111 protein-coding genes, 1 tRNA gene and 1 riboswitch (1 of these 113 only partly in view) are annotated in these 111,396 nt (G+C 63.7%); of the genes, 57 read left to right on the top strand and 55 right to left on the bottom strand.

Annotated features, from left to right (window positions below; all coding sequences use genetic code 11):
- From EN851_RS14175 to EN851_RS14165, 3 genes are all read left to right on the top strand, one after another.
- On the top strand, window positions 1-357 hold the 3' end of the coding sequence (locus EN851_RS14175) for an esterase-like activity of phytase family protein (RefSeq protein WP_135929466.1). It extends 672 nt beyond the left edge of the window; only the last 357 of its 1,029 coding nucleotides appear in the window; the start codon falls outside the window, past its left edge; its stop codon occupies window positions 355-357.
- A 113-nt stretch (window positions 358-470) separates the two neighbouring features.
- Entirely contained in the window at window positions 471-854 is a 384-nt protein-coding gene (locus EN851_RS14170; RefSeq protein ID WP_127872354.1) for a metalloregulator ArsR/SmtB family transcription factor, read from the top strand.
- Window positions 851-1,336: an SRPBCC family protein gene (locus tag EN851_RS14165; RefSeq protein WP_135929465.1), complete on the top strand. Its 486-nt coding sequence runs from the start codon at window positions 851-853 to the stop codon at window positions 1,334-1,336. Before EN851_RS14170 ends, EN851_RS14165 begins: the two co-directional genes overlap by 4 nt.
- Before the next feature lie 25 nt (window positions 1,337-1,361).
- Here EN851_RS14165 and EN851_RS14160 read toward each other — a convergent pair whose 3' ends face one another.
- From EN851_RS14160 to rpmB, 3 genes are all read right to left on the bottom strand, one after another.
- Entirely contained in the window at window positions 1,362-2,042 is a 681-nt protein-coding gene (locus EN851_RS14160; protein WP_135867564.1) for a hypothetical protein, read from the bottom strand.
- A 3-nt stretch (window positions 2,043-2,045) separates the two neighbouring features.
- Window positions 2,046-2,729, bottom strand: coding sequence for a queuosine precursor transporter (locus EN851_RS14155; protein WP_135929464.1), 684 nt, complete (start codon window positions 2,727-2,729; stop codon window positions 2,046-2,048).
- Window positions 2,730-2,909: 180 nt separating this feature from the next.
- Window positions 2,910-3,206: a 50S ribosomal protein L28 gene (gene rpmB / locus EN851_RS14150; RefSeq protein WP_010911765.1), complete on the bottom strand. Its 297-nt coding sequence runs from the start codon at window positions 3,204-3,206 to the stop codon at window positions 2,910-2,912.
- Window positions 3,207-3,465: 259 nt separating this feature from the next.
- Here rpmB and EN851_RS14145 point away from each other — a divergent pair, with 259 nt between their 5' ends.
- The 3 genes from EN851_RS14145 to EN851_RS14135 are packed head-to-tail and all read left to right on the top strand — an operon-like array spanning window position 3,466 to window position 5,926.
- Window positions 3,466-4,254 carry a DUF3108 domain-containing protein gene (locus EN851_RS14145; RefSeq protein WP_127276009.1) on the top strand — a complete coding sequence of 263 codons (789 nt, stop codon included), beginning with the start codon at window positions 3,466-3,468 and terminating at the stop codon, window positions 4,252-4,254.
- Between the two features lie 44 nt (window positions 4,255-4,298).
- Complete coding sequence (locus EN851_RS14140) at window positions 4,299-5,255, top strand: EamA family transporter (RefSeq protein WP_135929463.1); 957 nt, start codon at window positions 4,299-4,301, stop codon at window positions 5,253-5,255.
- Window positions 5,252-5,926 carry a lysoplasmalogenase gene (locus tag EN851_RS14135; RefSeq protein WP_135929462.1) on the top strand — a complete coding sequence of 225 codons (675 nt, stop codon included), beginning with the start codon at window positions 5,252-5,254 and terminating at the stop codon, window positions 5,924-5,926. Before EN851_RS14140 ends, EN851_RS14135 begins: the two co-directional genes overlap by 4 nt.
- Here the strand turns inward: EN851_RS14135 and EN851_RS14130 are convergent.
- Together EN851_RS14130 and gloB are read right to left on the bottom strand one after the other, a co-directional pair.
- The gene (locus EN851_RS14130; protein WP_135914887.1) at window positions 5,923-6,342 is read right to left on the bottom strand and encodes a cupin domain-containing protein; all 420 of its coding nucleotides are present in this window, start codon (window positions 6,340-6,342) and stop codon (window positions 5,923-5,925) included. The two genes, EN851_RS14135 and EN851_RS14130, sit on opposite strands and share 4 nt — an antisense overlap.
- Window positions 6,343-6,364: 22 nt before the next feature.
- A complete protein-coding gene (gene gloB, locus EN851_RS14125) occupies window positions 6,365-7,132 on the bottom strand; it encodes a hydroxyacylglutathione hydrolase (RefSeq protein WP_135929461.1) in 768 nt (255 codons plus the stop codon).
- 220 nt (window positions 7,133-7,352) lie between these two features.
- Between gloB and EN851_RS14120 the strand changes: the two genes are divergently transcribed.
- The 3 genes from EN851_RS14120 (at window position 7,353) to EN851_RS14110 (ending at window position 10,998) form a co-directional block, all read left to right on the top strand.
- Window positions 7,353-8,141 carry a methyltransferase domain-containing protein gene (locus EN851_RS14120; protein ID WP_127280784.1) on the top strand — a complete coding sequence of 263 codons (789 nt, stop codon included), beginning with the start codon at window positions 7,353-7,355 and terminating at the stop codon, window positions 8,139-8,141.
- 136 nt (window positions 8,142-8,277) lie between these two features.
- Window positions 8,278-10,095 carry an ABC transporter ATP-binding protein/permease gene (locus tag EN851_RS14115; protein ID WP_135929460.1) on the top strand — a complete coding sequence of 606 codons (1,818 nt, stop codon included), beginning with the start codon at window positions 8,278-8,280 and terminating at the stop codon, window positions 10,093-10,095.
- Between the two features lie 99 nt (window positions 10,096-10,194).
- Window positions 10,195-10,998 (top strand): DUF1194 domain-containing protein, encoded by an 804-nt coding sequence (locus EN851_RS14110; protein WP_135929459.1) that lies wholly within the window; start codon window positions 10,195-10,197, stop codon window positions 10,996-10,998.
- Between the two features lie 64 nt (window positions 10,999-11,062).
- Here EN851_RS14110 and EN851_RS14105 read toward each other — a convergent pair whose 3' ends face one another.
- The 3 genes from EN851_RS14105 to EN851_RS14095 form a co-directional block, all read right to left on the bottom strand.
- The gene (locus EN851_RS14105; protein ID WP_135920167.1) at window positions 11,063-11,986 is read right to left on the bottom strand and encodes a glycosyltransferase family A protein; all 924 of its coding nucleotides are present in this window, start codon (window positions 11,984-11,986) and stop codon (window positions 11,063-11,065) included.
- Window positions 11,987-12,303: 317 nt separating this feature from the next.
- A complete protein-coding gene (gene metW, locus EN851_RS14100; RefSeq protein ID WP_027143503.1) occupies window positions 12,304-12,918 on the bottom strand; it encodes a methionine biosynthesis protein MetW in 615 nt (204 codons plus the stop codon).
- A 121-nt stretch (window positions 12,919-13,039) separates the two neighbouring features.
- Complete coding sequence (locus tag EN851_RS14095) at window positions 13,040-14,209, bottom strand: homoserine O-acetyltransferase (protein WP_127872217.1); 1,170 nt, start codon at window positions 14,207-14,209, stop codon at window positions 13,040-13,042.
- A gap of 121 nt (window positions 14,210-14,330) precedes the next feature.
- Window positions 14,331-14,408: riboswitch (SAM riboswitch) on the bottom strand.
- A 137-nt stretch (window positions 14,409-14,545) separates the two neighbouring features.
- Between EN851_RS14095 and hisC the strand changes: the two genes are divergently transcribed.
- Together hisC and EN851_RS14085 are read left to right on the top strand one after the other, a co-directional pair.
- Entirely contained in the window at window positions 14,546-15,655 is a 1,110-nt protein-coding gene (gene hisC, locus EN851_RS14090) for a histidinol-phosphate transaminase (RefSeq protein WP_127278632.1), read from the top strand.
- Between the two features lie 22 nt (window positions 15,656-15,677).
- Window positions 15,678-16,613, top strand: coding sequence for a prephenate/arogenate dehydrogenase family protein (locus EN851_RS14085; protein WP_189521844.1), 936 nt, complete (start codon window positions 15,678-15,680; stop codon window positions 16,611-16,613).
- Here EN851_RS14085 and EN851_RS14080 read toward each other — a convergent pair.
- Together EN851_RS14080 and EN851_RS14075 are read right to left on the bottom strand one after the other, a co-directional pair.
- Window positions 16,610-17,539: a sugar kinase gene (locus EN851_RS14080; RefSeq protein WP_135929457.1), complete on the bottom strand. Its 930-nt coding sequence runs from the start codon at window positions 17,537-17,539 to the stop codon at window positions 16,610-16,612. The two genes, EN851_RS14085 and EN851_RS14080, sit on opposite strands and share 4 nt — an antisense overlap.
- Before the next feature lie 5 nt (window positions 17,540-17,544).
- Complete coding sequence (locus EN851_RS14075; RefSeq protein WP_135929456.1) at window positions 17,545-18,543, bottom strand: DUF2125 domain-containing protein; 999 nt, start codon at window positions 18,541-18,543, stop codon at window positions 17,545-17,547.
- A 151-nt stretch (window positions 18,544-18,694) separates the two neighbouring features.
- On the opposite strand from EN851_RS14075, the gene EN851_RS14070 reads away from it, so the two are divergent.
- The 3 genes from EN851_RS14070 to EN851_RS14060 all read left to right on the top strand — a co-directional run bounded on the left by EN851_RS14070 (window position 18,695) and on the right by EN851_RS14060 (window position 21,006).
- Window positions 18,695-19,216 (top strand): gamma-glutamylcyclotransferase, encoded by a 522-nt coding sequence (locus EN851_RS14070; RefSeq protein ID WP_135929455.1) that lies wholly within the window; start codon window positions 18,695-18,697, stop codon window positions 19,214-19,216.
- A gap of 123 nt (window positions 19,217-19,339) precedes the next feature.
- Window positions 19,340-20,287: an aldo/keto reductase gene (locus tag EN851_RS14065; protein WP_135914890.1), complete on the top strand. Its 948-nt coding sequence runs from the start codon at window positions 19,340-19,342 to the stop codon at window positions 20,285-20,287.
- A gap of 92 nt (window positions 20,288-20,379) precedes the next feature.
- Window positions 20,380-21,006 carry a LysE family translocator gene (locus tag EN851_RS14060; protein ID WP_135929454.1) on the top strand — a complete coding sequence of 209 codons (627 nt, stop codon included), beginning with the start codon at window positions 20,380-20,382 and terminating at the stop codon, window positions 21,004-21,006.
- A gap of 3 nt (window positions 21,007-21,009) precedes the next feature.
- On the opposite strand, the gene EN851_RS14055 is transcribed toward EN851_RS14060, so the two are convergent.
- Together EN851_RS14055 and EN851_RS14050 are read right to left on the bottom strand one after the other, a co-directional pair.
- On the bottom strand, window positions 21,010-21,813 hold the full coding sequence (locus EN851_RS14055) for a 1-acyl-sn-glycerol-3-phosphate acyltransferase (protein WP_135929453.1): 804 nt from the start codon (window positions 21,811-21,813) through the stop codon (window positions 21,010-21,012).
- A 78-nt stretch (window positions 21,814-21,891) separates the two neighbouring features.
- Window positions 21,892-22,797: a LysR family transcriptional regulator gene (locus tag EN851_RS14050; RefSeq protein ID WP_135929452.1), complete on the bottom strand. Its 906-nt coding sequence runs from the start codon at window positions 22,795-22,797 to the stop codon at window positions 21,892-21,894.
- A gap of 100 nt (window positions 22,798-22,897) precedes the next feature.
- Here EN851_RS14050 and EN851_RS14045 point away from each other — a divergent pair, with 100 nt between their 5' ends.
- Genes EN851_RS14045 through EN851_RS14035 form a run of 3 tightly spaced genes read left to right on the top strand, consistent with a single transcriptional unit; the run spans window position 22,898 to window position 24,632 of the window.
- Entirely contained in the window at window positions 22,898-23,449 is a 552-nt protein-coding gene (locus EN851_RS14045) for a peroxidase-related enzyme (RefSeq protein ID WP_127279428.1), read from the top strand.
- A 59-nt stretch (window positions 23,450-23,508) separates the two neighbouring features.
- Complete coding sequence (locus EN851_RS14040; RefSeq protein WP_135929451.1) at window positions 23,509-23,979, top strand: DUF1348 family protein; 471 nt, start codon at window positions 23,509-23,511, stop codon at window positions 23,977-23,979.
- Between the two features lie 20 nt (window positions 23,980-23,999).
- On the top strand, window positions 24,000-24,632 hold the full coding sequence (locus EN851_RS14035; protein ID WP_135920186.1) for a pyridoxamine 5'-phosphate oxidase family protein: 633 nt from the start codon (window positions 24,000-24,002) through the stop codon (window positions 24,630-24,632).
- Window positions 24,633-24,639: 7 nt separating this feature from the next.
- On the opposite strand, the gene EN851_RS14030 is transcribed toward EN851_RS14035, so the two are convergent.
- The 3 genes from EN851_RS14030 to ftsE all read right to left on the bottom strand — a co-directional run bounded on the left by EN851_RS14030 (window position 24,640) and on the right by ftsE (window position 27,113).
- Window positions 24,640-25,365: a YdcF family protein gene (locus EN851_RS14030; RefSeq protein ID WP_135914894.1), complete on the bottom strand. Its 726-nt coding sequence runs from the start codon at window positions 25,363-25,365 to the stop codon at window positions 24,640-24,642.
- Between the two features lie 109 nt (window positions 25,366-25,474).
- Window positions 25,475-26,461, bottom strand: a complete 987-nt coding sequence (locus EN851_RS14025) for an ABC transporter permease (RefSeq protein ID WP_135883481.1) — start codon at window positions 26,459-26,461, stop codon at window positions 25,475-25,477.
- A complete protein-coding gene (ftsE, locus tag EN851_RS14020) occupies window positions 26,454-27,113 on the bottom strand; it encodes a cell division ATP-binding protein FtsE (RefSeq protein ID WP_010911739.1) in 660 nt (219 codons plus the stop codon). Before ftsE ends, EN851_RS14025 begins: the two co-directional genes overlap by 8 nt.
- A 190-nt stretch (window positions 27,114-27,303) precedes the next feature.
- On the opposite strand from ftsE, the gene EN851_RS14015 reads away from it, so the two are divergent.
- The 3 genes from EN851_RS14015 to EN851_RS14005 all read left to right on the top strand — a co-directional run bounded on the left by EN851_RS14015 (window position 27,304) and on the right by EN851_RS14005 (window position 28,961).
- A complete protein-coding gene (locus EN851_RS14015; RefSeq protein ID WP_135883480.1) occupies window positions 27,304-27,948 on the top strand; it encodes a hypothetical protein in 645 nt (214 codons plus the stop codon).
- A 22-nt stretch (window positions 27,949-27,970) separates the two neighbouring features.
- The gene (gene hpt, locus EN851_RS14010; protein ID WP_127279434.1) at window positions 27,971-28,513 is read left to right on the top strand and encodes a hypoxanthine phosphoribosyltransferase; all 543 of its coding nucleotides are present in this window, start codon (window positions 27,971-27,973) and stop codon (window positions 28,511-28,513) included.
- 76 nt (window positions 28,514-28,589) lie between these two features.
- A complete protein-coding gene (locus EN851_RS14005; RefSeq protein WP_167531492.1) occupies window positions 28,590-28,961 on the top strand; it encodes a response regulator in 372 nt (123 codons plus the stop codon).
- Here the strand turns inward: EN851_RS14005 and EN851_RS14000 are convergent, their stop codons facing one another.
- The gene (locus EN851_RS14000) at window positions 28,962-29,909 is read right to left on the bottom strand and encodes a DMT family transporter (protein WP_135929450.1); all 948 of its coding nucleotides are present in this window, start codon (window positions 29,907-29,909) and stop codon (window positions 28,962-28,964) included.
- Between the two features lie 222 nt (window positions 29,910-30,131).
- On the opposite strand from EN851_RS14000, the gene EN851_RS13995 reads away from it, so the two are divergent.
- Window positions 30,132-31,007: a LysR substrate-binding domain-containing protein gene (locus EN851_RS13995; RefSeq protein ID WP_135929449.1), complete on the top strand. Its 876-nt coding sequence runs from the start codon at window positions 30,132-30,134 to the stop codon at window positions 31,005-31,007.
- Window positions 31,008-31,032: 25 nt separating this feature from the next.
- On the opposite strand, the gene EN851_RS13990 is transcribed toward EN851_RS13995, so the two are convergent.
- Window positions 31,033-33,627 (bottom strand): TIGR02302 family protein, encoded by a 2,595-nt coding sequence (locus EN851_RS13990; RefSeq protein ID WP_135929448.1) that lies wholly within the window; start codon window positions 33,625-33,627, stop codon window positions 31,033-31,035.
- 206 nt (window positions 33,628-33,833) lie between these two features.
- Window positions 33,834-34,775 carry a threonine/serine dehydratase gene (locus tag EN851_RS13985; RefSeq protein ID WP_135929447.1) on the bottom strand — a complete coding sequence of 314 codons (942 nt, stop codon included), beginning with the start codon at window positions 34,773-34,775 and terminating at the stop codon, window positions 33,834-33,836.
- Between the two features lie 50 nt (window positions 34,776-34,825).
- Between EN851_RS13985 and EN851_RS13980 the strand changes: the two genes are divergently transcribed.
- Window positions 34,826-35,128, top strand: coding sequence for a metalloregulator ArsR/SmtB family transcription factor (locus tag EN851_RS13980; RefSeq protein WP_127279851.1), 303 nt, complete (start codon window positions 34,826-34,828; stop codon window positions 35,126-35,128).
- A gap of 20 nt (window positions 35,129-35,148) precedes the next feature.
- On the opposite strand, the gene lysA is transcribed toward EN851_RS13980, so the two are convergent.
- The 3 genes from lysA to argH form a co-directional block, all read right to left on the bottom strand.
- Entirely contained in the window at window positions 35,149-36,417 is a 1,269-nt protein-coding gene (gene lysA, locus EN851_RS13975; protein ID WP_135929446.1) for a diaminopimelate decarboxylase, read from the bottom strand.
- A gap of 27 nt (window positions 36,418-36,444) precedes the next feature.
- Window positions 36,445-36,651 carry a lipoprotein gene (locus EN851_RS13970; protein ID WP_015315543.1) on the bottom strand — a complete coding sequence of 69 codons (207 nt, stop codon included), beginning with the start codon at window positions 36,649-36,651 and terminating at the stop codon, window positions 36,445-36,447.
- Between the two features lie 139 nt (window positions 36,652-36,790).
- On the bottom strand, window positions 36,791-38,191 hold the full coding sequence (gene argH, locus EN851_RS13965; protein ID WP_135929445.1) for an argininosuccinate lyase: 1,401 nt from the start codon (window positions 38,189-38,191) through the stop codon (window positions 36,791-36,793).
- A 37-nt stretch (window positions 38,192-38,228) separates the two neighbouring features.
- On the opposite strand from argH, the gene EN851_RS13960 reads away from it, so the two are divergent.
- The gene (locus tag EN851_RS13960; RefSeq protein WP_135883474.1) at window positions 38,229-38,909 is read left to right on the top strand and encodes a TlpA disulfide reductase family protein; all 681 of its coding nucleotides are present in this window, start codon (window positions 38,229-38,231) and stop codon (window positions 38,907-38,909) included.
- An 18-nt stretch (window positions 38,910-38,927) separates the two neighbouring features.
- Here EN851_RS13960 and EN851_RS13955 read toward each other — a convergent pair whose 3' ends face one another.
- Both EN851_RS13955 and EN851_RS13950 read right to left on the bottom strand, forming a co-directional pair.
- On the bottom strand, window positions 38,928-41,378 hold the full coding sequence (locus EN851_RS13955) for an EAL domain-containing protein (RefSeq protein WP_135929444.1): 2,451 nt from the start codon (window positions 41,376-41,378) through the stop codon (window positions 38,928-38,930).
- A gap of 164 nt (window positions 41,379-41,542) precedes the next feature.
- Window positions 41,543-41,791 carry a hypothetical protein gene (locus EN851_RS13950; RefSeq protein WP_245520742.1) on the bottom strand — a complete coding sequence of 83 codons (249 nt, stop codon included), beginning with the start codon at window positions 41,789-41,791 and terminating at the stop codon, window positions 41,543-41,545.
- Between the two features lie 234 nt (window positions 41,792-42,025).
- Here EN851_RS13950 and EN851_RS13945 point away from each other — a divergent pair, with 234 nt between their 5' ends.
- The 5 genes from EN851_RS13945 to EN851_RS13925 all read left to right on the top strand — a co-directional run bounded on the left by EN851_RS13945 (window position 42,026) and on the right by EN851_RS13925 (window position 47,297).
- Window positions 42,026-43,378: an extracellular solute-binding protein gene (locus EN851_RS13945; RefSeq protein ID WP_127279191.1), complete on the top strand. Its 1,353-nt coding sequence runs from the start codon at window positions 42,026-42,028 to the stop codon at window positions 43,376-43,378.
- A 157-nt stretch (window positions 43,379-43,535) separates the two neighbouring features.
- Window positions 43,536-44,420, top strand: a complete 885-nt coding sequence (locus EN851_RS13940; protein ID WP_127279190.1) for a sugar ABC transporter permease — start codon at window positions 43,536-43,538, stop codon at window positions 44,418-44,420.
- A gap of 7 nt (window positions 44,421-44,427) precedes the next feature.
- Entirely contained in the window at window positions 44,428-45,342 is a 915-nt protein-coding gene (locus EN851_RS13935) for an ABC transporter permease subunit (protein ID WP_135920199.1), read from the top strand.
- A gap of 13 nt (window positions 45,343-45,355) precedes the next feature.
- Window positions 45,356-46,456 carry a sn-glycerol-3-phosphate import ATP-binding protein UgpC gene (locus EN851_RS13930; RefSeq protein ID WP_135929443.1) on the top strand — a complete coding sequence of 367 codons (1,101 nt, stop codon included), beginning with the start codon at window positions 45,356-45,358 and terminating at the stop codon, window positions 46,454-46,456.
- Window positions 46,457-46,487: 31 nt separating this feature from the next.
- Window positions 46,488-47,297, top strand: coding sequence for a phosphodiesterase (locus EN851_RS13925; RefSeq protein WP_135929442.1), 810 nt, complete (start codon window positions 46,488-46,490; stop codon window positions 47,295-47,297).
- A gap of 42 nt (window positions 47,298-47,339) precedes the next feature.
- Here the strand turns inward: EN851_RS13925 and EN851_RS13920 are convergent, their stop codons facing one another.
- The 5 genes from EN851_RS13920 to EN851_RS13900 form a co-directional block, all read right to left on the bottom strand.
- Window positions 47,340-48,422 carry an ABC transporter ATP-binding protein gene (locus EN851_RS13920; protein WP_135929441.1) on the bottom strand — a complete coding sequence of 361 codons (1,083 nt, stop codon included), beginning with the start codon at window positions 48,420-48,422 and terminating at the stop codon, window positions 47,340-47,342.
- Window positions 48,419-49,999: an iron ABC transporter permease gene (locus EN851_RS13915; protein WP_189521864.1), complete on the bottom strand. Its 1,581-nt coding sequence runs from the start codon at window positions 49,997-49,999 to the stop codon at window positions 48,419-48,421. The genes EN851_RS13920 and EN851_RS13915 overlap by 4 nt, the downstream gene beginning before the upstream one ends.
- 172 nt (window positions 50,000-50,171) lie before the next feature.
- A complete protein-coding gene (locus tag EN851_RS13910) occupies window positions 50,172-51,179 on the bottom strand; it encodes an iron ABC transporter substrate-binding protein (RefSeq protein ID WP_135929439.1) in 1,008 nt (335 codons plus the stop codon).
- A gap of 120 nt (window positions 51,180-51,299) precedes the next feature.
- The gene (locus EN851_RS13905; protein ID WP_135929438.1) at window positions 51,300-52,652 is read right to left on the bottom strand and encodes a hypothetical protein; all 1,353 of its coding nucleotides are present in this window, start codon (window positions 52,650-52,652) and stop codon (window positions 51,300-51,302) included.
- Between the two features lie 9 nt (window positions 52,653-52,661).
- A complete protein-coding gene (locus tag EN851_RS13900) occupies window positions 52,662-53,711 on the bottom strand; it encodes a hypothetical protein (RefSeq protein WP_135929437.1) in 1,050 nt (349 codons plus the stop codon).
- A gap of 442 nt (window positions 53,712-54,153) precedes the next feature.
- On the opposite strand from EN851_RS13900, the gene EN851_RS13895 reads away from it, so the two are divergent.
- The 3 genes from EN851_RS13895 to EN851_RS13885 all read left to right on the top strand — a co-directional run bounded on the left by EN851_RS13895 (window position 54,154) and on the right by EN851_RS13885 (window position 57,489).
- The gene (locus tag EN851_RS13895) at window positions 54,154-54,705 is read left to right on the top strand and encodes a sigma-70 family RNA polymerase sigma factor (RefSeq protein WP_135929436.1); all 552 of its coding nucleotides are present in this window, start codon (window positions 54,154-54,156) and stop codon (window positions 54,703-54,705) included.
- A 1-nt stretch (window position 54,706) separates the two neighbouring features.
- A complete protein-coding gene (locus tag EN851_RS13890) occupies window positions 54,707-55,345 on the top strand; it encodes an NrsF family protein (RefSeq protein WP_127872235.1) in 639 nt (212 codons plus the stop codon).
- 164 nt (window positions 55,346-55,509) lie between these two features.
- Window positions 55,510-57,489 (top strand): PAS domain S-box protein, encoded by a 1,980-nt coding sequence (locus tag EN851_RS13885; protein ID WP_135929435.1) that lies wholly within the window; start codon window positions 55,510-55,512, stop codon window positions 57,487-57,489.
- Window positions 57,490-57,498: 9 nt separating this feature from the next.
- Here the strand turns inward: EN851_RS13885 and EN851_RS13880 are convergent, their stop codons facing one another.
- The 7 genes from EN851_RS13880 to EN851_RS13850 form a co-directional block, all read right to left on the bottom strand.
- On the bottom strand, window positions 57,499-58,377 hold the full coding sequence (locus EN851_RS13880) for a 3-hydroxybutyryl-CoA dehydrogenase (protein WP_013892834.1): 879 nt from the start codon (window positions 58,375-58,377) through the stop codon (window positions 57,499-57,501).
- Between the two features lie 209 nt (window positions 58,378-58,586).
- Entirely contained in the window at window positions 58,587-59,516 is a 930-nt protein-coding gene (locus EN851_RS13875; RefSeq protein WP_135929434.1) for an electron transfer flavoprotein subunit alpha/FixB family protein, read from the bottom strand.
- Between the two features lie 24 nt (window positions 59,517-59,540).
- Entirely contained in the window at window positions 59,541-60,290 is a 750-nt protein-coding gene (locus EN851_RS13870; RefSeq protein WP_127277873.1) for an electron transfer flavoprotein subunit beta/FixA family protein, read from the bottom strand.
- Window positions 60,291-60,503: 213 nt separating this feature from the next.
- Window positions 60,504-61,304 carry a rhomboid family intramembrane serine protease gene (locus tag EN851_RS13865; RefSeq protein WP_135929433.1) on the bottom strand — a complete coding sequence of 267 codons (801 nt, stop codon included), beginning with the start codon at window positions 61,302-61,304 and terminating at the stop codon, window positions 60,504-60,506.
- Between the two features lie 33 nt (window positions 61,305-61,337).
- A complete protein-coding gene (locus EN851_RS13860; RefSeq protein ID WP_127277871.1) occupies window positions 61,338-61,919 on the bottom strand; it encodes a cob(I)yrinic acid a,c-diamide adenosyltransferase in 582 nt (193 codons plus the stop codon).
- An 18-nt stretch (window positions 61,920-61,937) separates the two neighbouring features.
- Entirely contained in the window at window positions 61,938-62,129 is a 192-nt protein-coding gene (locus EN851_RS13855; protein WP_127277870.1) for a twin transmembrane helix small protein, read from the bottom strand.
- Between the two features lie 27 nt (window positions 62,130-62,156).
- Entirely contained in the window at window positions 62,157-63,023 is an 867-nt protein-coding gene (locus tag EN851_RS13850; protein ID WP_135929432.1) for an SDR family oxidoreductase, read from the bottom strand.
- 58 nt (window positions 63,024-63,081) lie between these two features.
- On the opposite strand from EN851_RS13850, the gene EN851_RS13845 reads away from it, so the two are divergent.
- Window positions 63,082-63,933: a YihY/virulence factor BrkB family protein gene (locus EN851_RS13845; protein ID WP_127277868.1), complete on the top strand. Its 852-nt coding sequence runs from the start codon at window positions 63,082-63,084 to the stop codon at window positions 63,931-63,933.
- Window positions 63,934-64,072: 139 nt separating this feature from the next.
- Here the strand turns inward: EN851_RS13845 and EN851_RS13840 are convergent, their stop codons facing one another.
- A complete protein-coding gene (locus EN851_RS13840) occupies window positions 64,073-64,969 on the bottom strand; it encodes a DMT family transporter (RefSeq protein WP_127277867.1) in 897 nt (298 codons plus the stop codon).
- A 151-nt stretch (window positions 64,970-65,120) separates the two neighbouring features.
- Window positions 65,121-65,996, bottom strand: a complete 876-nt coding sequence (gluQRS, locus tag EN851_RS13835) for a tRNA glutamyl-Q(34) synthetase GluQRS (protein WP_135929431.1) — start codon at window positions 65,994-65,996, stop codon at window positions 65,121-65,123.
- A gap of 75 nt (window positions 65,997-66,071) precedes the next feature.
- Here gluQRS and EN851_RS13830 point away from each other — a divergent pair, with 75 nt between their 5' ends.
- Complete coding sequence (locus tag EN851_RS13830; protein ID WP_135929430.1) at window positions 66,072-66,713, top strand: DNA-3-methyladenine glycosylase; 642 nt, start codon at window positions 66,072-66,074, stop codon at window positions 66,711-66,713.
- 188 nt (window positions 66,714-66,901) lie between these two features.
- Window positions 66,902-67,459, top strand: coding sequence for an HNH endonuclease (locus EN851_RS13825; RefSeq protein WP_135929429.1), 558 nt, complete (start codon window positions 66,902-66,904; stop codon window positions 67,457-67,459).
- Between the two features lie 91 nt (window positions 67,460-67,550).
- On the opposite strand, the gene EN851_RS13820 is transcribed toward EN851_RS13825, so the two are convergent.
- A complete protein-coding gene (locus EN851_RS13820; RefSeq protein ID WP_135883462.1) occupies window positions 67,551-68,285 on the bottom strand; it encodes an SDR family oxidoreductase in 735 nt (244 codons plus the stop codon).
- Window positions 68,286-68,340: 55 nt separating this feature from the next.
- Between EN851_RS13820 and EN851_RS13815 the strand changes: the two genes are divergently transcribed.
- Entirely contained in the window at window positions 68,341-69,258 is a 918-nt protein-coding gene (locus tag EN851_RS13815; RefSeq protein WP_348630722.1) for an AraC family transcriptional regulator, read from the top strand.
- Window positions 69,259-69,347: 89 nt separating this feature from the next.
- Here EN851_RS13815 and EN851_RS13810 read toward each other — a convergent pair whose 3' ends face one another.
- Together EN851_RS13810 and EN851_RS13805 are read right to left on the bottom strand one after the other, a co-directional pair.
- A complete protein-coding gene (locus EN851_RS13810) occupies window positions 69,348-69,866 on the bottom strand; it encodes a disulfide bond formation protein B (protein ID WP_127872244.1) in 519 nt (172 codons plus the stop codon).
- A gap of 72 nt (window positions 69,867-69,938) precedes the next feature.
- Window positions 69,939-70,532: a YqaA family protein gene (locus tag EN851_RS13805; RefSeq protein ID WP_127277861.1), complete on the bottom strand. Its 594-nt coding sequence runs from the start codon at window positions 70,530-70,532 to the stop codon at window positions 69,939-69,941.
- A gap of 269 nt (window positions 70,533-70,801) precedes the next feature.
- Between EN851_RS13805 and EN851_RS13800 the strand changes: the two genes are divergently transcribed.
- Window positions 70,802-70,886 (top strand) — tRNA-Leu (locus tag EN851_RS13800).
- A gap of 240 nt (window positions 70,887-71,126) precedes the next feature.
- Here EN851_RS13800 and EN851_RS13795 read toward each other — a convergent pair.
- From EN851_RS13795 to secA, 7 genes are all read right to left on the bottom strand, one after another.
- On the bottom strand, window positions 71,127-71,492 hold the full coding sequence (locus EN851_RS13795) for a GtrA family protein (protein ID WP_135867532.1): 366 nt from the start codon (window positions 71,490-71,492) through the stop codon (window positions 71,127-71,129).
- A 4-nt stretch (window positions 71,493-71,496) separates the two neighbouring features.
- The gene (locus EN851_RS13790; RefSeq protein ID WP_135929428.1) at window positions 71,497-72,447 is read right to left on the bottom strand and encodes a WxcM-like domain-containing protein; all 951 of its coding nucleotides are present in this window, start codon (window positions 72,445-72,447) and stop codon (window positions 71,497-71,499) included.
- Window positions 72,444-73,394 carry a glycosyltransferase family 2 protein gene (locus EN851_RS13785; RefSeq protein ID WP_135929427.1) on the bottom strand — a complete coding sequence of 317 codons (951 nt, stop codon included), beginning with the start codon at window positions 73,392-73,394 and terminating at the stop codon, window positions 72,444-72,446. The genes EN851_RS13790 and EN851_RS13785 overlap by 4 nt, the downstream gene beginning before the upstream one ends.
- Window positions 73,379-74,509, bottom strand: coding sequence for a DegT/DnrJ/EryC1/StrS family aminotransferase (locus tag EN851_RS13780; protein ID WP_135929426.1), 1,131 nt, complete (start codon window positions 74,507-74,509; stop codon window positions 73,379-73,381). The genes EN851_RS13785 and EN851_RS13780 overlap by 16 nt, the downstream gene beginning before the upstream one ends.
- Window positions 74,510-74,681: 172 nt before the next feature.
- The gene (locus EN851_RS13775) at window positions 74,682-75,962 is read right to left on the bottom strand and encodes a GNAT family N-acetyltransferase (protein WP_127872277.1); all 1,281 of its coding nucleotides are present in this window, start codon (window positions 75,960-75,962) and stop codon (window positions 74,682-74,684) included.
- Window positions 75,962-77,362 carry a lipopolysaccharide biosynthesis protein gene (locus EN851_RS13770; RefSeq protein ID WP_135929425.1) on the bottom strand — a complete coding sequence of 467 codons (1,401 nt, stop codon included), beginning with the start codon at window positions 77,360-77,362 and terminating at the stop codon, window positions 75,962-75,964. Before EN851_RS13770 ends, EN851_RS13775 begins: the two co-directional genes overlap by 1 nt.
- A 319-nt stretch (window positions 77,363-77,681) precedes the next feature.
- On the bottom strand, window positions 77,682-80,414 hold the full coding sequence (gene secA, locus EN851_RS13765) for a preprotein translocase subunit SecA (protein WP_135929424.1): 2,733 nt from the start codon (window positions 80,412-80,414) through the stop codon (window positions 77,682-77,684).
- Window positions 80,415-80,675: 261 nt separating this feature from the next.
- On the opposite strand from secA, the gene EN851_RS13760 reads away from it, so the two are divergent.
- Window positions 80,676-81,602, top strand: a complete 927-nt coding sequence (locus EN851_RS13760) for a peptidylprolyl isomerase (RefSeq protein ID WP_127279460.1) — start codon at window positions 80,676-80,678, stop codon at window positions 81,600-81,602.
- 75 nt (window positions 81,603-81,677) lie between these two features.
- Here the strand turns inward: EN851_RS13760 and EN851_RS13755 are convergent, their stop codons facing one another.
- Window positions 81,678-82,277 carry a TetR/AcrR family transcriptional regulator gene (locus EN851_RS13755; protein ID WP_135883459.1) on the bottom strand — a complete coding sequence of 200 codons (600 nt, stop codon included), beginning with the start codon at window positions 82,275-82,277 and terminating at the stop codon, window positions 81,678-81,680.
- Window positions 82,278-82,379: 102 nt separating this feature from the next.
- Window positions 82,380-83,660, bottom strand: a complete 1,281-nt coding sequence (locus tag EN851_RS13750; protein ID WP_245520740.1) for a caspase domain-containing protein — start codon at window positions 83,658-83,660, stop codon at window positions 82,380-82,382.
- Window positions 83,661-83,773: 113 nt separating this feature from the next.
- Between EN851_RS13750 and argJ the strand changes: the two genes are divergently transcribed.
- The 5 genes from argJ (at window position 83,774) to EN851_RS13725 (ending at window position 86,940) form a co-directional block, all read left to right on the top strand.
- Window positions 83,774-85,015, top strand: coding sequence for a bifunctional glutamate N-acetyltransferase/amino-acid acetyltransferase ArgJ (gene argJ / locus EN851_RS13745; protein ID WP_135929423.1), 1,242 nt, complete (start codon window positions 83,774-83,776; stop codon window positions 85,013-85,015).
- Between the two features lie 29 nt (window positions 85,016-85,044).
- A complete protein-coding gene (locus EN851_RS13740; RefSeq protein ID WP_135867586.1) occupies window positions 85,045-85,797 on the top strand; it encodes a GNAT family N-acetyltransferase in 753 nt (250 codons plus the stop codon).
- Complete coding sequence (locus EN851_RS13735) at window positions 85,790-86,212, top strand: (deoxy)nucleoside triphosphate pyrophosphohydrolase (RefSeq protein ID WP_127872284.1); 423 nt, start codon at window positions 85,790-85,792, stop codon at window positions 86,210-86,212. Before EN851_RS13740 ends, EN851_RS13735 begins: the two co-directional genes overlap by 8 nt.
- Window positions 86,213-86,335: 123 nt before the next feature.
- Window positions 86,336-86,650 (top strand): hypothetical protein, encoded by a 315-nt coding sequence (locus EN851_RS13730; RefSeq protein ID WP_135929422.1) that lies wholly within the window; start codon window positions 86,336-86,338, stop codon window positions 86,648-86,650.
- A 110-nt stretch (window positions 86,651-86,760) separates the two neighbouring features.
- Window positions 86,761-86,940, top strand: a complete 180-nt coding sequence (locus tag EN851_RS13725; protein ID WP_127280913.1) for a Flp family type IVb pilin — start codon at window positions 86,761-86,763, stop codon at window positions 86,938-86,940.
- 14 nt (window positions 86,941-86,954) lie between these two features.
- On the opposite strand, the gene EN851_RS13720 is transcribed toward EN851_RS13725, so the two are convergent.
- Window positions 86,955-87,827 carry a methyltransferase domain-containing protein gene (locus tag EN851_RS13720; protein ID WP_135929421.1) on the bottom strand — a complete coding sequence of 291 codons (873 nt, stop codon included), beginning with the start codon at window positions 87,825-87,827 and terminating at the stop codon, window positions 86,955-86,957.
- 65 nt (window positions 87,828-87,892) lie between these two features.
- Here EN851_RS13720 and EN851_RS13715 point away from each other — a divergent pair, with 65 nt between their 5' ends.
- From EN851_RS13715 to EN851_RS13700, 4 genes are read left to right on the top strand one after another with little or no spacing between them, the layout of a single operon-like run.
- Entirely contained in the window at window positions 87,893-88,705 is an 813-nt protein-coding gene (locus EN851_RS13715) for a ComF family protein (RefSeq protein ID WP_135929420.1), read from the top strand.
- A 25-nt stretch (window positions 88,706-88,730) separates the two neighbouring features.
- On the top strand, window positions 88,731-89,000 hold the full coding sequence (gene grxC / locus EN851_RS13710) for a glutaredoxin 3 (protein WP_127280365.1): 270 nt from the start codon (window positions 88,731-88,733) through the stop codon (window positions 88,998-89,000).
- A gap of 9 nt (window positions 89,001-89,009) precedes the next feature.
- Window positions 89,010-89,876, top strand: coding sequence for a carbon-nitrogen hydrolase family protein (locus EN851_RS13705; protein ID WP_135929419.1), 867 nt, complete (start codon window positions 89,010-89,012; stop codon window positions 89,874-89,876).
- On the top strand, window positions 89,873-90,298 hold the full coding sequence (locus EN851_RS13700) for a DUF1178 family protein (protein WP_135867523.1): 426 nt from the start codon (window positions 89,873-89,875) through the stop codon (window positions 90,296-90,298). The genes EN851_RS13705 and EN851_RS13700 overlap by 4 nt, the downstream gene beginning before the upstream one ends.
- A 4-nt stretch (window positions 90,299-90,302) precedes the next feature.
- Here EN851_RS13700 and EN851_RS13695 read toward each other — a convergent pair whose 3' ends face one another.
- Window positions 90,303-90,788, bottom strand: a complete 486-nt coding sequence (locus EN851_RS13695; RefSeq protein WP_135929418.1) for a MarR family transcriptional regulator — start codon at window positions 90,786-90,788, stop codon at window positions 90,303-90,305.
- Window positions 90,789-90,884: 96 nt separating this feature from the next.
- On the opposite strand from EN851_RS13695, the gene EN851_RS13690 reads away from it, so the two are divergent.
- A complete protein-coding gene (locus EN851_RS13690; protein WP_135929417.1) occupies window positions 90,885-91,799 on the top strand; it encodes a DMT family transporter in 915 nt (304 codons plus the stop codon).
- Between the two features lie 69 nt (window positions 91,800-91,868).
- On the opposite strand, the gene ubiG is transcribed toward EN851_RS13690, so the two are convergent.
- Both ubiG and EN851_RS13680 read right to left on the bottom strand, forming a co-directional pair.
- On the bottom strand, window positions 91,869-92,618 hold the full coding sequence (gene ubiG / locus EN851_RS13685; RefSeq protein ID WP_127278446.1) for a bifunctional 2-polyprenyl-6-hydroxyphenol methylase/3-demethylubiquinol 3-O-methyltransferase UbiG: 750 nt from the start codon (window positions 92,616-92,618) through the stop codon (window positions 91,869-91,871).
- A 101-nt stretch (window positions 92,619-92,719) separates the two neighbouring features.
- Window positions 92,720-94,558: a CHASE3 domain-containing protein gene (locus EN851_RS13680; RefSeq protein ID WP_135929608.1), complete on the bottom strand. Its 1,839-nt coding sequence runs from the start codon at window positions 94,556-94,558 to the stop codon at window positions 92,720-92,722.
- Between the two features lie 243 nt (window positions 94,559-94,801).
- Between EN851_RS13680 and EN851_RS13675 the strand changes: the two genes are divergently transcribed.
- The 8 genes from EN851_RS13675 to EN851_RS13640 all read left to right on the top strand — a co-directional run bounded on the left by EN851_RS13675 (window position 94,802) and on the right by EN851_RS13640 (window position 106,589).
- Complete coding sequence (locus EN851_RS13675) at window positions 94,802-96,055, top strand: aspartate kinase (protein WP_127278445.1); 1,254 nt, start codon at window positions 94,802-94,804, stop codon at window positions 96,053-96,055.
- A gap of 81 nt (window positions 96,056-96,136) precedes the next feature.
- Window positions 96,137-98,407 (top strand): phosphoenolpyruvate--protein phosphotransferase, encoded by a 2,271-nt coding sequence (gene ptsP / locus EN851_RS13670; RefSeq protein ID WP_127872290.1) that lies wholly within the window; start codon window positions 96,137-96,139, stop codon window positions 98,405-98,407.
- 10 nt (window positions 98,408-98,417) lie between these two features.
- The gene (gene prfA / locus EN851_RS13665; protein ID WP_127872291.1) at window positions 98,418-99,497 is read left to right on the top strand and encodes a peptide chain release factor 1; all 1,080 of its coding nucleotides are present in this window, start codon (window positions 98,418-98,420) and stop codon (window positions 99,495-99,497) included.
- A complete protein-coding gene (gene prmC, locus EN851_RS13660; RefSeq protein ID WP_135929416.1) occupies window positions 99,490-100,368 on the top strand; it encodes a peptide chain release factor N(5)-glutamine methyltransferase in 879 nt (292 codons plus the stop codon). The genes prfA and prmC overlap by 8 nt, the downstream gene beginning before the upstream one ends.
- A 302-nt stretch (window positions 100,369-100,670) precedes the next feature.
- Window positions 100,671-101,666 (top strand): DUF4167 domain-containing protein, encoded by a 996-nt coding sequence (locus tag EN851_RS13655; RefSeq protein WP_135929415.1) that lies wholly within the window; start codon window positions 100,671-100,673, stop codon window positions 101,664-101,666.
- 220 nt (window positions 101,667-101,886) lie between these two features.
- Window positions 101,887-104,493, top strand: coding sequence for an ATP-dependent chaperone ClpB (clpB, locus tag EN851_RS13650; RefSeq protein WP_135929414.1), 2,607 nt, complete (start codon window positions 101,887-101,889; stop codon window positions 104,491-104,493).
- A 59-nt stretch (window positions 104,494-104,552) separates the two neighbouring features.
- Window positions 104,553-104,918 (top strand): MmcQ/YjbR family DNA-binding protein, encoded by a 366-nt coding sequence (locus tag EN851_RS13645; protein ID WP_135867514.1) that lies wholly within the window; start codon window positions 104,553-104,555, stop codon window positions 104,916-104,918.
- A 150-nt stretch (window positions 104,919-105,068) separates the two neighbouring features.
- A complete protein-coding gene (locus EN851_RS13640) occupies window positions 105,069-106,589 on the top strand; it encodes a L,D-transpeptidase family protein (RefSeq protein ID WP_135883450.1) in 1,521 nt (506 codons plus the stop codon).
- On the opposite strand, the gene EN851_RS13635 is transcribed toward EN851_RS13640, so the two are convergent.
- Window positions 106,563-107,195, bottom strand: a complete 633-nt coding sequence (locus EN851_RS13635; RefSeq protein WP_135929413.1) for a TMEM175 family protein — start codon at window positions 107,193-107,195, stop codon at window positions 106,563-106,565. The two genes, EN851_RS13640 and EN851_RS13635, sit on opposite strands and share 27 nt — an antisense overlap.
- Before the next feature lie 152 nt (window positions 107,196-107,347).
- On the opposite strand from EN851_RS13635, the gene EN851_RS13630 reads away from it, so the two are divergent.
- Complete coding sequence (locus EN851_RS13630) at window positions 107,348-108,913, top strand: MFS transporter (RefSeq protein ID WP_135929412.1); 1,566 nt, start codon at window positions 107,348-107,350, stop codon at window positions 108,911-108,913.
- A 3-nt stretch (window positions 108,914-108,916) separates the two neighbouring features.
- Here EN851_RS13630 and EN851_RS13625 read toward each other — a convergent pair whose 3' ends face one another.
- Window positions 108,917-110,893: a M23 family metallopeptidase gene (locus tag EN851_RS13625; protein WP_167531484.1), complete on the bottom strand. Its 1,977-nt coding sequence runs from the start codon at window positions 110,891-110,893 to the stop codon at window positions 108,917-108,919.
- 251 nt (window positions 110,894-111,144) lie between these two features.
- Between EN851_RS13625 and EN851_RS36775 the strand changes: the two genes are divergently transcribed.
- The coding region (locus EN851_RS36775; protein WP_245520753.1) for a hypothetical protein at window positions 111,145-111,396 on the top strand (252 nt) is incomplete at its 3' end.

The raw sequence follows: 111,396 nt of genomic DNA, 5'->3' as shown, positions 1-111,396 counted from the left end.
ATAATCGAAGGCCCGCACAAGGGCGTCTTTACCGTCAAGCGCAACGACGATTTCGACATCACCGATGGCGCCTTCCTGCCGGATGGCGATCTTTTGCTGCTGGAGCGCAGTTTCACCATGGCGGGCGGCCTCAAGATGCGGCTGCGGCGCATTTATGGAGAGAGCGTCGAGAAGGGCGCCGTCGCCGATGGGCCGGTGCTGCTGCAGGCCGACATGGGCTACCAGATCGACAATATGGAAGGTCTCGACGTCTGGACCCGCGATGACGGCGCGCTGATGGTGTCGCTGATCTCCGACGATAACCACTCGATCCTGCAGCGCAATCTCTACCTGGAATTCATCCTGCACCAGGATTGACTGGCACTCTGCCTGGTTGAAGTAGGGTCGACTGTCCGTCACTCGATCTACGCTGATCAAAACACTTTAGCACAGACTTGACTATTCGTGCGATTGGCGTAATACTCAAGTCCATGCTCAACCATTCCGAGATCGACAGCATCCTTCGCGCTCTCGTCGAACCCACCCGCCGGCAGATCCTGGAACGGTTGAGCAGCGGACCGGCCACCGTCAGCCAGCTGGCGGAGCCGTTCGGCATGACCTTCGCCGCCGTGCTGCAGCATCTCCAGGCGCTGGAGGCCTGCGGGCTGATCCGCAGTGAAAAGATTGGGCGGGTGCGCACCTGCCGGATCGAACCGGGCGGGCTCGCCCCGCTCGCCGACTGGATTGCCGAACGCCGCATACCGGCGGAACGCCATCTCGACCGTCTTGGCCAGATTCTGGCCGAGCCAGAGCCATCCCCAAAAGGCCAATCCTCCGAGAAAAGTCAGGATCAGGAAAAGGACAAACAGCAATGAACCAGATAGCCCCCGTCAAGGACGAGCATTCCGTCATCCATTCCACCTTCACCATCGAGCGCACCTATCCGCAATCGCCGTCGCGGGTCTTCCATGCCTTCGCCGACAAGGCGACGGTGCGGCGCTGGCGCATCGAAGGCGATGGTTTTGCCGTTGCCGAGTTCAGCTTCGACTTTCGTGTCGGCGGTGGCGAGGTGTCGAGGTTCAGCTATGGCCGCGGTCCGGAGGTCAGGCTCGACGCGCAATTCCAGGACATCGTCGCCGACCAGCGCATCGTGTTTTCCTACAGAATGGCGGTCGGATCGCAGCCCATGTCGGCATCCCTCACCACCGTGGAGCTGACGCCGTTGGGCGACGGCACAAGGCTGACCTATACCGAGCAGGGCGTCTTTTTTGATGGTGTCGATTCCGCCCAGGGGCGGGAAGAGGGGACCCGTGGCCTGCTGGAGGCCCTTGGCGCGGAACTTCAGAAGTCAAAGTAAGCGCGGACGCCGCTGGCGGCCTCGGTCAGGACCGTGAGCCGTTGGTGGCGATCCAGATGACATGGCGCGCGCCGCGCTTGCCGTTGGCGCGCGTGTTGACCTCCTCAAAGGCGAAGCCGGCCTGTTTCAGCCGCCGCGTGAAGCCGGCATCCGGGCCTTGCGACCACACCGCCAGCACGCCGCCCGGCTTGAGGGCGCTACGCGCGTCGCCGAGCCCTGCCAGGCTGTAGAGAGCGTCATTGCCCTTGTGGACGATGCCTTCGGGGCCATTGTCGACGTCGAGCAGGATTGCGTCCCAGGCTGCGGGCTCGGACCGTATCAACTTGCCGACATCGGCCTCGCGGATGGTGACGCGGGAATCGCCGAGCGAGCCGGCGAAAATCTCGGCCATCGGGCCGCGCGCCCAGGCGACGACGGCCGGCACCAGTTCCGCGACAACGATTTCGGCATTTCTGCCCAGTTCGGCGAGAGCAGCGCGCAGCGTAAAACCCATGCCAAGTCCGCCGATCAGCACCCTCGGCTGCCGATGGCCCGCGATCCTCTGGCAGGATAGTTTCGCCAGCGCCTCCTCGGATCCGCTGAGGCGGCTGTTCATCAACTCGTTGGTGCCGAGCATGATCGAGAATTCGGAACCGCGCCGTTTCAGCCGCAGTTCCTGTTGGCCATCAGGCGTTTTCGCGGAGTCCAGCTGGATCCAGGGAATCACGGCTTAGGCCGCGGCAACGGCCGGCTGGCTCCAGCGGGCGGCGAGCAGCCGGTAGGGGATCAGTGCCACGACAGCGATGATCAGTTTCACGCTGAGGTCGCCGAGCGCCCAGGACACCCAACGCATGGCCTCGACATGAAACACGCCCATCAACGGGGCGCTCTCGAGAGCAAAACTGTCGCTTGGGCCGGCGAAGGCAAAGGCGGCCGAAAAGGCCACGCCGAAGAACACGAGTGTGTCGAACACCGATCCGACCAGCGTGCCGACGATCGGCGCCCGCCACCAGCTTTGCCGGCGTAGCCGGTTGAATACGGTGACGTCGAGCAACTGCGCGGTCAGGAAGGCGGCGCCCGAAGCGGCTGCGATCCGCACCAACCGGTCGGCCGATGTCTCGAATTCGATGAAGCCATGGCGAAACAGGAAGGGCGGGATCAGGATCGAGCACACCACTGCCGTCATGAAGCCGACAAAGACGATGCGGCGCGCCACGGCAGGTCCGTAGCGCCGGTTGGCAAGGTCGGTGACCAGGAAGGAGAAGGGGTAGGTGAACGCGCCCCAGGTCAAAACGTCGGCGAGCGACAGGCCGCCAATCTGGCCCTGCATGGGAAACTGCACGAGGATGTTCGATGCCACGACGACAAGCGCCATGGCGGCCACGAAAGGCAGGTATCGCGAAAAAGAAGACATTTTTTTATCCTGGGTAATGGAACCAGCGGAGCATCATGCCGATCGGGCGGTGCCCGCTTCGCAGTTGGGCATCGGATTGTCGAGCCTTGCGGATCTATCCGATGCTCAGTGGCCAACAAAAGATTGGCCAGAGGCCAACAAGAGGTTGGCCGGGGCGGTCGTCCCCCGCCTTATCTGATGTTACGCAGCGACCTGCTCGGCGAGCTTCTTGGCGATCTGCTTCTTCAGCAGGCGCGCGCGCTGCGACAGTTCCTTGACGTCGGCCTTAGCCAGGAAAGCGTCGAGACCGCCACGATGTTCGACCGAACGCAGCGCGTTGGCCGAGATGCGCAGGCGCACGTTCTGGTTCAGCGCTTCCGAAATCAGCGTCACATTGACGAGGTTCGGCAGGAAGCGACGCTTGGTCTTGTTGTTGGCGTGGCTCACATTGTTGCCGGTCTGGACTGCTTTGGCAGTGAGTTCGCAGGTGCGGGACATGGGTTCTAACCTTCAGTTCTTTCGTGACCTGCCAAACCTTTGTGCCCACGCCGGGTGGCGCGCGGTTCTGGTCAGGCGGCCTTATGGAAAAAGTTGGCGTTCCATAGTTGCATTTCACCGGGGCGTCAAGCTCCGGCTTCGCCACGGAACCGCCCGGCATTTCATATTAAGGCCGGATTTCCCCCTATAAGCGGTCTCATAGGGACATGCCAGACCGGAGTCGCCCGCCTCCGGCCCAAAATCAAGGATCCGATCCGCCATGCCTCGTTTGTCTCACGCGCTCGTCACCGCGCTTGCCATCGCCTTGCCGTCCGCCGCGTCGGCTGCGTCGCCGCAATCCTTCAAGGGCGAATACACGGTGTCGTTCCTGGGGCTCTCGATCGCGAGATCGACTTTCTCCAGCAGCTATCAGAGTGGCGTTTATGCGATCAATGGCACCGTCTCCGCAGCGGGTCTGGCCAAGCTGTTCGACGACACGCGTGGCACAATCTCGTCCAAGGGTACGATCTCCGGGCAGAAAATGGTGCCGCAGGCATTCCGTGCCGATTACACTTCCGGCAAGAAGGCATCCTCGATCGACATTCGCTTTGCCAATGGCAACGTGGCGTCGACGCAGGTCATCCCCGCGCCGGGCAAGCGCGACCCCAAGGCCTGGGTACCGCTCGGTGCCGGCGATCTGGCATCGGTACTCGATCCGATGGCCGCCACCGTCATCCATGCCGACAGCCCCGACCAGGTCTGCGGCCGCAAGGTCAAGTTCTATGATGGTGAGATGCGCGCCGACCTGACGCTGACCTACGCCTCGAAAGGAACGATCTCGGTGCCGGGCTACAAGGGCGACACAGTCACCTGCCAGATGGGTTTCGAGCCGGTGGCAGGCTACCGCAAGGGCCGCAAGGCGCTCAATTATCTCAAGAGCAAGAGCCGCATGATGGTGACGTTTGCACCGCTTGGCCAAACCGGCGTATATGCGCCGATCCACGCTACGGTCGGAACGCAGATCGGCACCTTGACCATCAGCGCCGGACGTTTCGAAGCGGTACAATAAGGCAGGCCACCGGGGACAGAATGGGGCGCGCCACTGGAGACAAAATGGGGCGCGCAACACTGATCGGCTTTTCGGCGGTCGCCATGTGGGCGTTGCTGGCGTTGCTGACGGACGCATCCGGCAAGGTGCCGCCATTCCTGTTGTCGGCGATCACCTTCTCGATCGGCACCGGTGTCGGGCTAGTCGCACGGCTGTTCATGCCGGCTGCCGACAGGGGCCAGAAAATCCCACCCCAGGTGTGGGTGATCGGCATTGCCGGCCTGTTCGGCTACCACTTCTTCTACTTCACCGCGCTGCGCAACGCGCCGGCGGTGGAGGCGAGCCTGATTGCTTATCTCTGGCCACTGCTGATCGTGCTCGGCTCGGCGCTGATGCCGGGCGAAAAACTGGCGTGGCACCATGTCGTCGGCGCGCTGCTCGGCCTTGCCGGCACCGTGCTGATCGTCACCAAGGGTGGCGGCCTGGCCTTCGATGCTCGCTATACCTTCGGCTATGCCATGGCCGCCGTCTGCGCCTTGCTATGGTCGTCCTATTCACTGCTGTCGCGACGTTTCCCGTCGGTGCCGACCAGCATCGTCACCTGGTTCTGCGCGGCAACCGCCGTGCTGTCGCTCGCCTGCCACCTGGCGCTCGAGGAAACAGTGCTGCCGGTCGGCGCCGGCCAGTGGCTGGCCGTGCTCGGCCTTGGCCTGATGCCGGTGGGCGCGGCCTTCTATGCCTGGGACATCGGCGTCAAGCGCGGCAACATCCAGGTGTTGGGTGCGGTAAGCTACGCGGCGCCGCTTTTGTCGACGCTGGTGCTGATCGCGGCTGGCGTCGCCGAGCCTTCGTTGCGCATTCTGGCCGCCTGCGTGCTCATCACCGGCGGCGCGGCGCTGGCGGCAAAGTCGCTGTTTCTGCGCAAGTCCATTGCTATCGAGAGCGGAGCCGGGGCATCCGAAGACGGAGCCAGGGTATCCGAAGGTGGAGCCCGGGCATCCGAAGACGGAGCCAGGGCATGACGATGCCGTTTGCCGGCGGCATCGACGCCAACGCCAATGCAACGCTGATCTTTTCGATGGTGGCGGCGGTGATCTATGCCTTCACATCAGGCATGCCGCCGACGCTGGCCCGCTCGGCGGCAAAGACGCTCTCTGTGGCCATGCTCGCCGCACTCGCCGCAATGCAGGGCGGCCCGCTGCTGCTGGTTGCCGCCCTTGCGCTGAGCGCGATCGGCGACGCCTTCCTGTCGCGCGACGGGGAAAGGGCATTTCTCGGCGGGCTGGCGAGCTTTCTCGTCGCCCACATCGTCTATGTCGCGCTGTTCCTGCGTAGCGGTGGCGGATTGGAGCTGCTTTCCGCCGAATCCTGGCGAGGCGCGATTGCACTGGCCATGGGGGTGTTCGCGATCGTGATGCTGGCAGCGCTCTGGCGCCGTGTCGGCCCCGGCCTGCGTATCCCGATCGCCGTCTATGTCCTTGCAATCCTGGCGATGGGCATGTCGGCGCTGACGACAAACAGTATCTGGGTGATCGGCGGCGCCGTGCTGTTCATGGCATCGGACGGGCTGCTTGCCACGGAGAAATTCCTGGTGGCCGCCATCTCGCCGCATCGCGCCTGGATGCGCGTCGCAGTCTGGGTGCTGTATTACGCCGCCCAGTTCGCCATTACCCTGGGTTTCCTGCTCGGTTAGGGCTGCCAGCCCGGCTCGGCCAGTTCGAAGGCGGCGAAATCGAAACCCGGCGCGACGGTACAGCCGACCAGCGTCCACTCGCCCAGACTGCGCGCCGATTGCCACCAGCCTGCCGGCACGACGATTTGCGGCCTTTCGCCCGCCGCGAGGTCGATGCCGAGAACCTGCTCGATAACGGCGCCGCCTTCTTCACACATCGACAGCGCCAACGGCGCGCCGGCATGGAAATGCCAGACCTCGGCGGCATCCCTGACCCGATGCCAGGCTGAAAGCTGGTGCCGTTCCAGCAGAAAATAGATTGCGGTCGAATGGCCGCGCGCACCGCCGGCCTCGTCGCGAAAGGTTTCGGCATACCAGCCGCCTTCCGGATGCGGCTTCAGTGCGAGCGTTGCTATGATTTGCGCGGAACTGGTCATCGGCAGGAAGCTCGCATGGCGCTCAGAAATTGTCCTTGCGCTTGCGGATCTCGGCGAAGACCTCGGCATCCCCGGCCCTTTCCATGCCCAGATGCTTGCGGATTGCCGGATCGTGCCAGCGCAGGAAGGGATTGGTCGACAGTTCCTCGCCGATCGTCGTCGGCAGTGTCGGCTTGTTGTCGACCCGCAGCGCCTCGATCCGCGCGGCGCGTTCCTTCAATGCCGAATTGGTGGGGTCGACGCTCAGCGCGAAACGGGCATTGGCGAGTGTGTATTCGTGGCCGCAATAGATTGTCGTCTCGGCCGGAAGGGCTGCGAGCTTCTTCAGCGATTCGTACATCACAGGCGGCTTGCATTCGAACAGCCGCCCGCAACCCAGCGCGAACAGCGTATCCGCGGTGAACGCGACTTTCGCTGCCGGCAGATGGTAGGAGACATGGCCGGCGGTATGCCCGGGCGTGGCGATCACCTCGATGCGCTCATCGCCGAGATGAAGGACGGAGCCTTCTTCGACCGTTTCGTCGATGCCAGGGATTTTCGCCTTCTCCGCCTCCGGGCCGACGATGCGCAGCTTGAAGCGCTCCTTCAGCGCCAGGTTGGCCTCGACGTGATCCATATGATGATGCGTGGTCAGGATGACAGTCGGCGTCCAGCCGGTGCGCTTGATGGCGGCCAGGATCGGCGCTTCCTCGGGCGCGTCGATGATAGCGGTCTGGCCGCTATTGGGATCATGCACTAAGACGCCGAAATTGTCGGTGCGGCACATGAACTGTTCGATTTCGACCGGCATCGCGTCTCTCCATTAGAGCGCCGTGCGTCCAGCTGGACGCACAAAAGACGCTCTAACATTTTTAGTTGTTGCATCGGCCGCAGACATAGGGCGCCGCTGCGTGAATGTCATCCCGGGTGACAAAGCGAATAATCATCCTGGGATGTCAAAATGACATCCGCCGCACCGACCACTTGGGCCTTTTGTTGAATCCAGCCGATATCACGGCTACATCCCTGACATGCATTCCGACATCGTCGACCTTCGCTCCTTCTATTCGACAACGCTCGGCCGGTTCGCCGAGCGCTCGATCACCATGGCGCTGTCGTCGATATGGGCCGCGGTGCCCAATGAGCGGCTGGTCGGCCTCGGCTATACCTTGCCCTGGCTGGAGCGCTTCGGCTCCGATGCCGAGCGGGTCTTCGCCTTCATGCCGGCGACACAGGGCGCCGTGGTCTGGCCGGCGACCGGGCCGACGGCAACGGCACTGGTCTTCGACGAGGAGCTGCCGCTGGTCGATTCCTGCATCGACCGCATGCTGCTCGTCCATTCGCTCGAACATGTCGAGAACCCGCGCGAAACGCTGAACGAGATCTGGCGGGTCCTGTCGCCGGCGGGGCGCGTCGTCATCGTGGTACCCAACCGGCGCGGTGTCTGGGCGCGCTTCGAGCATACGCCGTTCGGCAACGGGCGGCCGTTCTCACGCGGGCAGCTCACCGAACTGCTGCGCGAGGCGAATTTCACGCCGGCCGCCTGGTCCGATGCCCTGTTCTTCCCGCCATCGCGGCGGCACTTCATGATGCGCTTCCACAATGTGCTGGAGCGTGCCGGCCGGCGGCTGTGGCCGATCTTCTCCGGCGTCATCGTGGTGGAAGCGCAGAAGCGGCTTTATCAAGGCGTGCCGGTGGCCCAGCGCGCATCTCGCCGCGTCTTCATGCCGGTGCTGTCGCCGCATGGCGCGACGCGGCTCGGCCGCCGGGCCGAGGGAAGGGGTGCAGCATCGTCGGCTCGGCAAGTGACACCTTCGTGATCGCAATGGAAACTTGCATCGCGCGGCATGTTTCCGACCTATCTGTCGTGCTGGGCTCGCGGAGTGCTTGAGGGCTGCCGCCGTCGGCTCTCTTCATCCGGTTTCAGCTTCGCTACTGAATGCAAGGATCTCGGCCATGGCTGATCAACTGGACAATCAGGCCACCGTTCAACCGGTCGCCGTGGCCAGCAGCCTGCGCGATCAGGTGGCGACGATCAAACGGGCGCTGATCGGATCGCCGGTTCGCAAATGGTTGCTATGGACGTCGGCCGGCATCATGGCCGTCATCGTCGCGACGTCGATCGGCCAGGTTCTGCTCAATCGCTGGAACCAACCCTTTTACGACGCGCTCGCGCGCCGCGACATGGCCGCCTTCCTGCATCAGCTTCTCGTCTTTGCCATGATCGCCGGCGGGCTGCTGGTGCTCAACATCGGCCAGACATGGCTCAACCAGATGATCCGGCTGAAGCTGCGCGAGGCGCTGACGCTGGATTTGATCGACCAGTGGATGCGGCCGGCGCGTGCTTTCCGGCTAGCCAATGCCGGCGCCATCGGCGTCAATCCCGACCAGCGCATGCAGCAGGATGCCGCGCATCTGTCGGACCTGTCGACCGATCTTGGTGTCGGCCTGCTGCAGTCGTTCATCCTGCTCGTGTCTTTCGTCGGCGTGCTGTGGGAGCTGTCCTCGGGCTTTGTGTTCCACATTGGTGGCTTGTCGCTGGCGATACCGGGCTACATGGTCTGGGCGGCGTTCCTCTATGCCGGCACCGCCTCCTGGCTGAGCTGGCTGGTCGGCCGGCCGCTCATCCGTCTCAACAGCGACCGCTATACGCGCGAAGCGGAGCTGCGCTCCTCGATGGTGCGCGTCAACGAGAACGTCGATGCCATCGCGCTGTACCGGGGCGAGGATGACGCCAGGCGACGGCTCGAACTCGACCTTGGCACGGTGCTGGGTGCCATGCGGCGCATCTACACCGCCCAGATCAACCTGTCCTGGGTAACCGACACCTATGGGTGGATCACCGTCGTGGCCCCGATCCTGGTTGCCTCGCCGGTCTATTTCTCGGGCGATATCAGCTTTGGCGGGCTGATGATGGCGGTCGGCGCCTTCAACCAGGTGCATTCATCGTTGCGCTGGTTCATCAACAACATCGGCAGCATCGCCGACTGGCGTGCCACGCTGATGCGTGTCGCCGACTTCCGCATCGCGCTCGATGAAACCGATGTGCTGCACGACAAGGAGAAGCGTATCTCCTTCGATGAAAACGCCAATGGCAGCCTGACGTTCGAGAAACTCCAGGTGGCCTCGCCGGAGGGTTGTACGAAGCTCTCCGACCAGCATGTCGAAATCCATGTCGGCGAGCGCGTGATGATCACCGGCGAGCCCGGCGCCGGCAAGACGCTGTTCTTCCGCGCCATTGCCGGCCTGTGGCCATGGGGGGGCGGAAAGATCGGCATGCCGGCGGGAGAAGCCCCCATCTTCGTGCCTCGTGTCCCTTACTTCCCCGCCGGTACGCTGCGCGAGGTGCTCGACCATCCCTATGGTGTCGCTCCGGCAAGCGATGCCGATATTTCGGCGGTGCTTGCCGAAGTCGGCCTCGATCGGCTGTCATCCTCGCTCGACCGGTCGGCCCGCTGGGAGCGTGAGTTGGGCGATGACGAACAGCGATCGCTCGCCTTCGCCAGGCTTGCCTTGCGGAAGCCGAAATGGGTGATCATCGATGAAGCGATGGATGCGTTCGACGGCCCGTCGCTGAGGCGTGTGCTGTCGCTCATGGATAAGCATCTGAAAGGTGCCGCGATCATCAATATCGGGCGCGGCCTGCACAACAATCAGTTCTTCCCGCGTTCCCTGACGATCGTGAAGGATACCGGCGTGCCCCCGCTGAAACCCGCCAGTGTCAGGGCGGGCGCCATCGAACCGCCGCCAGTCGCCGCTCGGCGCAAGACATAGAACGGCTGGAATTCGGACCGGGCGGCCACGCCTGCCACAAGCTTTATTTCGCCGTGATCGCGAGCGAATGTCGCGATCGAAACATCGCTCGTGCTGGCCATGCTTGAGATAATGAGCCTGCTTGCCTGCCTGGCTTGCGCCGAGGCCGCCCCGGTTCCTTCGGCGCCAAATACGCTGGCCGTCGACGTCGAACTGGTGCTGGCGGTCGATATCTCGCTGTCGATGGACGAGACCGAGTTCGCCCTTCAACGCGCCGGCTATGTCGAGGCGCTGCGGCACGCCGATTTCATCCAGGCGGTCCGTTCCGGCCATACTGGGCGCATTGCGCTCGCCTATTTCGAGTGGGCCGGCACGGTGCGCGATGACGCGGTCATCGGCTGGCAGATCATCGACAGTGCGCAGAGCGCCAACAGCTTTGCCGACAAGCTTGCGGCCCGCCCTTTCCGGAGTTTCCGCGGTACCTCGATTTCGAGCGCGCTTGCTTTCGGCGCCGAGCTTTTCAACGGCACCAATTTCGCGAGCGAACGCAGCGTCATCGACATATCTGGCGACGGCCCCAACAATATCGGGCCGCCGGTCACTGTGACGCGCGATGCGGCCATTGCCAAGGGCATCGTCATCAACGGCCTGCCGATCCTGATCAAGCCATCACCGACCTTCAGCCATCTCGATCAGTATTATGCGCAGTGCGTGACCGGCGGACCTGGTTCCTTCGTGCTGCCGATCCATGCGGCCGCCGAATTCTCAACGGCGATCCGGCGCAAGCTGATTCTCGAAGTCAGCGGCATTCAGGACAAGCCCAAGATCATGCCCGCCGAGATGGACGCGCCGATCGACTGCCTTCTGGGAGAACGGGACAGGCGGTTCCTGTCGGATCCCTATTTCCCGGAACTGGACCGATAGGCCTGGCCGTGGGCCAGGCAGGCCCCTGCAACGCGCCGTACTCGATCGCTGCGCTGCCGCCAGGTCAGGCCGGTGGAATTCCAAACTTCCCGCGAACCTCGTCGTAAAGGCCGCGCCGCCAGCGGCGGCCGTAGAGATAACCGGCGATCAGTTCCGGCAATGAATAACCAAGCGCGTCGGACGAGCGGTTGGCCATGTATCCAGCAAATGCCTGTGGTATCCGCCCCCGGAGAATATCGGCGATGATCTGCCGCGTGATCATAAAGGGTGGGACATGGGGGTAAGAGCGAGCGATGTGCGGGTGCTTACTCATCAGGATCGCATAGGCTTCGACATAGCCGTCCCGGCGGCCCGAAATCGAATTCTGCGAATTGTGCTTCGTCCAATCGATATCTTCCGATAATTGCGCGCCGAAGCGCTGTGCGAAGCGCAGCAGAAGCTCCCGGTCCTGCATCCGGGGAATGTCGCTGTCATAGCCGCCGATGGCCAGCAAAGCCTCTCGCCTCGCCGTTATCGCCGACCCGGCGATGAAGGCCGTCTGCGCAACCACCGCCCGCTCCAGCATCGCCGGATTGAGGAAGGCACCGCGGTTGACACAGGCGGTGCCACGGCCACCCTTCACCGAGACATATGAGGAGAGCAGGACTTCGAGCGCCGGATTGTCGTCGAACCATGCCAGCGTCCGTTCGAGCCGGTGTGGCAGGAAGAGATCGTCCGAATCAAGAAAAGTCACCACGGGCGCCCTCGCCAGCTCGATGCCGGCATTCCTGGCGGCATTGGCGCCGCGCCATTTCGCGCCGACATAGATCAGCCGAGGGTCGCGAATGCGCGCAAGCGCCGCTTCCGTCCCGTCGGTCGAGCCATCGTCGACGACGATATGCTCAAACCGCGCCATGCTCTGAGAAAGCACGCTTTCCACCGCGCGGAGCACCGTTTCGCGCCGGTTGTGAGTCGGGGTGATGACCGTGATGAGGGGCAAATGCTCCACGTCAGCTGTTTCCAGCGCGAAAATGCACTTTCCGATAGCTCTTCAGGATGGTTGAATGGATCGGACTTCCCCCTGGCTGGCCCTCATCGGATTAAGTGCGACGCTACAAAAAACAACCTGTTATGTCACCCATTGTGCCGTCGTTCTGACGACAAGGGAATGGTGAATTCCGGCGCCTAGCGCTTCAACCGCAACACTTTTGCCACCGCTGGAATTGGCGGAAGCTCTTGGCGGTTGCGTCCATGTGGTGTTGGCCGACGGCGTGGAACATCCGCACAAGCCCACGGATATCCTCGCGTAGGAGGCCGACGGCAGCCTTATCGCTTCAACAAAAACACCGCCTGCTGGCCAAAGAAATTCCAGAACCACCAGGGCATCGACAGGCCGATCTTCTGGCCGTTGGCGTCGAGCGCGGTCGCCTTTTCCACCGTCGCGCCAAGCTCCTCGCACAGATTGACGAAGTCGCGGATGGTGCAGAAGTGGATGTTGGGCGTGTCGTACCAGGAGTAGGGCAGATCCTTGGTCACCGGCATGCGGCCCTTGACGAACAGCGACAGGCGCACCCGCCAATGGCCGAAATTGGGGAAGGACACGATCGCCCGATTGCCGATCCGGAGCAGTTCGTCGAGCACCAGCTTCGGGTTGCGGGTGGCCTGCAGGGTCTGCGACAGGACGACGAAGTCAAAACCCTTGTCGGGATAGAATTCGAGATCCTTGTCGGCATCGCCCTGGATGACCGAGAGGCCGCGCGCCACGCATTCGTTGACGCCGCGCTGCGAAAGCTCAAGGCCGCGACCGTCGACCTGCTTGGTTTCCTGCAGCAATTCGAGCAGCGAGCCGTCGCCGGAGCCTACGTCAAGCACGCGCGATTGCGGCGGGATGAGGTTGGCGACGACCTCAAGGTCGACACGCTGGCTGCCATTGACGCTCATGGCTTCGCCTCCTGAGTGGCGCATGACGATGGTCCGAAAAGTCCGCAATTTTTCTGGGTCATGGCTTCGCCTTTCCGTCTGACGCATGACCGTGGTCCGAAAAGTCTGCAACGTTTCGGGGTCATGCGCCGAGCCCCCTGGCGCGCGCGGCCGAACCGATAAAGCCGTTGATGGCGGCAAACAGTTCCGGCTCGTCGAGCAGGAAGGCGTCGTGGCCGCGGTCGGTCTCGATCTCGACGAAGGAAACCGAGGCGCCGGCGGCGTTGAGCGCGTGCACGATCGAGCGGCTCTCTTCGGTCGGGAACAGCCAATCCGACGTGAAGGACACCAGGCAGAAGCGGGTCTTCGTGCCGGCAAAGGCGTCCGCCAGCCGGCCGCCATGGTCGGCGGCAAGGTCGAAATAATCCATCGACCGTGTCATGTAGAGGTAGGAGTTGGCGTCGAAGCGGTCGACGAAGGTCATGCCCTGGTGGCGCAGATAGCTCTCGATTTGGAAATCGGCATCGAAGCCGAAGGTCAGCGCTTCGCGGTCCTGCAGGTTGCGGCCGAATTTGCGGTGCAGGGCGGCTTCCGACAGATAGGTGATGTGGGCGGCCATGCGCGCCACCGCCAACCCCTTTTCCGGGCGCTTGCCGTGCTCGAAATATTTGCCGCCATGCCAGTCCGGATCGGCCATCACGGCCTGCCGCCCGACCTCGTGGAAGGCGATGTTCTGTGACGAATGGCGTGCGCCGGTGGCGATCGGCAGTGCCGAGAACACCCGCTCGGGATAGCTCGACGCCCATTGCAGCACCTGCATGCCGCCCATCGAACCGCCCAGCACGCAGAAAAGCTTCTCGATGCCGAAATGGTCGACCAGCATCTGCTGCGCACGCACCATGTCGCGGATGGTGATGACAGGGAGGTCGAGCCCATAGGGCTTTCCCGTGGCGGGGTTGGTCGAAGCCGGCCCGGTGGAACCAAGGCAGCCGCCGATAACGTTGGAACAGATGACGAAGAAACGGTTGGTGTCGATGATCTTGCCGGGGCCGATCAGCACTTCCCACCAGCCTGGCTTGCCGGTCACCGGATTGGTGTTGGCGACATGCTGGTCGCCGGTCAGTGCATGGCAGACGAGGATGGCATTGGAACGGGCATCGTTCAGAACGCCATAGGTCTGATAGGCGATCTGGAACGGCGACAGCACCGTGCCGGCATCGAGCTTGAGCGGCTTGTCGGGTCCGAAACGCAACACCAGGCTCGACGGATTGTCGACCTCGTTGTTGGTCCTTGCTGCGCGCAGAGCGGCCATTCCTAATCTCTCTTGCTGCATCGTTTCTTGCGAAAATCTCCGCTGATTTTCGCGGCGCCGATGCGGTCGTCCGGGCCGGTAGCGGACAATAAAAAACCGGCATTGCCTTCGCAAAGCCGGTTACGTCACGCAAACGGCCCTTTAGCGAATTGTTTAACGTGGCTGCAAGCCGACCGGCCAAATCACCACGGAACTGTCACCGCACTTCTAGAACCCGCCCGCCTCGCCGTCAATGGCGGCGGCTGGCACTAGTGCCGCCTCTCGACATTGCCGCCCATGGCTTGTATTTCCGCAGCGGCTTCCGGATGGAGGCATTTTCGACGGATTTTGCAAGACATGAACCAGACACCGGATCAGGCACGTCCAACCCCCCGCGCGGGCATCATGGACATAGACGCCTATGTGCCCGGCAAGAGCACGGCGCCGGCCGGGGTCGCTAAGGTCTACAAGTTGTCGTCGAACGAGAACCCGCTTGGGCCGTCGCCGAAGGCGATCGAGGCCGCGCGTGAGGTCGCCGGCAAACTCGACATCTATCCCGACGGCACCGCCAGGCGGTTGCGCGAGGCGATCGCCGAGGTGCATGGCCTCAACGCGCAGAACATCATCTGCTCCAACGGTTCCGACGAGATCCTTGGCCTGTTGGCACAGACCTATCTCGCGCCCGGCGACGAGGCCATGTTCACCGAACACGCCTTCATGGTCTACAAGATCTACATCCAGTCGGCCGGCGCCACCCCGGTCGTGGTCAAGGAGACCGACGAGCGCGCCGACATCGATGCGATGCTGGCGGCTGTGACGCCGCGCACGAAAATCGTGTTCCTGGCCAATCCCAACAATCCGACCGGCACCTATGTGCCGTTCCAGGAGGTGCGTCGCCTGCATGCCGGACTGCCGAAAAACGTGCTGCTGGTGCTGGACGCGGCCTATGCCGAATATGTCCGCCGCAACGATTACGAAGCCGGCATCGAGCTGGCCGGCAGCGCCGAGAACGTGGTGATGACCCGCACCTTCTCCAAGATCGGTCTCGGCGGAGCGCGTATCGGCTGGATGTATGGTCCGATGCACATTGTCGATGCGATCAACCGCGTGCGCGGCCCCTTCAACGTCAATGCGACCGCGATCGAGGCCGGCATCGCCGCGATCCGCGACCGCGCCCATGTCGAGCGCAGCGTGGCGCATAACGAGACCTGGCTCGCCTGGCTGAGCGAGGAGATGACTGGACTCGGACTGCGCGTGACGCCCAGCGTCGGCAATTTCCTGCTCATTCATTTTCCCGACGACCAGAGGCATTCGGCGGCTGCGGCGGATGATTATCTGAGCGCGCGCGGCTATATTCTGCGGCGCGTTTCAGGCTACGGCTTTCCCAACGCGCTGCGAATGACCGTCGGTACCGAAGAGGCCAATCGCGGCGTTGTCGCCGCGCTCAAGACATTCCTGAAAAGCTAGAACGCCTGAAAAGTTACACACCATGGCATCACCGATGTTCGAAAAAATCGCGCTGGTCGGCATCGGCCTGATCGGCTCGTCGCTGGCCCGCGTCATTCGCCGCGAAGGCCTGGCTCGCCATGTCGCGATCTCGACGCGCAGTGCGGCAACGCTCAAGCGAGCCGAGGAACTGGGACTAGGCGATTCCTACACCACCGATTCCAGGGAAGCTGTGCGTGATGCCGATCTGGTCATCGTTTCGGTGCCGGTGGGCTCATCCGGTGCGGTGGCGCAGGAGATTGCGCCGGCGCTGAAAAAAGGTGCGATCCTCACCGATGTCGGCTCAACCAAGGCCTCAGTCATCGCGCAGATGCAGCCGCATGTGCCTGAGGGCGTCCATTTCATTCCCGGCCATCCGCTGGCGGGTACCGAAAAATCCGGCCCGGATGCCGGATTTGCCGACCTGTTCGACAATCGCTGGTGCATCTTCACGCCGGTGCCGGGCACCGATCCGGAGGCGCTGGAACGGCTGTCGGAATTCTGGCGCCGCTGCGGCGCCAACATCGACACGATGGATCCGCAGCATCACGACATGACGCTGGCCATCGTCTCGCATCTGCCGCACATCATCGCCTACAACATCGTCGGCACCGCCGACGACCTGGAATCGGTGACCAAGACGGAAGTGATCAAATATTCCGCCTCCGGCTTTCGCGATTTCACGCGTCTGGCCGCCTCCGATCCGACCATGTGGCGGGACGTGTGCCTGCACAACAAGGATGCCATCCTGGAAATGCTGGCACGCTTCTCGGAAGACCTGGCGTTCCTGCAGCGCGCGATCCGCTGGGGCGACGGCGACAAGCTCTTCGACCTGTTCACCCGCACCCGCGCCGTGCGCCGCTCGATCATCGAGGCGGGCCAGGATATCGACGCGCCGGACTTTGGCCGCCAGGCGGTCGAGCATCCGGCAAAGAGCTAAGCTGTTTCAGGCCAGGTCGCTGCCATCATGGCGAGCGTTCCCGGCCGATCTGGCGCGCCCAGCCTGCCGCCGAAGCGCAGGCATTTGAGCGCGGCGGCGGCACTGGCAAAGCGCAGTGCGTGCTCGATCGCCATGGCTTCCGCCAGCCCGACGGCAAAGGCGCCATGAAAGACATCGCCGGCGGCCAGCGTGTCGACCGCCTTGATCCTCGGCGCCTCGACATGGCGGGATGATCCGGCGCTTCGATCGAACCACCAGGTGCCCGCCGCGCCGCCGGTGACCGCGACGAAGGCGTCGGTGCGGGAGGCGAGATCCTCGCAAGCGGTCTCCAGATCCAACGCGTGGCCGCAGATGATACGCACTGCCGGTTCGGAGGCGACGATGTGCGAGGCCAGCGGCAACAGTTGCTCCAGCACCGCCAGCGGCGCGGTATCGGCATCGAGGATAGCCGGCCTGCCCGCGGCGCGCGCCGCCTTCAGGGCAAGTGCCGCCGCACCCGGCCAGCGCACGTCGGCCAGCACGGCATCGAACGCCGTGATGTCGGGAAACGGCAAGGCCTCGGGATCAGCCTGCGCGCGCGTGTCGTAGAAGGGCACGATGATACGCTCGCCATGCGCATCGACCAGGATCGAGGCCAGTGCCGAGCGTGCGCCGCTGACGCGGCGCACATGGCTGCAATCGACGCCCTCGGCCTCGATCCCAGCAATCAGCTGATCGCCGACCGGATCGTCGCCAGCACTCGCCCATAGCGATATCTCGGCGCCGAGACGACGTGCCGCGCAGGCCGCGCTCGTGGCCATGCCCGAGGCGATCTGGACGCCGTCCGAGGCGATGAATTTTCCCTGATGCGTCGGAAGCGACTCGACGCGCAGGATGGTGTCCAGCGTCAGCGCTCCAACACTCAAGAGCCTCACGGGTCTTGCCATGGGTGCTATTGCACCGGCTTGATCTTGCCCAGCGGGATAAAGCCGAGCGAGGCCTTGCCCTTGACCACCTTCAGCGGCATCGACGGCTCGCTGCCGAGCAGAGCCAGGGCGCCAAAACCTTGCTCGATCGCATTCTTCTGCTCGGGCACGGCGCCGGCAAGGATAGATGCCACGGCCTTCGGATCCTTGATCCTGATCATCAGATCGGCATCGACCAGGCCTTCTGCATCGACCGACAGCGGTCCGGAAACGGTGACACGCCCCGTCCCCGACGACAGATCGAGACTACGGATTTCGATCCTCTGGCCGCGCAGGCTTTTCACCTGCGTGCCGGCCAGCGCCACGCCGTTCTTCAGTGTCACGTCGCCGCTGGCATCGAGCGCCGGCAGCACGCGCCCGCCGATCGCGTCGGGATCGATTTCAAGATCGCCAAAGCTGCCGACATAGTCGAGATCCGCGCCATTCGGCTGCAACTGGCCTGATGCCTTGCCGGCACTGAACAACTCGACCGGATCGGTGTCGTCGGCCGGGTCGGTCTGGCCCGACAGGCCCTCGGCCTGCAGCGCTATACGCCGCGGCAGCGGATACCACAGTTTGACGTTGGCCTGCAGATTGTCCCAGTCGATCCAGAGCGGCATCATGCCCGGGACGGAGGTTCGGAGCGGACCGCGCAGATTGGCAACCGGCGACAAGGGCTGGACGATCTGGGCGATGGCATTGAAGGAGCCGGCCGAGGCGGCAATGTTCTTGGCATCGTCCTCGTAGGCGAGGTTGTCGCAAGAGACGGCAAAGCTCAGCGGATAGCCACTGACCTCGAGGTTGGCGCAGCCAGCCTGGATGCCGCTCTTATTGAGCGTGGCAACCGCCTTGTCGGCCTCCGACCTGACCCTGTTGGCCAGATAGAACCAGCCGGCGCTGTATATGGCGAACAGCACCAGGATGAACGCGGCAAGCCACCATAGGCGGCGACGGTTACCCGGTCGGCGTTCGTCACTTGACGTCATGCTTTGGCTCTCATTAACGCATGGATGGTGTGAACGGATTCTCGATTCCGGGAACACCAGTGGACAGAGACGATAGGTAGACGGACACGGGCGGAAAAAACACCGGTTTCCGGTGCGGTGTTGCCATTCTTTTGCAATCAGGCGCGGTGATATGGGCGATTTTTGGGTGTTCGGCTACGGTTCGCTGATCTGGCGGCCCGGTTTCGCGCATGTCGAGACACGACGCGCCCACCTGCACGGCTATCGGCGCTCGCTTTGCGTCTATTCCTTCGTGCATCGCGGCACGCGTCAGCGGCCGGGACTGGTGCTTGGCCTCGACCATGGCGGGTCCTGCGTCGGCCTCGCCTTCCGCGTGCCCGGCGAACTGCGCGACGAGGTCATTGCCTATCTGCGTGAGCGCGAGCTTGTCACCAGCGTCTATCTCGAGCGGACGCTCAAGGTTCGTCTCGACGGCGGCGGCGCGGTCGAGGCCGTGGCCTACATCGTCGACCGCAAGCATGAGCAATATGCCGGGGCGATGGACGCGGCGGACGCCGCGGCCGTGGTGCGTGGCGCGGTCGGCCGATCGGGCAACAACGAGGACTATGTGCTGAGTACGCTGAAGCATCTGGAAGCACTGGGCATCCGCGACCACTGGCTGGAGGAGGTGAAACGGGGGATAGCGTCTTTGTGAAGCGCTGGCTCTGCGGAAAACGGTGGCCAGGGCCTTTGACCTCGATGCGGCAAGACCTAGGTTAGGCTCCGAACCCAGCCAGCGGGCGGCATCGCCCGGCCCCAATCATCACGGAGATCCGTCTTGCAGAAACGCCGTCTCGGTCGCACCGACCTTTCCATCGCGCCGCTGGTTCTGGGCGGCAATGTCTTCGGCTGGACCGCTGACGAGAAGACCTCCTTCGATCTGCTCGACCGCTTCGTCGGCGCGGGCCTCAATGCCATCGATACGGCCGACGCCTATTCGCGTTGGGTTCCCGGCAACAAGGGCGGTGAATCGGAAACCATCATCGGCAAATGGATGAAGGACCGCGGCAATCGCGACAAGGTCGTGGTGGTCACCAAGGTCGGCTCGGATATGGGGCAGGGCCACAAGGATCTGTCCGCCGCCTATATTGAAAAGGCCGTCGATGCATCGCTGAAGCGGCTGCAGACCGAATTCATCGATCTTTATCTGTCGCACTGGCCGGATCCGACGACGCCCTATGAGGAAACGCTCGGCGCCTATGAGAAACTGCTCGCCAAGGGCAAGATCCGCTATGCCGGCTGTTCCAACCTCGATGCCGGCCAGTTGCGTGCGGCACTTGACGTGGCAAGCCTGCGCGGCCTGCCGCGCTACGAGGTGCTGCAGCCGGAATACAATCTCTACGACCGCTCCTCCTTCGATGGCCCGCTGCGCGACCTCTGCGTGGCCGAGGATGTCGGCGTCATCACCTATTTCAGCCTGGCCAAAGGTTTCTTGAGCGGCAAGTACCGCACGGAAGCCGATCTTGGCCAGAGCGAGCGCGGGGAGGATGTCGGCAGCTATCTCAATCCACGCGGCACGCGCATTCTGGCGGCGCTCGACGCCGTATCCGCCAGGCATTCGGCCAAGCAGGCGGAAGTGGCGCTTGCCTGGGCCATGGCGCGGCCGGGCGTCACCGCGCCGATCGCCAGTGCCACCAAGCCAAGCCAGATGGACAGCCTGATCAGGGCGGTGTCGTTGAAGTTGAGCGCCGACGATATGGCCGAGCTCGACAAAGCCAGCGCCTGAGGGCTGCCGGCAAGACGGGACGCACGAACGTCCAAGACGATCCTCATGCCTTGCCATACCGTCCTTCGCACGGGCTCAGGGCGGAGGACCAGATGGACGGATCGCTTCTTTCGCAGCCGGAGCCTTGGCGCCAATTGCTTGCGCTGTTGCTGGCCGCCACCGTCGTCATGGGCAGCCCTGGGCCGGCGACGATAAGCGTTACCGCCGTCGGCGCCGCCTTCGGCCTGCGCGATTCGCTTCGCTACACCGGCGGCATCGTCCTAGGCACGATCGCCGTGCTGCTGGTTGTGGCGACCGGGGTTATGGCGGTGCTTGGGTCGATGCCGATGCTGGCGCCGTTGCTGGTTGTCGCGTCGGCGGCCTACATTCTCTATCTCGCCTTCAAGATCGCCACCGCGCCGGCGCTGGCCGCACGCGCCGCCGAGGCTTCGCGCCCAACCTGGCTGGCTGGATTTCTCCTGGCGGTCGCCAACCCCAAGGCCTATGTGGCGATCGCTGCCGTGTTCGCCGGCACCTCGTCGAGAAAGGGCGATGTCGAGCTCGGCCTGTGGACGAAACTGACTGTTCTGGCGGTGATGATCGTCGTCATCCACGCCGTGTGGCTTGTTGCCGGCGCGGCGTTCGCACGCTTCCTGCGCAGGCCTGTCGCCTCGCGGATCATCAATCTGGTCTTTGCCGCGACGCTGCTGTTGACCACGGTGCTGGCTGTGTACGGTTGACGATCAGGCCGCGGAGCCGTCAAGCTTCGCGCCGAGTTCCCGCAACCGCTTTGCCGCCGTTGTCGGCAGGGCCGGCGGGTTGGGCGCGCGTGATGCCTCGACAAGAAGCTGGTCACAGGCGGCTTCCGTCTCGCCGATCAGCCGCGCCATGAACTCTTCCTTGCCCAGACCCGGCGGTATGGGCGGCAGGAAGCGTGCCTTGATGGTTCCGGGATAGCGGAGGAACTTGCGGCGCGGCCAGTAGAGGCCGGCGACATGGGCGACCGGCACCACCGGAACGCCAAGCTGCGAATAGATTTCAACGATGCCGTATTTGTAGGCCGGCTCGTCGCCCGGCGCCCGGCGCGTGCCCTCGGGATAGATGATCAACTGGCGCGGGTTGCGCGCCATTTCTTCTTTGGTCGCGGCGACCACCGCCTTCAAGGCCTTGGAGCGGCTGCCGCGATGCACCGGGATCATGCGCATCTTCAAGATGTACCAGCCGAAGAACGGGATCCAGGTCAGCTCGCGTTTCAGGATGTAGAGCGGGTCCTGGAGGTAAGGGAAGAAGGCAATCGCGTCCCAGAACGACTGGTGCTTGGGCGCCAGGATGAAGGAGCCATCGGGCAGGTTTTCCTGGCCGGTGATGTCATTCTTCGTTCCGGCGATATTGTCATAGAGCCACATCGAGGTGCGCGACCAGAATTTCGGCACGAACCAGGCACGGTGGCGCGGTGACAGGAAATAGTAGGGGGTCCAGAGGATCATCTGGACGATCAGATTGACGTAGAAGACGAAATTGAACGCCAGCGATCTGACATAGAGCATGGAGGGAGGTCCGGTGAGGAAGTGTGCGTTGGTTACACCAAGCGCGGGGAAAAAGGAAACGGTGCGATGCTGCCCGTCCTACCAGGTTGCCTGCGCCAGGCGTTCCCTCAGGCGTGGAGCGGCAAAGTCGAGGAAGGCGCGCAGTTTCACCGGCAGCCGGCCCTGGCCCGCATGCACCAGGTTTACCGGCCAAGGCTCGGGTTCGAAATCCCCGAGCACGGGGCGCAGTGTTCCTGATCGTGCGGCGGCAACGATCTGGTAGGAAAGCACCCGCGTCAATCCGACACCGGCGATCGCCGCATCGATCGCCGCCTCGGCGGTGTTGACCCGGAGCCTCGAGCGGACCGGTACGATAAAATCAGCCTTGTCCACGCTGAAGGTCCAGGTGGCAAGCGAGCCAAGGCCCTCGAAGGTGATGCAGCTGTGCGTCTCGAGCTCTCCCGGGGTCCGTGGAATGCCGTGCGCGGCCAGATAGGCCGGGCTTGCGCAGACAACATGACCGATCGAGCCGACCCTGATGGCGACCATGCGCGAATCCGGCAGCCTGCCGATGCGGATGGCGAGGTCGATATGGTCCTCGGCCAACTGGCTTATCCTGTCGCCGAGCGTGAGGCGGATATCCACCAGGGGATAGGCGGCCAGGAAGTCGGTGACGACGGGCAGAACGTGAAGGCGGCCGAAGACAATCGGCGCGGTGATGATCAATTCCCCTGTCGGGGCGCTGTATTCGCCGCCGGCGGTGCGTTCGGCATCGCCGACCTCGTCCAAAATGCGGCGGCAGGCCGCGAGATAGGCATGGCCCGCATCGGTCAGTGTGAGCCGCCGCGTCGAGCGGTTCAACAGCCGTGTCTTCAGGTGCCGCTCCAGCTCGGAGACCTTGCGGCTGACCGTTGCTAGCGGAACGTCCGAACGGCGCGCGGCGGCGGAAAGGCTGCCGCCTTCCGCCGCCGCGACGAAAAGGGACATGGCTTCAAGACGATCCATCATTTCTTCCAGAAAATGGAAGGGTTGATTGCAAATATGGCATCTACATCCGCAACATGGAAGGCTGCATATAAGCGAGCACCTCAACAAGGAAACCTTCATGCCCCGCATTGCCACGCCTTCGTCGATCGCAACCGCTCCCGCCGCCGCGCAGCCAATGCTGCAGGCCGTGGAAAAACAGCTCGGTGTCGTGCCGAACCTGTTTCGGATGGTCGCCAACAGTCCGGCCGCGCTGGAAGGTTATCTCGGCATGATGGGAGCTTTGGCCAAGGGCCGGCTTGCGGCGCCGACGCGCGAGCGCATCGCGCTGGCGATCGCCGAGATCAATGGCTGCAACTATTGTCTGTCCGCGCACAGCTATCTCGGCAAGACGCTCGCCAGGCTCGACGATGCCGAGATGATCGCCAACCGCCACGGCGGCTCCTCGGACCCCAAGGCAGCTGCGGCGGTGCGTTTTGCCGCCAGCGTTGCGCAAAGCCGAGGACAGGTCGGCCAGGAGGATCTCGCCGCTGTCAGGCTCGCAGGCTATGACGATGGGGAGATCATCGAGATCGTCCAGCATGTCGCCCTGAACGTCTGGACCAACTATATCAATGAGGTTGCCCAGACCGACATTGATTTTCCGGTTGTTTGCGCCCGAGATGCTGCCTGAATCCGGATAGGAGTGGCGGTGCCCGTCGGTCCCCACCCTTCATGCCGCAGAGGAATCCCATGTCTGAGAGCCGCCCGCCGCTTCCACCCTTCACCGCCGAGACGTCAGCCCAGAAGGCGCGCATGGCGGAGGATGCCTGGAACTCGCGCGACCCGGCGCGGGTTGCGCTTGCCTATACGGCGGACAGCCGCTGGCGCAACCGCGCCGAATTCCTGCAAGGGCGCGATGCTATCCAGGCCTTCCTGACCCGCAAATGGAGCCGCGAACTCGAGTACCGGCTGATCAAGGAGGTGTGGGCCTTCCACGACAACCGCATCGCCGTGCGCTTCGCCTATGAATGGCACGACGACAGCGGCTCATGGTTCCGCAGTTATGGCAACGAGAACTGGGAATTCGATGAGCACGGGCTGATGCGCCTGCGCATCGCCAGCATCAACGACCTGCCGATTGCCGAGGCCGAGCGCAAATATCACTGGCCGCTCGGCCGGCGGCCGGACGACCACCCGACGCTGTCGGAGCTCGGGCTCTAGAAACATGCAAGGAGGTCTCGATGAACGCACACGCTTTTACGAGCGATGTCGCCTTCACGCCGACAGTCAAGGCGATCCAGGCGCGCAAGGGTTCGCGCCAGTCCTATGCCCGCGTCGAGGAGCGCGGCGGCTGGCAATCGGCGATCACACCGGACCTTGCCGCTTTCATCAAAATGCAGACCAGCGTCTTCCTGTCGACTGCCAATGGCGATGGCCAGCCCTATATCCAACACCGCGGCGGCCCTGCCGGCTTTCTCAAGGTGCTTGACGAGAAGACGGTCGGCTTCGCGGATTTTCTGGGCAATAAGCAGTTCATCACGCAGGGCAATCTGGCCGACAATCCGAGGGCCTTCCTGTTCCTGATCGATTACATGATGCGCCAGCGCATCAAGATCTGGGGTACGGCACGCATTGTCGAAGACGATGCCGAGTTGACAGCGAGGCTGATGCCGCCGGACTACAAGGCGCGTCCCGAGCAGGTCATCCTGTTCACCGTCTCGGCGTGGGACGCCAATTGCCCGCAACATATACCGCAGCGCTTCGAGGCGGCTGATGTGGCGGCGGCGCTTGCCGAGCGCGACCGGCGCATCCAGAACCTTGAACAGGAGATCGCGCGCCTCAAGGGCGTTTCAGGGGCTGGCGCCAAGGAATGACGCGGGCTCAGCCGCCGGCGGCGGTTTCGGCCAGCGCGATGCCTTCGGGCGTCGGCTTCACCGGGATAATACCACGTGCCAACGCCAGCAGATATTTGGTGTATTCGGTGAACAGCACCCGCAACGCCCGCGGCTTGGTCAGCCAGCCGCCATTGTCGAGATTGGAATTGACCACCGGATAGGGCTCAAGCTTGGCGCCATGCAACAGCCGTCCCATCTCCAGCAGGCTGCGTGGCATGTGATAGTTGTTGGTGACCAGGATCACCGTGCCATAGGCATGGTTTTCCACCCATTTGGCGCTCTCCTCGGCATTGCCGATCGTGTCGAGCGCGGCCCGATCGATGTCGACGCAGCAGGAAAACAGTTTCTTGTCGCCGCCGGTCGCCGCCTGAAGCTGGCGACGGCTGGCCGAGGGATGGACGCCGCTGATCAAGAGCCGCTCGCCCTTACCGGACGCGAGCAGTTCCATCGCGGCGTCGAGCCGCGATTGGCCGCCGGTCAGCACGATGATGGCATCGGCCTTGGCCGGGTTGGCGGGCGTGGTCAGGTGACTGACCTTGCTGGCAAACCAGCCGAAGCCGCCAGCGAACACCATTGCGAGCATAAGCAGGGATAGAGCGAAGAGACGCAGGGCGGTCCTTAAACGGCTAACCTTGCCATGGCCGCGCCAACGGGCAACCACCACTGGCAGCTGTCCAGCCGTCCCGGTCGAATCCCGCACGTCCATAGCCATATGGTTAATCCCGAAATGCGGCGTTTGGTAGGTAAAAGACGCACTTTGCGTTACGCAAATTCTCCATCCGTGATCGCGCTCGTTCCATCCACGCCAAGACGAACTCCTTTCATGCGTCGGGTTGGCGAACGTCGATGTCGCTGAGATAGGCGACGACGGTGGCGTGTGAGGTCGCCGCCGTCAGCGCGCCAATCACCAGCACCATCAGGACGACACCCAGGTAACCCGCCGAGCCGATGGCGAAGTTGCCGAACAAAGCGGTTGCCTGATCGGCCTGTGGTGTTGCCATGTTGCGCGACGACCACCAGGAGAAAACGATGAAGACGAGCACCGCCGCCGCTCCGCCGGCAGCCGCGCCCTTCATGCCTGTGACCAGGAAATGCCGGCGGAATTCGCGCGCGATGAACTGCGCTTCGGCGCCGACGAAATGCAGCACCTCGATGATGTGGCCGTTGCCGGCCATGGCGCCGCGGGTGGCAAAGACCACCGTCAGCACGGTTGCCGACAGCATCAGGGCCAGAACGGCGATGCCGATGGTCACCGTGGTGCGGGCCATGGCTACCAGCCGGTCGACCCAGGTGCGGTGGTCGTCGAGCGATGCGCTCGGCAGTTTCGGCGCGATCGCGGCGCGCATGGCGGCGAAGTCTGGCGGGCTGTTCTCGTCGATGGTGACGATGATCAGGCGCGGCACCGGCAGGTCGTCGATATTGAGGCCCGAACCTAGCCAGGGCTCCAGCAGCCTGGCGGTCGCTTCGCGGTCGATGATCCGGGTCGACTTCACGCCGGGGAATTCGCTGGCGATCTGCGAAGCCTGGGTAAGCGCTGCCTCCATGTCGAGGCCGTCGGTCGGTTTGATCTGGATGGTCGCCTCGCGCGAAATCTGGTTTTCCCATACCGAGGCCGTATCGCGCACCAGCGTCACCGCGCCGAAGGTCAGGCAGGACAGGAAGGTCATGATGGCTATGACCAGCACCAAGGCGCGGCCGGCAATGTTCTGCGCCGGCACGATCGGCGCCATCTTGCGCTGGGCGCGCGGTCTTGCGACGGCTGCCTCGGCGTCCTGCTCTTCGAAATGCTCGGCGGACAGATCAGTCATAGATATCCAGCCTTCCGCCGGCCAGGATCATGCGGCGCGCGTCGACCTGTTCCATCAAGCCGAGATCGTGGGTAGCGATCACCACCGCGGTGCCGAGGCGATTGAGTTCGATGAACAGCCGCAGCAGGCGCCGCGCCAGCGGCGGATCGACATTGCCGGTCGGCTCGTCGGCGAGCAGGATTTCCGGCTGTTCGATCAGGGCGCGCGCGATCGCGGCGCGCTGCTTCTCGCCGCCTGACAGGACCGGCGGCAGCACATGCATGCGCTCGCCGAGCCCCACCCATTTCAAGAGCTCGGTGACGTCGGTGCGGTAGCTCGCCTCCTCGCGCCCGCGCACGCGCAATGGCAAAGCGACGTTTTCGTAAGTGGTCATGTGGTCGAGCAGGCGAAAATCCTGGAACACCACGCCGATGCGCCGGCGCAGGTGCGGCAGCTCGGTGCGTGAGATGCGGGAGCGGTCCTTGCCGAAGATGGTGATCAGCCCACGCGTCGGCTTCAGCGACATGAACAAAAGGCGCAGCAACGTCGTCTTGCCGGCGCCCGAAGGCCCGCTCAGGAATTGGAAGGAGCGCTCCGGTATATGCAGGGAGATGTCGCGGAGGATTTCCGGACCCATGCCATAGCGGAGGCCGACATTTTCGAAGCGAATCAATTTCGACGACCTGAGGTTCCTGGCCGCGGCGAGCCAGCCTGTTCTGTGAAAAGACCATCGGCCGGCATGGTTAACCGGCGGTTAATTCCTGGCTTGTTTCGGCTCTTCAAGAGGGCTCCGGTGGGGAAGCGTTAACCATTTGTGTTTACGCAAAAGAAACGAAAAGCGAACGTGCCGCAATGCTGGGGCCATGATGGCTGAGGAACGAACCGCGCGCCCGGTTTCCGGCGAAATCATGACCGAACCGCCGGCAATTGCCATGGCGGACCGGATCGTGCGCGGTCCGGTGGCAGATATCGTCGATGCGGACTATGTTGTGGTGTGGCGGCCCGTTTCACCGGTCGAAAACGTTTCGCCGCTGCCGCGCCTGATTGTCACCCCGCCCATCGATGGCATGGACATGCTGCGCAAGCCGGAAGCGCCGGCGGAACGGCGGCCGGCCTCGCGCGGCGGTCCGATTTTCTGGATCGCCGGCATCGGTGCAGCCCTTGCCGCGTTCTGGGTTTCCGGTGGCCACGCTCTGGTGCGCCAGGCGCCGCTCCTGGCCGGCGCGCAAGCGTCGGCGCTGACCATTTCAGGCGTCACCTCACACGTCGACGTCTCGGGCGCCAATCCGGTGCTGTTCGTCGATGGGGAGGCCGCCAACGACGGAACAAGCCCCGCGACCCTGCCGCCGCTCGAAATCCGGGTGACGGGCAATGACGGGCGCACGACCCGCTATACGTTGGGGACATCCGGCCATTCGCTGGCGTCGGGCGAAAGATTCGGCTTTGCCAGCCGGCTCGACGTGCCTAAGAACGGCGTAAGAACCGTTTTGGTTACTTTCGCCAAGTAGGCGACACCGGGGAAGACCATCAATGCCCATCGTACGCGGCAAGGACATCGAAGTCCTGTTTTCGGCATCGGCGATCGCGCGGCGCAATCTCGAACTCGCCAAGGAGATCGCCGGGCACGACTATCACGATCTCTTGGTGATTTCTGTGCTGAAAGGCTCGTTCATCTTCGCCGCCGACCTGATCCGGGCCATGCACGATGTCGGCCTGTCGCCGGAAGTCGAGTTCATCTTCATCTCCAGCTATGGCGCCGGCACCAGCAGCGGCGAGGTGAGGGTGCTGCGCGACATCGACAACGAGGTTGCCGGCCGCGACGTGCTGTTGATCGACGACATTCTGGAATCGGGCAAGACGCTGAGCTTCACCCGCGACCTGATGCTGTCGCGTGGCGCGAAAAGCTGTTCCATCGCCGTGCTGCTCGACAAGCGCATGCGCCGCCAGACCGCGCTCAATGCCGACTATGTCGGCTTCGACTGCCCCGACTATTTCGTCGTCGGCTATGGCATGGACGTTGCGCACGCCTTTCGTGAATTGCCGTTCGTGGGTGTCGTCAAAGGCGACGTTTGAGCCACTCCCCAAAAAGACTTGCTGACCCGTCCCGCCTTCAGGAAAAGTCAACTTTTCACCGCCAAATATGCCGGCCATGGCAAAGCTTCTGATCGTCGAGGACGATGAGTCCGTCCGCACCCTGGCAGCCCGCGCGCTCGAACGCGCCGGCCACGCAATCGATATCGCCGCCGATGGCGCGCAGGGGCTTTCGCTGATCCGCGCCGCAAACGGCGGCTACGATCTCGTCGTCTCCGACATCCGCATGCCGGAGATGGACGGCATCGAGATGGCGGTTGCGGCCGCGGCGCTTTTCCCGGCGATGAAGATCATGCTGATGACCGGCTATGCCGACCAGCGCGAGCGCGCCGAGGAATTGAACGGCATCATCCTCGATGTCGTGCAAAAGCCCTTCACTCTGGCCGAGATCCGTTCGCGCGTCGAACGGGCGCTGATCTGCTTCGCCTGATCAGGCTGGATCCCTGGCGACAAGCGCCGGCGCCGGAGCGGTCCGCCGCTCGGTGTTGAGCGCCAGCAGGCCGGCGCCGATGATGAGCGCCGCGCCGATCACGGTTGTCGAGCGTGGTACCTCGGCGAAGAACAGGAAACCCCACAGCGGCGACCACAGGATGCCGGTGTATTCGAAGGTGGCGACGCGGTTGGCCGGTGCCAGCCGGTAGCCTTGCGAGAGTAGGATCATGCCGGCCGAGGCGACGAACCCGCACGCCGCCATTTTCAGGAAATCCGGCAGTGTCGGCCAGATCCACGGCCGCACCAGGAATTCGAGGCTCGGATGGACGGCGTGGGTTATGCCGGCGAGGTGGAACGTGCCGGCGACCACGGCGGCGCCGACGAGATAGGCGCCGTTCTGGTAGAAGGCCATGACGGTAGACGATTCGGTGTCGCCGATCTTGCGGGCCATCAATTGCGAGAAGCCGTAGAGCGCCGCCGAGCCCAGCGACAGCAAGGCCGCCCAATCGAACAGCCCAGCGCCTGGACGCACCATCACGACCACGCCGAGCAATCCGATCAGCACGGTCGCCAGCGTCCGCCAGGAAACGCGTTCGCCAAGATACGGCCCGGCCAGTGCCATGATGAACAGCGGCGCCATGAAATAGAGCGCCACGGCGTCGGCCAGCGGCAGGGCGGCGATGGCCAGGTAATAGACCGTGTAGGAGGTGAACTGGATGAAGGCGCGTGTGGTCAGCAGGCCGAAGCGCCGCGACAGGATGGCCCGCAAGCCAACATCGGCGTGGACGAGAACGATCAGGATCGGCAAGGCGACGATCGAGCGGATCGCCATCACCTCGGTCACCGGATAGCCGCTCGATACGGCTTTGACGAGCGGGTCCTGCAGCGAGAACACCAGCACGCCCAGGCACAGGCTCAGGATGCCGCGCACCATCCTATTGTGCATTCGTGTTCAGGCTCCCGCGCATACGATCCGGCGCCCCTGTCCAGATCAAAAAGAACCCGCCACCGTTTTCGGGCAGCGGGCACGAGTGAGGACTCTTCGATTGGTCCGCAGCCGATTTCGCGGCTGCATATCCAATGGGTGAGGCGACTATCGGTCGACGTTTGACATGTTGCAAACGAATTGGAATGATGCCAGCAATCAAATTTACTTATGATGGATGCCATGCGGCCAACCCTCGACAGCGATCTCCTGCGTACCTTCGTGGCCATCGCCGAGGCCGGCAATTTCACGAGGGCCGCCGAACAGGCCGGCCGCACCCAGTCGGCCGTGTCGATGCAGATGAAGAAGCTCGAGGAGTTGGTCGGCGACACCTTGTTCGAGCGCGGTTCACGTGGCGTCGCACTGACGCGGCGTGGCGGCGAACTCATCGTCAATGCCCGCCGCATCGTCTCGCTGCTCGACGAGACGGCTGCGTCGATGGCGGCGGCGCCGCTGGGCGGGCCGGTGCGCATCGGCATTCCGGAGGAATATGGCCACGCCATCCTGTCGCGCGCGCTCGGCGCATTCTCGAAGCGCCATCCAAAGGTCGAAGTCACGGTGCGCTACGCCCATTCGTGGGCGCAGGTCGCGGCGCTCGCCGCGGGCGAGCTCGATCTCGCCGTGGTCTTCGAGTGGCAGGACCTTTCCGGCGGCGAGGTGCTGATGCACGACCCGACCGTGTGGGTGACGTCGATCCTGCATCACATGCATGAGGAACAGCCGCTGCCGATCGCGCTCTACAACCGCGCCGGCTGGTGCAAGGACTTCGCCATCAAATCGCTGGAGCAGCGCGGCCTTGCCTATCGCGTCGCCTATACCAGTGACACCAATGGCGGCCTGAAGCTTGCCGTCACCTCAGGGTTGGCGATCGCGCCGATTTCGCGCAGCAACATTCCGGCGGACTGCCGCGAACTGACGTCCGCGGATGGGTTCGGCGACATCGATTCCTCCAATGTGGTGATGCACCGCAACCCGAACGCTTCCGGTGAAGCGATCGACGGCATGCAGGAGGCGATCCGCGAGGCGTTCGTCAACAGGCAGGTCCAACCGGCGTCATAGACGTCTTCGGTTGCTCCGCCGTTTACTATTTCAGTTCCAGCAACCGTTCCAGATAGCTGCGCTCGATATCGGGGCTGAGCGCGTTTCCGAGCCGCTTGCGGATCGCTTCCAGGATCTGGCGCGCGCGCTGCACGTCGATCTCATCGGGCACTTTCACCGAATCGCCGAAATCGGGACCCTGGCTGGCGCGCGGCCGGCCGAGCGGGTCACGGTCGGCGTCCTGCTGACGGCCACCTTCCTGGCTGCCGCCCTGGTCGCCCTGCATGGCCTGCATCTGCTTCATCATGTCCTTGGCGCCCTTGCGCAGCGCCTCGAGCGCCCGGCCCTGGTGGCCGACGGCCTCGTCGCCCTGACCCTCGCCAAGCGCCTGCTCGGCGCTGCCCATGGACTTGCCGGCTTCGCCAAATCCTTCATTGGGCTCCATGCCCATGCCTTCGAGGCCCTTCTTCAGCTGTTCGAGATCGCTTTTCAGCTGCCCCTGGCCTTCTTGCAACTGCTTCAGCGCATCGGCGAATTCCTGCGGCGTCATCGGCTTTTGCCTGGCGAGCGGATCGCGGTCCTCGCCAACCCCTGGCTTGTCCTGGTTCTCGCCGCTGCCTTCGCCGAGCTGCTCGTCGCGATTCTTGCCACGCTGTCGCTCGCCGCGCTGCATCTGGTCCATGCGGAACGTGTCGTTCATCATCTCCTGCTGGCGCCGCAAAATCTCGCCGAGCTTGTCCATCTGCTGGCGCATCTGGCTGTCCTGCTCACCGCCCTGCTGCTGGCGGCCGGCCTGGAGGTTGTTCATCATGTCCTGCAGTTGCGACAGCAATTGCTGCGCCTTGTCGCGGTCGCCCGACTTCGCCAGGTTCTCGATCTGGTCCATCATGCGGTCGATGTCGCTCTGCCGCAGTTCCTGGCCGTTCTGCTGCATCTGCGGCGCATTCGGGTTCTGCTTGGCGCGTTCGGCGAATTCCTGCAGGAACTGGTTCATCGCCTCGCGCAGTTCCTTCATCGCCTTCTCGATCTCGGCGTCGCTGGCGCCGTTCTTGATGGCGTCCTGGAGCGCCTGCTGCGCCTGGCGCAGCCGCTTTTCGGCGGCCGATAGATTGCCCTCCTCGATGCCGAGCGCGATTTCCCAGAGATAGGCGACCTCGCCGCGCAGCTGATCATCGTTCCCGGCCAGTTTCAGCCGGCTCATCGCGCTCATGATGGCGAGGTAGTGGGACATGTTGTCGAACGTGTCTTCAGGCCGCAGCGTGATGGCGTCCATCAGGTCGAGCACGCGCGGCCTGGCATTGGCGTCGAGCGCGAGCAGGCGGCGCTGTTCGATCACGGCGCGCGCCAGCGGGTTGGCGAATGGCCGCTCGGGCATCGAGAGCGTCTTGGTTTCGCTGGACGCGGTGTGTCCGGCGTCGTCGGTGGCGACCAGCGTCAGCTTGATGCTGCCGCCGGCCCAGACATGCTCGGTCAGATCTTTCGTGGTCCGGGCGGCATTCGACTTGCCGCCGCGGCGCGGCAGCGTCAGCGGCATGTCGGGCGGACCATAAAGCGGATGCGCACCTGGCGCCTGCGGATCGGCCAGCGCGAAGACCGCCTTGGCGGTGGCGGCGCCATAGTCATCGTCGATCTGGTAGTTGAGCTCGAAGGCGCCGTTGGCGGCGCGCTTGGGCTCGCCGACGAAGCGGATCTGCGGCGGCTTGTCAGGGATCACGGCGAAGGCCCAGCGGCCAAGCTGGTCGTCGCCCGATTTCAGCGTCAGCATGCCATCGCCAGTCAGCTTGCCGGTGAATTGGCGCACCTTGGACGGTGCCGGGCTTGCGGCCGGTTTGGCCGTGGCGGCGGCTTGCGGGCTGGCCGGGTCGATGGCGCGGGCGTTGCCGTCCTGGTCAGCATAGGCAAGCGTTTCCTCGCCCGAGCCTCCGGTGACGCGCAAGGAGACGTCGCTACCCTCGGGGACGTGGAAAGTTGGCGTCGCCTGGTTGGCGTCGGCGGTCAGGAAGATCGGCGGCTTGCCGGTATAGGCCGGCGGCGTCACCCAGGCGTCGATGCGCGGCGGCATGGCGTCGAGCGTGCCATGTGCGCTGAAACCGTCTGCTATCCTGCCGCCGGTCGGCCCGAAGGAGAAGGCAAAGGCGGTGACGAGCAGCAGCGCCGCCACGGCGCGAAGTCCCCAGGGGTCGCGCTCCGGCACGCGCGTGCGTGGCAGGTCGGCGCCGAGACTGTCGAGCTTTCCAGCCATGCGCTTCTGGTGCTCGCGCCAGAGCGCCTGCGAAAAGCTGCTTTCCTGGCCGCTGGGCCGGTCGCTCTGCACCTGTACGGGGCTGTGCAGCAGTTTGTTGGCGGCCTCGATGCGGCGATCGACCTCGGCGGCGCCAGGCATGCGGAAAAAGCGCAGCGGGTAGAGCGCGGCCAATCCTGCCAGGCCGAACAGGGCGACAAGGCCGATGCGCACCACATCGGGCAGCCGGGGGAAAATGCCGAACCAGGAGGCGCTGAGGAAGAGAGCGGCGACAACGACGAGCGGGAGCAGCAGCGGCCAGCCACGCTCGACCGTCATCGCGATCCGCGTCGCCAGCCGGCTCAAGGCAAGGCGTCCGGCCAGGCCGCGGTCGTTGCTGAAGATGGGTCGTTGCGTCATCGGCCCTTCCCAGAGCCGGTTCCATCCCGAAGGCCCGGGAAGGGGCTCTATTTCCTTGAGCATGATCTGTTCCGAAAACCGGATTCTCGGGACCATGCCATCGGGCGGGGCAGGATAGCCCAAGCCTCACGACTCGAAGAATACCAGCAAACACGGCAAACGCGAGGCGGTTTGAGAAAACGTGAAGCCGGCCGAATTGGTTGCGATCAGAAATTGGCGGGGTTTGCGTTGGCGCCACAGACCAGCACGGCCACCCGTTCGCCCGGCGTCGGCGCGTAGCGGCCGGACAGGATCGCGGCGAAGGCGGCGGCACCACCCGGCTCCGAGATGATGCGCACGCGGTTCCAGAGCGCTTTCTGGGCGGCGATGATGTCGTCGTCGCTGACCAGGATGGAGCGTTCCACGAAGGCTTCGGCGATCGGGAACATCATTTCGCCAACGCGCTTTGGCGCCAGCGAATCGGCGGCGATGCCTTCGGCCGGCGCGTCGACCGGATGGCCGGCCTCGAAGGCGCGATGAAGCGTCGGCGCGCCCTCGGGCTCGACGGCGACGATGCGGATGCGGCCGGCATACCAGGCGGCGATGCCGCCGATCAGGCCGCCGCCGCCGACGGCGACCAGCAGCGTGTCGATCTCAGGCAGATCGCTTTCGATCTCAAGCCCGAGCGTGCCCTGACCGATCAACGTTTCCTCCTGGTTGAAGGCGTGGATCTGCAAGGCGCCGGTTTCCTCGGCGAAACGTTCGCTGGCGGCCAGCGCCTCGGCATAGCGGGCACCGCCGACGACGAGGTCGGCGCCATAGCCGCGAATGCGATCCAGCTTGGCCTGCGGGCTCACTTCGGGAACGAAGATGGTCGCCTTGTGCCCAAGCCGCATGGCGGCGTAGGCGACAGCGGCGCCATGGTTGCCGCCCGACGCGGCAACGACGCCGGCGCCGGGAACCGGCCGCTCCAAAAGGTTGGTGAAGGCGCCGCGCGCCTTGAACGAGCCGGAATGCTGCAGGCATTCGAGCTTAAGGTCGACCGCCAGTGGCGGCTGGTCGAAGTCGGCCATGTCGATGCGCAGCACCGGCGTGTGCCTGACATAAGGGCGGATGCGCGGTTCCATCGCGGCAATGCGTTCGCGTGTGACGGTGTTGCCCTGCGACATCAAAATCTCCTCGGGATTGACAGTAATTAGTAACTTGGCAAAATGGCTAAATGCAAGAGGTTGATGTCTTCAAGGCGATCGCCAACGAACGCAGGCTGCAGATTCTTGATTGGCTCAAGGATCCGCGTGCGCATTTCCGGGCACAGGCGGATGGCGATCTGGTCGAGGACGGCGTCTGCGCGCTGCTGATCGCCGAGAAGCTCGGCATCACGCAGGCGACGCTTTCCGAGCATATGCGTGTGCTTACCCAGGCCGGCCTGCTCAGAACCAAGCGCATCAAGCAATGGACCTTCTACCGCCGCGACGAGGACAGGATCGCCGACACAAGGGCGCTCATCCAGAACCGGCTATAGCGTCGCGGCCAGGGCAGCTTCTATGCAAGCCAGTCCGGCACCGAATCCAGCCCTATCAGCGCGTCATAGGTCAGGCGCGGACGAACGACATGGAAACGGTCGCCGTCGACCAGCACCTCCGGCACCAGCAGGCGGGTGTTGTAGGTTCCGGCCTGGACCGCGCCATAGGCGCCGGCAGTGGAAACGGCGACGAGATCGCCCGCCTTCAGCCTCGGCAGGTCGCGGTCGAGGCCGAGATAGTCACCGGTCTCGCAGACCTGGCCGACCACATCGACCATCATGCGCGGCGTGTCGGCCGGCGGCTGCACGACCGGCCTGATCTCGTGAAAAGCATCGTAGAGCGTCGGCCTGATCAGGTCATTCATGGCGGCGTCGACGACGAGGAAGTTCTTGGCGTCGCCTTCCTTCACGAAAATCACTTCCGAGACCAGGATGCCGGCATTGCCAAGGATCAGCCGGCCCGGCTCGAACATCACCTTCATGCCCAACTTGGTGACATGCTTGCGGACGACCTGGGCATAGGCGTCGGGCAAGGGGGGAGGGTTGTTGTCGACGCGATAGGGAATGCCGAGGCCGCCGCCGAGATCGACATGCTCTATCGCATGTCCGTCGGCGCGCAGCGCGCCGACCAGGTCGACCAGCAAAGCGAAGGCGTCGTCGAAAGGCTGCAGTTCGGTGATCTGGCTGCCGATATGGGTATCGATGCCGGTGATCTTGATGCCGGGAAGCGTTGCCGCGCGGGCATAGACCTGGCGCGCCCGCTGCCACGGAATGCCGAACTTGTTCTCGGCCTTGCCGGTTGAGATCTTCTTGTGGGTCCTGGCGTCGACATCGGGATTGATGCGCAGCGAAACCGGCGCCACCTTGCCGAGAGCCGAGGCGCGGGCCGACAGGAGTTCGAGCTCCGGTTCGGATTCGACGTTGAAGCAAAGGATGCCGGCCTCGAGCGCAAAGTCCATTTCACGCGCCGTCTTGCCGACACCGGAGAACAGGATCTTGCTGGCCGGGACGCCGGCGGCCAGGGCCCGGCGCAATTCGCCTTCGGAGACCACGTCGGCACCGGCGCCGAGCTTGGCCAGGGTCCGCAGCACGGCCTGGTTGGAATTGGCCTTCATGGCGTAGCAGACCAACGCGTCGAGCCCGGCAAAGGCCTTGACGAAGACACGGTAGTGCCTGGTCAGGGTCGCCGTCGAATAACAGTAGAACGGCGTGCCGACCTGTGCGGCGATATCAGGGATTGCCACGTCCTCGGCATGCAGCACGCCGTCGCGGTAGTCGAAATGGTTCACGAGAGTGGTTCCGGAAGTTGGCGGGTGCTAGATCAGCGGGTCGAGGATGAACTTCTTGTCCACGACCGGTTTTTCCGGTTCCGGCGGCACGGGCTGGTGGGCCTTCTCGGCATCCTTGCGCGCCTGGACAGCCGCCTCATACGGCGTATCGAGGCCGGCCTTGCGGCCGCAGGCGGTCACGGAGGCAAGCGCCGCAAGCAGCGTCAGCGTTACCAAAATCCTGCTTCCGGTCATCGATCCATCCGTCCGAAACGTTTGCCAGCCGCCGCTTTTAGCCGAGTTCTCAACGTATTGCACCCCGGATATTGCCGATCGCAACATCGGGATATTTCTGGTCGCAACATCGGGATATTGCTGATCGCAATATCCGGGATCACGCCTTGGCGATACGCTTTTTCCAGGCGCGGATCTGCTTCCTCACTTCCGACGGCGCGGTGCCGCCGAAGCTGGTGCGGCTCTTGACCGAGTTCTGCATCGCCAGCACCGAGAATATATCGGAAGTGATGCCCGGGTTGATCGATTGCAGATCCTCCAGCGCAAGCTTCTCCAGGCTCACCTTCTTCTCTTCGGCCAGTGCCACTGCGCGTCCGGTGACATGATGGGCTTCGCGGAACGGCAGGCCCAAGGTGCGCACCAGCCAATCGGCGAGGTCGGTGGCGGTGGCGTGGCCGGAGCCGGCGGCCTTCTTCATCGCGGCTGCGTTCACCGTCATGTCCGAGACCATGCCGGTCATCGCCGCCAGCATCAGGTCGAGCGTCTCGGCGGCGTCGAACACCGATTCCTTGTCTTCCTGCATGTCCTTGCCATAGGTCAAAGGCATGCCCTTCATCACCGTCAGCAGGCCGACCAGATGGCCGTTGACGCGGCCGGTCTTGCCGCGCACCAGTTCGGCGGCGTCGGGGTTCTTCTTCTGCGGCATGATCGAAGAGCCGGTGGAAAAGCTATCCGACAGCCTGATGAAGCCGAATTGCGGCGTCGACCAGATGATGATCTCTTCCGCCAGCCGTGACAGATGGGTGGCGCAGATCGCGGCCATGGCGAGGAACTCCAGCGCGAAATCGCGGTCGGAGACGCTGTCCAGCGAATTGCGCATCGGCTCGCGGAAACCGAGCGCCCTGGCGGTCTGGTGGCGGTCGATCGGGAAGCTGGTGCCGGCAAGGGCGGCGGCGCCGAGCGGGCTCTCGTCCATCCGTTCGATGGCGTCGCGCACGCGCGACAGGTCGCGCGAAAACATCTCGACATAGGCCATGCAATGGTGGCCGAAGGTCACCGGCTGTGCTGCCTGCATATGGGTAAAGCCCGGCATCACGGTCGCCGCATGCTCCCCGGCCCGTTCCAGCAGCGCCCCGATCAACCCCTTCAACGCCTCGGCGACGCGAAAACACTCGTCCTTGACCCAGAGCCTCAGATCGACCGCCACCTGGTCGTTGCGCGAGCGGGCGGTGTGCAACCGGCCGGCCGCCGAGCCGATCAGGTCGGCGAGCCGGGCCTCGACATTCATGTGGATGTCTTCCAGCCTGGTCGAGAACTCGAACGTGCCAGCTTCGATCTCTTTCAGGATCGTGTTCAGGCCGTGAGCGATTTTTTCTTGATCGGCAGCCGAAATAATGCCCGTCTGCGCCAGCATCTCGCTATGGGCGATCGAACCGCGAATATCCTGCGCGTAGAGTTTGCGGTCGAACGAGATCGACGCGTTGATGGCTTCCATGATCGCGGCCGGACCCGAGGCAAATCGTCCGCCCCACATCTGGTTGCTGGTCTTCTTGTCGCTCATCGCTATAAAACCCGTGCTTCGGAGCAGTTTTGAGAAAATGGCAGACGGAAACAGATTTTTCCCGGCCCCGCGCCTGATCCTCGCCGCCCTGGTGGCGGGAGCGCTGGCCGGCGCGGTCGCGGTATATGTCAGCGAGAGCCGGTCTGGCAACAACGCACCGGCGCAGGTGGCCGCCGGCGACAGCAAGGACGACGTCGCCTGCGCCGCCAAGAGCGATCGCGCCAAGAAGGTGGCGGCCGCGGCCACCGGTGAGGTCGCGGCACTTTTGCCGGCCGATCCGCCGCAGTCGATGAGGAGCCTCGCCTTCAACGGGCCGGACGGCAAGCCGATGACGATCGCCGACCATGCCGGCAAGACGGTGCTGCTCAATCTCTGGGCGACATGGTGCGCGCCATGCCGTGCCGAAATGCCGGCGCTCGATGCGCTGCAAAAAGAGAAAGGCAGCGACGCCTTTCAGGTCGTCGCCGTCAACGTCGATGCCGGCGACGATGTGAAGCCGAAGAAGTTTCTCGCCGATACCGGTGTGCACACGCTCGGCTACTACCGGGATTCGACGATGACGCTGTTCAACGACCTCAAGACGCGCGGTCTGGCGCTCGGCCTGCCCGTCACCATGCTGATCGACGGCGAAGGCTGCCTGATCGCCCATATGAACGGTCCGGCCGAATGGTCCGGGCCGGACGCCAAGCGGTTGGTCGAGACGGCGCTCGGGTCGTGAGCCAACGCATGTCGCGCTTTAAGCCGAGCGCACGCTCGGCTTGAGCAGCACGAGGCTGCCATCCCGGCGGCCGGCACGCACCGGAGTGGGCTTGCCGTGGCCGGTCAGGTCGTCGAACGCCTCGATCGGCGCCGGCTTGCCGAGATAGTAGCCCTGGCCGATCTCACAGGCCTCGGCGTCAAGGAACTTCAACTCGCCAAGCGTCTCGACGCCTTCGGCCAGAACCGGCAGGCCAAGGCCGCGCCCCAGCCCCAGCACCGCGCGCACGATCGCCGCGACCTGGCCGTTCGTGTCGACCGCCTTGATGAAGGAGGAATCGATCTTGATCTTGTCGAAGGGGAAGGCGCGCAGGTTGGAAAGAGAGGAATAGCCGGTACCGAAATCATCCATGGCTACGCGCACGCCGAGCGACTTGGCCTGGCGCAGGGTTGCCAGCGCACGCGGCATGTCCTTCACCAGCGCGGTTTCGGTGATCTCGAGTTCGAGCCTGGTCGGGGCAAGGCCTGTCTTCAGCAAGGTCTCGTGGACCTTGCGGCTGAAATTTGGGTTGTGGAGCTGCACCGCGGAGACGTTGACGGCGACCGTCAGCGGGTTTTCCCAGCGCGCGGCTTCCTCGCAGGCCGCTTCGAGCACCCAATCCCCGATCTGGCCAATCGCGCCGCTGTCCTCGGCCACCGGAATGAAAGTGGCCGGAGAAACCTCGCCACGTTCAGGATGGCGCCAGCGGATCAGGGCCTCGAAGCCAACCATCTTACCGCTGCTGATCTCCTTCTGGGGCTGGTAGACGAGGTAGAATTCACCGCGCACGACGGCCTGGCGCAATTCGTGCTCCATCACGCGCTTGTCGCGAGCCTCGGCGCCCATCGAGGCTTCGAAATAGCGAAACGTGTCCCTGCCTTCGGTCTTGGCGCGATAGAGTGCCGTATCGGCATGGCTGATCAGGCTGGTCTGGTCCTCGGCATCGAGCGGATAGACCGCGATGCCGATGCTGGCCGAGACCAGCCCGCCACCGACCGCTGCCCGGTTTTCCTCACGCATGGCGGCGAGTACCGCATTGGCGATGCGGCCCGCCGCCTGCGGGTCGGGCAAATTGGGGGCTATGATGGCGAATTCGTCGCCGCCCAGGCGCGCAAGCATCTGGCCGTGGCGCAGAACGCCGGACGCGCAGCTTGCCACTTTCTGCAACATGGCATCGCCGGCGCCGTGCCCGTAGAGGTCGTTCACCTCCTTGAAGCGGTCGAGGTCGAGCAGCAAGAGCGCAAGATGCCGGCCCTTGATGTTTGCGTCGGCAGTCGCGACGCGGTTCATCGATGCGATTTCCGCGTCGAGACGGCTGGAGAAACTGCGGCGATTGGCAAGCCCCGTCAGCGGATCGAAATGGGCAAGGCGAAGGATCTCCTGCTCCGCCTTCCTGCGTTCGCGTATGTCGCGTACGGCGATGACATTGTGGGGCTTGCCGCAATAATCGATGCTCCTGGCGATCAGTTCGACGGGTATTCTCGTCCCATCGCGGCTCCTTAGCTCCGCTTCCTGCGGCTGGCCCTCCAGGCTGGTCGCATCGGATGCTGCGCGTTCGTCGAAAAGTTCGCCCAGTTGCATGCCGTTCAGGGTCGTAGCCGGTGCGCCGGTCAGCTTGCCCATGCTGTCATTGGCGCTGACGATGCGACTGCCATCGCAGACGATCAGGCCTTCCACGGCTGCATTGGCCAGGCCATGCATGCGGTCGACCTCGAGTTTCTGGCGACGGAAGCGCAGGTCGATCCACAACGCCGATGCCGACAGAACCAGGATCACCAGGGTGGCGGCCGCGGCCGCGAAAGCCTGCGAGGTCGGCGCGATCGTGTACTGCGATATGACAATCGAGGAATCGGGAAAGATCGAGACGGCGCCCATGCCGATGAAATGCAAGGTGCAGATAGCCAGCGTCAGCAGCACCGCGCCGGCGGATGTCGCTGACAAGGAAGGGCGGCGCAGAACGACATGCAGCGCCAGTGCCGCAAGCGTTATACCGGCCAGCAGGGAAACGGCGACAAGCATCAGGTTCCATTCGATCCGCCCCTGGACCTCGAACGCCGCCATGCCGACGTAGTGCATGGCTGCGATGCCGCCGCCCAGGATGGCGCCGCCGACGAGATGGTAATCGATCTCGTCCCGCAAGGTGGCGATCCACATGCCGGCCGCCGTCAATGCGACCGAGGCGGCGAGCGAGATCACGGAGAGCCCCGGATCGTAAGCGCTGGGGATGCCCGGCGTGAAGGCGAGCATGGCAATGAAATGCGTTGCCCAGATGCCGAACCCCGTCGAAGTCGCCGATATCATCAGCCAGACCAGCCGGTTACGGTCCGTCGAGCGGCTGATGTGGTGAAGCAGGTTTACAGCAGAGAAACAGGAAATTCCGCAGATCAGCGCTGCCAGTGCGACCAGTCGCAGATCGTGCTGGTGCACGATGCAGTTATAGACCGTCAGCATCTTATTTCCCCCTAGCCCACAGGAAATAAAAAAAGAAATATGACTGATTAATGCTTGGCTGTTGAAGGATCGATAAAGTCGCCTGCAACCATAGCGTGCCTTCGTGGCGCAGGCTGGCCGCAAAGGCACCGACCGGTTCAGCCGCGTCGACTTGAAGATGGCGGCTATTTCAGGCGAACGGTCACGGTCAGGGCTTCATGATCCGAGCTCGGGCTGCCGTCCGGCAACACCGCCGGAAGGACCGCCGGCGCGCTGGCCGCGAGGCCGCGTGTGAAGAACCAGTCGATGCGGCCGACCGGCGTGCCGGCCGGCCGGCGTTGGGTGGGCAGGCCCATGTCGTTAGCCGCCTGCCAGTCATAGCCGCGCTCGGCAAGGGCCGCGAACAGCGGCTCATGGCGCTGCTTCACCAGCATTTCATCATCCCTTTAGCCGGATAATCATGGCGGCCTTTACGTCGTCGGCGGCCGCCCTAGCTACCTAAGGCGCCGGTGTGACGTTTTCATGCCGGCGCAACCGCCGAGGGGGAGGAAAGACCGGCTGTCCACAGGCCCGGGAGGCCACAACAGAACTGTCACATACCTTCTCTAAGAGAGCGGGCAAGGACTTGCGCAGACCCTTGTCAACAGTCATTCAAGAGGGAAGAAATCATGACGATCATCAAGCGGGGCCTCGCTGCCCTTGCCGCAGGCGTGCTCAGCACGGCGGTGGCGGTTCCTGCCTTCGCGGAACCGGTAAAATTCGATTTCTGGTTCGGCCTTTCTGGCGATCTTGCCCGCGTCGTCGATACGCTGTGCAAGAACTTCAACGAGTCGCAGAAGGATTATGAAGTCACCTGCACCAGCCAGGGCAATTACGACGCGACGCTGCAGAACACCATCGCCGCCTTCCGCGCCGGAAAGCAGCCCGCCGTCGTCCAGGTCTACGACGTCGGCACCGCCACCATGATGCTGTCGGGCGCCTACAAGCCCGCCGACAAGCTGATGGAAGAAAACGGCTACAAGATCGACTACGCCGACTATTTCCCCGGCATCGCCCGCTACTACGCGACGTCGAAGGGCGAGATGCTGTCCTTTCCGTTCAATTCCTCGACCCCGCTGATGTACTGGAACAAGGATGCTTTCGCCAAGATCGGCAAGACCGAAGCGCCCAAGACATGGGAAGATGTCGCCACCGATCTCCAGGCCTTGAAGGACGCCGGCTATGAATGCCCGATGGCGATCAACATCTCGGCCAATGAAAGCTGGCAGCTGATGGAGCAATTCTCGGCGCTGCACAACCAGCCGATCGCCACCAAGAACAATGGCTATGACGGTCTCGATGCCCGTCTGGAAGTCAACAAGACCAAGTTCGTCCAGTACGTCACCGATCTGAAGAAGTGGTATGACGCCGGCCTGATCAAGATCAAGTCGAAGGATCTCGGCCAGGACATGGTGCAGGCCTTCGCCACCGGCACCTGCCAGGTCATTCTGACTTCGGTCGGCGACCACGGCACGGTCGGCCGCACGCAGAAGGAAGGCATGAAGTGGGATGTCGCCGAACTGCCGGTCTATGCCGGCACCGAGCGCAAGAACTCGCTCGTCGGCGGCGCTTCGCTGTGGGTGCTGTCCGGCAAGTCGGACGCGGAATACAAGGGCGCGGCCGCCTTCCTCAACTTCATCCATGACCCCAAGACCGCTTTGTTCTGGTCGACCAACACCGGCTACATCCCGGTGACCAAGTCGGGCTTCGAATACCTGAAGTCGCAAGGGTTCTACGACAAGGCGCCCTACAAGGGTCGTGAAGTCGCGATCGCCAGCCTGACCGCGTCGGAGCCGACAGAGATCACCCGTGGCGTGCGCCTGGGCAACTTCACCCAGATCCGCGCCGAGTTCGGCACGCAGATGCAGGCGATCTTCGCCAACAAGGTCAGCGTCCAGGAGGGTCTCGACACGCTGGTCAAGAACGGCGACGCCATCCTCGACCGCTTCCAGCAGACCTATCCGGGCAAGACGCTGCCCTGATCCGCTGAAATGCACTGGCCCGTCCGGCGACTCCCGTTGAGCATGATCGCGAAACCGGTTTCCAGTTTCCGGGATCATGCTTGGGTCGACGGGCGGCCATTTCGTTATTAGTCTCACCTTGCACCAAGCGAGCCGCTTGAGCGGCGTCGGCGGACCGATGGAAAAACGCGTCACTTTCAGCAGATGGACGATCGGTATCCTGTTCGCGGTGCCGCAGCTGTTCCTGATCTTCACCTTCTTCTACTGGCCGGCCGGCCAGGCGGTATACTGGTCGCTGACGCTGCAGCAGCCTTGGGGCGGCGGCAACATCTGGGTCGGCCTCGACAATTTCCGCTCGATCCTGTCCAACGCCGACTACTGGAACTCGATCACCGCCAGCCTGATTTTCGCGGCCATCAGCACCGGCCTGGCGATGTTCATCGCGCTGGTGTTGGCCGCCTTGACCGACCGGCAGCTTGCCGGCTCGTGGCTGTATCGCGTGGTGCTCATCTGGCCCTACGGCATCGCCGCGCCAGCGCTGGCGCTGGCATTTCGGTTCATCCTGGCGCCGGAAGCCGGCTTCATGGCCGTCGTCAACCAGGTCTGGCCCGGCTTCTGGGATCCCGGCCTCGACGGCGCTGATGCCATGGCCTCGATCATCGTCGCCTTTTCCTGGAAATATGTCGGCTACAACTTCATCTTCTTCCTCGCGGCCTTCCAAGCAATCCCGCGATCCCTGATCGAGGCGGCGGCGATGGACGGCTCCGGTGTCCTCAGGCGCTTCTGGGACATCCAGTTCCCGCTGATCACGCCGACCATCTTCTTCCTGCTCGTCATCAATATCACCGAGAGCTTCCAGGACTCCTTCGGCATCGTCGACATCATGACATCAGGCGGACCGGCGAACGCCACCAACCTGATGGTCTACAAGATCTACTCGGACGGCTTCAAAGGCCTCGACTATTCGGGCGCGGCCGCGCAGAGCATTATCCTGATGGTGCTGATCGTCGCCCTCACCATTGTCCAGTTCCGCTTCATTGAGCGGCGCGTGCACTACAGGTGAGATGATCATGGTCGAACGCACCCCGTTCCTCAATTTCTTCACGCATCTGATCCTGTTCGTCGGCTTCGTTTTCTGTGTCGCGCCGTTCGCCATCGTGGCGATCGCCGCGTCGCACAATCTCAAGGACGTCAACGATGTGCCGATGTCGCTGTTGCCGGGCAGTGACTTCTGGGTCAACATCAAGACGGCCTGGGTGACGGCCGATCTCGGCCCCAAGCTGCTCAACAGCTTCATCATGGCGTTCGGCGTCGCGGCGGGCAAAGTGATCATCTCGGCGCTCACCGCCTTCTCGATCGTGTACTTCCGCTATCCTGGCCGCATGCTGATCTTCTGGCTGATCTTCATCACGCTGATGCTGCCGCTCGAAGTGCGCATCGTGCCGACCTACGCCGTGGTCGCCAACGTGCTCGAGCCCTATCAGACGATCCTGGACCTGACCGGGCTGTCCTGGCTGATCGAGAAAGTATCGGGCGTGCGGGTTGCACTGAGCCTGGGGCTGCTCAATTCCTATAGCGGCCTGATCCTGCCGCTGGTCGCCACCGCGACCGGAACGTTCCTCTACCGGCAGTTCTTCCTGACCGTGCCGGACGAGTTGACCGAGGCCGCGCGCATGGACGGTGCCGGGCCGCTGCGGTTCTTCATCGACGTGCTGCTGCCGCTGTCGCGCAACAATATGGCCGCGCTCGGCACCATCATGTTCCTGTGGGCCTGGAACCAGTATCTGTGGCCGCTGCTCATCACCACCGACCAGTCGCATGCGATGGCGGTGACCGAGCTCAAGCAGCTGATCCCCAATGTCGGTGGCGCCCCGGAATGGCACATCGCCATGGCCGGAACGCTCATCATCATGCTGCCGCCGATGATTGTCGTGGTGTTGATGCAGCGCTGGTTCGTGCGCGGCCTGATCGCCACCGAGAAGTAACAAGGAGACAAAGATGGCCTCCATCGCAATACGCGGCGTCAAGAAGAATTATGCCAAGACGCAGGTCGTGCATGGCGTCGACCTCGACTTCGCATCGGGCGAGTTCGTCGTCATCCTCGGCCCGTCCGGCTGTGGCAAGTCCACGCTGCTCAGGATGATCGCCGGGCTGGAGGAGATTTCCGACGGCACGATCGCCATCGACGGCACGGTGGTCAACAAGCTCGAGCCGCGTGAGCGCGGCTGCGCCATGGTGTTCCAGAACTACGCACTCTATCCGCATATGAGCGTGGCGCAGAACATCGGCTATTCGCTGAAGGTATCAGGTGTTCCCTCGGCCGAGCGCAACCAGCGGATTCAGGCGGTGGCCCGCACGCTTGAGCTCGAGCATCTGCTCGACCGCAAGCCGATGGCGCTTTCGGGCGGTCAGAGGCAGCGCGTCGCCATGGGCCGGGCCATGATCCGCAAACCGAAAGTCTTCCTGTTCGACGAACCGCTGTCCAATCTCGACGCCAAGCTGCGCGTGCAGATGCGCTCGGAAATCCGCAAACTGCATCGCCGGCTGAACGCCACCTCCGTCTTCGTCACCCACGATCAGGTCGAGGCGATGACGCTGGCCGACCGGCTGGTGGTGATGAATGGCGGACGCGTCGAACAGGTCGGCACGCCAGGTGAGATCTACACCCGCCCGGCCAGCCGCTTCGTCGCCACTTTCGTCGGTGCGCCGGCCATGAACATCCTTGAGGGGACTGTCGAACTCGACGGGCTGTCGCTGCTCGGCGGCAGCCGGCGCCTGGGCATGGCTCGCGCCGGCCTGCCGGTCGGTACGAAGGTGGCGATGGGCATCCGGCCGGAAGCCGTCCGGCTGGTGGCGCCGGGAACGCCGGGCGCGCTCGATGCCACTGTCGACCTAGTCGAGGAACTGGGTGCGGGGCGGGTGATCTATGTCGACCTCGACGGCGCGCCGTTCTCGGTGATGACCTCGGAGGCCGTTCATCCCGAACCCGGCAGCACCGTCGGCCTGAAGATCTCGCCAGACGACATGCACTTCTTCTCGTCGGAGACAGGGACCCGCCTCGATGTCTTCAAGGCTTCGGTACCCGAGCCGGCGCTTTGATTTCCCAAACGCGCTCAGCCAAGAGACGCACATGAAAATCATCCAGGTCACGGACGTGCATCTTGGCCGGCGAGGTGAGCGCCGCTATGGGGCGGACCTGCATCAGCGGCTGGATCAGTGCATCGCGCACATCAATGCGCATCATCCCGACGCCGCGCTTTGCGTCTTCACCGGCGACCTGACGGAGACCGGTGCGCCGCAAAGCTATGCCGATCTGCGCGTTGCGCTTGGCACGCTGTCGATGCCGTACAGGCTGCTGCCGGGCAACCATGATAGGCGGGCCAGCCTCGTCGCCGCGTTTCCCGAAATTCCGGTCGACGAAAACGGTTTCGTGCAGTCGGTCCATGATACCGGCAACGAAGTGCTGTTGTTTCTCGACTGCCTGGCGGAAGGACGCATCGAGGGCGAACTGTGCGACGGCCGGCTTGCCTGGCTCGAAGCCCGGCTGGAACAATCAGGCGGCAGGCCAGCCTACGTTTTCCTGCATCATCCGCCGGTCGCGCTCGGCCTGCCGCAGCTCGATCCGCTGGCGCTCGAACAGCCCGAGCGGTTGCTCGGCCTGCTGCGGGGCCATGGCAACGTTCGCCACATCTTCTTCGGCCATGTCCATCGCGACATTGCCGGCACCGTGGCCGGAATTCCGTTCTCGGCGCAGCGCGGCCTGCATGCCCGGTTCGAGCTTGCCCTCGACCGATCGAGCGAGATCGTCGAACAGGCGCCGCCGTCCTACGCCGTCATCCTCGTCGACAGCGCCAACCAGTGGGTGGTGGTGCACGGTTGCGATTTTCTCGAGCAATGGCCGATCTATTCAGCGGAAACCGGCGAACGCATCACGGCGTGAGCTGGCCACTTCGCTTGGGTTCAGCGCCTTCAGCCGTCGCTCTCAAGTGAAGACATGCGCCTTGCCCGATACGGTCAGCCGTACGATCTCGCCGACCGCTGGTGCGTCCATGCCGGATTTGCGCAGGATCAGCGGCGTGCCGCCGATGGCGGCGGCGTCCGGCGGATCGGAATTGTTCAGAAGCCGAACCGCGACCGTGCATGTCGAGCCGGCGAACTCCGATTCCGTCACCTCGCCGAACAGCATGTCCGATGTGCCCGACATGCCCTCGCGCGAGGTGCGTTTCAGCCCGATCTGTTCCGGCCGCAGCATGATGCGGACGATATCGCGGCTGTCCGGCGTGTCGACCGCGATGCGGCCGAGCGGGGAGCTGGCGAAGCCGCCCGAGACGCTGGCCGGCAGGATGATGGCATCGCCGAGGAACTCGGCGATCATCCTGTCCTTCGGCTTGAGATAGAGTTCGCGCGGCGTGCCGACCTGGGAAAATTTTCCATCGCGCATCACCGCCACCTGGCTGGCGAAGGACAGCGCCTCGGCCTGGTCGTGCGTCACCAGGATGGTGGTGATGCCGGCCGCCTCCAGAAGTTCGGCCACGGCCTTGCGCATCGAGGCGCGCAGGCCGGTGTCGAGGGCCGAGAACGGCTCGTCGAGCAGCATCAGCCGCGGCTTCATCGCCATGGCGCGGGCCAGCGCCACGCGCTGCTGCTGACCACCGGAGAGTTCGTGCGGGCGGCGTTTCAGGATCGCCTTGTCCAGTCCAACGATATAGGCAAGTTCGACGATGCGCTCGGCGCGCTTGTCGTCGTCCCGGCCCATGCCGAAGCCGATATTGTCCGAGATGGTCAGATGCGGGAACAGGGCGCCGTCTTGCGCCACCACGCCAATGCCGCGGCGATGCGCCGGAACGGCAGCGCCGCCATTGGCCAGCACCTGCCCGTCGAGCACGATGCGGCCCTGATCCGGCGCCTCGAAGCCGGCGATCAGCCGCAGCAGGGTCGTCTTGCCGCAGCCGGAAGGTCCTACGATCGCCGTGCGGCTGCCGCTGGCGACATTCAGGTCGACGCCGGCCAGTGCGGCGACCGGGCCGTAATGCTTGTGCAGATTGCGGAGTTCAAGAAAGCTCATCGTCCGGCCATCCGCTTCGACTGGACATAGAGCAGCCAGGTCAGGGGCAGCGACATCGCCACCATGATGAAGGCGTAAGGGGCGGCCGAGGCGTAGTCGATCTCGCTGCTGTAGGACCAGAACGCCATCGCCAGCGTGCGGGTGCCGTTCGGCGCCAGCATCTGGGTCGCGGTCAACTCGTTCATGATGCCGAGCGCCACCAGCGCCATGCCGGCCGCGGCACCCGGCGCCGACAGGCGGATTGTCGTCGACCACAGCGCGTTGAGCGGCCGCCGGCCAAGGCTCGACGCGGCGCGCTCGAGCTCGACCGGTGCCTGGGCGATCGAGGCGCGCAGGCTGACCAGGGCACGCGGCAGGAACATCAAGGCATATGCGACCAGGATGGTGAACAGGGTCTGGTAGAGCGGCAGGGCGATGCGCACGGTGATGGTGACCAGCGCCAGCGCAATGACGACACCCGGCAGCGAGCCGACAATGTAGTTGCATCCCTCCATAAGGCGCTGCAGCGGTCCCGGCGCGCGGATCGAGATCCAGGCCATCGGCATCGCCGCGACAGTGGCAAGCAGCGCCCCGGCAAGGGACAGGAACAGCGTCTGGCCGAGTGCCAGTCCAATCTCGTCGAGACGCCAGACATCGGCGCCGCCGGCGAGGAGCCAGCGCCCGATGGTGACGAACGGCACGCCAAGCGCCAGCAGCGTGGTGACGAGGAGCAAGGCAAGGCTCGGGATGGTGGCGCGGCCTAGGCCGATGCGTTGCTGATACCGCGCAGCACCCGAGCCGACACGGGCATAACGTTCCTCGCCGCGCACCAGCACTTCGAGACCGAGCAGCACGAAACAGCAGGTCACCAGCACGCCGGCCAGCATGTTGGCGGCCGGGCCGTTGAAGGTCGACTGGAACTGGTCGACGATCGCGGTGGTGAAGGTGTCGAAGCGGATGAAGACGTAGAGGCCATATTCGGCCAGCAGATGCAGTCCGACCAGCAGCGAGCCGCCGCATATTGCGAGCCTGAGCTGCGGCAACACGACACGCCAGAACACGCGCCAGGGTCCGAGACCAAGCGCCGCCGCGGCATCCTCCAGGGCAGGATCGAGGCGGCGCAGCGCCGCCGATACCGGCAGGTAAAGGAAGGGAAAATAGGCGATGACGGAGACCAGCACGCCCGCCCACAGGCCGTGCAGCCCCGGCACCATGGTGATCCAGGCATAGGAGTGGACGAAAGCGGGGATGGCGAGCGGCGCCACGCAGAGCCAGGCCCAGAGCCGGGCGCCGGGCAGGTCGCTGCGTTCGGTCAGCCAGGCCAGCGTCACCGACAAGGTGATGGCGATCGGCACGGCCAGCAGCACCAGCAGGCCGGTGTTGACCAGCAGTTCGCCGACACGTGGCCTGAAGATCAGCGCCGAGACGGTCTCCCAGCCGGTCTGCACCGCGATCCCTATGATGAAAGCGAGCGGCAGCAGCGCCAGCAGGGAGACAGATATGGCGGCGGCGACAAGCCAGGGCGCCGCCCGCCGTTGCGCCCGCCGGCGCATCTTGGGCGGCAGGCCCGGGCGCGCGAGATGGACCGCGGACTGCATCAGCTCACACGCCGCGCCATTGCCGCCCGGCGGCGGGAATTGAAGGACCACGGTCGCGGTCGGATAGGCAACGTGTCGTCATCGACGAATGCAATCTCGAAAAACAAAACGCTCCCGCGGAAAGAGAGTCCGCGGGAGCACGGTCCGGCGTTCTTATTAGGACGAACGCCAACTAAAGCAAGCCGGCTGCCGTCATCAGGTCGGTGACCTTCTTGGAGTTGAGCGTCGCGGCATCGACCTTCGGTGCCTGCAGGTCGGCCAGAGGCACCAGCTTCGGATTGGACTGAGCGCCCTTGCCGACCGCATATTCGAAGGAGGTTCCGTTCTTCAGCACGTCCTGGCCACCCTTGCCGGTCACCCATTTCAGGAAGGCCTGGGCTTCCTTCTGGTGCTTGCTCGAAGCCAGCACGCCGCCGCCGGAAACCGACACGAAAGCGCCCGGATCCTGGTTCTTGAAATAGTGCAGCGCGACGTTCTTGGAGTTTTCGCCGGTCTTGGCCTGATCGCCAAAGTAGTAATAGTGGTAGATCACGCCGCCTTCGATCTCGCCGGCATTGACCGCCTTCATCACCGTGCTGTTGCCCTTGTAGGCGGTGAAATTCTCCTTCATCGCCTTCAGCCAGTCGGCCGTGGCGGCCTCGCCCTTGAGTTGCAGCAGCGCGCTGACGATGGCCTGGAAATCGGCGCCGGAAGGCGAAGCCGCCCAGCGGCCTTTCCAGCTCGGATCGGCGAGATCGAGCATCGACTTGGGCAACTGATCGGGCTTGAGCTTGGTCGTGTTGTAGGCAAAAACGGTGCTGCGCGCGGCCACGCCCACCCATTTGCCGCTGGCCGCCTGATAGTCCTGCGGGACCTGAGCCAGCGTGTCGGCGTCGACCGGCGCGAACAGGCCGGCATTCTCCACCAGCGCCATGGCCGGCGAATTCTCCGTCAAAAACACGTCGGCGGGCGAGGCGGCGCCTTCGGAGACGATCTGGTTGGAGAAGTCGCTGTCGCCGCCGTTTCGCAAGGTGACCTTGATGCCGGTTTCCTTGGTGAACCCTTCGGCCCATTCCTTGGTCAGGCTTTCATGCTGGGCATTATAGACGATGATGCCGGCATCTTCGGCCGTTGCCGGACCGGCGGCCAGGCTGATTGCAAGCACCGCTACGCTGGCCAGGGCAAGAAGGGGGGATTTCATAAGGTACTCCTCGGGTTGCCCGCACTGCGGGTGCGTCCGAGTATCAATTCATGAATGGGTTAGTCAAGATTGAAAGCCAATCGGCATCATCACGGTTTCGCGTGTCGGACGCATTTGACATCACCCGATATGCGGTGCCGGTGGCTGCTCCTGCGGAATGCAGCCATCGACCATGGGATGAATGGTCCAGCGCTGATCCAGGCCCTGCTGTGTTCGTTTGGTCTCCGGATCGAACGCGTCGTTCAGCATGGCGCACCAGGTTCTGCGCAGGTTCTCGCAGCGTGTCCTGAATGCCGTGCTGCCAAGCCCGTCACGCATATCCTGCGGGGTGAGGTCGGTGGCCTCGCCCGGCGGTTTGGGCGGGACTGTGCCCATGTCGGGAAAGTCCGGGTTCCACTGAAGATAGTGTTTTGCGTCGACACCCGCGGCCGCATCGAATTTGACCACCGCCATCAGCGGATGAAACTCGTGCCAGCCCTGGTGATAGCCGTCATAGACATGTTCGCCGAGGACGGCGACATGATCGCCCATCCTGATGGGGCCGAGCGCCTTGTCGCCGACATTGGCGTCCTCGACATTGCCGGGGTTCCAGTTGAACAGCCCCTGCAGGACCGGCTTGACCCCGCCGAAGTAGGACGCCGCGCCGCCGATCGCGCCGCCAATGGCCGCCCCCAGCAATCCTCCCAGGAACGAGCCGATGGCGCAGCCCAGCGCACCCAGGAAAAACGACCCTATGGCGCAGCCGACGGCCGCCCCGACACCGGCGCCGGCGGCCGCCGCGGCCGCCGTGACGACCAGAGCCGCCGTCAGCAGGATGACGATGGCCGGCGCCCATTGGCGCATCTTGATCCAGAAGTCGCCCTCTGCTTCGCAGTGCAGGCCCCAGCGGGCATGGTCATCGGCGGGTGCGTAGCCGAGGTCGGTCTTCAGGTCATCGCGTGGCAACAGCAGCTCATGACCCTGAAAGCCGTCATTGAGAATGTCGTTGGCCGGATGGGCCGCGATGCTGGCGGCGAATTCCGCGACGACGCTGCCGTCGGCATTGTAGCGATTGGCGGCCGCCAAAGCCGCCTCGTTGGTCTCGGCGTTGAGGATCTCGGCCGTCGGATGCGGCATCAGGATTACGTCGAAATACTGGTCGTTGTCGAAGGCGCCGAGATCGCTGCGGAACGGATTGTAGGAGACGATGCCGACAGCGCATTTCGGATTGTCCTTGTCGAGGCAGACCAGGCGATGATTGAGCCATTCCCCGGCGGCCTTGTCGATCGTCGCGGTGGCGGACGCCAGAAATGCGATTGCCGCGGCAAGTGCCGCACCGACCGGCCCCAACAGCAAGCCGAAGGCGGCTGCCAGCCCGGTGATGACGATGATCTGCAGCGCCTGGCCGGCGAGGAAAGCCAGCCGGTCGTCCTCATTGTAGGGCTTGCCACCGGCGGGATAGAGGAAGCAGCTCGTATAGTGCTTGTAGGCCATCGGAGCGCCTCAGCCTTTCGTGGCGGTGAGCGTCACACCGCCGGTCATGGTGCGCGATCCGCTTTCGCCGATCGTGAACACATGGACGTTGAAGGTCTTCGAGCCATGGAAGGCGGCGTCCTTCGCTTCGATCTCGACGGCGATCTCGGTGATCTGGCGCGGCTGCAGTGAAAGCGTTCTTGGAACGATCCTGACCGACCAGTCGTCCGGGATGGGAAACCGGCCATAGGCCTGGTCCTCGAGGGCCCTGGCCCAGCGTGCCTTGCTCTCGGCGAGCCGCGGCTGCGGGGTGTCGGTGCTCTCGCCCCGACCTTGGCCGCGTGGCGGGGCACATGGCTGCAGCTTCGGCAGGCCGTAGCAGTCCGCCTCGATCTGGAAACGCCGGACGACCGAGGCCTCGTTGCGTACGCTGAAGACGAACCTTGCCGGTGAGCGCATCTCGGCAATGTTGACGTTCTTCTGGCCTAGGTTGTTGCCGGGGTTGGCGTCATCGCCCCAGGAGAGCTGTGCCTGCAGGCAATAGTGGCCGCTGGTGGCGGGCGTGGTCCAACTGAACTCGGCATAGGCAGGGCAATCGATCGTGCCCTTGGCCCCGAGATTGACGGCGGTGCTGGCGATCGGACGGGAAACGGTCTGTGCGCCGAAGGACAGGTAGGACAGCGCCACTCCGACGCCGATGGCCGGGGCGTCGTAAGACCCGTTCCAGACACGCACGCGAACGCGATATGTGTGTGCTGGCTGGAGCGCGCCGGTGACTGGCGCGGCGCCGTCGAAAATGTCGATGTCGGGATTGTCCCAGGTGACCGCGAGGCCCTGCGCCATCAGATAGTACTGGGCATAAAGAAGAGGATCGGCGCGCTTGTAGATGTCGGGCGGCAGCTGGATACAGCAATCGTTCTGCGCCGGGCTTGGCAGCCGCTGGCCCTTGGCCAGCCGGCATAGCAGCATGCGGATCGTCGCAAACAGCACTTTCAGCCCGGTGGCAAGACGCTTCCAGAATTCGGCGGCGAACAACAGCAGGGCCGCGGTTCTGATGTGGTTGACCAGAGATCCTGCCATGTCGTGTTTCCCACGCTGAGAGGACGCAACGGTAATGTTTTTCCTGGCGGACGTGTCCCCGCCGATTTTCCAGCGGCTATTTCTTCAGTGATCTCTGTCTCCGGTAGAAGTAGATGGCAGCGACAAGGACTATGGCTGCAATGACAAGGCTGCCCTCGAAAGTTCCCGAGCCATTGTCGGGAGAAAATCCAAAAATGCGTTCAATGAAATCCATTTCGGCCGCCCTCCGATCCTTTGACGCTACAGAAGGGTTTACCCTACGTCAACAAAGCTTGGTCCGCGCTGTTCCTCGCGCCTGGGCTGGGAACCAGAGAACCCATCAGGGAATTTCGCGGACCGTCCCGCAAACTTTCGTGATTTGCCCGTAGTTTGGCTTGGACATTATTTCGCCGGCCACGTAACAAACCAGTGCCGAGGCGCGAAGATCGGGGAGTGAACTCTTGTGAGCGGCAAAGACGAGGCCGAGCTTTCCCGGCTGATGCGGGCCGCGATCGCGGGAGATGAAAAGGCCTATGCCGACTTTCTCCACCGGATTGCCGCGCTCATCCGCGGCTTTGTCAGGCGCAAGATCGTGCAGGGCGGGGTCGATCCCGAGGACGTCGTGCAGGAAACCTTGCTGGCAATTCATGTGAAGCGACACACCTGGCGCCAGGACGCGCCGGTCCTGCCCTGGGTCTATGCGATTGCCCGTTTCAAGCTGATCGACGCGTTCCGGCGGCGCGGACGGCGCATCGAGATCGATGTCGACGACATCGCCGAGACTTTTGCCGAGCCGGAGACCGATACGGTCAGCGAACGCGACATCAACCGGGCGCTCGACGGCCTGCCGCCGGCACAGCGTTCCGTGGTTTCGGCCGTGTCCGTGGAGGGTCGCTCGATCAGCGAGACGGCGGCGAAGTTCGGCATCAGCGAGACGGCGGTGCGTGTATCGCTGCATCGGGGACTTGCCGCCATAGCCAAGCGATTCGGACAGGGGCGGTTCGGACGGGAATGACATGAAGACCGACGATCTCATCAAGGCGCTCGACGCCGATGCCCGTAGCAAGGCGATGCCGTTGCGCCTGGCCTGGTGGCTGGCGGCCGGCGCGGCCGTCGTCGTCGCGGCCGCTGTTTTCATGATGACGATCGGGCCGCGCCCCGACTTCATGGTTGCCGCGCACACGATGCGCTTCCTGTCCAAGTTTGTTTTCACCATCGTGCTCGCCATCAGCGCCTTCGCCCTGATCCGAGCCCTGTCGACTCCGGGTGCGGCGACAGGCCGGGCAATGGCGGCGATGATCGCCGCGCCGCTGCTGGTCGCGGTGGCCGTGGTGCTGGAGCTCTTCATGGTACCGCAGGCGCTGTGGGGCACGCGCATGATCGGTTCGAACATGATGATCTGCATGACCTTCATCCCGCTGATCGGCATCGGTCCGCTGGCCATCTTCCTGTGGATGCTGCGCTATGGCGCGCCGACACGGCCGGTGCTTGCCGGCGCGGCCGCGGGGCTGCTTGCCGGCGGGCTGGCGGCGACTTTCTATGCGGCGCACTGCTTCGACGATTCGCCGCTTTTCGTTGCCACCTGGTACACGATCGCCATCGCGGCCCTTGCCTTGCTTGGCGCGCTCGGCGGTCGGTTTTTCGTGCGTTGGTAGCAGGACACCGCGCCCAGACCCCGTGAATACCGATCCTTAATCATGCCGGCAATTGTTTGCCGGTTGTCCATATCGCCGATGCCCCGGACGCAACCTTTCCTTAAAATCGATCCTTCAGGGTTTCGATGGAAAAAAAGCGATTGCCCACGGGGGTGGCATAAATCGTGACATTGCGAAGTATCATCGGGCCGGGACGGTACAAGCATGCAGCGCTGGCGCTGCTTGTGGCCGGTCTTGCCGTGGTGGCCGCCTCGCTTGTGCCGTCAAGGCTGGACCTCGGCACGGAAGCACTCGGACTTTGCCTTCAAATATCGGTCGCGGTGACAGTCTGCGCGCTTTTCCTGGCCTATCTGTTCATCGGTCGAATCTCGGAGGATCGACGGCAGATCACGGAGAGCGAGCAGCGGTTCCGCCGGGCCATGGAGGACTCGGCCATCGGCATCGCCATCGTCAGCCTCGACGGGCGCATTCTCCAGACCAACCCCGCCTTCGCCACCATGCTTGGCTACAGCCGCGAGGAAATCGAGGCGTTGACCTTCTTCCAGATCACGCATCCCGACGATCTGCAGATCGGACGCGAAACGATGGCCGGCCTGAGGGCGGGCACCGTCGATACTTTCCACTTCGAGAAGCGTTATCTCAAGAAGGACGGTACACCCGTCTGGGCTAATCTTGCCGGCTCCGTCATTCGCGATGGGAGGAGTGGGCGCCCGCTTTATCTCGTCTCGCAGATCGAGGATATCGACGAGCGCAAGCAGGCCGAAGCGCGCATCACCGAGGCCGAAACGCGCTGGAACTTCGCGCTCGCCGGCGCCGGTCAAGGTGTCTGGGATTTCGACATGCGCAAGGGGGGCACGACCTATTCCGCCACCTGGGTCAAGATGCTGGGCTATGGGGATGGCGAGCTCGATGGCGACCCCGACCGCTGGCTGACGATGATCCATCCAGACGACCGCGCCACGGTCGCGGAGGCCGATCGCGCCCATCTCGACGGCCAGACGGAATTCTTCGAGGCCGAGTTCAGGATGCGCCACAAGGACGGCCGCTGGATCTGGATCCTCGACCGTGGCAAGGCAATCGAGCGCGATGCCGACGGACAGCTGGTCAGAGCGATCGGCAGCTTGACCGACATCACCCTGCGCAAGCAGGGCGAAGAACGGCTCATCGTCGCGGCGGCGATGCTGGCCGACGAGAAGGAGCGGCTTAAGGTGACGCTGCAATCGATCGGCGATGCGGTCATCTGCACCGATGCCGCGAACCGCGTCACCTTCATGAATCCGGTGGCCGAAAAGCTGACTGGCGTTTCCAGCGACGACGCGCTGGGTAAGACGCTGAGCCATGTCTACTGGGCTGTCGACGAGGAGACGGGCCACAGGATCGGCATGACGCGGCCGGCGACAGGCGAAGAGGCGCGCTCCGACCAGAATAGCCGCGCGGTCCTCATCCGTCGCGACGACACACGCTGCAGCATCCGCCAGGTCGTGTCGCCGATCATCAACGAACGCAACGAGTTCGGCGGTCTGGTGATCGTCTTCCAGGATTTCACCGATGCGCGCGCCCTGCAGCGCCAGCTTGCCCATGCCGCCGCCCATGATGCGCTGACCGGGCTTGCCAACCGCTCGAGCTTCATCCGCGCCATGGAGGGACTGGTCGATCAGGCACGCAAGGACGGCACGACGGCTGGCGGCCGCCATCAGTTCATGTTCATCGACCTTGACCATTTCAAGCTGGTCAACGACACGGGCGGTCACGCTGCCGGAGACGCCCTGCTGAAGCGGGTCGCCGAGGCGGTGCGCGGCGTGCTTGGTCCTGAAGACATCGTCGCGCGCCTGGGTGGCGACGAATTCGCTGTCATCCTGAAGTCGGGTTCCGCACCCGGCGCGAGGATCGCGGCGCGCTCCATCATCGATGCGATAGCCGGCCTGAACTTCACCTGGGATGGCCGGCCGCACACGATCGGCGCCAGCATCGGGCTGACGGCGATCTGCGCCAATTGCGGCGAAGTCGACGAGATCATCGCAAGGGCCGACGCCGCCTGCTATGCGGCCAAGGCGGCCGGCCGCGGATGCGTTTCCGTGGCGCCGGACGGCAAGATCGGCGACGACAGGTCAGAACCGCCCAAGCCGCTCGCCGCGGCCTCGTGAGCGGACGCGTCAGCGTGTCGGAACGGGGTGCTCGCCGCGATAGTCGTAGAAGCCGCGTCCGGTCTTGCGGCCGAGCCAACCGGCCTCGACATATTTGACCAGCAGCGGGCAGGGGCGATACTTCGAATCCGACAGGCCGTCATGCAGCACCTGCATGATCGACAGGCAGGTGTCGAGGCCGATGAAATCGGCAAGCTGCAGCGGTCCCATCGGATGGTTGGCGCCGAGCCGCATGGCGGTGTCGATGGCATCGACCGATCCGACGCCCTCATAGAGGGTGTAGATCGCCTCGTTGATCATCGGCAGAAGGATGCGGTTGACGATGAAGGCCGGGAAATCCTCCGAGACCGTGATCGTCTTGTCGAGCTGCTTCACATAGGTCTTCGCCGCCTCGAAGGTCTGGTCCTCGGTGGCGATACCGCGCACCAGTTCGACCAGCTTCATCAGCGGAACCGGGTTCATGAAATGAATGCCGATGAAGCGCTCCGGCCGGTCGGTCTGCGCGGCTAGCCTTGTGATCGAAATCGACGAGGTGTTGGTCGCCAGGATCGCTTCGGGGTTGAGCTGCGGGCAGAGCTGCGCATAGATCTTGCGCTTGACGGTTTCGTCCTCGGTCGCTGCCTCGATCACCAGATCGGCGCCGGCAAGATCGGCCATCGCCGGTGCCGACGCGATGCGTGCCATGGCCTGGTTGCGGAGTTTCTCGTCGAGCTTGCCGGACCCCACCTGACGGGCCATGTTGCCGCTGATGGTGGCGATGCCCTTCTCGATACGGTCGGGCGATATATCGTAGATCAGCACCTTGTAGCCCGAAAGCGCGGAGACGTGGGCGATGCCGCCGCCCATCTGGCCCGCACCAATGATGCCGATCGTCTCGATCTTGCTCATTACCCGATCCCGTCCGGAGCGTTTTTCGCCACAATCGCGAACCGCCCCATCTCTTTGTTTTCCCGCAATTCCCGGCGCAAAAACCCCTGCGCACTGCCGCTGGAATTGCTCTCAGCCTTGTGGCCTGCTTATTGTGCGGTGCAAACTAAAAGGGTGGGGCGACTTCGTCTACCCCACCCCTCGTAATTTAATACGGTTGCGCGGAAGCGTCAAAGCGCCTTCTGCAACTCCGGCAGGATGACGAAGAGATCGCCGACGAGGCCGTAGTCGGCAACCTGGAAGATCGGCGCTTCCTCGTCCTTGTTGATGGCGACGATGACCTTGCTATCCTTCATGCCGGCGAGGTGCTGAATGGCGCCGGAGATGCCGACGGCAATGTAGAGATCGGGGGCGACCACCTTGCCGGTCTGGCCGACCTGCCAGTCGTTCGGCGCATAGCCCGCATCGACGGCGGCGCGGGAAGCGCCGACGGCGGCGCCGAGCTTGTCGGCGACCGGCAGGATGACTTCCTGGAATTTTTCCGAGGAACCGAGCGCGCGGCCGCCCGAGATGATGATCTTGGCCGAGGTCAGCTCCGGACGATCGGTCTCCGACAGCTTGTTCTCGACGAAGGTCGAGAGGCCGGGATTGGCCGCCGCATGAACCGTCTCGACCGAAGCAGAACCACCCTCGGGTGCCGCCTGGAAGGAAGCGGTGCGCACGGTGATGACCTTCTTGGCATCGGTCGACTGTACCGTCTGGATGGCGTTGCCGGCATAGATCGGCCGCTTGAAAGTGTCAGGCGACACCACTTCGATGATTTCGGAGACCTGCGCAACATCGAGCAGGGCGGCGACGCGCGGCGCGATGTTCTTGCCAGCGGACGTCGCCGGCGCGATGATCGTGTCGTAAGCGCCAGCCAGCGAGACGACCAGTGCCGCCGTCGGCTCGGCCAGGCGCTCGGCGAGTTCGTCGGCCTCGGCGAGCAGCACCTTGCCGACGCCCTTCAGTTTCGCGGCTGCATCGGCAGCGGCCTTGGCGCCTTTGCCGGCCACCAGCACATGAACGTCCGAGCCGATTTGCAGGGCGGCCGAAAGCGCCTTGGCGGTCTGGTCGGAAAGGGTGGCGTTGTCGTGTTCGGCGATGAGGAGAATTGCCATTTTATCTGTTCCTTTCCCGATCGCTTACAAAACGCCGGCTTCGTTCTTGAGCTTGTCGACCAGTTCGGCGACGCTCTTGACCTTGACGCCGGCCTTGCGGCCACCCGGCTCCTCGGTCTTGATGACCTTCAGGCGCGGCTTGACGTCGGCGCCGTAGTCGGCCGGGCTCTTCTCGTCCAGCGGCTTCTTCTTGGCCTTCATGATGTTGGGCAGCGAGGCATAGCGCGGCTGGTTGAGGCGAAGGTCGGCGGTGACGATCACCGGCATCTTCAGCTCCACCGTCTGCAAGCCGCCGTCGACTTCGCGCGTCACCTTGGCATGGTCACCCTCGAGCACGACCTTGGACGCGAAGGTGCCCTGGGCCCAGCCAAGCAGGGCGGCCAGCATCTGGCCGGTCTGGTTGGAATCGTCGTCGATCGCCTGCTTGCCGAGAATGACAAGGCCTGGCTTCTCCGCATCGACCACGCCCTTCAGCACCTTGGCGACACCGAGCGGCTCGGTCTGCTCGTCGGTCTTGACCAGGATGGCGCGGTCGGCGCCCATGGCGAGCGCGGTGCGCAGTGTTTCCTGCGCCTGCTGCGGGCCGATCGACACGACGATGATCTCCTCGGCCTTGCCGGCTTCCTTGATCCGGATCGCTTCCTCGACCGCGATCTCGTCGAACGGGTTCATCGCCATCTTGACGTTGGCGAGTTCCACAGCCGAACCATCGGCCTTCACGCGAACCTTCACATTCGCGTCCACAACCCGCTTCACGGGCACAAGGATCTTCATTTGCCTGTCACCTCTTCACGCTAGTTGGGCGCGCTATAGCAGCCTGCGCCCTTTCTGAGTTGTCGAAAGCCGACATTCCTGACTGAATTCCGGCCAGACGGAATTCTGGCCGGATGGAAATTCTGGTCTTTGCCCGCCTTGGGCTGCGACGGAGACGTTTCCGTAATTGTGGCGACCCTTGCCGTCAATACGCTGGAAGCTGCTCAAATCGGTTCAGTTTGGGCCAGAAGGGTTTCCCCGGCCCCAGCGCGCCGTGGTGGCGGACGTTTGGGGCGTCGCTGGTTCGCCAACGACCGGCGGCTGTTCGGGGGTCGGAACCACGGCATCCTCGTCGGCGGGGGCAAACAGCGGCACGCCGCGACTGCGCAGGACCAGCACCAGGACCGCGCCGGCAATGATGCCGCCGATGTGGCACGCCCAAGAGATCCGATCCTCGCCGCCGGCCGCGAACATGACGACCTGGAACGCCACCCACAGTATGAGCGGGATGAAGGCTGGAATGCGCAAAGGGATGCGGGCAAAGGCAAGCACCCACACCTTCACCCTGGGATAGAGGATCAGGTAGGCGACGACCACGCCGGCAATGGCACCCGAGGCGCCGATCAGCGGCACTTGTGAATCCCAGGCGATGAGCCCCTGGAAAGCGGCTCCGGCGATGGCGCACAGGAAATAGAAGATCAGGTATCTGATATGGCCGAGCGCGTCCTCGACATTGTCGCCGAACACCCAAAGGAACAGCATGTTGCCGCCGAGATGGAAAATGTCGGCGTGCAGGAAAGAGTAGGTGAGGTAGCTCAGGCTCTCGGGGATGATGACAAAGCGGGGGTCGAGTTCGGCCGTGTCGTGAACGACGGAGGGGATGAAGCCGAGGCCAAGCACGGCGGCATTGGTGAAGTCCTTGCCGCCGAGCGCCGTGGCGCAATAGATCACGGCGTTGGCGACGATCAGCCCGATCGTTACATATTGCAGCCTGATATGGCGCAGCCTGTTGGTGTCGTAAAGCGGGATGAACATCGGTCGTCGGCCCCTCCCGCCCTCCGGTCCGTTTCAGCGGTTCTTGCCGGGAACCCATAGCACGTCGGCATTTCCATTGTCATTGACCACCCGAGCGGCGACAAACAGGAAATCCGAGACGCGGTTGATGTACTTCAGCCCGTCGCGATTGACGTGTTCGGCCGGGTCCTGCGCCAGGGCCACCATCAGCCGCTCGGCTCGCCTGGCCACGGTGCGGGCGAGATGGAGGGCGGCCGCCGCCGGCGTGCCGCCGTTCAGCACGAAGGATTTCAGCGGCTGGAGGTCTTTGTTGAGGAGGTCGATGTCGTGCTCGACACGGTCGGTCTGGGCGGCAACGATGCGCAGCGGCTCGTAGCCGAGCGGCTTGCCGTCATCAGGCACGGCGAGGTCGGCGCCGAGGTCGAAAAGGTCGTTCTGGATGCGACCAAGCATGGCGTCGATCGCCTGATGGCTCTGTGCGGTATGCACGCGGGCCATGCCGATACAGGCATTGGCTTCGTCGACCGTGCCATAGGCGTCCACCCGGAGATCGGATTTCAGCCGCCGCTCGCCCGTGCCGAGGCCGGTTGTGCCGTCGTCTCCGGTGCGGGTGTAGATCTTGTTGAGCTTGACCACATCGCCTCCGAAAGGCCCTTACTTGCGGGTGAAATACACGGCCAGCAGGATCAGCGCCAGCGCCACGGCCTGCAGCAGAACGCGGGCCTGCATCAGCTTGTTGGACGTCACGCCGGAGCCGCCGCGCATCATGTTGATGAGGCCCCTGATCAGCACGACCACCACGGCGGCCATGACCAGAATGGCAAGGATGTTGAAGACGGTGGCCATTTTTTGCGTTTCCAGTTCTCTGCTTGTTCAGGCGCGCCTGGCAAGCAGGCGGTGGAGCATTGGGGCCGGCAGGATGCGTTTGAGCACGGCCCCGATCCTGGCCGACATTGTTACCACATAGTGTGGGCGCGGGTGCCGCGACAGAAGTGCATGGCGAAGCGCCTTGTGGACCACTTCCGGCCCGGGCTTCAGGGCCGATTGGCTGCCGCCGGCGCGCATGCGCTCCAGCTGCGCGGCATAGTCGGCGCGATGCACGGAATTCTCGTGATCGATATTCCTGAGGAACCAGGGCAAGCCATTGCTGGCGATCTTCGATTTCACCGGCCCCGGCTCGATCAGCGAGACATGGATGCCGCTGCCGGTTAGTTCCTGGCGCTGGCAGAGCATCAAGGCTTCCAAGGCGTGCTTGGATGCCGAATAGGCGCCACGGAAGCGCACCGGCACGAGACCCAGGATCGACGAGCAATGGACGAGGCGGCCGTGGCCCTGGCGGCGCATCACCGGAACCAGACGGCGGGTCAGGTCGTGCCAGCCGAAGAAATTGGCCTCGAACTGCTCTTTGAGCGCCGCAACGGACAGATCCTCGACGGCGCCGGCCTGGGCGTAAGCGCCGTTGTTGAACAGGGCATCGAGCTTGCCGCCGGTGCGCTCGAGTACGGCCGATGCCAGGCCGGCGATGGATCCCGGTTCCGTGTAGTCGAGATAGAAAGCCTCAATTCCGTCCGCTTCGAGCGCGGCGATGTCTTGCGGCTTGCGCGCCGTCGCGAACACCCGCCAGCCCTCGGCCTTCAATGCGCGGGCGCAATAGGCGCCTATGCCGGAAGACGCACCGGTGACGATGATGGTGCGCAACTCTGCCGCTGGAGAATTCGGAGTTTGACGAAGGGTTGCCATTTGCCGCATTCCCTTCCCATATTCGCGGCGTCGAGACAATCGAAGGGAGCGCGCGTTCTTGCTGCGGAATATTGTCGCCCTGCGTCGCGTGCTCTACGACGCGCTCGGCCATTTCAACACCGATGACGGCTGGGCGATGGCCAGCCATCTGGCGATCACCTCGCTGATGGCGCTGTTTCCGTTCCTGATCTTCGCCACGACGCTGGGCAGCTTCCTCGGCGCCCAGGCCTTTGCCGACACGGCGGTGCATCTGGTCTTCGACACGTGGCCCGAGCAGATCGCCAAACCGATCGCGCATGAAGTGCTCAACGTGCTGACCGTCAGGCGCAGCGACCTGTTGACCTATGGCGTGCTGCTTGCCGCCTATTTCGCCTCGAACGGCATCGAGGCGCTGCGCACGTCGCTCAATCGCGCTTATCGGGTCACCGAGACGCGCGGCATCATCTACCGCCGGGTGCAGAGCATCTTCTTCGTGCTGATCGCGACCGCCGGGTTCCTGGCGATCAGCGTGCTTCTGGTGTTCGCGCCCCTGTTGGCGCGGCTGGCTGAAGCCCATTTCGAGTGGATCAAACCCTATACGGGCACGATCACGCTGTGGCGTTACGTCATTGCCTCGACCGTCATCATCGGCGGGCTCTTCGCCGTTCACTACTGGCTGCCGGCCGGCAAGCGCCGTTTCGTCTCGCTGGTGCCGGGCATCATCTTCACGCTGGCGGCATGGCTTATCGGCTCGACGATGTTTGCCACCTATCTCGACCATTTCTCGTCCTATGTGACGACCTATGCCGGTCTCGCCTCGATCATGATCGCGGTGGTTTTCCTCTACATCGTCTCGGCGATCTTCATCCTCGGCGGCGAGCTCAACGCCGCGATCAGCCGTTATCTGGAGGCGCGTGCCCGGGTGGGTTGACCGGCGGAATTGAAGAACGGAGGAATTGAAGAAATGAAGAATTGAGGAGTTGAAGAACTGAGGAATTGGAGAAAAAGGCGCCATATCCGGCGCCGTGCACTTCTTCTTCAATTCTTCAATTCTTCAGTTCCTCAATTCCTCAGTTCTGCAATTCCTCAATTCCTCCCCTGGCCGGTCGCGCCGTTGCCAGGCCCACGCCAAAGGTGGTGATCGCCATGCCGACGATTTGAAGTGCGTTGAGCTGTTCGTTGAACAGGGCCCAGGCGATGATGGCCGTCACCGCCGGCACGAGGTAGAACAACGACGCCACTTTCGACATCTCGCCGTCGCGGATCATCACCATCAACAGGAAGATTGCGCCGAGCGACAGCACCAGCACCAACCAGGCCATGGCGAAGATCAGTTCGCCGTTGATGACGACGGCGTGCGTTTCGAAGGCGAGCGCGGCCACGATCATCAGCGAGGCGCCGCCGATATATTGCCACATGGTGGCCGCGACGAGGTCGCCGCCGGAGGCAAAGCGCTTCTGCCAGATGGTTCCGGCGCTCATGCCGAGCACCGAGACCAGCGAGGCGGTCAGCGTCGCCGCCGTCACGCCGCCGCCGAGCGCGCCGAGTTTTGGCCACAGCACAATGACGATGCCGACCAGGCCGATGCCAAGGCCAAGCCAGTGGCGCGGCAGAATGGCCTCGCCCAGGAACTTGCCGGCAAGCACCGCAGTGATCAGCGGCTGCAAGCCGACGATAAGGGCCGAAAATCCGGCGGGCATACCCCTGTGGATGGCCCAGAAGACGGCGCCGAGATAGACGCCATGCATCAGCACGCCGGCACCGGTGGCATGCAGCGCCTCCTCGCGGGTGGCTCGCTTCGAGCCCAGCACAAGCATCAGCACTGCCAGCAGGATGGCGGCTATGACGAAACGCGCCGCGAGGAAGGTGAATGGCTCCGCCCACGGCATGGCGTAGCGGGCGCCGATGAAGCCGGTTGCCCACAAGACAACGAAGGTGGCGGGGATGAACCGCTTGATGCTGTGCATTTTTCCGGAGACCGCCGTACTGGTGAGAATTGACCGTGGCGATGCTCTAACCCTGTTCAACCTGGCGCGCAAAACCAAACCGTTGATCCATACATCACCGGAATTCAACGGGTGAAGGGCTCAAAAAGGTGTCTCCCAAGGATTGCTGGGGTCAGAGCCCGATCGTCCGCCTGATGTCGTCTGGCGTCGTGCCGGCATCACGCAAGGCGGCAAGTCCGGTATCGCCAAGGCTCTTCGACAGTTTTCGCCCGTCCGGCCCGAGGACGAGCCGATGGTGGAAATAGGCGGGTGGCTGCAATCCCAGAATCTCCTGAAGCAGTCGCTGCACGCCGGTCGCGGAAAACAGGTCCTGTCCGCGCACGACATGGCTGACGCCTTGCAGCGCGTCGTCGACGATGACGGCGAGGTGGTAGCTGGTCGGGATGTCGCGGCGCGCCACGATCACGTCGCCCCAGTCCTGCGGACGGGCCTCGACCAGGTGCGTCGCGGATAGCGTCTCATCGGTGAATTCGGCCCATGCGAGATCCTTGCCGGCACGCGCCATGGCGGCGCCGACGTCCAGCCGCCAGGCGAAGGGTGTATTCTCGGCAATCCGCCGCCTGCGTTCCTTCATCGGCAATGCCTTGTCGGCTGGCGGATAGAGCGGCACACCGTCGGGATCGCGCGGCCAGTCGCGCCCGCGCATTTCGCTGTCGGCGATGAAAGCCCTGATCTCGCCACGGCTCATGAAGGCGGGATAGACCAGTTCCTCGCGGATCAGGCGCTCGAGCACCGTCCGGTATTCCGCGAAATGCTCGGACTGGCGGCGCACGGGCTCTTGCCAGCCAAGCCCCAGCCATTTCAGGTCGGCAAGCATGCCCGCCTCGAACTCCGGCGTGCAGCGTGTGGTGTCGATATCCTCGATGCGCAGCAGCAGACGGCCGCCTGACGCCTTTGCGAGCTTCTGGTTGAGCAACGCCGAATAGGCGTGGCCCAGATGCAGTTCGCCATTGGGGCTGGGCGCGAAGCGGAATGTCAGGAGCGTCATGTCTCGGGCGGCAATCGGGTTGTGCTGCGGTTTTGGCGGTTGCTACTTTGCGGCACATTCGCGGACAAGGATACCATGCAGCGCATCGCGACACTGGATGACGTTGAACGGGGACTGGATGCGCTTTGCATCATCGATCCGCGCCTGGAAAAAGTGCGCGGCATGGCCGGCGAGGTGCCGCTCAGGCTTTCGGAGCCCGGGTTCAGGAGCCTCGCCTCGATCATCGTGTCGCAGCAAGTTTCCCGGGCGAGTGCCGATGCCATCTTCGGCCGGCTGACGAAACTGGTCGATCCGCTAACGCCGCGGGCTATCCTTGCCGCCGGCGAGGACATGTTTCGCGAGGCCGGCCTGTCGCGGCCCAAGGAGCGTGGTCTTGTCGCGGCCGCCCAAGCGGTGGCCGACGGCCTCGACCTGCATCATCTCTGTTCGCTCGACGCCGGGGAAGCGATCGCGGCAATGACAGCGGTGCCTGGTATCGGCCCCTGGACGGCGGAAGTGTATCTGTTGTTTGCCGCCGGACACCCCGATATTTTCCCGGCGCGTGACGTCGCCCTGCAGAGCGCCGTCGGCCACGCGCTCGGCATCGACCCGCGCCCGCCTGAGAAAACACTGATCGCCTTGGCCGAATCATGGAGCCCGTGGCGAGGTGTCGCATCGCGGCTTTTCTGGTCCTATTATCGCGAAACCAGGGGCCGAGACGCCGCACCGCCGGCCTGAATCCGCAAAAAAGCATAAAAATCATGTGTTTTTGGCACGCCGCGCCCGCGACAATCCGCTTCACATCCCTGTCATGTCAGGCTTACAGTATCCGCGCCGAACGGTCGGGCTTTTGAAGCAGCACGTGACCCTTTCCGAAAGTCGAATTCGATTTTCGGGATCATGTGCGAACCAAGGAGGTCAACAAGGTGACGGTTGCCGTATCTCCGGATGGGCTTCCAGCGCTGGTGCTGAATGCGGATTACCGTCCGCTCAGCTATTACCCCTTGTCGCTCTGGTCCTGGCAGGACGCCATCAAGGCGGTATTCCTCGACCGGGTGAACATCGTCGCCGAATACGAGCATGCGGTGTCCTCGCCGACCTTCTCGATGAAGCTGCCGAGCGTGGTCAGCCTGAAGGCCTATGTGAAGCCGTCGAGGCACCCGGCGTTCACCCGCTTCAACGTCTTCCTGCGCGACCGCTTCCAGTGCCAGTATTGCGGCACGCCCGAGGACCTGACCTTCGACCACGTCATCCCCCGTCATCGCGGCGGCGCGACGACATGGGAGAACGTCGTCGCCGCCTGTTCGCCTTGCAATCTGAGGAAGGGCGGCATGATGCCGTCGCATGCCAAGATGTTTCCTCTGCAGAAGCCCTACCAGCCGACCGTGCATGATCTGCACAACAACGGCCGGCTGTTCCCGCCCAACCATCTGCATGAAAGCTGGATGGATTATCTCTACTGGGACGTCGAACTGGAGCCTTGAGTTTTCGACATTCGGATGGCTGGCCGCCCCGATTTTGGGGTCTGAGTAGCTACTGGCGTGTCTACCGAGCGCCGCATCGTGTCATGGGCGTTCAATCCTGAGCGGTCGGCCGGATGACGATGCTGCCCACATCCACGTCATCAGGTTGATCGATGGCGTATGCGATGCCCCGCGCGATCGCGGCAGGCGGGATGGCGATAGCCCCGATCCGTGCCGCCATGGTCTCCTTGACCGCCATGTCGGTGAACGAGTCGGCGAGATTGGTCGCGATCATACCAGGCGACACCTCGGTCACTCGCAGATGCGGTCCTGCTTCCTGCCGCAGGGTCTCGCTGACTGTCCGAACGGCATTCTTGGTCGCGGCATAGACACCCATCGTCGGCACGATCTTGATGCCGGCCGTCGATACCACGTTGATGACATGTCCGCTGCGCTGGCGTGCGAAGATCGGCAGCGCAGCGGCGATCCCGTACAGCGTGCCACGCAGGTTTACGTCGATCATCGCGTCCCAATCTTCGACCCTCAGGGCATCAAAGCGCGAAATAGGGCTGATACCGGCATTGTTGACTATGACATCCAGCCCGCCTTCACGGTCCACCGCGAGTGCCACGAGGGCCTCAAGATCGGCACGAACGGTCACGTCGGTCACCTTGTAGGCCACCTTGCCTCCGACCGCGGCAATATCCCGGGCGACCTCCGCCAGGGCGTCCTCGCGCCGTGCGCCGAGCACCACCGTCGCACCCGCTTCCGCTAGGAGAATTGCGGTCGCGCGGCCGATGCCGCTGCTCGCCCCGGTGATCGCCACCACTTTGCCAACAATGCTCATGTTCATCTCCTTTTCACCAGAGATGGGTAAAGCGCGCTGGACGTGCTATGCTTGAATGGCCATGAGTTTGTCGCAATCGTCTCGAACCTTCGATCCGCTATCGGATGTACTTACGGTGCTCGATGCGCGGGCGACCCGGAGGACGCGCTTGGAGGGCTCCGGCGACTGGGCGTTGGCGTTTCCCGCGCGAGAACGCCTGAAATTCGTCGCTGTTCTGCGTGGGGTGAGCTGGCTCCTGCTGCCCAATGTTGCTCCCCAGCGGATCGAGGCGGGCGACTGCTGCTTGATCGGCTTCACTGAATATGTGGTTGCGAGCGATCCCGCCCTGATGCCGATCGACGGTTCGTCACTGTACGCCGAAGGAAATGACCTTGTGCGCCTGGGGGGTGACGATGCGGTGGCGCTCGGCGGTGGAATTTCTTTTACGCGAGGGAATGCTGCCTTTCTCCTCGATATGCTGCCGGCGTTCATGCACATCCCCAGCACGTCGACTGGAGCCGCGGCGATCACGGCGGTCCTGGGTCTGTTGGACGCGGAAGCAGGGCAGCCCGCGATGGGAAACGACGTCGTCACGGCCAGGTTGGCCGAGGTTCTTATGATCCAGGCGATCCGCACTTTCGCATCGGCTTCGGACACGACCCACGGTTGGCTTGCTGCGTTGGTGGATCCACGCATTGGCCGAGCGATCCAATGTTTTCATGCCGATATCGCGCGGCCGTGGACCGTTGCCGATCTGGCCGGCGTGGCCGGGATGTCGCGGGCCGCCTTCTCGGCGGCCTTTACCCATCGCGTAGGACAGGCACCGCTCGCCTATGTCCGCAGGTGGCGAATGACGCGCGCACGGGCCGCGCTGGCCGAACGTTATTCGAGCGTTAGCAAGGTGGCGGCGAGTGTCGGCTACACCTCTCAAAGCGCATTTGGCCACGCTTTTCGTCGAACCTTTGGTGCCGCACCACGACAGCACACGGCTTGAGGCGGGAGCCTTTCTGGCAGACTTATCTCCGCTTATCTCCCGGTCCGCTATTGCCCTTGTCTCGACCAGGCCACGACGGCACTGACGTGTCAGTCGCGTGAAAATGCGCCGCGGAAGGCGACTGCGGCGAGGATCAGGCTGGCGATGGCGTTCCAGCCGGCCAGCGACAGGCCGAGGATGCGCAGTGCGGCCTTGTCGCAAGAGGGCGGCACGAATTTGTCGAGCGCGTCGAGCACGCCTTTGCCGCCGGTGTCGACTGGGCCGGCGCCCGCCGTGCAATCGGCCGGACCCTGCCACCAGGCCCATTCGACGCCGGAGTGATAGACGCCGAGATAAAGGCCGTAGAGCATCAGGAGGCCGCCGATGGCCAGCAGACCGCGCGTCACCCATGCCGGTGCGCGCAGCATCGATGCGATCACCGCCAGCACCATCAAGGGCACGCCGATGTAATACGGCGTGCGCTGTTCCAGACAGAGATGGCAGGGGATGTAGCCGCCGATATGCTGGAAGCCGAGCGCCGAGCCAACGGTCGCGGCCATTGCGACCGCTAGAAACAAGGCAGCGCGTGTCCGCTGGCGTCCGGTATCGGCATTCATGGTCGCTGTCATGGTTCTATCGTCCGTTGTGTTCGCCGCCCGCCAGGTCCGCCTGCCACTCTCAAAACCGGTTTTGAGAGGGCCTCAGACGACGTATTTGATCAGGATATAGAGCAAAATCAGGGCAACCGCGGCGGCGCCGGCGATCAGGCCCAGGCGCTTTTCGATGAATTCGCGGATTGGCTCGCCATAACGGCGCAAAAGCCACGCCAGGAGCAGGAAGCGGCCGCCACGCGCGATAATGGCCAGCACGATGAACAGCGCCAGGTTGACGCCCAGCGCGCCGGACAGGATCGTCACCACCTTGATCGGCGGCAGATGCGCCGCACCCGAGGTGACCAGCATCAGGGCGATGAACTCGATGCTTACGCCCGCGGAGGAGCGCAACTGCTCGAACTCGTCATACTTGCCGTAGAATTCGAGGATAGGCCGCGCCACCGCGTCATAGGCGTAGTGGCCGATGAACCAGCCGGCAATGCCGCCCAGCACCGAAGCGACGGTGGCGATGAAGGCATAGCGATAGGCCCGGTCCGGCCGCGACAATGCCATCGGCAGATAGAGCACGTCGGCCGGCACCAGGAATACCGAGCTTTCGACGAAGGCGATGAAGGCCAGCCACCATTCGGCGGATTTGCGGGCCGCCAGTGACAAGGTCCAGTCGTACAGTCCGCGAAGCATCGGCTCTCCTAGTGGATGTCGTGCACGCTGCGGTTCTCGGATACCGGCATGCATGAGACAAGGGCCTAAAGCGCCGCAGCCATCGCTTTCGCGGACATTTGAACGCGAGCCTGTCTAGAAAGATTTTCCGTGCCGCACAATGGCAGCGCTGTTTACGAAATCGTAAGGCGCGGGTTCAAGCGCGCCGACATCGGCAAATCTGCAACAGGCCAGTTGACGAACAGGCCTCCGACCGTATAGTCCGCGCCCATCCAGGCCGCCCGGCCTGAGCCCCTATGGCGGAATTGGTAGACGCGCTCGACTCAAAATCGAGTTCCGCAAGGAGTGCTGGTTCGATCCCGGCTAGGGGCACCATTCCATGTTCAGCTGCTGATTCGCCTTTGCTTGCCCGCGGATGGTCCAGGCGAACCCGGTGAGACCATGGCTGTTGACAGCAGGCGCAGGCGGTATTTCGCCGAATCTCATGCTTGCGGCTCATCCGGGACAAATTCAGAGCAGCAGGCTGGCGCCGTTGCGGCAACCTGCTCCCGCTATGTGATGTTCCATTCGGTCGTCATGATGTTTGGGGTCGAAATGCTGCCGAGACAACTTCGATCAGAGCGCTCTGCGAAGTATCCATCGAGAGGCCAGGAAATTGAGACTCGTCGTGATGGCGAGGGTGGCGAGGTATGCGGCCAGCGCGTTTTCGAGGATGTCTCGTAGAAAATGAAGGCTTGCCAATCCGATCAGGAACACGACGACCACCAGGCCGCCCATCGCCAGCCGGTCCGCAAGGGCGGTGCGGCCGCCTGGGAAAACGCGTTTCGGATAGAGCACCATGACGAACAACAGACCTGTCAGCCAGGCAATGGCATAGGAAAGACCTGAAGGCAGGACAGCGAGGGCGGCAAAATAGATGAGGCTGGTGAAGGCTGTGTTGAGACCACCGGCGACGAGGAAGCGGACAGCGTCTGCGCGCATTCGGTCAACGGCCGTCCTGTCCGACCACGCTGAGGAAATCCGTATAGTCCCTGATGTAGTCGCCCGCATCATAGTGATGCGAAGCCATGACCAGCAGGACCGTGTCCGGCTGGAATTTGTACTGGATTCCCCAGATGCCCGGCGGCATGTAGAGCCCGATCGACGGTTCGGCCAGAGAAACCTCTTTTCTGTCATGGCCGTTGTCGAGGACAACGGAAAGCCGCCCATGGGCCGCGATCAGGAATTGATGGCATTCGCGATGCGCGTGCTCGCCCCTGACCTTGTCGGAAGGCACACCGTAGACCAAGAAGGAGCGCGCCGGTTTGAAGGGCAGGTTCGAACCGAACTCCAGCGGTGCGATCTCGCCGCGCAGGTCGCCAAAATGCGGCAGCCTCCAGAGTTCGCTGCCGCCGATGCCAAGCGGCATTCTTTCGCCGGGCGTATCGGGGAATGTCTGCGTCACTGTCGGCTGGATTTGCGGACCGGTCTGGTAGCCGATGATGATGGCTGGATTTCCGACCACCACGGCATTGGCGGGAACATTCTTGGTCACCACCGCGCCGGCGCCGATCATCGCCTGACGTCCGATGACTATGCCTGGCAGGATGGTCGCATTGGCGCCTATTGACGCGCCGTCCTCCACCGTCGTCAGAAGAAATGCCTCGGGATACTCTTTCGAGCGCGGGAAACGATCGTTGGTGAATGTCGCGTTTGGACCGACGAACACGCGGTTCCCAAGGCGGAGGCCGTCCCACAATTGAACGCCGCTTTTTATGGTCACGTCATTACCGATCACCACGTCATTCTCGATGAAGACATGATCACAGATGTTGCAGTCCGCACCGATCACGGCGCCCTTCAGAACATGGGCAAACGCCCAGATGCGTGTTCCCTGGCCGATATGCGGACTTTCGCAGATGCCCTGCTCATGAACAAAAAATGCCTTGTCGGTCATTTCGATGTCCCCTCGACGACGCGGCTGATCACTCGCAGGGGCCGTGACTTGGTGTTTTCAACCGCCCGCCAGAGATAGCAGCCCAGAATGCCCTGGACCATCAGACTGGCCGATCCGAAGCCCACGATCAGCAGCACCAGCGTTGTGTAGCCGGCCGCGTCAATGTTGCCGAGCAACCGCGCCATGACGGTAACGGCTGCAAACAGCAGGCTGAGCAGGCAGCCCGCGAAGCCCACCCAAAGGGTCAGAATTATCGGGAAATCGGAGAACGAAAAGATGCTGTCCATCATGTATCTGAACCGACGGGCCATGCTCCACGCACTCGTCCCATGCTCCCGTTCGCGGCGGCGATAGGGCACGAATTCCCGCCTGAAGCCGACCCAGAACAATTGCACGACAAGCGAGCTGTTGGGCTCCTCGATGGACAGGATCGCTTCCAGCACCTGGCGGTTGCAGGCAAAGATATCGACCCCACCGCTCGGCATGCTGGGCAGGACGAGCCTGCGGTAGGCCGCCCAGAACGCTTTCGACAAAAACCGCGTTACCGGCGGATCATTGCGGCCCGTCCTGCGCCCGAATACGACGTCGGCGCCATCCTTCTCCAGGATCGAGAAGAACTCCACGATCAGTTCCGGCGGCTCTTGCAGGTCGGCGGCCATGGCGGCGACATGCTCGCCAGAAGCATGTTCGAGACCTGTTCGAATGGCGGTGAAAGAGCCGAAATTCCGGCTGTGAAAGATGATTTTATAGTCGAAGCCGGAGGTCTTCAGCGCATTGAGAAGCAAAGGCCCCGATTCATCCGGCGACCCATCGATGACAAAGACGAACTCGATATCGCCCGCATACCTGGCGTGAAAATTGGCGACCGCCTGCATCAGGGAGGGGATATTCGCCTGATTGCGGTAGATCGGAAAAACGATCGTGCGTGTCGTCACATTGCCTCCCATTGGGCGAGTGCCAGACAGACTTGGCCGACCTCGTCATTCGTCATGTCGGGATAGCATGGCACGGTGCAGAGACGGTTGACGCTGGCCCGTGTGACCACCAGATCTTCGGTTCGTTTCATCGGCAGTCCTGCCCAGCCGACCTGATCGCAGTCAAGGACGGGGTAATGGACCTCGGTATCGACGCCATGCTCCTTCATGAAAATCCTGAACGCATCGCGCTCGTCGCACAAGGCGACGGCAAGATGCGCGACCGCGCCGTCACCGCCTTCCACGAATTGCAGCCGCCGCCTGGCCGCCGACTTGTAGCGGCCCAGAATAGCACGGCGTCGTTCGTTTCTATCGCCCAGATCACGCAGAAAGACATCAAGAACGGCCGCCTGGACCTCATCCATGCGGGAATTCCGGCCATGGGGTACGCCGACATGATATTTTGCCACCCAGCCATATTGCTGCAGCCGCCGCACCTGTTCGGCGATCGTCGGGTCCGACGTCAGAACGGCGCCTCCGTCACCCGTCGCGCCAAGGTTCTTGGTTGGGTAGAAGCTGAAAGTGGACACGTCCGCGAGCGAACCCGCCACGCGCCCGCCGATGCGTGCGCCATGTGCCTGCGCACAATCCTCCACGATCGGAATATGTGAGAGGCCGGCCTCGGCAAGTGCGCTTTTGAGGGCGCCGACATCGACGACGCCGCCATAAAGATGCGTGACGACGATGGCGGCGGTGTCCGTGCTGGCCGCGGCCAGCACCGATGAAACGCTGATCAACTGGCTGGCTGCATCGATGTCGACATAGTGGGGGACAAGGTCGTTGTGCCAGCAGGCGCAACTTGCGTAGCCGCCGGCATTGGCAGCCGTGATGACTTCGCGTCCCCGAGCGCCATTGCGCCCGACAGCCGCGGCCAAGGCCAGTTCGAGAGCGTCCGTTCCGTTGGCCACAAGGACGCAATCCGAGACGCCGATGAAACCTGCGAAGTTGGCGGCGAATTTCTTGCCCATCGCGCCATTGAGCCACCATCCGGAGCGCAGTGTGCTTGTTACTTCACGTTCAATTTCGACCTGGTATCGTTGATACAGCCGCTTGAGGTCGTTCATCGGGACGGAATCTTGTTTCGTCATCGGCGACTCAATGGCTGAATCTGTTTTTCACTTCGAGAGTGGTCGCTGGACACAACTCTTGGCAAGCTGAATTAATGCTGCTGCCGAGAACCGCGACCTTCATTGCGGAACGCGATACGCCGGCTGTGGGACAAGCTGATTGAACGCAGCCGAGCTCGTCTCGACGGACCCCTTAGCGCCGCCGCAGCAAGCTCTTCATCCGGTTGCGCAGCAGGCGCGCCATGTTGCGGGTCTCGCGGTAGAGATGCAGTTGCGAGGCGGCCTGGCGGGCGAGACGGTCGGCATCCCTGGTCAACCCGATCACCAATGTGCCGACCGGCTTGCGCTCGCTCCATAGCCGGCTCATCACCGGGTGATCGGGCACGGCGCAGGAATCGGTCATCATGATGTTGGGGTCGTCGAGATGCTGCCTGGTGACTTCGATCATCAGCAGCGTGCCGGGCGAATAGACGGCCAGCGTCTCGTCATAGGCGGTCTTCCAGGTGTAGGCGACGCCAGCCTCGACGAAGACGATCAGGCAAGCGATGGTGCGGCCGTCCAGCGTCAGCGAATGGATGCGGCACATGTCCTGTTCGGCGAGCCGGTGCACCGCCTCGCGGGCAAAGGCGGCGCGGAAGCGGTCGATCGCCATGGCGGTGCGCTCGCGGCCTTTCCAGCCGGACGCTTCCAGCGTCAGGAAGTGCTCGATGGCGTGACGGATCTCCTCGGGGCCGCGTGCCACGACATGTTCGAGCTTGCCGAGATCGCCGAGGCGCCGCTTCAGGCGGCGGAACTCGCGGTAATGGTGCGCGCTCAGCGAAGCCTTCAGATAATCGTCGCCGTCGAGTTCGCTCTCCAGCACGGGGCGTGAGATCTGGCCCGTGGTGACCAGCATCAGGCCGCGCGTCTCGGCCACGGTGCCGATCAGGCTCGCCACCGGACCGTCGAGCCTGATGTCAGGCAGGACCAGGACTTTCGGCAGCTTCAGATGCGGGCGCGACAGCATCGAGAAGAAATCCTCGACCACGCCGACCGGATCGTCGCGGTCGATCAGCGGCGTGCCGAGCGGGCCGAACGGGCTCGACCATGTGCGCATGACCGGCACGCCCAGCGGCACCACCGGCCGTTCCACCGAGATCGGCACCAGCAGGCGCAGCCGGTTGCGGTATTCATCACCGTCGCGGATCACGGCAAGACGCACCTCGCGGTCTTCCAGGCGGGGCATGGCCGGCGCCAGGAAGCGGGGGTTGAAGAAGACGTTCGGCTCGATCGTGCGGGCGCAGAGATAGTCCAGTTCCTCGACCAGGTCGAAGCCGGCCGATGCCGGGTAGATGGCGAGTTTGCGCTCGGGCCGGTTGTTGGCGAGGATCTCGATATGGGCCGGATCGGCGTCGCGCGCCAGCCCGGCAAGGCCGGACACCATGGCGCCGGCCGGACCGCCGCTGGTTTCCTCGAGCAAGGGGATGGCTGCCATCAGGCGGCTCCTTTGGCTGGCACGAAGATCGCCATGACGATGCCGAGCTTGCGCCAGACCGTGAAGGACAGCGCGCTGGCCTCGAAGATCATGGCAAAGGCGGTGGCCATGGCCGCGCCCCACAAGCCAAAAAGCGGGATCAGCACCACGTTGAGCCCGATGTTGAAGGCCAGGGTCATGGCATAGACGGCGGCGCAGACATTCTGGTTGCCGCTCATGGTGAGCAGGCTTTCGCAGGGACCCACGGCGGCCCGCGCCACGACGCCGAAGACAAGCAGGAACAGGAGCGGATAGCCAGAGGTGAATTCCGGGCCGAACAGCACCAGCATCGGTTCGCCCAGCGCCAGCACCAGGAACGCCATCAGCAGCGAGGGCCAGAAGGTCCACGATACCGTCTCGCGGGCGAAGGCGGCAAGTTTTTCCGGCTCGCCATGGGTGAACTGCGCGTAGCGCTGGGCGACGCCGGCCTTGACCGCGAAATAGACGAAATGCACCAGCGCCAGCGTCTTGACCGTGGCGAAATAGACGGCGACGTCGTTGGGATCCATATAGGCGCCGACCATCAGCACATCGGCATTGGTGAGCAGGAAGAAGAAGCTCTCGACCAGGAAGATCGGCAGCGAGACGATGAACCATTGCGCGAAATGCACTTTCATCGGGCCGGCCGGAATCTGCCTTTCCATGCGCTGGGTGACGCCGATCAACTGAGACAGCGTGGTGACGTAGGTGGCCGCGATCGAGGCGAAGATCGCCGTCCGCGCGTCGGGGGCGTAGCCTGCCCAAAGCATCAGCGCCATGAACAGCAGGATCAGCACCGGCCGTATCAGGTAGGTCGGCGATAGCGCGAACAATGCCCATGAATTGGCACGCGCCAGCCCCTGCAGCAAATCCGACAGCGCGATCATCGGCAGGCAGATGACGCCGAGGATGAACGGTATGACGTAGTAATTTTCGATCCAGGGTGCGGCCAGCCAGACACCGAGGGCGCCAAGGCCCGCGATCAGCGTCGAGGCGATCAGCACGAACAGACGGCTGGCCACGACGATGCCGCGCAATTCGTCCATCAGGCCGCGCTCGCGGTATTCGGGAATGAAGCGGATGACCGATGTGTGGAAGCCGAGGCAGGCGAGATTGCCGACGATGACCATCGTCACCCAGACCAGGACGAAAATGCCGTACTCGAACGAGCCCATCCAGCGCGCCATCAGCACCTGGCTGATGAAGGCAATGACGGCGCTGACGATGCGGATGGAGAAGGCGATGACCGACATGCGGCCGGCTTCGCCGCGCTCATCGGCGGTGAACAGCACGGCGTCGATGTGGTCAAGCAGCGGCCCCACGCGCAGCGCCAAACGCTGCGGCAAGAACCGCCCAGCAGTCGTGGCCGCGGAAAAGCGCACCCCGATTTCTCTCCGTTTTCCGCCTCTTTTCACGCTTTGGTGTAGCGAAGACACCTTAAGAAAGCGTGGGTGGGGGCGCTTCCTTCTCCCCGTTCACGGGGAGAAGGTGCCGGCAGGCGGATGAGGGGCGGCGCCGGCTTTGGAGTTTGCACTGTGGATGCGGGAAGAAGAAAAGCCATCCGCAAAACGAATCGGCTCGCCGGGAGCGGGCCAGGCATTGTTTTTGGTCGCAGACAAACGCCAATCGGCGCCGCCCCTCATCCGGCCCTTCGGGCCACCTTCTCCCCGTATAGGGACGGGGAGAAGGAAGAAGCGTCCGTTACGCAAACGCGCCGTGGCAGTGCTTGTATTTCTTGCCGGAGCCGCAGGGGCAGGCTTCGTTGCGGCCGACCTTGCCCCAGGTGGCCTGGTTGTTGGGGTCGCGATCCTCGGGAGCGACGATGGCGTTGCTTTCCTGGCGCACCAGAAGAGCCGTTTCGCCGCCTTCGAAATCATTCTCGCCGGTGGTGCCGTCAATATGCGTGCCGAACATGTCGGGGGCTTCCGGCGGCGGGGCTTCGGCGGCCTGGCGGACCAGTTCGACGCGCATCAGCTGCGCGGTGACGGCCTGGCGCAGATTGCCCAGCATCGCCTGGAACAGCTCGAACGCCTCGCCCTTGTATTCCTGCAGCGGATCGCGCTGGGCGTAGCCGCGGAAGCCGACGACCGAGCGCAGGTGATCGAGATTGACGATGTGCTCGCGCCACAAATGGTCGAGCGTCTGCAGCACCACGGAGCGCTCGACATAGGTCATCACCTCGGGGCCGAAACGGTCGGCGCGTTCTTGTGCCGCGGCTTCGGCGGCTTGAGAGATGCGCTCGCGGATGTCGTCCTCGGCGATGCCTTCTTCCTTCACCCAGTCCTCGATCGGCAGGTCGAGATTGAGGAATTCGGCGACCTCGGCCTTCAGGCCGGCGACGTCCCACTGTTCGGCATAGGCGTTTTCGGGAATGGCCTTGGCGACGATCTCGTCGATGACGCCTTCGCGCATCTCGGCAATGGTTTCCGAAAGGCCTTCGCCGTCCATCAGCTCGATGCGCTGCTCGAACACCACCTTGCGCTGGTCGTTGGAGACGTCGTCATATTTCAACAGGTTCTTGCGGATGTCGAAGTTGCGGGCCTCGACCTTCTTCTGCGCCTTTTCCAGCGCCTTGTTGATCCAGGGATGGATGATGGCCTCGTCTTCCTTGAGGCCGAGCTTCTGCAGCATGCCGTCCATGCGCTCGGAGCCGAAGATGCGCATCAGATCGTCCTGCAGCGACAGGAAGAATTTCGAGCGGCCCGGGTCTCCCTGGCGGCCGGAACGGCCTCTGAGCTGATTGTCGATGCGGCGTGACTCATGGCGCTCGGTGGCGAGCACGTAGAGGCCGCCGGCGGCCAGCGCCTTTTCCTTCAGGCGCTCGATGTCGGCATAAATCTCCTTTTCGCGCGCCTCGCGCTCGGGACCCTCCGGCATGTCGCCCAGTTCGTCGGCGATGCGCATCTCGGCATTGCCGCCGAGCTTGATGTCGGTGCCGCGGCCGGCCATGTTGGTGGCGATGGTGATGGCGCCGGGCTTGCCGGCCTGGGCGACGATCGCCGCCTCGCGCTCGTGGTGGCGGGCGTTCAGCACTTCGAAATCCTTGAAGCCTTCCTTGCGCAGGCGCTCGGCCAACTGCTCGGACTTTTCGATCGAGGTGGTGCCGACCAACGTCGGCTGGCCCTTGGCGCTGGCTTCGCGGATCTCCCTGACGATCGCCTTGTACTTCTCCTCGACCGTCCGGTAGACCTCGTCGTCCTCGTCCTTGCGGATAACGGGCAGGTTGGTCGGGATCTCGGTGACCTCGAGGCCGTAGATGTTGCCGAATTCCTCGGCTTCGGTCAGCGCCGTGCCGGTCATGCCGGAAAGCTTCTTGTAGAGGCGGAAGTAGTTCTGGAAGGTGACGGAGGCCAGCGTCTGGTTCTCCGGCTGGATCGCCACATGTTCCTTGGCTTCGAGCGCCTGGTGCAGGCCTTCCGAATAGCGGCGGCCGGGCATCATGCGGCCGGTGAACTCGTCGATGATGACGATCTCGCCGTTGCGCACGATGTAGTCCTTGTCGCGCTGGAACAGCCGGTGCGCCTTCAGCGCGTTGTTGACGTGATGGACGATGGCGACGTTCTCGACGTCGTAGAGCGACTCGCCCTTGAGCAGGTCGGCGTCGCGCAGCATATTCTCGAGCTTCTCGGTGCCTTCCTCGGTGAAGATCGAGGTCTTCTGCTTCTCATCGATCTCGTAATCCTGAGGCTGCAGCTTGATGATGAAGGTGTCGATGGTGTTGTACATTTCCGAACGGTCCTCTAGCGGACCGGAAATGATCAGCGGCGTGCGCGCCTCGTCGACCAGGATGGAATCGACCTCGTCGACGATCGCGTAATTGTGACCGCGCTGCACCATCTGGGCGCGCTCGTACTTCATGTTGTCGCGCAGATAGTCGAAGCCGAGCTCGTTGTTGGTGGCGTAGGTGACGTCGGAGGCGTAGGCGACGCGACGCTCCTCGTCCGACAGGCCGTGGACGATGACGCCGACCGACAGGCCGAGGAATTTGTAGACGCGGCCCATCCATTCGGAGTCGCGGGTGGCGAGGTAGTCGTTGACGGTGACGACATGGACGCCGTTGCCGGCGAGTGCATTGAGATAGACCGGCAGCGTCGCGACCAGGGTCTTGCCCTCGCCGGTGCGCATCTCGGCAATGCCGCCATTGTGCAGCACCATGCCGCCGATCAGCTGGACGTCGAAGGGACGCATGCCAAGCACACGGCGCGCCGCCTCGCGGGCGGTCGCGAAGGCTGGGATCAGCAGATCGTCAAGGCTTGCGCCGTTGGTGATGTCCTGGCGGAATTTTTCCGTGCGGCCGGCAAGCTCGGCGTCGGAGAGCGCCCGCATCTCGTTTTCCATGGCGTTGATCGCCTCGACACGGGGGCGGGTCGATTTGACCCGACGGTCGTTGGAGGAACCGAAAACCTTACGGGCGAGACCGCCGAGACTGACCATCCAATGGTCCTTTCGATAGAATTCTCAATCTTGAGACAGGCGCCGGCCGGCCCCATCACATCCACGTGAACGCACCGCTTGAATGCGGGCAAACACAAAAAGCGCCCGGAAAACGGTTCTGGACGCCAAGTCGATGGACAGATAAGAGGGGGCTCAACTGATGTCAACGCCGCGCTGGCCCTGCCGGTCGCGCCAAATTCCGCCATAATCTGGCCGATCTGGAAGCCGCCCTCCTTACAATCCCTCACCGGAGTCATTCTTATGTCCTTGTTGTTCAGCCGTGCGTCGCTTGCCAGCCTTGGCCTGGCCCTCGGCCTGTCGGCTCTTTGCCTGTCGCCATCGATGGCGCAGGAGACCGCTCCCGCACCGGCCGCCCCAGCGGATGCGGCCGCACCGGCCGCGGCGCCGGTCGATCCGAACACCGTGATCGCCACCGTCAACGGCCAGCCCTTGACCGAAGCCGATCTGATGCTTGCCGAGGGCGAGCTGTCGCAGCAGTTCGCGCAGTTGCCGCCTGAACAGCGCCGCGCCGCCGCCCTTTCGGCGGCGATCGAAATCCGTGTCATGGCCGCCAAGGCCGTTACCGACGGTCTTGACAAGGATCCCGATTTCCAGCGCCGCATGGCCTTCCTGCAGCAGCGCGCGCTGCATGGCGAGATGGTCGAAAAGGGCGTCGTCGACAAGGTCACCGATGCCGAGGTTCGCGCCCGCTACGACCAGGAAATCGCCAACACCCCGCCGGTCAACGAGGTGCATGCCCGTCACATCCTCGTGAAGACCAAGGAAGAGGCCGAGGCGATCATCAAGCAGCTCGACGGCGGCGCCGACTTCCAGAAGCTCGCCAACGAACACACCTCGGATCCGAGCGGCAAGTCCAATGGCGGCGACCTCGGCTGGTTCGGGCCTGGCCAGATGGTGCCGGAGTTCGACAAGGCGGCCTTCGCGCTCGATGTCGGCAAGTACACCGAGCAGCCGGTGCAGTCGCAGTTCGGCTGGCACGTCATCAAGCTCGAGGACAAGCGCGCCAAGCAGCCGCCGGCCTTCGACGAGGTCAAGGACCAGGCCAAGCAGGCCGTCATCCGCGACAAGTATTTCGCGCTGGTCAAATCGCTGCGCGCCGGTGCCAAGGTCGAGATCCCCGACGCCAACCTCAAGAAGGCCGTCGATACGCTGGAAAGCGCCAAGTAAGCCCGAACAGCTTCGAAAAGGGCGCGGCAGCCGGAAGGTGCCGCGCCCTTTTTGTTGGCACGTGCCAGCGGGCGCCTATCTGCCGGGCGCTGCTATGCCTTGCAGGAGATAGCGGACCACCTTGCGAATCGTCGCTTCGGGCTCGTCGAGCCGGTTGGTCAGGAGATGCCGCCACGCGTAGGAAGCCAGGAGGTCGGCGACCACGGCCGGATCGATATCGCTGGCGATTTCGCCCCTTGCCTTGGCACGTTCGATGATCTGGGTGGTGTGGGCGCGGCGTCCGCTGGCGTAACCGGCAAGAGCCTCGGCCGCGGTCTCATCCGACTGCGCCTCGGCGATCAGCGACCTGAACACGCTTCCCGACGATGTCTCGCGCCAGTGGAAGAACAGGTTCTCCAGGAAGCCGACGAGATCTTCTTCCAGTTTTCCCGTATCGGGAACGTCGACGCGTTTCTGGCGCTGGTAGACTTCCAGCAGCAGCGCCGCCTTGCTCGGCCACCAGCGATAGATGGTCGGCTTGCCGGCGCGCGCTCGCCGCGCCACCGCCTCGATCGAAAAGCCGGCATAGCCGGCCTCGACGAGCACGGCCTCGGCTGCCTCCAGAATGGCGTCCGCACTGTCGGGATTGCGCCGCGCCCCGATCGATCTGCGCGCCGTATCCGCCGCCTCGGCCATTCCTGTCGTCCTCGTTCAATTCGCCGGCATGATAAGTGATCCGGTGATGAAACGAAACGATCCGTTTTTGGATGCAGAGGCGCCGTCATCAGGCGGTGGTCGTCACATCGGCTGCGACGTCTCGGACACGATGCGCCATCCCTTATCGATCTTGATCAATTCCAGCGTCACCCGCGCCTTGCCGGCCACGCGCGCCGCCGACTTGTCCTTTGGCGTGTAGTCGTAGCTCATGGCAAAGACGGCCTGGGCGCTGCCCTCGCCGTGCGGTGTAACCTCGAGGCTGCCGGGGTCGAGGCCAAGCGACCAGGAGGCCCATTGCGCGAACCAGTCGCCCTTCACCTTCGCAAGCGTCTCGGCATCGTAAGGCGTGCCGAAGATGGTGGCGGATGCGCCATAAAGCCGTCTGACGGCCGCGCGCATGTCCTTGGTGTCAGGCTGCAGATAGTCGTCGCGCAGGAACTTCTCGATCGCGCTTTTGTCGTCGCCGACCGAACGCTCGAGCGCAGCCACTTGCGTCGAGGGCGCGGGCGCGGCCGTCGGTTCCGGGGCCTTCACCGGTCCTTCGCCCGGCACGAACTCGAAGCGTTCGAGCAGCGATCCCTGCTCCCAGGGTCGCTGGGCCTCGCGGGTTTGCGAAACCACGTCGCGGCGCACCGCGATCATCATGTCGTTGATGCTCTGGCCGGGTTCGGCGATATGGCGCAGCAGGGCCTGGGCGAAAGGCGAGTTGCGCCCGCTGCCGTCCATGGCGACAGCACCTGGCGCGGTCGAAAAGGCGATGAAGGAACCGCGCGTCGAATCGAACTGCGCCAGACCCGCCAGCGCCGTCGCCGAGCGGGTGGTGGCGGTGCGGCTCAGGCTGCGGGCAAACGGGTTGTTGCGGCAGGCATCGAGGAAGACCAGGCTGACCTTGGTCTGCTGTTCCATGATGTCGAGGACTTCGTCGATCGGCACGGCTTCGAGCTGCAGCTTCACCGGCATGTCGAGCCTGGCGTCGACCGGCACGATGTAATTGCGGCCGTCGACCTGAAGGCCGTGGCCGGCATAGTAGAAAAGCCCGACGCCGGCACCTTCGAGCGCATCGGAGAACTCGCCGATGCTGTGTTCAAGCTCGCGCTTGCCGAGGTCGTTGCCTTCGATGACCTCGAAGCCGATGGAACGCAGCTTGTCGGCGATGTCGAGCGCGTCGTTGACCGGATTGGCCAGCGTGCCGGCCTCGGCATAGCTACCGTTGCCGATGACGAGCGCGACGCGCCGCCCCGGCTCGGCGTCGGCGCGCAGCAACAGAAGTCCGAGAAATGCCCAAGCGAGGATCGCAAGCCTGCCCATGGGGAAGATCATAGCGCCACGGACCCCGGCGATGCCAACGGATTTGAAATGCAAGCTTAATCCTGACCGGGTTTGTCCCTGGCCGGAGCGACGAAAACGCGCTTGCGCCCGCGCGCCGTATCGGGCAAACCGGCCTTCCCCTTGCGATTTTCCCGCCCGAGGTCTCCATGTCCACGACGATTTCGCCGCTCGCGCCGAAGAAATACCCCAAAATGCCGGAAATCGAAGGGGTGCGCATCGCCACCGCCGAAGCGGGGATAAAGTACAAGAACCGCACCGATCTGCTGGCCATGGTGTTCGACGCCGGTACCGCGGTCGCCGGCGTGTTCACCAAGTCGAAATGCCCCTCGGCGCCGGTCGATTTCTGCCGCCAGAACCTTGGCGCCGGCCAGGCGCGGGTGCTGGTCGTCAATTCCGGCAACGCCAACGCCTTCACCGGCAAGAAGGGCCGCGAGTCCACCGCGATGACGGGCGAAGCGGCGGCGAAGGCCGCGGGCTGCACGCCAGGTGAGGTTTTCCTGGCTTCGACCGGCGTCATCGGCGAGCCGCTCGACACATCCAAGTTCAGCCATCTGCTCGCCGGGCTGGTCAGCGATGGCAAGCCGAACCTGTGGACCGAGGCTGCAAGGGCCATCATGACCACGGACACCTATCCGAAAGTGGCGACGCAGACGGTGAAGCTCGGCGACGCAGATGTCACCATCAACGGCATTTCCAAGGGTGCCGGCATGATCGCGCCAGACATGGCGACGATGCTCTCCTTCATCGCCACCGACGCGCCGATCGCGGCACCGGTCCTGCAGGACCTTTTGTCGCGCGGCACTGCCAAGACATTCAACGCGGTGACCGTCGACAGCGACACCTCGACCAGCGACACGCTGTTGTTGTTCGCCACCGGCAAGGCGGCAAAGCGCGGCGCGCCTGAAATCACCGATCCCAGGGATGCCCGCCTTGGTCAGTTCCGCCGGGCGCTCGGCAAGGTGCTGAAGTCGCTGGCGCTGCAAGTGGTGCGTGACGGCGAGGGCGCGCGCAAGCAGGTCGAAGTCACCGTCACCGGGGCCAAGTCGGCCCGCTCGGCCAAGCGCATCGCGCTGTCGATCGCCAATTCGCCGCTGGTCAAGACAGCGGTCGCCGGCGAGGACGCCAATTGGGGCCGCGTCGTCATGGCCGTCGGCAAGGCCGGCGAGCCCGCCGACCGCGACCGGCTGTCGATCTGGTTCGGCGACAACCGGCTGGCGCATGAGGGCGAGCGCGACCCGGCCTACTCGGAGGAAGCGACCTCGGCCTACATGAAGCACGATGACATCCGCATCCGCGCCGATATCGGCATCGGCCGCGGCAAGGCGACGGTGTGGACCTGCGATCTCACCAAGGAATATGTCGCCATCAACGGCGACTACAGGAGCTGATCGCGTTGGTTTCGCGTCATCCGGCAAGCATGCTCGCGACCGTGCGCCGCTACGAGGCGGCCGGCTTTCGCGCCTGGCCCGCGGCCGCCGTCCATTATGACGGCACGTGGGTGGTGCGCCTGACCGCGGGACATCCGGCCAAGCGGCTGAACTCGGTCAATCCACTCGATCCCGGCGACATCCAGCACATCGCCGACCGCATTGGCCGCGCCAGCCGCCGCTTCGACGCCTATGGCCGGCCATTGACGTTCCGCATGTCGCCACTGTCGGGCCCCGATCTTGCCGGCCATCTCGACAAGGAAGGCTGGAGCCGGTTCGACGAATCGCTCGTCATGCGGCTGCAGTTGGCGGACGCGCGGCTCGACGACGCCATGGACCAGATTCCGCTCAAGGACATCAGCCGCTTCATCGGAGCATTGCTCAAGGTCAGCGGCTCGGACATATCGCTGCGGCCGGGCCTGTCGGAGATCATCGGCGCTATCCAGCCCGAAGCCGGGCTGTTCGCGCTCGAGGATGGGGCGGAGCCGCTGGCGACGCTGATCTGCGTGCATGACGGCGATCTTGCCGGCCTGTTCGAGATCGCCACCGACAAGGCGGCGCGCAACAAGGGTCACGGCCGCAACCTGATCCTGTCGGCGCTGAAATGGGCGCGGCTGCGTGGCGCGCGGGAGGCCTGGCTGCAGGTCGAGGCCGGCAACGCGCCGGCGCTGGCGCTCTACCGCGCGCTCGGCTTCGAGGAAGTCTACCGCTACCACTACCGCCGGCCGCCCGGCCATGAATGATCTGACATCCGGCGGCAAGCGCCTGCTCCTGGTCGCCGCTTGCGCGCTGGTCGACGCCGATGGCCGCGTGCTGCTGGCGCAGCGTCCGCAAGGCAAGCAGCTTGCCGGCCTGTGGGAGTTTCCCGGCGGCAAGGTCGAGCCCGGCGAGACGCCGGAACAATGCCTCATCCGTGAACTGCATGAGGAGATCGGCATCGAAACCGAAATCCCATGCCTGGCGCCACTGACCTTTGCCAGCCATTCCTATGACGATTTCCATCTCTTGATGCCGCTGTTTGTCTGCCGCCGCTTCCGCGGCATCGCCCAGCCGAGGGAAGGGCAGGCGCTGAAATGGGTGCGGCCGAAACAGATGCGCGACTATCCGATGCCGCCGGCCGATGCGCCGTTGATCCCGTTCCTGATCGATCTCCTCTGACGATCGAAGGCTGATTGGACCACGGTCCATCAGCCAGCGTTAATGGAAGATTTATCTCATCATGAAAAATTGATGCATGGCCGTTTTTCGCGTGGCCGCCACAATTTCGCTGGGGAGCGAGGAATGAGCCTGGACAGGGAGTGGGATTCGATCCGGCCCGAGCGCGGTTTTCGTGCCGCCGATGCCGGCATGGGCGTCCTGCGGATCGCGCTGCTGTTCGGGTCGGCCGCGGTGGCGCTGGCGCTGATCGCGACCCCTTTCCTCGACAGCCAGACGCGTTCGCAAACGGCCCGCGATGGTTTCCCCGGCCTCGACATGACGGCTACCGGTTCGATCAGCCACCGCAGCACCTATACAGTGCGCCGCAGCGTGTTGCAGGCCGAACCCGGCGCGGTCTGCATTATCCGCTCCGATGGCAAAAGCAGCGGCGACTGCTGACAAGGTTAAGGCATTGCCGAAAGGCGGCGATTTCATCCCCTGTTAAGCCTTTGCCGTTAACCTTTCTTAACAGATCGGCCGTAAGATCGTGGCAAGGGGGAAATGAGGTGATGAAAACAGTGCTGCTGCGCTTTCTGAAGGACGAAAACGGCGCCACGGCCGTCGAATACGGCCTGATTGTCTGCGTACTGTCGCTGACGATCATCGGCGGTATCGGCCAGGTCTTCAACTCGATCACCTGGCTGTTCAGCGACAACGGCAGCAGGCTTGCGAACGCTTTCGCGCACTAGAGCCTGCGAACAGGTCAATGCCCTTCAGGCCCCTCCAGTATAGTCTTTAGCGAAACCTTGGCCGAACCGGGCTTCAGCGGCTTTTGCTGCGACGCGTCGGGCGCCCAGCCGGACATCCAGACAATCGAAAAGCTTGCCCTGACGCGACCGTCGGGGTCGGAGAAGCGTTCGGCGTAGATTTCCGCGGCGCGGGCAAACAGTCTGCGCGAGCCCGGCCGCCGGCTGCGGTCGGCAAGCGCGCTGGTTTCGCCCATGGAACGCAGGTCGGCCATAAGCGCAAACAGATTGGCATAGCGCACCGTCACCGTCTCGACGTCGGCGACCGGCAACGCGAAACCGGCGCGCTGCAGCAGTGCGCCAGCATCGCGCACATCGGTGAACGGGATGACGCGCGGGCTGGCGCCACCGTAGATATCGGTCTCCGCGGCAAGCAGGCTTTCGCGCAGTTCCGACAGGGTGCCGGCGCCCGCGAAGGCGCCGAGGAAAAGTCCGTCCGGCCGCAGGGCGCGGCGGATCTGGATCAGCATGCCCGGGATGTCGTTCATGGTTTGCAGCGACAAAAGCGACACCACCAGATCGAGCCTCTGCGGTTCGAACGGCACGGTCTCGAGCGGCGCAATCAGGCCGGCGGCACCATTCAGGAAAGCCGCGTCCGTCTCGACACGGGCGATATCGGCTACCTTGCCGCTCTGCGCAAGGACGTCGGCCGCGGCCGAGGTCTGGCAAAACAGCACCGCCGCCTTGGCGAACCTGCGCTCGACGGCACCCAGCCGGTCGGCAAGATCCTCGGCGGCGCGATGCATGAGGAAGTCGGCACCGTCAACCGGATGGATGAGCGCGCGCCGCTTGTGCGCCAGCCACAGAGAGGTATCCATTATAGGCTGCAAGGGATGGTCCTTGTATGTCCGCGCCCTGATATGGTTCGTATGGTGGGCGACGAGAAACCAACCACGTGGCCGATCCGATGCCCAAGATCAAGTCCGACGAGATCAGGAAGCTGGCCGGGTCGGCAGCCCGGTCGGCTCTGGGCTGGCCGGCGCGCATCCTGTTTCCGCCGGTCTGCGCCGGTTGCCGCCGGCAAGTCTCGCAGCCCGGCGTGCTGTGCGGCGCCTGCTGGCCGAAGCTGCGGCTGCTGGAGCGGCCCTGGTGCCCGGTGATGGGCACGCCGTTCACCCATCATATGGGGGATGGTTTTCTGTCGGCGGAGGCGATCGCCGATCCGCCGCCCTTCGAACGGGCGCGGGCAGCGGTCGCCTATTCCGGCGTGGCCCGCCAGATGGTGCAAGGGCTGAAATACCAGGACCGCACCGATCTCGCTCCCTGGATGGCGCGCTGGATGGTTCGCGTGGGCGCCGACCTTATCGCCGACGCGGATGTGGTGGTGCCTGTGCCGCTGCATTGGCGCCGTTTTTTCAGGCGGCGGTTCAACCAGTCGGCGGAACTGGCGCGCTCGGTTTGCGAGCTCAGCGGGCTGTCTTTCGCGCCTTCCGCCATGCGTCGTGTCAAACTCACCCGCCAGCAGGCCGGGCTGGAGCGGCAGGAGCGCGAGGAGAACGTGCGCGCCGCCTTTCGCGTGCCCGCCGAGGCGGAGATTGAGATTGCAGGCCGCAGGGTGCTTCTGATCGATGATGTCTACACCACCGGCGCCACCGTGCGTGCCGCCACCAAGGCGCTGAAAAAGGGAGGCGCTGCCGCCGTCGACGTGCTGACCTTTGCCCGCGTGTTGCCTGGGGACTTCCGGGCGGACGAGTCCACGACTATATAAGTCGGCAACGGAAACGGAATTCGTCATGGTCGATGTCACGATCTATACGCGCATGATGTGCGGCTACTGCACGGCGGCCAAGCGGCTGCTGGAGCGCAAGGGTGTCGCCTATACCGAGCACGACGCCTCGTTTTCGCCGGAGCTGCGCCAGGAAATGATGTCGCGCGCCCACGGGCGCACCACCTTTCCGCAGATTTTCATCGGCGACACGCATGTCGGCGGCTGCGACGACCTCCATGATCTGGAGGCGGAGGGTCGACTGGACAAACTGCTCGCCAACGGCTCGTCGATTTGAGGTGTGACAATGGGTGTTTTCAAGGCAGCGGCAATCCAGATGCGTTCAGGCGAGAGCCCCGAGCGCAATGCGGTCGATCTCGAACGATTCGTGCGTGAGGCCGCGGCCCAAGGCGCAACCTACATCCAGACGCCGGAAATGACCGGAGCGCTGATCCGCGACAGGCAAGCGCGCGCCGCGTCCTTCACCTCCGAAGACAAGGACATCATCGTCGCGACCGCGCGCAGGCTGGCGCGCGAACTCGGCGTGTTCCTGCATATCGGCTCGACCGCTATCCTGCGCGCCGACGGCAAGCTCGCCAACCGCGCGCTCCTGTTCGGCCCCGATGGCGTGACGCTCGCCAGCTACGACAAGATCCACATGTTCGACGTCGATCTCGACAATGGCGAGAGCTGGCGTGAATCGGCCGCCTACGAGCCTGGCACGGAGGCCGTCGTCGCCGGGATCGGGGGCGCGAAGCTCGGCTTCGCCGTCTGCTACGACCTGCGCTTTCCGCAACTGTTCCGCGCCGAGGCGATGGCCGGCGCCGATCTGCTTTCCGTGCCCGCCGCTTTCACCCGCCAGACCGGCGAGGCGCATTGGCACGTGTTGCTCAGGGCACGCGCCATCGAGAACGGCGCCTTCGTCGTCGCCGCCGCGCAAGGCGGCCTGCACGAGGATGGCCGCGAGACCTATGGGCATTCTCTGATCATCGATCCGTGGGGCCGCATCATCGCGGAAGCCGCGCATGACGAGCCTGGGGTGATCGTCGCCGAGATCGATCCGGCGCAATCGCTTGCGGCGCGCAAGAAGATCCCGAATTTGAAGAATGCGCGGGATTTCGCCATCAATGCCGGCGAGGTTGACGCGCCACGTCTCAGGGGTGCCGCCTCTTGATCCGCTTTTCCCTGATCTGCGAAAACGAGCACGAGTTCGAGGGCTGGTTTCGCAGCAATGACGATTTCGACACCCAGAAGAAGCGCGGCTTCGTCGATTGCCCCAGCTGCGGCTCGCAAAAGGTCGAGAAGGCGCTAATGGCGCCCGCCGTGTCCACGGCCCGCAAGCAGGAAACCATAGCGCTTGCCATGGGCGAGGCGCAGAAGCAGGCGCTGGCGCAACTGAAGGCGATGGCCGAGAAAGTGCGCGAGAACGCCGACTATGTCGGCGACAAGTTCGCCGAGGAAGCGCGAAAGATCCACTTCGGCGAAACCGATGCGCGCGGCATCTATGGCGAGGCGACGCTGGAAGAGGCCAAGGGCCTTGCCGAGGACGGCGTCGATTTCATGCCGATTCCAGTGTTTCCGGACGACCGGAACTGAGCACTTAGCTCACGCTGCTGATCAGTTTTTCCATCAGACGCGAAAGTGTTTCTCTTTCGGTCAGCGTCAGGCCGGACAGGATCTGATGCTCGTTCGCCACATGGGCGGTGACAGCCTCGTCGATCAGCGCAAGGCCCTTGTCGCTCAGCCGCACGATGATGCCGCGCCGGTCGTTGGGGTGTGGCCCGCGCTGGATCAAGCCGGATGTTTCGAGCCGATCCAGTCTGTTGGTCATGGCCCCGGAGGTCACCATCGTCGCCTCGTAAAGCGCCGTCGGCGTCAGCGCGTAAGGCGAGCCTGAGCGGCGCAGCGTCGCCAGCACATCGAACTCTCCCGCCTGCAATCCGAAACGGGCAAAGAGCGGCGCAAGGCGGTCGCGGGCGATCAGCGAGGAGACCTCATTCAAGCGCCCGATCACGGCCATCGGTGATACGTCTAGGTCCGGCCGCTCCCGCTTCCACTGCTCGATGGCTTTCCCTGCACGGTCCATCTATCTCACCGTAATGTATCTTGACGTTAAGAATCTTTCCATTATCTTATCCCAAGATGCAATGCCGGCCAAGGGCCGTGCGGACAGGGATCGATCATGAAACTTCTCTGGGATTCGGCGCTCGGCCTGCTGATCGTCACCGGGGGGCTGCTTGGCCTGACGCTGCCTTTCGGCAAGCTCGCCACGGCGGCCGGCGTGCCGGCCATGGTCTGGGCCTTCGTCATCTCGCTCGGCGCCGGCGGCGTGCTTCTCGTCGTATTGCTGCTGCGCGGCCAGCGCATCCGGCTCACGGCGCACAAGCTTCGCTATTTCTTCGTCACCGCCGCAGTGTCTTATGCCGTGCCAAACCTTTTGATGTTCTCGGCCATACCGCACCTGGGCGCCGGCTACACCGGCATCATGTTCACGCTGTCGCCCGTCGTCACGCTGGTGTTGTCGATCCTGCTCGGCGTGCGGCGGCCCAACATGCTGGGCATATCAGGCATCGCCGTCGGTTTCGTCGGCGCGGTCATGGTGGCGGTGACGCGTGGCGAGGCCGGCCAGCCGGCCGATGTCTTCTGGGTCATCATGGGTCTGCTCATTCCCGTCAGCCTTGCCGCCGGCAACATCTATCGCACCATCGACTGGCCGGAAGGAACCGGTCCTATCGAACTCGCGGTCGGCAGCCATCTGGCGTCCGCGGCGATGCTGCTCGTCGGCATCCTGACCTTGCTTGGAGGCAAGGCCTTCGCCCAGCTCGGCACCGTGCCGCTCATCCTCGTGGCACAGATGGCCTCGGCATCGGCGATGTTTGCTTTCTTCTTCCGGCTGCAGGCGGTGGGCGGTCCGGTCTATCTCAGCCAGATCGGCTATGTCGCTGCGGCCGTCGGGCTGTTTGCCGGTACGATCTTCCTTGGCGAGCACTATCAACTGCTGACCTGGGTCGGCGCGGTCATCATCACCGCCGGCGTGTTCATCACCACCAAGGCGCAGAGCCAGACCGCTACGAGGGCGCAGAGCCAGCCCGCCTAAGTTTCTTTAGCCCCGCCGCCGGCTCCGGCAGTGGGTATCGGCGGCGGCTGAGGCTGAGGATTTGGCTGATCAGACCGATCCCTTTTCCGCCAGCACCATATAGTTGACGTCCATGTCCTTCGACCGCGCCCAGCGGTCGGCAAGCGGATTGTAGGTGACGCCGGTGCGGTCGATGATGGTCAGGCCGGCGCCGTCCAGCGCCTTTTCCAGCTCCTCCGGGCGCACCAGCTTGCCGAACTGATGAGTGCCGCGCGGCAGCCAGCGCAACACATATTCGGCGCCGATGATGGCGAGGCCGAGCGCCTTCAGCGTGCGGTTGATGGTGGCCACGAACATGATGCCGCCGGGCTTGACCATCTCGCCGCATTTGGCGACGAACAGGTCGATGTCGGCGACATGTTCGACCACTTCCATGTTGAGGACGACATCGAATTTTTCGCCGGCCTCGGCGAGATCTTCCGCCGTCGTGGCGCGATAGTCGATGCTCACATTGCCCTCGGCGGCATGCAGTTTCGCCACTTCGATGTTCGTTTCGGAGGCGTCCGCTCCGATCACCTCGGCGCCGAGCCGCGCCATCGGCTCGCACAAAAGGCCACCGCCGCAGCCAATGTCGAGGATACGCAGGCCTTCGAACGGCCGCGCCGCGCGCGGGTCGCGACCGAAGCGCGCCGCGATCTGGTCGCGGATATAGGAAAGCCGGACCGGATTGAATTTGTGCAGCGGACGAAACTTGCCGTTCGGGTTCCACCATTCGGCGGCAAGGGCGGAAAAGCGTTCCACTTCTCCGGCATCGATCGTCGATCGTCGGGGCTCAGGCATAGGTTGGTCTCCTCGGACGCTACGAAGTCGGGCGTGAGGCATCGAATGTCAAGGCAACAATTTTCAATGCTGACAAAGTGACTGGCCGACCAAAGGCCAGCCTATTTCGAGTCCAGCACGTCGCGCAGCTTGGCCGCCAGCTGCTCGATGGTGAACGGCTTGGCCAGGAAGTGCACGTCATGGTCGAGCACGCCGTTGTGGAACACGGCGTTCCTGGTGAAGCCGGTGGTGAAGACGACTTTCAATCCGGGCTGGCGCGCGAGCGCTTCTTCGGCGAGCTTGCGGCCATTCATCACCGGCATGACGATGTCGGTGAAAAGCAGGGCGATGCCGGGTGTCGCGGCGAGCTTCTCAAGGGCCTCCGGTCCACCTGCCGCATGGATGACGGTGTAGCCGAGTTCGCGCATGACGTCGGTCGTGGCAGCCCGCACGCGGGCGTCGTCCTCGACGACGAGGATCGTCTCGGTGACTTTGGCGGCGCTCTTGCCGCGCCCTGTGGGCGATGCCGGCTCCTCTGGTCCGAAAAACCGGGGCAGATAGATCTTGATCGTCGTGCCTTCGCCGGGCTCGGAGTAGATCTTGACGTGGCCGCCCGACTGTTTGACGAAGCCGAACACCTGGCTCAGCCCAAGTCCCGTGCCCTTGTTGGCCGGCTTCGTCGTGAAGAAGGGCTCGAAGGCCTTGGCGATGACCTCGGGCGACATGCCCGCACCGGTGTCGGTTACCGCGATCATCACATATTGGCCAGGTGCGAGCTCGGCATGCGTCGATGCATAAGCCTCGTCGAGGTGGCTGTTGACGGTCTCGATGGTCAGCTTGCCGTCATTATCCATGGCATCGCGGGCATTGACGGCCAGATTGAGGATCGCGTTCTCAAGTTGGGAAGGATCGGCATGGGTTTTCCACAGGCCGCCCGCCAGCACGGTTTCGATGCGGATGCCTTCGCCCAAGGAACGGCGCAGAAGATCTGACATGCCGGTCAACAGCCGGTTGGTGTCGACAACCTGCGGCGCCAAAGGCTGCAGGCGGGAGAAGGCAAGCAAGCGGGAGGTCAGATCGGCGGCACGGCTGGCCGCGTCCGTCGCGGCCTCGACAAGCTTTTCAATGTCATGTTCGCCCCGTTTCAGCTTGCGCTGGGCAAGGTTCATGGCGCTGAGGATGACCGCCAGCATGTTGTTGAAGTCGTGAGCGATCCCACCGGTCAACTGCCCGACGGCTTCCATCTTCTGCATCTGGCGTATCTGGGATTCGGCCTTTTCCCGCGTCTGGATCTCGTTGCCGAGCTCGATGTTCTTGCGCATCAGCTCTTCCTGGACGGCGACCACATCGCGGAAGCGGCGGCGGGATTGACGGATGGTGTAGACGCCAAGCAGGAAAATCGCCAGCAACGCAGCCAGCGAGCCGATGCGCAACCAGGCCTCGACCCGATCGGTATGCTCGTCGCGCGCGGCCACGGCGGCGGCGCCAATACGCCGGATCGTGTCCATGCTGGCCCGGATTTCGTCCATGGCGGCCTTGCCCTGGCCGCTGCGGACCAGTTGCAGGGCCTTTGCCGCATCGCCTCGATCATAGAGGGCTATCGTCTGGGACAGCTCAGCCTGCTCTTGCGAAAGCGCTTCCTTGATGTGGCTGATCTGCTGGACGATCCGATCGTCGGGAGCGGCCGCGCTCTCGATCCGCGCCAGTTGTCCGGGAATTGCCTCGACGGCCTTCCGGTAAGGCTCCAGATAGGATTTTTCTCCGGTGAGCAGGTAGCCGCGCTGACCACTCTCGGCGTCTTGCGCCAGTGAAAGCAGCCCGGAAAGCTGCTCCTGATATTCGATTGTCTCGCGCGCGGCGGCACGATTGGCCCTCTGGCTCTCGACGAGCACGGTACGGGCGCCGACGATCAGCGCCAGCACGGCGAAGCCGGCGACAATCGGGAGCGATTGCAATCGCATGGCGCGACGAAGACGAGCAATCATCTGTTATGCCGAACCAAAAGGAATTCCCCGCAGGCAAGCATTTGGTAAGCGGCGCCGGCCTGGAAGGCAATATGTCGTATTGTTGCGCAATCCGCCGTCAGCCTTGCGAAACCTTCCTCATTTGGCTAAGGAGGCCGCGCATCCAGCGGCCGGCGCAAGCCGGGCGCTTTTCTTCCGTTTTCGGCCCCGGGCCACTCCAGTCAAAGGCATTTCGCTTCCATGGCGCGTATCGTGATGAAATTCGGCGGAACCTCCGTCGCCGACATCGCCCGCATCCGCAACGTGGCGCGTCACGTCAAACGCGAGGTCGATGCCGGCCACGAGGTGGCGGTGGTGGTTTCGGCGATGGCCGGCAAGACCAATGAACTGGTCGGCTGGACGCGCGAGGCCTCGCCGATGCACGACGCACGCGAATATGACGCGGTCGTCGCTTCCGGCGAACAGGTCACGGCTGGCCTGCTTGCCATCACCTTGCAGAACATGGGCGTGCATGCGCGTTCCTGGCAGGGCTGGCAGATCCCGATCAAGACCGACAACGCGCATGGCGCGGCGCGCATCCTCGACATCGACGGCGCCTTCCTGGTCAAGCGCTTCGGCGAGGGGCAGGTGGCGGTCGTCGCCGGGTTCCAGGGCATCGGACCGGACAACCGCATCGCAACGCTTGGCCGCGGTGGCTCCGACACCAGCGCCGTGGCGATCGCCGCAGCGGTCAAGGCTGACCGCTGCGACATCTACACCGACGTCGACGGGGTCTACACCACCGACCCGCGCATCGAGCCGAAGGCGCGCCGGCTGGCCAAGATCTCCTTCGAGGAAATGCTTGAAATGGCCTCGCTCGGCGCCAAGGTTCTACAGGTGCGTTCGGTCGAGCTTGCCATGGTGCACAGGGTACGTACCTTCGTGCGGTCGTCCTTCGACGATCCCGATGCGCCCGGAATGGGGGATTTGCTCAATCCTCCGGGAACGCTCATTTGCGACGAGGAAGAGATCGTGGAACAGCAGGTCGTCACCGGAATTGCCTACGCCAAGGACGAGGCGCAGATTTCGCTGCGCCGTGTCGGCGACCGGCCAGGCGTCGCCGCCGGCATCTTCGGCCCGCTGGCCGAGGCCAACATCAATGTCGACATGATCGTCCAGAACATCTCCGAGGACGGCAAGCTGACCGACATGACCTTCACCGTGCCGTCGGGCGACGTCGACAAGGCGCTGGCCGTGCTCGACCGGCTGAAGGCCGAGATCGGCTACGATGTCGTGCAGTCGGAAGCCGGCATGTCGAAGGTTTCGGTCATCGGCATCGGCATGAGGAGCCATGCGGGTGTTGCCGCCACCGCCTTCAAGGCGCTGGCCGACAAGGCGATCAACATCCGCGCCATCACCACCTCCGAGATCAAGATTTCGATACTGATCGACGGTCCGTATACCGAACTGGCGGTTCGCACTTTGCATTCCGTCTACGGTCTCGATAAGCAGTAGCAAGACTGAATCAGTTGTTGCGTGCATGCCGGCCGCGGCGGAAACTGCGGCGGCAAGTGTTTCATTGGAGAAGAAGCCGCGATGCGTGACCAGGCCAGCGGCCCGCGCGTTTTGCTGAAACGGCTCCGCGAGCTCATGCAGGAGCCGCTGGAGCCGCAGGAGCGGCTTGACCGCATCGTGCGCGACATCGCCTCCAACATGGTCGCCGAAGTGTGCTCGCTCTATGTGCTGCGCGCCGATTCGGTGCTCGAACTCTACGCCACCGAAGGTCTGAACCCGAACGCTGTCCACCTCGCGCAACTGCGGCTGGGACAAGGCCTGGTCGGTACGATCGCGGCGAGTGCCAGGCCGCTCAACCTGTCCAACGCACAGGAACATCCGGCCTTCGCCTACTTGCCGGAGACCGGGGAGGAGATCTACAATTCCTTCCTCGGCGTCCCGGTGCTCAGGGCAGGGCGTACGCTCGGCGTCCTGGTTGTCCAGAACAAGACCATGCGCCACTACCGCGACGACGAGGTCGAGGCGCTGGAAACCACCGCCATGGTCATCGCCGAGATGATCGCCACCGGCGATCTGGCGCGGCTGACCCGGCCGGGCCTCGAACTCGACCTGCGCCGGCCCGTCAGCTTCACCGGCCTGTCCTTCAACGACGGCGTCGGACTTGGTCACGTCGTGCTGCACGAGCCGCGCATCGTCGTCACCAATCTGTTCAACGAGGACAGCGAGGAAGAGGTCCGCCGGCTCGAAGCCTCGCTCGGTTCGCTCAGGCTCTCGATCGACGACATGCTGGAGCGCCGCGACGTCGCCTTCGAGGGCGAGCATCGCCAGGTGCTGGAAGCCTACCGCATGTTCGCCAACGACCGCGGCTGGGTGCGGCGGCTGGAAGAGGCGATCCGCAATGGCCTGACAGCGGAAGCGGCGGTGGAAAAGGTGCAGAGCGACATGCGCGCCCGCATGCTGCACATGACCGATCCCTATCTGCGCGAGCGGATGAGCGATTTCGACGATCTCGCCAACCGGCTGTTGCGCCAGCTGATGGGCCGCGGGCCCGAGGATGTCGCGGCCTCGCTGCCGAAGGACGCCATCATCGTCGCCCGCTCGATGGGCGCCGCCGAACTGCTCGATTACCCCCGCGACAAGCTGCGTGGCCTGGTGCTCGAGGATGGCGCGGCGACCAGCCATGTCGTCATCGTCGCGCGCGCCATGGGCATTCCCGTTGCCGGCCAGATGAAGGGCGCCGTTTCCATGGCGGAAAACGGCGATGCCATCATCGTCGACGGCGAGGAGGGTGCGATCCATCTGCGGCCGCAATCCGATCTTGAAGCCGCCTATGCCGAAAAAGTACGGTTCCGGGCGCGCCGGCAGGAAGTCTACCGCGAACTGCGCAAGAAGCCGTCGACGACCAGGGACGGTGTCCAGGTCGATCTGCTGATGAATGCCGGGCTTGCCGTCGACCTCCCGCAATTGGCGGAGGCGGGCGCTGCCGGCATCGGCCTGTTCCGCACGGAACTGCAATTCATGGTCGCCTCGACCTTTCCACGCGCCGAAGCCCAGGAAAAACTCTATCGCGACGTGCTCGAAGCGGCGCGCGGCAAGCCGGTCACCTTCCGCACCATCGACATCGGTGGCGACAAGGTGCTGCCCTACTTTAAGGGCGCGATCCAGGAAGAGAATCCGGCGCTCGGCTGGCGCGCGATCCGCCTGACGCTCGACCGGCCAGGCTTGCTGCGCACCCAGATCCGCGCCTTGCTCAAGGCCAGCGGCGGGCGCGAACTCAAGTTGATGCTGCCGATGGTGACCGAGCTTGGCGAAATCGCCCAGGCGCGCGAAATCATCGACCGCGAGGTGCGGCATCTCTCACGCTTCGCCCACCATCTGCCGACCAGTCTCAAACTGGGCGCCATGCTGGAAGTGCCGTCGCTTCTGTTCCAGCTCGACGAATTGATGAAGGCGGTCGACTTCGTCTCGGTCGGGTCGAACGACCTGTTCCAGTTCGTCATGGCGGTCGACCGCGGCAATACGCAACTGGCCAACCGCTTCGATACGCTGTCGGCGCCGTTCCTGCGGGTGCTCAAGCAGATCGCCGACGCCGGCGCGCGCAATCATACGCCCGTCACCCTATGCGGTGAACTGGCCGGCAAGCCGATCTCGGCGATGGCGCTGATTGGCCTCGGTTTCCGCTCGATCTCGATGTCGCCAGCCTCGATCGGCCCGGTCAAGGCGATGCTGACGGAGCTGCCGCTGGAGGAGCTGAAGGCTTTCTTCGACGACAATCTGATGGCGCCGGCGCAAGGGCTGCCGATGCGGGCGTTGCTGCAGGCCTTCGCCGACGACCGCTCGATCCCGTTGTAGCACCCGCATCATGGTCAACTTGCCCCGCGATCGTATGGATCAAGTCGTCAAGCGTTTCGAGATGCTCGAGGCGCAGATGTCGGCCGGACCGACGCCGGATGCCTATGTTAAGATGGCATCCGAATATGCCGAGTTACAGGACATGGTGGCCAAGGTCAGGGAACTGCGCTCGGCCGAGCAGGAGCAGGCCGACCTCGAAGCGATGCTCGCCGACAAGGGCACCGACGCCGAGATGCGGGCGCTCGCCGAAGCCGATCTGCCTGGAGTGGAAGATCGCATCGAGGCGCTGCAGAAGGACATCCAGATCCTGCTTCTGCCCAGGGATGCCGCCGACGACAAGAACGCCATCCTCGAAATCCGCGCCGGCACCGGTGGCGATGAGGCGGCGCTCTTCGCCGGCGACCTGTTTCGCATGTATGAGCGCTACGCCGCCGAACGCGGCTGGCGGTTCGAAACGGTATCGGCGAGCGACGGCGATGCCGGCGGCTTCAAGGAAATCATCGCCACGATCTCGGGCAAGGGTGTGTTCGCCCATCTGAAATTCGAGTCCGGGGTGCATCGCGTCCAGCGTGTGCCTGCAACCGAGGCCAGCGGGCGCATCCACACGTCCGCCGCCACCGTCGCCGTGCTGCCGGAAGCGGAAGAGGTCGATATCGACATCAGAGCCGAGGACATCCGCATCGACACGATGCGTGCCTCGGGCTCCGGCGGCCAGCACGTCAACACTACCGATTCGGCGGTCCGCATCACCCATCTGCCGACCGGTATCATGGTGGTGCAGGCGGAGAAGTCGCAGCACCAGAATCGGGCCAAGGCCATGCAGATCCTGCGGGCCCGGCTCTATGACATGGAGCGCAGCAAGGCGGACGAGGAGCGTTCCGAATCGCGCAAGTCGCAGGTCGGCTCCGGCGACCGCTCGGAGCGCATCCGCACCTACAATTTTCCGCAAGGCCGCGTCACCGACCACCGCATCAACCTGACGCTCTACAAGCTCGACCGGGTGATGATGGGTGAACTCGACGAAGTCGTCGACGCGCTGATCGCCGATCACCAGTCGAAGCTGCTGGCCGATATCGGCCTCGATGGCTGAGCATCCGCCCGAGGCGCTGGGGCCGCTGCTGCGGAAAGCGCGGGCCAGGCTTGCCGCGGCCGGTGTCGACGATCCCGCGCTCGATGCGCGGCTGATCGTCGAGCACTATTCCGGCACGACGCGTACGCAGGCCATCGCCGACCCCGAACGCATGATCGAAGCAAACGCCATCGCCGCGATCGATGACGCTCTGAGACGGCGAGCCGGTGGCGAGCCGGTGCATCGCATCCTGGGCTATCGCGAATTCTACGGTTTGCGCCTGATGCTGTCACCGGAGACGCTGGAACCGCGGCCGGACACCGAAACACTGGTCGAGGCGGTGCTGCCCTTCGTCAAGGCGGTGGCCGCACGCGAGGGGGTATGCCGCATCCTCGACCTCGGCACGGGCACGGGTGCCATCGCCCTGGCGCTGCTGAGCGTCGTGCCTGCCGCGACCGCCACCGGCGTCGACATTTCCGCCGGCGCGCTGGCAATGGCGGCCCGCAATGCCGGGCAATTCGGGCTCGGCGGCCGGTTCACGACGGTTCAGTCGAACTGGTTCGAAAAAGTTTCCGGCCGATACCATGTAATTGCCGCAAACCCTCCCTATATACCTTCGCAAGACATTGGAAATCTGCAGGACGAAGTCCGCGATTTCGACCCGCGCCTGGCCTTGGATGGCGGCGTGGATGGGTTGAACCCCTACAGGATCATCGCCGCCGAGGCGGCAAGGTTTCTGGAAGCCGAAGGCAGGATTGCGGTCGAGATCGGCCACACGCAAAGCAACGAGGTCAACGATATATTTGGCGCGGCCGGTTACGCGGGCGGCGAGGTGTTTGGCGATCTCGGCGGAAACGACAGGGTTCTTGTTTTTCAACGGGCAACACCTTGACGCAGTGCGAAAAAACCGCTTGGCAATGCCGGGGAATGCAGCTAGGGTCGCCTTACCGGATGAGACGAAGCAGGCAGTGCTCTTAGCGATTCGGTTTCCTTGGAAATAGCTGCCTTCTTGCGCAAACGACGCCCAAGCTTCGTGCGGGAATCGTCCGGCAAGTGATGTAACCGGAACAGGATGGCACGTGGCGCCAACGCAATCGATGCGGGCGAACGCCGGTGAAGAAACGAAACGGCTGGCTGCATGAGCGCCTCCGTTCGTGAAGAGTTTTTCGAAAATTTCACTATGAAGAGAGTCTAATGAGGCCACAACAGCAGAACAGGCGCATGCGCGGTCGCAACAACAATGGCGGCGGCGGCAATAACAATAACAATAACAACAACCGCAAGGGACCAAATCCCCTGACGCGCAACTACGAGAGCAACGGCCCGGACGTGAAGATCCGTGGATCGGCTCAGCAGATCGCCGAAAAATACGCCACCTTGGCCCGCGATGCGCAAAGCTCCGGCGACCGGGTGATGGCGGAAAACTATCTCCAGCACGCCGAACACTACAACCGCATCATCGCCGCCGCGCAGGCGCAGATGCCGATCCAGAACGTCCAGCAGAACCGCGACGAGTTCGACGAGGACGGCGATGAGGATCGCGACGAGTTCGACAATGCTGGCAACAGCGGGGCCGGCAACAGTGGGGCTGGCAACAGTGGGGCGTCCATTAGCACCGGCAATGCTGGTTCCGATCCACAGGTTCCCGTGGTCAACCACGGCGCTGGCCCGCAGCCGGTGATCGAGGGCATGCCGGCTGAGGTTGCGCTAAACCGGGACGGTCGCGACAATCGTGACAATAGCGGGCGCGACAATGGCGGGCGTAACAACAGCGGCCGCGACAACAACAATGGCGGGCGCCATCGCGATCGTCGCCCTAACGGCGGCTACGGCCAGAACGGTCAGCGCGACTATGCTTCGGCCGAACAAGGCGGCCAGCAGCAGCGCAACGAGGCCTCGGGACAGACTGAAGTGCAGGCAGAGCCCGCTTCGCCGTCCGAGACCGTGGCGGCAGCCGAGCCGGCTCCACGGTTCGAGAATTTTTCACCGGCAGGCCTGGCCGCTCAAGCCGAACTCAACGAGGCGGCCGCCGAGAGCGGTGCTGCTCGCCGCCCACGGCGTCCGCGCCGTCCGCGCACCAATCCCGACCAGGTCGAGGGTGGCAGCGACAATGCGGATGCGGGCAAGACGGCCGCGGCTCCAGGCGACGGCGGCAGCGCCGAACCCGTGATCGCCGACATCGACAACTGATCGAACGGCACCGCAAGACATTGAACGGCGGGGAGAAATCCCCGCCGTTTTCGTTTGGGCTGACGTGGAATATTGTCGATTGACAGACATCAATGCGTCTTGAGACAGCATGCCCCATGCACCATATCTCGGCTGAACGGGATCCGGCTCGAATGGGCGGGTCCGTCACCGCAATCTGATCCGGTGCCGCAAAGCGGGCCGGTGATGGAAGGAGACAGATATGAACCTTGAGAAATACTCAGAGCGCGTGCGCGGCTTTATCCAGTCCGCGCAGACCATGGCGCTCTCCCGCAACCATCAGCAATTCACCCCCGAACATATTCTGAAGGTCCTCGTCGACGATGACGAGGGCCTGGCCGCGTCGCTGATCGAGCGCGCCGGCGGCAATGTCCGCGACGTCAAGCTCGGTGTCGAGACGGCGCTCGAAGCGATGCCCAAGGTGGAGGGTGGCAATGGCCAGCTCTATCTGGCTCAGCCGCTGGCCAAGGTGTTCTCGACCGCCGAGGACCTGGCCAAGAAGGCCGGTGACAGTTTTGTCACCGTCGAGCGGCTGCTGCAGGCGCTTACCATGGAGAAATCGGCAAAGACGGCCGAAATCCTGGCCAAGGCCGGCGTCACCGCGCAGGCGCTGAACCAGGTCATCAACGACGTCCGCAAGGGCCGCACCGCCGATTCGGCGAGTGCCGAACAGGGCTATGACGCGCTGAAGAAGTACGCGCGCGATCTGACCGCCGACGCACGCGCGGGCAAGCTCGATCCGGTCATCGGCCGCGACGACGAGATCCGCCGCACCATCCAGGTGCTGTCGCGCCGCACCAAGAACAACCCGGTGCTGATTGGCGAGCCGGGCGTCGGCAAGACGGCGATCGCGGAAGGCTTGGCGCTGCGCATTGTCAATGGCGACGTGCCGGAATCGCTGAAGGACAAGCAGTTGATGGCGCTCGACATGGGCGCGCTGATTGCCGGCGCCAAATATCGCGGCGAGTTCGAGGAGCGGCTGAAGGCCGTGCTTTCCGAAGTCACCTCGGCCAGTGGCAATATCATCCTGTTCATCGACGAGATGCACACCCTGGTCGGCGCCGGCAAGGCCGATGGCGCCATGGATGCGTCGAACCTGCTGAAGCCGGCGCTGGCGCGCGGCGAACTGCACTGCGTCGGCGCGACCACGCTCGATGAATACCGCAAGCATGTCGAAAAGGATCCAGCCCTTGCCCGCCGTTTCCAGCCCGTCTTCGTCGACGAGCCGACGGTGGAGGACACGGTTTCGATCCTGCGCGGCCTGAAGGAGAAATATGAGCAGCACCACAAGGTGCGTATCTCCGATTCGGCGCTGGTGGCGGCGGCGACGCTGTCCAACCGCTACATCGCCGACCGCTTCCTGCCGGACAAGGCGATCGACTTGGTCGACGAAGCCGCCTCGCGGCTCAGGATGCAGGTCGATTCCAAGCCTGAGGCGCTGGATGAGATCGACCGCCGCATCATGCAGCTCAAGATCGAACGCGAGGCGCTGAAGGTCGAGACGGACGAAGCCTCGAAGGACCGGCTCGCCCGCCTGGAAAAGGAACTTGTCGGCCTTGAGGAGGAATCGACCGAGATTACTTCGAAGTGGCAGGCCGAGAAGCAGAAGCTTGGGCTTGCCGCCGATCTGAAGAAGCAGCTCGACGAGGCGCGCAACGACCTTGCCATTGCCCAGCGCAAGGGTGAGTTCCAGCGCGCCGGGGAGCTTGCCTATGGCAAGATCCCCGAGTTGGAAAAGAAGCTGAAGGAGGCCGAAGCCCAGGACGGCAAGGCCGGCATGGTCGAGGAAGTGGTCACGCCCGACCACGTCGCCCATATCGTGTCGCGCTGGACCGGAATTCCGGTCGACAAGATGCTCCAGGGCGAGCGCGACAAGCTGTTGCGCATGGAAGACGAGATCGGCAAGCGTGTTGTCGGCCAGGGCGAGGCGGTGCAAGCCGTTTCCAAGGCGGTGCGGCGCGCGCGTGCAGGCCTGCAGGATCCGAACCGGCCTATCGGCTCGTTCATGTTCCTTGGCCCGACCGGCGTCGGCAAGACCGAGCTCACCAAGGCTTTGGCCAACTTCCTGTTCGACGATGAAACGGCGCTGGTGCGCCTCGACATGTCCGAGTACATGGAGAAGCACTCCGTCGCCCGGCTGATCGGCGCGCCTCCCGGCTATGTCGGTTATGAGGAAGGCGGCGCGCTGACCGAAGCGGTGCGGCGCCGGCCCTATCAGGTCGTGCTGTTCGACGAGATCGAGAAGGCGCATCCCGATGTCTTCAACGTGCTTTTGCAGGTGCTCGATGACGGCCGGCTCACCGACGGGCAGGGGCGTACCGTCGATTTCCGCAACACGCTGATCATCATGACGTCGAATCTCGGCGCGGAATATCTGGTCAATCTCGGCGAGGACCAGGATGTCGATGCCGTACGGGACGAGGTGATGGGCGTGGTGAGGGCATCGTTCCGGCCCGAGTTCCTCAATCGTGTCGACGAGGTGATCCTGTTCCACCGGCTGCGCCGCAAGGACATGGACCGCATCGTCGAGATCCAGCTCAAGCGGCTGGAGAGCTTGCTGACCGATCGCAAGATCACGCTGTCGCTGGATCCCGAGGCGGTCGAGTGGCTGGCGGCCAAGGGTTACGACCCCGCTTATGGTGCCAGGCCGCTGAAGCGCGTGATGCAGAAGGAGCTGCAGGATCCGCTGGCGGAAAAGATCCTGCTTGGTGAGATTCTCGACGGCTCGACGGTCAAGGTTACGGCCGGTTCCGACCGGCTGAATTTCCGCTCCAGGCCGACGATCGTCGCCGCCGAGGCGGCGGCCTGATCCAACGCCGCGTGTCCAGTATGGGCGCGCGGCGTCTTCATATATCATGGGGGGGCCGGATGACGCTGGACGACTACAACGGCTTCTGCGGCTCGCTGCCGGCAACGATCCACGTGGTGCAATGGGGCGGCGCCCATGTCTGGAAAGTTGGGACCAAGGTGTTTGCGATCGGTGGCTGGGATCAGGGTGAGCAGCTTTTCGTCACCTTCAAATGCTCCGATGTTGCCTATGACGTGCTCAAGGAGCAGCCCGGCCTGCGCCCCGCGCCCTATCTTGCCTCCCGCGGCATGAAGTGGATCCAGCGTCAGACAAGCCAGAGCATGGATGATGGTGCGCTGAAGGACTATTTGCGCGAGAGTCATCGCCTGGTTGCTCTGAAGCTGACGAAGCAGGCGCGCAAGGAATTGGGGCTTGGCGTGGGCTAGCTAATATTCCTCGAGGCGTCGGAAGACCGCCATCTTCATGCCCGGTTCATGATGGAACCATATGGTGGGTAACTGGTTTGCTGGCGAAGGGGTTCGCCGAACTGCACAATGCCGGGGGGCGGCACATACGGACCGGAGAGTTTCGCTACTATGCTGCGCACTATCTTCACCCTTTCGGCGCTTGCTGCGGGACTGGTGTTTTCCAACGCGTTCGCGGCGCCGACGCATGACGGCGCGGCCCAGCCTGTTCGCGCGGCCGAGAGTGGCGGCATTCTGCTCGCCCAGGACGGCAGTCTCGACATTTATTACGATGCCAGGGGCAACCGCGTCATCGTCGATGCCGATACCGGCAAGGTGATCGCCATCCAGCCGCCGCAGACCAGGCTCGACCGGCGGGCGCTGCGCCGCGAGACGCGGATGCGAGAACTCGGCCGTGCCCCCGCCGACGATGATCGCTACTATCTCGACGATCCCCAGGACATGGCACGCTTCCGCCGCAAGCAACTGGAAGAAGAGGGCCGGGTCATCCCGCCACCAGCCGACGAATACGACCCTGACGGAAGCAATTCAGTCGATGCCTATCCGCCGGCACCGCAGGACGAAGGCAATTACGATAACAATTATCCCGATGCGCCGCAGCCGGCAGAGCCGGGCACCATCAAGCGCCAACCGCTGAACGAGGCGTCGATAGACCCTCTCCAGCCGGCAGATCCGACGGAACAGGCGCCCTCCGACCAGGCGGCATTGCCGCCAAACGCTGGCAGCAAGACGTCGGTCGACCCGTCGCTTTCGCTGGGCGCACGCCAGGATGTGGCAGCGCTGCAGGTGCTGCTCGACCGTGGCGGTGCTTCGCCTGGCGTCATCGACGGGCGCTTCGGCTCGAATGTCGACAAGGCGCTCGCCGCCTACAACGAGATCAACGGCAGCAACCTCAAATCGACCGATGCGGTCGGCATCCAGTCAGCACTCTCGCAATCCGGCGGCGATGCCTTCGCCAACTACACCATCACGGCGGAGGACGCAGCCGGGCCGTATGTCGCCTCCATCCCGGAAGACTACAGTCAGAAGGCGCAGCTCAACTGCATGTGCTACACCTCTGTCACCGAGGCGCTGGCGGAGCGCTTCCACATGGACGAGAACTATCTGAAGTCGATCAACAAGGGCCTCGACTTCAACCGCCCCGGCACGATCATCAAGGTCGCCAATTTCGGCAAGCTGGTGTCTACGCCGGTCGTGCGCATCGTCGCCGACAAGACCAAGAAAGAGGTGTACGCCTACGATGGTGGCGGCAAGCTGGTAGCAGCCTATCCGGCCACCATCGGCTCGGCGGACACGCCGTCGCCCACCGGCATCCACGCCGTGTCGCGCATCGCGCTCGACCCGAACTACACCTACAATCCGAACATCAATTTCAAGCAAGGCGAGAACGACAAGATTCTTACCGTTCCGCCAGGCCCCAACGGACCTGTCGGGTCGGTCTGGATCGCCTTGGACAAACCGACCTACGGCATCCACGGAACGCCCGAGCCGTCGAAGATAGGCAAGACCGAAAGCCATGGCTGCGTGCGCCTGACGAACTGGGACGCGCGCGAGCTCGCCAAGCTGGTGTCGCCAGGCGTTACCGTGGAATTCCTTGGCGGACCTTCAGCCGATGACGTTGCGCAGCAATGAGCCGCGTGGCGCCGCGGCATAGATCAACTGCACGACCAGAATGAAGCCGACGCTTAGCAGCGGGCTGATCAGGCAGAGTGCGCCGCCGACCGCCCACAGGATCTGGGCCTTGACGATGCGCAGATAGACCGTGCGCCTCGTCTGCGCGTCAACATCTTCCGCGACAAAGCCGTTCTTATCCGCGTAGCGCCAGCTGGCGAACAGCGTGACGCCGAGCATCAGCAGGTTGACCCAGTAGACCAGCACCGCGGTCTTGAATTCGAGGAAGTCGGCCAGCAAGTCGGTCGAGAACGGCAAGAGCGCGATGAAGGCGAGAAAGCACAGGTTCAGCGTGGCCAGCCGCCTGTCGGATTTGGCGATCAAACCATGCTGCGCCTGCTGGCCGAACCAGAAGATGGTCAGGGTCAGGAAGCTTAAGGCATAGGTCAGAAAGCGGGGCGCCAGTGCGGCGATGGCGACAAGCAGATCGTGTTCGGAATGAATCGCCTCATGCACCGGCACCCTGATCTCGAGCACGATCAGGGTAAGCGCGATGGCGAATACGCCATCGGTGATACCGACGATACGGCCGCGCCCCTCAACGGAGGCTTCGAGTGGACGCTTCATCGAATTCTCCTGCCCCCGGCTCTGGAGAAAACCTAGCATGACTGCCGCGGTTTGCATCGGGGCAGATGCGATCCCTAGCAATAGGGCTGGTTTCAAGGGCAACCAGTCTCTGGCTGGTTGTTGCCGGTGCGCCGCCGGTCTAATCAGGTGGCATGCATTCACCCAATGAAGCCGCCGCCGTTCCGCTGACCGCTCCGGTCGCGAATGGCACGTTCTGCCCGCAATCGCAGCGGCGTTATGTGCTGGTCGCGGCGATCCTGGCCTCGGCGCTCGGCTTCATCGACGGGTCGATCCTGGCGATCGCCATGCCGGCGATCCGCGTCAACCTCGGCGCCAGCCTTGCCGAGGCGCAGTGGATCTCCAATGCCTATGCGCTGACGCTCTCGGCGCTGATCCTCGCCGGCGGTGCTGCAGGCGACCGGTTCGGGCTCCGCCGTGCTTTCGTGGCCGGCATTGCGCTGTTCGTCGCGGCCTCGCTTGCCTGTGCGCTGGCGCCGAACGCTGTCGTGCTGATCGCTTTTCGCGCTCTCCAGGGGATTGGCGCCGCGATCATGGTGCCGGGCAGTCTCGCCATCATCGCCAAGGCTTATCCGAAGAAGGAACGCGGTCGCGCGATCGGCATCTGGGCGGCGGCCTCGGCGCTGACCACCGCTCTCGGCCCGGTGCTCGGCGGCCTGGTGCTGTCGGCTTTCGGCGATGGCATCTGGCGTGCGATCTTTGCCGTCAACCTGCCACTCGGCCTGATCTCGATCTATCTGCTGCTCGCCAAGATTCCGGCCGATGCGCCGACGCAGAAACGCAGCCTTGACCTTGCCGGTGGTGCGCTTGCGACGCTGGCCTTCGGCGCGCTCGCTTATGGGTTGACTTCGATGAGCGCCAGCGGCGAGAGCCGCATGGCCGGTCCAACGATTGCCGCCGGCGCCGTGCTGCTTGTGGTCTTCATCCTGTTCGAGCGGCGGCAGCGCGAGCCGATGATCGACCTCAGCCTGTTTCGCATCGGTGCTTTCGCCGGGGCCAATGTCGCGACATTCTTCCTCTATTTCGCGCTGTCGGCCAATCTTTTTTACCTGCCGATGCTGCTGATAGCCGGTTGGGGGCTGAGCACGGCCGAGGTCGGCTTCATCTTCCTGCCGCTGTCCGCAGCTATCGCGCTTTTGTCAGGACCCGTCGGCAAGCTGTCGGACCGGATCGGGCCACGTCTTCCAATTGCCTGCGGCAGTCTGATCGTGGCGATTGCCTTCGCCGGGCTGGCCTTGCTCACCCATGCCGGCTTTCACCATTTCTGGACTGGCATCTTCCCGTTGATGGCGCTGATGGGACTCGGCATGGCGTTGGTCGTGTCGCCATTGTCGACCGCGATCATGACGGCGGTGGAAGACAAGGACACCGGCGCGGCTTCCGGCATCAACAACGCCGTCTCGCGCATCGGCGGTCTGATCGCGGTGGCGGCGATGGGGTCGCTCGCTGCCTGGATCTACGCCAATGCCCTGGAGGGAAACGCCGGGCCCGGCCTGCCTGGCTTCGGCGAACCGCCGCCAACGGGACTTTCGCCGGCACTCGATGTGGCAAGAATCGCCGCCAGCGACGCCGCTTTTTCCGCCGTCTCCTCGGTAACCGCGCTGCTATGCCTGCTTTCCGCTGTCATTGCGTGGATGACGATTTCCGGCGAGGCGCTGCCGTGGCCGCGGCGCGCCGAACCTCGGCAGCACAAAGGCTAAGACTCAGCCTTCGATCTTGGCGCTGGCGACCTTCAGCGAGTTGCCGTCTTCCTGCTTCAGGAGATCGTCGATGCGTTCACGCTCGCGCTTGAAGGCGACGAGGTCGTCGCCCTTCAGCACCTTGCCGACCGGCAAGCGCACACGCATTGAATCGACTTTGGTGCCGTTGACGATCAACTCGTAGTGAAGATGCGGTCCGGTGGACAGGCCAGTCTGACCGAGATAGCCGATAACCTGGCCCTGGCGGACGCGCACGCCCTCGGCGATGCCTTTGGCGAAGGCGCTCTGGTGATTGTAGGAGGTTTCGTAGCCATTGGCGTGGCGAATGATGATTTGCTTGCCATAGCCGCCGGCCCAGCCGGCCTTCTCGATGACGCCATTGCCCGCGGCGATGATCGGCGTCCCGATGGGCGCTGCCCAGTCGGTGCCGGTGTGCATGCGGACATAGCCAAGGATCGGGTGCTTGCGAGCGCCAAATCCGGAGGTAAATCTGCCGTTCGGCAGTGGGTTACGCAGCAGGAACTGCTGGGCGCTGCTGCCATTCTCGTCGAAATAATCCGTGCTGCCGTCCTGCATTTGAAAACGGTAGAAATTGCGCGTCGTTCCGCCGAACGTCGCCGAGACGTAGAGGAGCTCGGAATTGTCGGAGGTCTGGTCATCGCCATCGGGCTGCGAGAACAGCACTTCGAGGCGATCGGCGGGATTGAGCCGCGACTGGAAGTCGACATCGGACGCAAGCAGCTTGATCAGCCGCTGAGTCATCGCCTTGGACATGCCGTAGGAATAGGCGGTCCGATAGATGCCGTCATAAATGTTCGGCAGGTTGCCGCGCACCACCACCGGAGCCGACGAGTCATCGAACGCCGTCAGCAATTCGGGATTGGGTTCCGGCTCCTGCGCCGGCACGTACTGACCGCGATCGTCGAGCGCGATGGTGACGATGTGCGTGGCCTTGTCGTAGACGCTGGTGCGAACCACCTTGGCGGCGTCACCATGGACCTCGAGACCGACGCGCAACACGGTTCCGGCCTTGAGCGCCGGGGCGTTGAGCAGCTTGGCAATCGCTTCGGCCATGCCGGTGGCATCGTCGCCCGTGTACCCCGAATCGGCAAAGGCCTCGGTGAGGTCCGTGTCCTTGGTGAAAGGGATGATTTCTTCGGCGAAAGCCGGCGCCTGGTCGTCAGCGTTGGCGCGCGGCGCCACGGAGACGTTTTCGGGGACGATCTTGACGTCATAGGAGCCGGCCATGCTTTCGGCAAAAGCATCGCCGAAGCGCTGCGGGTCGACATAATGGAGCGAAGCGACCTGTACGGCGCCGTCGCTGAGGTCGGTGCCGGCTTCGCGCACGACTTTTTCAACTTCGTCGGCGGAAAGGTCGCCCTTTTCGTCGAAGGAGGCCGTCTCGATCGGGAAATCGACGGTCTTCAGGCTCATCTCGCTTTCGACCTTGGCGCCGTAGATCTGGCCGGAAGCGGCGGACGCCGCTGCCGCCGGCTGTGCGGCGGCGCCGTCGTCGCTATCGTTGCCGAACACCTGCATCGGGTCGAAGGGCGGGTAGGGCCGGCTAGTGGTGTGCCCGGCGGCGAGCGCCATCTTGATCTGCACGAAAGGCATGGTGTGGATGACATCGCGGTCGCCGACCTTGGTAACCATCGACACTTCCATGCGACGACGGTCCTTGGCTTTGGCAATCTGGCGCGGCGCCACCAGCCTGGTGGTCTTGGCCACTTCGCCGGAATCGCCATTGCTGGCGAGGCCAATCAGTTCGGCGATCTCTGGTGGGGTCGCCAGTTGCTGGCGCCCGTCTAGGGCGGCAAACAGCGCCACGCCCATCAGCACGCTCGAGGTCACGCCGGTGAGGAATGTTCCCGACAGCCAGCGCGCGGAAACCTCACGCCGATCGGGCGGGCCGCTGCGGCCATCCGCGATAAGCGGCGGCTCATTGCCGAGTTCGGCTATGACATCTTCCGTATCTGGCATCCAGAAAGGCTGCTTCTTCCCCAGGCGGGACGGCTTGTCGCTTTTGTTGTGGCCATGACATTTGCCTGTCACGGCAGGTTAAGTCAACGAAGCCTCGGGCCCCGGTCGAATTCCCCTCGTGCACTTCTCTTATAGAGCGCTCTGAAAAGCGGGCGGCGTGCCTTCATTCATAAGACTCCCGCGCGCGCCCCTTCGAGGCTCAATAAAGAGGCCATTGCAAGGCTGTGATTGCGCCTCTCTTGTTGGCCTTGGTGTCGAACGGCAATGCGGCGGCAATAGGGCTCCTTCGTGGCCGTGGCCTCCTGTTATCCCCTGTTCCCCTGGGGCAGTCGGCTATCCACAAAGCGTGCCCAAAATTTCTGTCGCAAAAAGTTCAAAAACTTTGCGAAGGTGTGTTGACAGTTTTGGTAGGTGGCGACTATATACGCCTCACGAACGAGGGCGGTGCGCCGCTGGCGACGAAGAAGTTTGCTTCTAAGACTGCCCTCAGCGAAATTCAAGAG

It is taken from the genome of Mesorhizobium sp. M8A.F.Ca.ET.208.01.1.1 (assembly GCF_004791315.1).
Taxonomy (GTDB): Bacteria; Pseudomonadota; Alphaproteobacteria; order Rhizobiales; family Rhizobiaceae; genus Mesorhizobium.
The sequence above is the reverse complement of the archived record's forward strand: the minus strand, read 5'-3'. Positions and strand labels throughout refer to the sequence as shown.

Bases quoted from the DNA above. Each gene is read 5' to 3' on its own strand.
- EN851_RS14170 (WP_127872354.1), top strand. From the start codon at position 471: ATGCTCAACCATTCCGAGATCGACAGCATCCTTCGCGCTCTCGTCGAA.
- EN851_RS14165 (WP_135929465.1), top strand. From the start codon at position 851: ATGAACCAGATAGCCCCCGTCAAGGACGAGCATTCCGTCATCCATTCC.
- EN851_RS14155 (WP_135929464.1), bottom strand. From the start codon at position 2,729: ATGTCTTCTTTTTCGCGATACCTGCCTTTCGTGGCCGCCATGGCGCTT.
- rpmB (WP_010911765.1), bottom strand. From the start codon at position 3,206: ATGTCCCGCACCTGCGAACTCACTGCCAAAGCAGTCCAGACCGGCAAC.
- EN851_RS14145 (WP_127276009.1), top strand. From the start codon at position 3,466: ATGCCTCGTTTGTCTCACGCGCTCGTCACCGCGCTTGCCATCGCCTTG.
- EN851_RS14140 (WP_135929463.1), top strand. From the start codon at position 4,299: ATGGGGCGCGCAACACTGATCGGCTTTTCGGCGGTCGCCATGTGGGCG.
- EN851_RS14135 (WP_135929462.1), top strand. From the start codon at position 5,252: ATGACGATGCCGTTTGCCGGCGGCATCGACGCCAACGCCAATGCAACG.
- EN851_RS14130 (WP_135914887.1), bottom strand. From the start codon at position 6,342: ATGACCAGTTCCGCGCAAATCATAGCAACGCTCGCACTGAAGCCGCAT.
- gloB (WP_135929461.1), bottom strand. From the start codon at position 7,132: ATGCCGGTCGAAATCGAACAGTTCATGTGCCGCACCGACAATTTCGGC.
- EN851_RS14120 (WP_127280784.1), top strand. From the start codon at position 7,353: ATGCATTCCGACATCGTCGACCTTCGCTCCTTCTATTCGACAACGCTC.
- EN851_RS14115 (WP_135929460.1), top strand. From the start codon at position 8,278: ATGGCTGATCAACTGGACAATCAGGCCACCGTTCAACCGGTCGCCGTG.
- EN851_RS14110 (WP_135929459.1), top strand. From the start codon at position 10,195: ATGCTTGAGATAATGAGCCTGCTTGCCTGCCTGGCTTGCGCCGAGGCC.
- metW (WP_027143503.1), bottom strand. From the start codon at position 12,918: ATGAGCGTCAATGGCAGCCAGCGTGTCGACCTTGAGGTCGTCGCCAAC.
- EN851_RS14095 (WP_127872217.1), bottom strand. From the start codon at position 14,209: ATGGCCGCTCTGCGCGCAGCAAGGACCAACAACGAGGTCGACAATCCG.
- hisC (WP_127278632.1), top strand. From the start codon at position 14,546: ATGAACCAGACACCGGATCAGGCACGTCCAACCCCCCGCGCGGGCATC.
- EN851_RS14085 (WP_189521844.1), top strand. From the start codon at position 15,678: ATGGCATCACCGATGTTCGAAAAAATCGCGCTGGTCGGCATCGGCCTG.
- EN851_RS14080 (WP_135929457.1), bottom strand. From the start codon at position 17,539: ATGGCAAGACCCGTGAGGCTCTTGAGTGTTGGAGCGCTGACGCTGGAC.
- EN851_RS14075 (WP_135929456.1), bottom strand. From the start codon at position 18,543: ATGACGTCAAGTGACGAACGCCGACCGGGTAACCGTCGCCGCCTATGG.
- EN851_RS14070 (WP_135929455.1), top strand. From the start codon at position 18,695: ATGGGCGATTTTTGGGTGTTCGGCTACGGTTCGCTGATCTGGCGGCCC.
- EN851_RS14060 (WP_135929454.1), top strand. From the start codon at position 20,380: ATGGACGGATCGCTTCTTTCGCAGCCGGAGCCTTGGCGCCAATTGCTT.
- EN851_RS14055 (WP_135929453.1), bottom strand. From the start codon at position 21,813: ATGCTCTATGTCAGATCGCTGGCGTTCAATTTCGTCTTCTACGTCAAT.
- EN851_RS14050 (WP_135929452.1), bottom strand. From the start codon at position 22,797: ATGGATCGTCTTGAAGCCATGTCCCTTTTCGTCGCGGCGGCGGAAGGC.
- EN851_RS14045 (WP_127279428.1), top strand. From the start codon at position 22,898: ATGCCCCGCATTGCCACGCCTTCGTCGATCGCAACCGCTCCCGCCGCC.
- EN851_RS14040 (WP_135929451.1), top strand. From the start codon at position 23,509: ATGTCTGAGAGCCGCCCGCCGCTTCCACCCTTCACCGCCGAGACGTCA.
- EN851_RS14035 (WP_135920186.1), top strand. From the start codon at position 24,000: ATGAACGCACACGCTTTTACGAGCGATGTCGCCTTCACGCCGACAGTC.
- EN851_RS14030 (WP_135914894.1), bottom strand. From the start codon at position 25,365: ATGGCTATGGACGTGCGGGATTCGACCGGGACGGCTGGACAGCTGCCA.
- EN851_RS14025 (WP_135883481.1), bottom strand. From the start codon at position 26,461: ATGACTGATCTGTCCGCCGAGCATTTCGAAGAGCAGGACGCCGAGGCA.
- EN851_RS14015 (WP_135883480.1), top strand. From the start codon at position 27,304: ATGATGGCTGAGGAACGAACCGCGCGCCCGGTTTCCGGCGAAATCATG.
- hpt (WP_127279434.1), top strand. From the start codon at position 27,971: ATGCCCATCGTACGCGGCAAGGACATCGAAGTCCTGTTTTCGGCATCG.
- EN851_RS14005 (WP_167531492.1), top strand. From the start codon at position 28,590: ATGGCAAAGCTTCTGATCGTCGAGGACGATGAGTCCGTCCGCACCCTG.
- EN851_RS14000 (WP_135929450.1), bottom strand. From the start codon at position 29,909: ATGCACAATAGGATGGTGCGCGGCATCCTGAGCCTGTGCCTGGGCGTG.
- EN851_RS13995 (WP_135929449.1), top strand. From the start codon at position 30,132: ATGCGGCCAACCCTCGACAGCGATCTCCTGCGTACCTTCGTGGCCATC.
- EN851_RS13990 (WP_135929448.1), bottom strand. From the start codon at position 33,627: ATGACGCAACGACCCATCTTCAGCAACGACCGCGGCCTGGCCGGACGC.
- EN851_RS13985 (WP_135929447.1), bottom strand. From the start codon at position 34,775: ATGTCGCAGGGCAACACCGTCACACGCGAACGCATTGCCGCGATGGAA.
- EN851_RS13980 (WP_127279851.1), top strand. From the start codon at position 34,826: ATGCAAGAGGTTGATGTCTTCAAGGCGATCGCCAACGAACGCAGGCTG.
- EN851_RS13970 (WP_015315543.1), bottom strand. From the start codon at position 36,651: ATGACCGGAAGCAGGATTTTGGTAACGCTGACGCTGCTTGCGGCGCTT.
- argH (WP_135929445.1), bottom strand. From the start codon at position 38,191: ATGAGCGACAAGAAGACCAGCAACCAGATGTGGGGCGGACGATTTGCC.
- EN851_RS13960 (WP_135883474.1), top strand. From the start codon at position 38,229: ATGGCAGACGGAAACAGATTTTTCCCGGCCCCGCGCCTGATCCTCGCC.
- EN851_RS13955 (WP_135929444.1), bottom strand. From the start codon at position 41,378: ATGCTGACGGTCTATAACTGCATCGTGCACCAGCACGATCTGCGACTG.
- EN851_RS13950 (WP_245520742.1), bottom strand. From the start codon at position 41,791: ATGCTGGTGAAGCAGCGCCATGAGCCGCTGTTCGCGGCCCTTGCCGAG.
- EN851_RS13945 (WP_127279191.1), top strand. From the start codon at position 42,026: ATGACGATCATCAAGCGGGGCCTCGCTGCCCTTGCCGCAGGCGTGCTC.
- EN851_RS13940 (WP_127279190.1), top strand. From the start codon at position 43,536: ATGGAAAAACGCGTCACTTTCAGCAGATGGACGATCGGTATCCTGTTC.
- EN851_RS13935 (WP_135920199.1), top strand. From the start codon at position 44,428: ATGGTCGAACGCACCCCGTTCCTCAATTTCTTCACGCATCTGATCCTG.
- EN851_RS13930 (WP_135929443.1), top strand. From the start codon at position 45,356: ATGGCCTCCATCGCAATACGCGGCGTCAAGAAGAATTATGCCAAGACG.
- EN851_RS13925 (WP_135929442.1), top strand. From the start codon at position 46,488: ATGAAAATCATCCAGGTCACGGACGTGCATCTTGGCCGGCGAGGTGAG.
- EN851_RS13920 (WP_135929441.1), bottom strand. From the start codon at position 48,422: ATGAGCTTTCTTGAACTCCGCAATCTGCACAAGCATTACGGCCCGGTC.
- EN851_RS13915 (WP_189521864.1), bottom strand. From the start codon at position 49,999: ATGCAGTCCGCGGTCCATCTCGCGCGCCCGGGCCTGCCGCCCAAGATG.
- EN851_RS13910 (WP_135929439.1), bottom strand. From the start codon at position 51,179: ATGAAATCCCCCCTTCTTGCCCTGGCCAGCGTAGCGGTGCTTGCAATC.
- EN851_RS13905 (WP_135929438.1), bottom strand. From the start codon at position 52,652: ATGGCCTACAAGCACTATACGAGCTGCTTCCTCTATCCCGCCGGTGGC.
- EN851_RS13900 (WP_135929437.1), bottom strand. From the start codon at position 53,711: ATGGCAGGATCTCTGGTCAACCACATCAGAACCGCGGCCCTGCTGTTG.
- EN851_RS13890 (WP_127872235.1), top strand. From the start codon at position 54,707: ATGAAGACCGACGATCTCATCAAGGCGCTCGACGCCGATGCCCGTAGC.
- EN851_RS13880 (WP_013892834.1), bottom strand. From the start codon at position 58,377: ATGAGCAAGATCGAGACGATCGGCATCATTGGTGCGGGCCAGATGGGC.
- EN851_RS13875 (WP_135929434.1), bottom strand. From the start codon at position 59,516: ATGGCAATTCTCCTCATCGCCGAACACGACAACGCCACCCTTTCCGAC.
- EN851_RS13870 (WP_127277873.1), bottom strand. From the start codon at position 60,290: ATGAAGATCCTTGTGCCCGTGAAGCGGGTTGTGGACGCGAATGTGAAG.
- EN851_RS13865 (WP_135929433.1), bottom strand. From the start codon at position 61,304: ATGTTCATCCCGCTTTACGACACCAACAGGCTGCGCCATATCAGGCTG.
- EN851_RS13855 (WP_127277870.1), bottom strand. From the start codon at position 62,129: ATGGCCACCGTCTTCAACATCCTTGCCATTCTGGTCATGGCCGCCGTG.
- EN851_RS13850 (WP_135929432.1), bottom strand. From the start codon at position 63,023: ATGGCAACCCTTCGTCAAACTCCGAATTCTCCAGCGGCAGAGTTGCGC.
- EN851_RS13840 (WP_127277867.1), bottom strand. From the start codon at position 64,969: ATGCACAGCATCAAGCGGTTCATCCCCGCCACCTTCGTTGTCTTGTGG.
- gluQRS (WP_135929431.1), bottom strand. From the start codon at position 65,996: ATGACGCTCCTGACATTCCGCTTCGCGCCCAGCCCCAATGGCGAACTG.
- EN851_RS13830 (WP_135929430.1), top strand. From the start codon at position 66,072: ATGCAGCGCATCGCGACACTGGATGACGTTGAACGGGGACTGGATGCG.
- EN851_RS13820 (WP_135883462.1), bottom strand. From the start codon at position 68,285: ATGAGCATTGTTGGCAAAGTGGTGGCGATCACCGGGGCGAGCAGCGGC.
- EN851_RS13815 (WP_348630722.1), top strand. From the start codon at position 68,341: ATGGCCATGAGTTTGTCGCAATCGTCTCGAACCTTCGATCCGCTATCG.
- EN851_RS13810 (WP_127872244.1), bottom strand. From the start codon at position 69,866: ATGACAGCGACCATGAATGCCGATACCGGACGCCAGCGGACACGCGCT.
- EN851_RS13805 (WP_127277861.1), bottom strand. From the start codon at position 70,532: ATGCTTCGCGGACTGTACGACTGGACCTTGTCACTGGCGGCCCGCAAA.
- EN851_RS13795 (WP_135867532.1), bottom strand. From the start codon at position 71,492: ATGCGCGCAGACGCTGTCCGCTTCCTCGTCGCCGGTGGTCTCAACACA.
- EN851_RS13790 (WP_135929428.1), bottom strand. From the start codon at position 72,447: ATGACCGACAAGGCATTTTTTGTTCATGAGCAGGGCATCTGCGAAAGT.
- EN851_RS13785 (WP_135929427.1), bottom strand. From the start codon at position 73,394: ATGGGAGGCAATGTGACGACACGCACGATCGTTTTTCCGATCTACCGC.
- EN851_RS13780 (WP_135929426.1), bottom strand. From the start codon at position 74,509: ATGACGAAACAAGATTCCGTCCCGATGAACGACCTCAAGCGGCTGTAT.
- EN851_RS13775 (WP_127872277.1), bottom strand. From the start codon at position 75,962: ATGGCAGCCATCCCCTTGCTCGAGGAAACCAGCGGCGGTCCGGCCGGC.
- secA (WP_135929424.1), bottom strand. From the start codon at position 80,414: ATGGTCAGTCTCGGCGGTCTCGCCCGTAAGGTTTTCGGTTCCTCCAAC.
- EN851_RS13760 (WP_127279460.1), top strand. From the start codon at position 80,676: ATGTCCTTGTTGTTCAGCCGTGCGTCGCTTGCCAGCCTTGGCCTGGCC.
- EN851_RS13755 (WP_135883459.1), bottom strand. From the start codon at position 82,277: ATGGCCGAGGCGGCGGATACGGCGCGCAGATCGATCGGGGCGCGGCGC.
- argJ (WP_135929423.1), top strand. From the start codon at position 83,774: ATGTCCACGACGATTTCGCCGCTCGCGCCGAAGAAATACCCCAAAATG.
- EN851_RS13740 (WP_135867586.1), top strand. From the start codon at position 85,045: ATGCTCGCGACCGTGCGCCGCTACGAGGCGGCCGGCTTTCGCGCCTGG.
- EN851_RS13735 (WP_127872284.1), top strand. From the start codon at position 85,790: ATGAATGATCTGACATCCGGCGGCAAGCGCCTGCTCCTGGTCGCCGCT.
- EN851_RS13730 (WP_135929422.1), top strand. From the start codon at position 86,336: ATGAGCCTGGACAGGGAGTGGGATTCGATCCGGCCCGAGCGCGGTTTT.
- EN851_RS13725 (WP_127280913.1), top strand. From the start codon at position 86,761: ATGAAAACAGTGCTGCTGCGCTTTCTGAAGGACGAAAACGGCGCCACG.
- grxC (WP_127280365.1), top strand. From the start codon at position 88,731: ATGGTCGATGTCACGATCTATACGCGCATGATGTGCGGCTACTGCACG.
- EN851_RS13705 (WP_135929419.1), top strand. From the start codon at position 89,010: ATGGGTGTTTTCAAGGCAGCGGCAATCCAGATGCGTTCAGGCGAGAGC.
- EN851_RS13695 (WP_135929418.1), bottom strand. From the start codon at position 90,788: ATGGACCGTGCAGGGAAAGCCATCGAGCAGTGGAAGCGGGAGCGGCCG.
- EN851_RS13690 (WP_135929417.1), top strand. From the start codon at position 90,885: ATGAAACTTCTCTGGGATTCGGCGCTCGGCCTGCTGATCGTCACCGGG.
- ubiG (WP_127278446.1), bottom strand. From the start codon at position 92,618: ATGCCTGAGCCCCGACGATCGACGATCGATGCCGGAGAAGTGGAACGC.
- EN851_RS13680 (WP_135929608.1), bottom strand. From the start codon at position 94,558: ATGCGATTGCAATCGCTCCCGATTGTCGCCGGCTTCGCCGTGCTGGCG.
- EN851_RS13675 (WP_127278445.1), top strand. From the start codon at position 94,802: ATGGCGCGTATCGTGATGAAATTCGGCGGAACCTCCGTCGCCGACATC.
- ptsP (WP_127872290.1), top strand. From the start codon at position 96,137: ATGCGTGACCAGGCCAGCGGCCCGCGCGTTTTGCTGAAACGGCTCCGC.
- prfA (WP_127872291.1), top strand. From the start codon at position 98,418: ATGGTCAACTTGCCCCGCGATCGTATGGATCAAGTCGTCAAGCGTTTC.
- prmC (WP_135929416.1), top strand. From the start codon at position 99,490: ATGGCTGAGCATCCGCCCGAGGCGCTGGGGCCGCTGCTGCGGAAAGCG.
- EN851_RS13655 (WP_135929415.1), top strand. From the start codon at position 100,671: ATGAGGCCACAACAGCAGAACAGGCGCATGCGCGGTCGCAACAACAAT.
- clpB (WP_135929414.1), top strand. From the start codon at position 101,887: ATGAACCTTGAGAAATACTCAGAGCGCGTGCGCGGCTTTATCCAGTCC.
- EN851_RS13645 (WP_135867514.1), top strand. From the start codon at position 104,553: ATGACGCTGGACGACTACAACGGCTTCTGCGGCTCGCTGCCGGCAACG.
- EN851_RS13640 (WP_135883450.1), top strand. From the start codon at position 105,069: ATGCTGCGCACTATCTTCACCCTTTCGGCGCTTGCTGCGGGACTGGTG.
- EN851_RS13635 (WP_135929413.1), bottom strand. From the start codon at position 107,195: ATGAAGCGTCCACTCGAAGCCTCCGTTGAGGGGCGCGGCCGTATCGTC.
- EN851_RS13630 (WP_135929412.1), top strand. From the start codon at position 107,348: ATGCATTCACCCAATGAAGCCGCCGCCGTTCCGCTGACCGCTCCGGTC.
- EN851_RS13625 (WP_167531484.1), bottom strand. From the start codon at position 110,893: ATGCCAGATACGGAAGATGTCATAGCCGAACTCGGCAATGAGCCGCCG.